Source organism: Shinella yambaruensis (genome assembly GCF_022899355.1).
GTDB lineage: Bacteria > Pseudomonadota > Alphaproteobacteria > Rhizobiales > Rhizobiaceae > Shinella > Shinella yambaruensis.
Genome location: NZ_JALJCK010000009.1, coordinates 225,620 through 310,929, shown reverse-complemented (window position 1 = coordinate 310,929; position 85,310 = coordinate 225,620). Strand labels below are relative to the sequence as shown.

The following is an 85,310-nucleotide window of genomic DNA, read 5'->3' as shown; positions in this document are numbered from 1 at the left end:
GTTCGTCGGCCGCCAGAAGCGCCGCCGCTCTCGTTCGATGGCCGGGTTATAGGCCCACTCATCCCATAACGTCAACAGGGCATGTGACATTTTTTTGAAAATTTCTTCGGAAAGGCGTACCCGGCATTCATTTCCCCCGGATTTTCAGGGCTTCCCGGCCGAACGGAAGCCGATTGGCGGCCATTGCCCTCAGATTTTCACATTCCGCCTCTCTAGAGGAGTTCATGAGAACCAGCGTGATTTGACTCGCATGCCTTCCTGCGTGCATGGTCCCGCGCTGAAACCAGACCGCGGACACAGGGCGAAGCGCAATCGGCATGACCACCGACCGGAACATGATCCGATCCCTCGGCAATGAACCGCCGATCCTCGCCGACGGACGCAAGGCGCCCGACCGCCGGGAAATCTCGCTGCGCTGGCTCTCCGGCACGTTCCTCACCGGCATCACCTCCTCCATCCTGATGGGCGTCGCGCTGTTCGCCGCGCTCGACGGGCGCCAGCAGCTCGCCATTCCCGCCGAGGCCTTTGCCGCGCTCGGCGCCACGAACCAGACGAGCAAGACCGGCGAAACGGCAAAACGCGGCGAGCGCGTCGTCGAGACGGCTATCGTCGCCAAGCCGGCCGACAAGAAGATCATGGAAATCTCCACCGTGATCCACGACGGCGAGAAGGAAGTGGTGCGCCGGCAGCCCTTCGCCCATGTGAAGATGGCGCTGGCCGCGAACCACACGACGAGCGAGGACTATCCGCGTTTCGATCCGCTCGCGATCTTCTCCACCAACGGCAAGGATGCCGCGCCCGCCTCACGCATGGGCACGATCTATGGTTCGGATGTCGAATCGGAGGTCGCGCTGCAGACCGATGCCTTCCCGACCGGCGGTTCGGCGCTCGACTATGCCGACCAGATGTCGATCGAGGAGGTCGAGGAGAATGTGCGCACCAACGGCTCGGTGCTGACCGACGGCAGCACGCAGGTCGCCTCGCTCTATTATGTCGATCCGCAGCGCTTCGCTTCCGATTCCTCCGATCTCGACCTGCTTCAGGGCCTGACGGCCCGCATCGTCGAGGAGAATATGAGCGTCTCGAATTTCGACACGCTGACGCCGGACGACACGGAATATGCCGACGACGTGATCCCCGTGCGCCGGGCGGCCGATATCGGCGAGATCATGACCGCGGCCGGCTATACCAAGGCCCAGGCCGACGATCTTTCCGCCTATCTTGAAGGCCCGCTCGGCAGCAAACAGTTGGCCGAGGGCGACGTGCTGCGCATCTGCATCGCGCAGAAGGGCAAGGAAGCCAGTATCGTGCGCGCCAGCGTCTATTCGCGCGGCCGCCATGTGACGACCGCCGCGCTCGACGACAAGGGCCGCTTCGTCAACGGCATCGAGCCGCCGGTGCTCGACGCCGTCGCCACCGCCTTCGACAATGACGACCGGCCGGCGATCATTGCCGGGCGCGACCTGCCGCGCGTCTATGACGGCATCTATCGCGCCGCGCTCTCCTACGGCATGGGCAAGGACATGACGGCGGAGGTCATCCGCGTCCTTGCCAGCAATGTCGATTTCCAGGCGCAGCTGCGGCCGACCGATTCGCTCGAAGCCTTCTTTTCCGTCACCGACCAGAGCGGCGCGGCGACGGAGGAATCCGAGATCCTCTTCCTCGACGCCAAGTTCGGCGACACGGAAACCCGCGTCTACCGTTTCCAGAACCCGGAAGACGACTCGGTCGACTATTACGACGAGAACGGCAAGAGCATCCGGCAGTTCCTGCTGCGCAATCCGGTCCCGAACGGCACCTTCCGCTCGGGCTTCGGCATGCGTCGTCACCCGATCCTCGGCTTTTCGCGCATGCATACCGGCGTCGACTGGTCCGCGCCGCGCGGCACGCCGATCATCGCGGCCGGCAACGGCGTCGTCGAGAAGGCCGGCTGGGATTCCGGCGGCTACGGCAACCAGACGCTGATCCGCCATGCCAATGGCTATGTCTCGTCCTACAACCACCAGAACGCCATCGCCAAGGGCATCAAGCCCGGCGTCAAGGTCCGCCAGGGCCAAGTCATCGGCTATGTTGGCTCGACCGGGCTTTCGACCGGCCCGCACCTGCATTACGAGATGATCGTCAACGGAAACAAGGTGGATGCGCTGAAGATCCGCCTGCCCGGCGGCAAGTCGCTGGAGGGCAAGGCCCTTGCCCAGTTCGAGGTCGAGCGCAAGCGCATCGACGACCTGCTCGGCCGCGGCGGATCGACGGAAGTCGCCGAGACGCATTGAGGCTGCGGAAATCCCGAAGGGCTGTGGCGCACAGGCGAACGGCACCGTCGTTTACGATCAGATCAAGCGACCAGAAACGCGTTCCCGCGGGCTCACGCCTTCTTGCGGATCAGGAAACGATGCCCCGCCTCGACGCGCTCGCTCGCTTCGAGCGCGTGGCCGTCCTCGTGGCAGAAGTGCGGTATGTCGATGACGGCGAGCGGGTCGGTGGTTTCCACCCAGAGCGCGCTGCCGGCATCCATCGTCGAAAGGCGCTTGCGCGTCTTCATCACCGGCAGCGGGCATTTCAGGCCGCGCAGGTCGTAGACCTCGGCGTCGTCGCGGGCCGCTGTCGCGATCATTTCTGCCAGAACTTCCAGAACGGCTTTTCCGCCGTCTTCTCGACGACCTGGACGCCCGGATTGTCCTCCGGCACCGGCAGGGCATCGGCGCCCGCGGCCGGCTTTTCGACACGCTGGCCGGTGGTCGTGGCGGCGGTGCTCTGCGTCGTCTGCGCCGCCTGCCTGCCGGCGTCCTGCTGGCTCTGCTGCGTCACGTCGGCGGCGGGTTCGGCCTTGCGCGGCGCGGTCTTGTTGTTCCAGAATTTCCAGAAGGGCTTCTCTTCCTTCTTCTCGACGGCCGCGACGCCCGGATTGTCCTCCGGCACCGGCAGCGCGCCCGCGCCGCGTGCCTGCTTCTGCGCCTTCTCGGCGGCGACGTCGGCAGCGAAGGCTTCCGCTTCCTTGATCTTCGCCTGCTCGGCCGCAAGCTTCGCTTCTTCGGCCTCGCGCACCGCGCGTTCGGCCGCCTCGACCTTGCGCCTTTCGGCCTCCTCCGCCTTCCGCTTCTGCTCGGCGATCTCGCGGGCCGTCATCAGCTTGCCGGCGTCCAGCGAATTGCCGGTCGGCGCATAGGCGAGCTCACGGCCCTTGCGCTGGTCGGCGACGATCGCCTTGCGCTGGGCCTCGGAGGGTTCGATCCAGACCGTGCCGTCATATTTCTGCATGGCCTTGGCATAGGCCGCGGCATAGGTCTTGTTGTAGCTGCCGAGCGCCACCTCGAGGGCAGCCGGCGTCGTCATTGCCGGGCAGGCACCCGCCGGCGAGAAGGGTTTGTCGGCCTGCTGGTTGAAGACATATTTCTTCTCGCAGACATTGACCTCCGGCGGACGCTTGGTCAGCTCGAAATGGTCGTAGCCGACCTTCAGCATCTTCCAGAATTCGATATTCGGATTGTCGCGGTGACGCGCCATGTTTTCCGCGGTCATGCGGAAGGGAAAGGCCTGGAGCTGGATTGTCGACTGGCCGCCGTTGAAGGCGTCGCGCGCGAAGGCGAAGATTTCCACCATCTGCTCGTCCGTCATCGAATAACAGCCGGACGACGAACAGGCGCCATGGATCATCAGATGGCTGCCGCTCGCCTTGTTGGCGCGGTCATAGGCGTTCGGAAAGCCGGTATTGATCGCCAGGAAGTAGCTCGAATTCGGGTTCATGTGCGCCCTCGACAGCGGGTAGAACCCTTCCGGCGCCTGGCGGTCGCCTTCCTTCATCTTCGGGCCGAGCTTTCCCGACCAGGCGCAGATCTTGTAGTTGCGAACCAGCTGGTAGCGGTTGGAGCGGTCGGCCTTCCACAGTTCCAGCCGGCCCTCTTCTTTGAAGATGCGCAACATCATCGGCGAGGACCGGTCGATGTTCATCGAGGAAAGCTTGCCGAGCACCGCCGAGGAAAGCTGGTAGTCGGTCTTCTTGGAAACCTTGCTGATGTCGACGTCGACCTTGTCGAACGAGTCGAGCGTCTCGTTGGTGCAGCCGGCGGCGGCCACGGCAAGGAGCGATACGGCGGCAAGAACAGTCAGGCGCATTCCAGAAGTCCGTCAACAATCGTCAGATCGCAAGCCGTCGCGCCGGCGGGCGGACGCGCAGTGGTAACCGGCTTATACTTCATAAAGTGTTAACCGGGAATTCTTTCGCGAGGCTGCCGGCACGCCGCATCGTTTCAGACACAAGGATTATGGCCGAGATGGGGCAAAGGGCGGCCCGGGAGCCACCGACCGGCAAGAATCCCTTCAGAGCTGACGGCCGATATTGAGGTAGCGCTGACGGCGATCCTTGCGCAACTGGTCGCCGGGCTTGGCGGAAAGCTCCTTGAGCGCATCCGCGATGACATCGCCGGTGCGCGCGATGACGGCCTGCGGATCGCGATGCGCGCCGCCGACAGGCTCCTGAATGATGCCATCGATGATGCCCAGGGCCTTCAGGTCCTCGGCCGTGATCTTCATGTTGCTGGCCGCTTCCTTGGCGCGGGTGGAATCGCGCCAGAGGATGGAGGCGGCGCCTTCCGGCGAGATCACGCTGTAGATCGCATGTTCGAGCATGAAGACGCGGTCGCCGGTGGCGATCGCGATGGCCCCGCCCGAGCCGCCCTCGCCGAGCACCACGGAAACGATCGGCACCCGGACATTGAGGCACATCTCGGTCGATCGGGCGATGGCTTCCGCCTGGCCGCGCTCTTCCGCCCCGATGCCGGGATAGGCGCCGGCCGTGTCGATCAGCGTGATGATCGGCAGGCCGAAGCGGTCGGCCATTTCCATGACGCGGATCGCCTTGCGGTAGCCTTCCGGCCGGGCGCTGCCGAAATTGTGCTTGAGGCGCGACTTGGTGTCGTTGCCCTTCTCCTGGCCGATGATGGCGACGGCCTCGCCGTTGAAGCGGCCGAGACCGGCCTGGATCGCCTCGTCCTCGGCGAACTTGCGGTCGCCGGCAAGCGGGGTGAACTCTTCGAAAAGCTGGGCGGCGAAGTCGAGGAAATGCGGGCGCTGCGGGTGGCGCGCGACCTGCGTCTTCTGCCAGGGCGTCAGCTTGGCGTAGATATCGGCCATCGCCTCGCGGGCGCGCACTTCCAGCCGGCCGACCTCGTCCGTCGTGTCGATGCTCTCATCTTCCTCGGCGAGCTTGCGGAGCTCGTGGATCTTGCCTTCGAGATCCGAGATGGGCTTTTCGAAATCGAGGTAGTTGTGCATGAGATGCGTTTCCGATCGTTTGCTCAAACCGCGTCAGGATGCCGTCGGCCGGGACCAGTGGCATGAAGAGGGGTCCTAATCCGGTTTTTTTGCCTGTTTGGCAAGGGGGTGATGGGTCTGAACGAGCTGGTGGAGCCGTTCTTCCAGCACATGCGTATAGATTTGTGTCGTCGAAATGTCCGAGTGGCCGAGCAGTTCCTGCACCGCGCGCAGGTCCGCGCCGTTCTGCAGGAGATGGCTGGCGAAAGCATGGCGCAGAACATGCGGCGAGAGCGCCGAGGCCCGGATCCCCGCCCGCCCCGCCAGCGCCTTCAGGTCGCGGGCGAACACCTGGCGCGGCAGATGGCCCTCCTTGCTTTTCGCCGGGAACAGGAAGGCGCCCGCCGCCGGATCGTCGCCGATATCGGCCGCCAGCGCCTCGCCATAGGTTTCGAGCGCCGCGACGGCGGCGCGCGACAGCGGCACCAGCCGCTCCTTGTTGCCCTTGCCCTTCACGACGAGGAAGCGCCCCGTCTGCGCCAGCACGCTCGCCGGCAGCGAGACGAGTTCGCTGACGCGCAAGCCCGTGGCATAAAGAAGTTCCACCAGAAGATGCATGCGGCGGCGCTGGAGAAGCGTGTCGCCGGGTTCCGCCGCCTCCGCCTCCGCCCGGGCGATCAGGCGGCCGACATCCTCGACGCTCAGCGTCTTCGGCAGCGGCCGGCCCTTGCGGGGAGCATCGAGAATGCCGGTCGGGTCGTCGCCACGCAGCCCCTCGCCATAGAGGAACTTGAAGAACTGCCGCAGCGCCGAAAGCCGGCGGGCCTGCGAGGAGGCGGCAAAGCCCTGCCGGGCGAGATGGGCGAGATAGGCGCGCAGGTCGTCTGCCGTCGCCTCCACCAGCCGCACGCTCCGCTCGGTGAGGAAGGAACGCGCATCCTCCAGGTCCCGCTCGTAGGATTGCAGCGTGTTCGTCGCCGCGCCGCGCTCGGCGCTCATCATCTCGAGAAAGGATTCGACCTGAAGGGCGGATGGATCCCTCATTGTTGCGGGTTTACCCGCTCGGAAGGAATGCGGATCGTCACCTCGCGCTCCGTCGGCTCCACAAAGGTCACCAGCGCCACCATCGTGCCGTAGATCGAACCGGCGATCACGGCGCAGAAGAACAGGAATCGGAACAGGGTCGGCATGGCGCTCTCCGGGACGATGGTCCCTATATCGCCTCGCCCACCGCCGAGCGCAAGGGCGGGGATTCTCGGGTCGAGCCCGAGGAGGACCCGCGGGGAGGAGAGGTTACCGGCCATTGGCCGGTGCGGCAGGGGAAACGGTCTTTCTCGCGGGGCGCCCTCCCTTCTTCCGTCATCCTCGGGCTCGACCCGAGGATCCCCCATCCGCACGGTCTTTGCGGCTCCCGTGCGACGCATGGCTTGACGCTTCCAGCGCTTTTGTCGATACGGAAAGGGACGAAACCCCGGAAAACACGCATGACCGAGCTGACCGACCAGGCCCCTCTCACGCTTGCCGCTGAGGCCCGCGCCGCGCTCGGCAAGCGCAACCTCGTGCTGATCGGCCTGATGGGCGCCGGCAAATCGGCGATCGGCCGCATGACCGCGCAGGCGCTCGGCATTCCCTTCATCGACAGCGACCACGAGATCGAGCGCGTCTCGCGCATGTCGATCACCGACCTGTTCGCGGCCTATGGCGAAGCGGAGTTCCGCGCGCTCGAGACCCGCGTCATCAAGCGCCTGCTGCGCTCCGGCCCGCGGGTCGTGTCGACCGGTGGCGGCGCCTATATCAATGAGAACACCCGCAAGCACATCAAGCGCGGCGGGCTGTCGGTCTGGCTGAAGGCCGACCTCGACGTCCTGTGGGAGCGCGTCAACAAGCGCGACACCCGCCCGCTGCTGAAGACGGAGAACCCGCGCCAGACGCTAGAAAACCTCATGAACGCCCGCTATCCGATTTATGCGCAGGCCGATCTCACGGTCCTGTCGCGTGACGTGAAGAAGGAAACCATGGTGGAGGAGGTGCTCACCGCGATCACCGCCGCCGCCAAGAAAGCCTGACGAGATGACGATGACTGCACCTGCCACCGCCCGCCGCACCGTACGGGTTGACCTCGGCGACCGTTCCTACGACATCCTGATCGGCCCCGGCCTCATATCCGCTGCCGGCCGCGAGATCGCGGGCCGCCTGAAAGGCCGCAAGATCGCCGTCGTCACCGACGCGCATGTCGCCCCCCTCTATCTCGACGATTTCATGGCCGCGCTGAAGGCGGAGGGCATCGAGGCGGTCTCGCTCGTGCTGCCGGCCGGGGAGAAGACGAAGAGCTTCGAACACCTGATCAGCGTCTGCGACAGCGTGCTCGCCGCCCGCATCGAACGCAACGACGCGGTCGTGGCGCTCGGCGGCGGGGTCATCGGCGACCTCACCGGCTTTGCCGCCGGCATCGCGCGCCGCGGCTCGCGCTTCATCCAGGTGCCGACCTCGCTGCTGGCGCAGGTCGATTCCTCCGTCGGCGGCAAGACCGGCATCAACTCGCCGCACGGCAAGAACCTCATCGGCGTCTTCCACCAGCCGGACCTGGTGCTCGCCGATACGGACGTGCTCGACACGCTTTCCCCGCGCGAATTCCGCGCCGGCTATGCCGAAGTCGCCAAATACGGCCTGATCGACAAGCCGGACTTCTTCGCCTGGCTGGAAAAGAACTGGCGCGCCGTCTTTGCCGGCGGCGAGGCCCGCATCGAGGCGATCGCCACGAGCTGCCAGGCGAAAGCCGACGTCGTCGCCGCCGACGAGCGGGAGAACGGCCAGCGCGCCCTGCTCAATCTCGGCCATACCTTCGGCCATGCGCTGGAGGCGGCGACGCAGTATGATAGCGCCCGCCTCGTGCATGGCGAGGGCGTCTCGATCGGCATGGTGCTCGCCCACCAGTTTTCCGCCCGCATGAACCTTGCCAGCCCCGACGACGGCAAACGCGTCGAGGCGCACTTGCGCGAAGTCGGCCTGCCGACCGCCATGGACCAGATCCCGGGCGGCCTGCCGCCGGCGGAGGTGTTGATGGATGCCATCGCCCAGGACAAGAAGGTCAAGGGCGGCAGGCTCACCTTCATCCTGACGCGCGGCGCCGGCCAGTCCTTCGTCGCCGATGACGTGCCGCAATCCGAGGTCATCGCTTTCCTCAAGGAAAAGCTGCCGAAATGAACAGCGACACGCCCGCCGCGCTCGCTCCCCTTTTCTGGCTGCTGGCCGTTCTTCTGCTCGGCCTGATCGTTCTCACCGTGGCTCTCTTCCGCCGGCGCAAACCGATCGCAGCGCTCTGGCGCGCGCATCAGGAGACACGCGAGGCTGAGGGCGATCGCCGGGGCGGCCAATCCCCCCGCGACGGCGCGGCGGCGAAATCCGACCGGGAGAAATCCCCCGGCATGCTCGATCTCGATGCGCTGGAAGTGTCCGACATCATGATCCACCGCACGACCATGCGGGCGCTCAATGCCGGCGACCCGCCGGAGGAGATCGTCAAGGCCGTGCTCGAAAGCCCCTATACGCGCATGCCGCTCTGGGCCGGCTCGGTCGACAACATCGTCGGCGTCGTGCACGCCAAGGACCTTTTGCGCGCGCTGGCGGAACCCGGCGTCGAACCGAAGAACCTCGACATTACCAGGGTGGCGCAAAAGCCCTGGTTCGTGCCCGACACCACGACGCTCAAGGAACAGCTCGCCGCGTTCCTCCGCCGCAAGGAGCATTTCGCGACCGTGGTCGACGAATATGGCGAGGTGCAGGGCCTCGTCACGCTGCAGGACATCCTTAAGGAGATCGTCGGCGACATCTCCGACGAGAAGGATGTCGACATGCAGGGCGTGCGGCAGGAGGCGGACGGCTCGCTGGTCGTCGACGGTGGCGTGACGATCCGCGACCTCAACCGCGCCTTCGACTGGAACCTGCCCGACGAGGAGGCGACGACCATTGCCGGCCTCGTCATCCATGAATCGAAATCGATCCCGGAAGAGCGTCAGGCCTTCACCTTCTACGGCAAGCGCTTCATCGTGATGAAGCGGGTGAAGAACCGCATCACCAAGCTGCGCGTCCGCCCCGTCGAGCCGGAAGCGCCGCGAACCTAAAGCAATTCCAGCAAAAGTGTGCAGCGGTTTTGCGTCCGGAATTGCGCAAAAACAAAAAATGAGAGCGTTTTCGCTATTCGAAGAAAAGCGGGAATGCGCTCATCACCAGCGGGTTGCTTCCCCGGGCGCGGCCGCCTCGACGGCCAGCGCATGCAGCCCCGCATCGAACTCCGCCTTCACGAGGTCGTTGATCGCCCGGTGGCGCGCCACGCGGCTCATGCCGGCAAAGGCGGAGGCGACGATGCGCACGCGCATATGCGTCTCCCCCTCGCCGTTGAAATCCGGCTGGTGGCCGGCATGCAGGTGGCTCTCGTTGATGACGTCGAGCCGCTCCGGCGTGAATGCGGCGGTCAGCTTTTCGGCGATGCTGGACTTCATGGACATGGCAGACCTTCGGCGGCGGAAACCGTGCGCCGCGATGCACAAAATGGTTCCACAAAGCCAGCAACAATCCGCTTTGTCAATTCTTGTTGCAGGCCTTCCGGAACCCCATAATGGGGCCATGAAACTCGATTCCAAATACTTCGACCGCATCCGCACGAAGCGGCGCGTGGAGCGTCCCGAACGCTCCGCGCCGATCTGTCAGTGGGACGGTTGCGAGGAGAACGCCGTGCATCGCGCGCCCGTCGGCCGCAATGCCGAAGGCCAGTATTTCATGTTCTGCTTCGAGCACGTCAAGGAATACAACAAGGGCTACAACTACTTCTCCGGCCTTTCCGACGGCGAGATCGCCCGCTACCAGAAGGAGGCGATCACCGGCCACCGCCCGACCTGGACGATCGGCGTCAACAAGGCGGCGAAGAACGGTCCGGCGCAGGGCACGGCGCGTTCGGGTTCCGCCGGGGCAAATCAGCGCATCCGCGATCCCTTCGGCTTCTTCGCCGAGGGAAAAGGCCGCCGGCCGCAGATGGAGCCGCGCGCCAGGAAGCTGAAAACGCTGGAGGCGAAAGCCTACGACACGCTCGGCCTTGCCGCCACCGCGACGGCCCAGGACATCAAGACCGCCTACAAAGCCCTTGTCAAAAAGCATCACCCCGATGCAAATGGCGGAGATAGAGGCTCGGAAGAGCGTTTTCGCGCGGTCATCCAAGCATATCAATTGTTAAAGCAGGCCGGCTTCTGCTAGAGCATTTTGCGGCCGGACGGAATCGCCCGGTTTCGCACGATGCCATCAGGCAAAGGGCGCAGTCGGCGTGCACTAGGATATTGGGGTGGAGGCAAGCCCGCCGCCCGCGGAGACGTGATGAGCAAGATGGATCTCGATATTTCCAACCTCCCCGATACCACGGTATCCGTCCGGGAGGTTTTCGGCATTGATACGGACCTCAAGGTTCCGGCCTATTCCAAGGCGGACGCCTATGTGCCGGACCTCGACCCGGACTACCTGTTCGACCGGGAAACCACCCTCGCCATCCTCGCGGGCTTCGCGCATAACCGCCGCGTCATGGTCTCCGGCTATCACGGCACCGGCAAGTCGACCCATATCGAGCAGGTCGCCGCCCGCCTCAACTGGCCCTGCGTGCGCGTCAACCTCGACAGCCATGTCAGCCGTATCGACCTTGTCGGCAAGGACGCCATCGTCGTGAAGGACGGATTGCAGGTCACCGAATTCAAGGACGGCATCCTGCCCTGGGCCTACCAGCACAATGTCGCGCTCGTCTTCGACGAATACGATGCCGGCCGCCCGGACGTGATGTTCGTCATCCAGCGCGTGCTGGAATCCTCCGGCCGCCTGACCCTGCTCGACCAGAGCCGCGTCATCCGCCCGCACCCCGCCTTCCGCCTGTTCGCCACCGCCAACACGGTCGGCCTCGGCGATACGACGGGCCTCTACCACGGCACGCAGCAGATCAACCAGGCGCAGATGGACCGCTGGTCGATCGTCACCACGCTGAACTATCTGCCGCACGACAACGAGGTCAGCATCGTCGCCGCCAAGGTGAAGCGCCTTGCCGCCGGCAAGGACGGCCGCGACACGATCTCGCGCATGGTCCGCGTCGCCGACCTCACCCGCGCCGCCTTCATCAACGGCGACCTCTCCACCGTGATGAGCCCGCGCACCGTCATCACCTGGGGCGAAAACGCCGAGATCTTCGGCGATCTCGCCTTCGCCTTCCGCGTCACCTTCCTCAACAAGTGCGACGAGCTGGAACGCACGCTGGTCGCCGAACTCTATCAGCGCGCCTTCGGCGTCGAACTGAAGGAAAGCGCCGCCAACATCGTGCTGGAGGCGACGGCCTGAGGCCCGGGAAAAGCGCATGGCAGCTCGCGGAGACAATTCGAAGCCGAGGCCCGGCGGCGTGGTCGACATGGAGCCGTTCCGCCGCGCGGTGACGGGCTGCGTGCGCGCCGTCGCCGGCGATGCGGAGGTGGAGGTTTCCTTCGCCAACGAGCGGCCCGGCATGACCGGCGAGCGTATCCGCCTGCCGGAACTGACGAAGCGCCCCTCGCCCACCGAAGTCGCGATCACCCGCGGCCTCGGCGATTCGATGGCGCTGCGCAAGGCCTGCCACGATGCCCGCATCCACGCGACCATGTCGCCGCAGGGGGCGGACGCCCGCGCGATCTTCGACGCGGTCGAGCAGGCGCGCGTCGAGGCCATCGGCTCCAACCGCATGCCGGGCATGGCGCAGAACCTCACCACCATGCTGACGGAGAAATACGCCAAGGCGAATTTCGGCGCGATCAGCCGCCAGGCCGATGCGCCGCTCGAAGAGGCCGTCGCACTCATCGTTCGGGAAAAGCTGACGGGCCAGGCCCCGCCGGCCTCCGCCGGCAAGGTGCTGGACCTCTGGCGCGACTTCATCACCGACAAGGCCGGTCGCGACATGGACGGCCTCACCGCCGCCATCAACGACCAGCAGGCTTTCTCCCGCGTCGTGCGCAACATGCTCGCCTCGATGAACGTCGCCGAACAGTATGGCGAGGACGAAACCGAGCCGGATGATTCAGAGACGCCCGAGGACGAGGACCAGCCGCGCAGCGACGAGCAGGAAGACAACGAAAGCCAGGAGGACGCCGGCGACGACGCAGCGCCCGCCGACGAGAACGAGACGTCCGACGACCAGATGGACGAAGGCGAGATGGACGGCGCGGAGATCTCCGACGACGATCTCGTCGACGACGACGGCGACGACAGCGAGACGCCCGGCGAGGTCCGCCGCCCGAACCATCCCTTCAGCGATTTCAACGAGAAGGTCGACTACACGGTCTTCACCGAGGAATTCGACGAGATGATCACGGCGGAGGAGCTGTGCGACGAGGCGGAGCTCGATCGCCTGCGCGCCTTCCTCGACAAGCAGCTCGCCCATCTGCAGGGCGCCGTCGGCCGCCTGGCGAACCGCCTGCAGCGCCGCCTGATGGCACAGCAGAACCGCGCTTGGGAATTCGACCTCGAAGAGGGCTATCTCGACAGCGCCCGCCTGCAGCGCATCATCATCGATCCGATGCAGCCGCTTTCCTTCAAGCGCGAGAAGGACACGACCTTCCGCGATACGGTCGTGACGCTCTTGATCGACAATTCCGGCTCGATGCGCGGCCGGCCGATCACCGTCGCCGCCACCTGCGCCGATATTCTCGCGCGCACGCTGGAGCGCTGCGGCGTGAAGGTCGAGATCCTCGGCTTCACCACCAAGGCGTGGAAGGGCGGCCAGTCGCGCGAAAAGTGGCTCGGCAGCGGAAAGCCGCAATCACCCGGCCGCCTCAACGACCTCCGCCACATCGTCTACAAGGGCGCGGACGCCCCGTGGCGGCGCGCGAGGCGCAATCTCGGCCTGATGATGCGCGAGGGCCTGCTCAAGGAGAACATCGACGGCGAGGCGCTGATCTGGGCGCACAATCGCCTGCTGGCCCGCCCCGAGCAGCGCCGCATCCTGATGATGATCTCGGACGGTGCGCCGGTCGATGATTCGACGCTTTCGGTGAACCCCGGCAACTATCTGGAACGGCACCTGCGCGCCGTCATCGAGCAGATCGAGACGAAATCGCCGGTCGAGCTTCTCGCCATCGGCATCGGCCATGACGTGACGCGCTATTATCGCCGCGCCGTCACCATCGTCGATGCCGACGAACTGGCCGGCGCGATGACGGAACAGCTCGCCTCGCTCTTCGCCGACGAGGCCACCAGCCGACGCCCCGCCGGCCGACGCCGTGCCGGCTGAGCCGGTACCACGCCGGCGCATAGGGAGCCTTATGCGAGGCCTCCCTCTTCTCGCCGCCGCCATCGCGCTTTCGCTGCCGTTGCCAGGGCCTGCAGCAGCGGAGGTCGTGGCGCTTCCCGTCACCAGCCGCGCCATCACGCACTTCACCTTCGGCTCCGACCAGCGCACCTTCGGCAAGCTCGAATTCCTCGGCGGCATCAGCTATTCGTCCAGCAATCCCCTGCTCGGCGCCGTCTCGGCGATCCGTTTCCGCGCCGACCGGCAGGATTTCGTCGCCGTGCTCGATACCGGCCACTGGCTGACCGGCCGCATCGAGCGGGACGCCGAAGGCCGGCTGAGCGGCCTTGCCGATCTCAAGATACGCTCGATGCTCAACGAGGAAGGCCAGGACGAAAACGTCAAGTACCAGATGGATGCGGAGGGCCTTGCCCTCGGCAAGGGCGAGGTTCTGGTAAGCTTCGAGAACGTCCACCGCATCGACGCCTATCCCGACCCCGGCTTCATGGACGCAAGGCCCGCCCGCCGCCTCGCCCTTCCCTTCCCCCGGCGCGAGCTGCGCAGCAACCGCGGCATGGAGACGCTGGCGATGTCACCGGAGGCGGGGCCGCTCGGCGCCGTGCCGGTCACCGTCACGGAACGCAGCCTCGATCCCGACGGCAACGTCTTTGCCGCCGTGCTCGGCGGCCCGCGCGCCGGCACCTTCGCTGTCACGCGCAACGATCCCTGGGACATCACCGACGGCGCCTTCCTGCCGAATGGCGACCTCCTGCTGCTGGAGCGCCGCTTCCGGCTCTCCGACGGCATCGGCATGCGCATCCGCCGCATCGACGGCGGGAAGATCCGCCCCGGTGCGGTGGTCGACGGCGACGTGCTGATCGACGTCGACCTCAGCCATCAGATCGACAATATGGAAGGGCTGGACGTCGTGGTGATGGGTGAGGACGATATCCGTCTGATCGTCGTCTCCGACGACAACCACTCCATCCTCCAGCGCAACCTGATGCTCGAATTCCGCCTGCTATTGGGAAAATAACGCCACCGCCACCCCTCCGGCATATGCCCGGCCTTGAGCCGGGCATTCACGTTCCGGGCGCGGCGATGGGTGGGGCAAGGCCTGTCGTGAACCTGAACCGCCCGTCGGCTGTGCTTTCTTCTCAGGCCAGCTTTTCGACGCCCGGCATCGGCTTCAGCTTGCTCATCAGCGCGCCATAGGGCAGCAGCATGACGAAACCGACCAGAACCTTCACCGAAAAATCGCCGAGCGCCCAGGAGATCCAGCGCGGGGCTTCCGCGGCAAGAACGCCCAGGATTGGCGCCCATTCGATCGCGAAGGCATCGTTCGGGCCGAAGATGGAAAAGGCCGGCGCGAAGGCGAAGGAGAAGAACAGGATCGTATCCAGCAGCGAACCGATCAGCGACGCGATCAGCGGCGCGCGCCACCAGGCCTGCCGGCGGAGCGTGTTGAAGACCGAGATGTCGAGCAGCTGGCCGAACAGGAACGCCGAACCGGATGCGATCGCAATGCGCGGCGAGGCGACGGCGAAGGAGAAGGCCACCGCCACGACGAAACCGGCCGCGACGACGCGGCGCGCGACGCGCGGGCCGAACTGGCGGTTGGTGAGGTCGGTGATGAGGAAGGCGACCGGATAGGTGAAGGCACCATAGGTCAGCAGGTCGCCGAGGTTGATGCCCAGCAGCACGCCCGAAAGCGGATACTGCACCAGCACGTTTGAGGCGACGACCACGGCTGTCATCAGGAGGACATAGAGAAGGGTAATGCGGTTCGCGAGCATTTTTTTATCCTGGGTGATGCCACCAGTTGGAGGGATGAGGCGATTCCGGGAAAGGTGCAAAGCAGCCTTCCGCCAGGAATTGCGTTTTAGCGCAAAGCATTGAGGCCTGCCCGGCGACCGGTCAAGCCTCAATGAAAACGGTCTGACGTGACGCCTTGGATCAGGCGGCTGCAGCGGTCTTCTTGGCGATCTGGCGGCGCAGCAGGCGAGCGCGCATCGACAGTTCGTTCTCTTCGGCCTTCAGCAGGAAGGCGTCGAGGCCACCGCGGTGCTCGACCGAGCGGAGGGCAGCAGCGGAAACGCGAAGACGGAAACGCTGGCCGAGGGCGTCGGAAATCAGCGTGACATTGCACAGGTTCGGCAGGAACTTGCGCTTCGTCTTGTTGTTTGCGTGGCTCACATTGTTGCCCGACTGGACGCCCTTGCCGGTCAATTCGCAACTACGGGACATGATACACCTATTTTTCTTTGTTCAGGACAATACGTTTCCGGCACCGAAACCGGCCGCAGTCCGTCTGGCCTTTTTGGAAAGTCGCGGTTCTATAGTCACACGCGACGCCGACGTCAAGCCAAACCTGCCGTTCACCCTGAATTCAGTTGCCAAAGGCCATGATTTGCAGGCAAGAGCAAGTGGATCGGACTTTTGCCGCGGCGTAGAATCGCCGCAATGGCAGACTAGGCGGGGCGTCTCAATGGGAGTCGTGAAGATGAACGGGCGGGTTTGGGTTGCTGGCGCTGTCATGTCGCTTGCCCTTATGGGTGGCGCAACGCCGCTTTCGTCGGCGGAAATCGAGCACCGCACGGATTACAGCATCCGCCTGTCCGGCCTGCCGGTGGCCACCGCCACCTTCCGCTCGGCCTTCAACGGCAACCGCTACACGATTTCCGGCAGCCTGCAATCGGCCGGCCTTGCCGATATCTTCTCGAGCACCAAGGGCACGACCTCGGTCTCAGGCACCGTCAGCCGCGGCCGGTTGCACGCCACGAACTATTCGGTGAACTACAAGAGCGGCAAGCGCAGCCGCGCCATCGACGTCACCTTCCACAACGGCAATGTCATCACCGCCAGCATGACGCCGCCGCGGCGCAAGCCGAAGAACTGGGTGCCCGTCTCCACCGCCGACATGCGCGCCGTGCTCGACCCGATTTCCGGCCTCATCATCCCGGAGGGAAGCCGCGTCTGCCCGAAGACGCTGCCGATCTTCGACGGTGAGAGCCGCCTCGACCTGAAACTGAGCTCCAAGGGCACCAAGCCCTATTCCACCAAGGGCTTCGAGGGCGAGGTTGTCGTCTGCGGCATCCGCTTCGTGCCGAAATCCGGCTATCGCAAGGGCCGCGACGACGTGGAATACCTGCGCAAGCTGAAGACGATGGAAATCTGGTTTGCCAAGGCCGAGAGCGCGAAGGTATATGCTCCGGTCTATGTACAGATTCCGACCAAGCTCGGCCCTGTCACCGTCTCGGCCACGCGCTTCGGCGGCTGACGCGCCCGGCCCGTCGGCGGACCGGCGGGAGTGATCGGCCTTGAAGACGCGTGCGACCCTGATTGGCTTTTCGGCGATCCTGATGTGGTCGCTGCTCGCGCTCTTCACTGCGGCCTCCGGCAAGATGCCGCCCTTCCAGCTCTCCGCCGTCTGCTTCCTGATCGGCAGCCTGCCCGGCATCTTCGTGCTCCTCGCCCGGCCCGAGCGCACCAAGCTGCTGCGGCAACCGGCCAAGGTCTGGATCACCGGCATTCTCGGCCTCTTCGGCTACCACTTCCTCTACTTCACCGCGCTGCGCAACGCGCCCGCCGTGGAAGCCGGCCTGATCGCCTATCTCTGGCCGCTCCTCATCGTCGTCGGCTCGGCGCTGCTGCCGGGCGAGCGGCTGAAATGGAATCATGTCGTCGGCGCGTGCCTCGGCCTCGGCGGCACGGTGCTCATCGTCGGCCGCAACGGCTTCGCCTTCGATGAGGCGTACCTTGTCGGCTATGGCGCGGCCTTCCTCTGCGCCTTCACCTGGGCGGGCTATTCACTGCTCACCCGCCGTTTCGAGGCGGTCTCGACGGATGTGGTGACCGGCTTCTGCCTCGCCACCGCCCTCCTCTCGCTTGCCTGCCACCTGATGCTGGAAACCACGGTCTGGCCGCAAACGGGCTTCGAATGGCTCGCCGTCGCCGGCCTTGGCCTCCTGCCCGTCGGCGCGGCCTTCTATGCCTGGGATTTCGGCATCAAGAACGGCGACATCCAGATCCTCGGGGCCGCAAGCTATGCCGCACCGCTGCTCTCGACGCTCGTGCTGATCCTGTCCGGCTTTGCCGAACCGTCCTGGCGCATCGGCCTTGCCTGCCTGCTGGTCACGGGCGGGGCAATCCTCGCCGCCAAGGACATGATCTTCCGCAAGGCGGCGGCAAGCCCGGCCTGATCAGGCGCCCGGTTCCCAGCCGGGCGGCGCCATCTCGAAGGACGAGAAGAGAAAGCCCGGCGAGACCGTGCAGCCGACCAGCGTCCAGTCGCCGAGCGGTTCGGCCGCTTGCCACCAGTTCGCCGGCACGATGACCTGCGGCCGTTCGCCCGCCGCAAGATCCGGCCCCAGCACCTGCGTCTCCGCCGGCGCAGCGCCGTCACTCACAGACAGCGCCAGCGGCCCGCCGGCATAATGGTGCCAGACCTCGACCGCATCCTTCACCCGGTGCCAGTGCGAGCGCTCGCCCCGCTCCAGGAGGTAGTAGATCGCCGTCGAATGTCCGCGCGCGCCGCCCGCGGCATCGCGAAAGGTCTGCACATACCAGCCGCCTTCCGGATGCCGCTCCATGCCGAGCCGGGCGATGATATCCCGGGGCGTCATCAGAACCGGTCCTTGCGTGCGCGGATTTCCGCAAAGACCTCGGCGTCGCTCGCCGTTTCCATGCCGAGATGGCGGCGGATCGAAGGATCGGCGGCCCGCAGGAAGGGGTTGGTCGCCTTTTCGAGGCCGATGGTCGTCGGTGCGGTGAAAGCGCCCGCCGCCCGAAGCGACTCGATCTCCGCCACGCGGCTTGCGAGGGCGGCATTGCCCGGATCGACGGTTATGGCGAAGCGTGCATTGGAGAGCGTGTATTCATGGCCGAAATAGACGGTCGTCTCCTCCGGCAGCGCGGCGAGCTTTTCAAGCGATTCCCACATCTGCGCCGGCGTGCCCTCGAAGAGCCGGCCGCAGCCGAGCGCAAACAGCGTATCGGCCGCAAAGAGCAGCTTTTCCGCCGGCAGATGGAAGCAGATGTGCCCAGCCGTATGCCCCGGCGTCAGGATGACCTCGACGCGCCTGCCGGCAAAGTCGAAGCTGTCGCCGCCATCCACCTTGCGGTCGATGCCCGGGATCGTCTCGCGCGCCGGCCCGATGATCGTCGCGCCGAAACGGTTCTTCAGCGTCAGATTGGCCTCGACATGGTCGTTGTGGTGATGCGTCGTGAAGATATGGCTGAGCGTCCAGCCGCGGCGGGCGAGCGCATCGAGGATGGGCTTTTCCTCCGGCGCATCGATGCTCGCGGTCGCCCCCGTCGCCGGATCGTGCAGCAGCACGCCGAAATTATCGCTGCGGCAGGGAAAGAGGTCTATTTCCAGCGGGGTCATGGCGCATTCCTCATCGCATTGCGGGCGGTCGGCGGGAATGTAAGGCAATCGGCCTTGAAGTCCACCGGCCCGTCGCGCACATTCAGGTCATGCATGCCGATATCGTCGACCTTCGTGAATTCTACCACTCGCCGCTCGGGCGCCTCGCCGACCATTCGATCGCCATGGCGCTCGCCTCGCTCTGGGCGCGCCTGCCGGACGAGCGGCTGGTCGGGCTCGGTTATGCCGTGCCCTACCTGGAACGGTTCCGCGCCGATACCGAGCGCACCTTCGCCTTCATGCCGGCCGGCCAGGGCGCGGTGAACTGGCCGCCGGGCGAGCTCTCCTCCACGGCCCTTGTCTTCGACGAGGAACTGCCGCTGCCGGATGCCTCGGTCGATCGCGTGCTGATGGTGCATTCGCTGGAATTTGCGGAGAACCCGCGCGAGACGATGAAGGAGCTCTGGCGCGTGCTGGCCCCGGGCGGGCGGCTCGTCATCGTCGTGCCGAACCGGCGCGGCGTCTGGGCACGCATGGAGCATACGCCCTTCGGCTCCGGCCGGCCCTATTCGCGCGGCCAGCTGACCGCGCTGTTGCGCGAGACCAACTTCACGCCCGGCGCCTCGGCCGAAGCGCTGTTCTTCCCGCCCTCCAAGCTGCGCAGCGTGCAGAAACTGCGCGGCGCCTTCGAGCGTCTGGGGCGCATGCTCTGGCCGATGTTCTCCGGCGTCATCATCGTGGAGGCGCAGAAGCGGCTCTATCAGGGCCTGCCCGTCGCCGCCCGCGCCTCGCGCCGCGTCTTCGTACCTGTACTCGCCCCGCAGGGCGTGCCGACGACGCGCGAGCGCGCGCCGCGCTGATCCCCTCGACAAATGCCGGCCCGCCCGCTAGAGCGGGCCCAAGCGGAAACGAAGGGCGAAGGGCATGACGGACGGACATTTCGACAAGATCGCACTGATCGGCATCGGCCTCATCGGCTCCTCCATCGCCCGCGCCGTCAAGGCGAAGGGCCTTGCCAGGACCGTCACCATTTCCAGCCGCAGCCAGGAGACGCTCGACCGCGCCCGCGAACTCGAGCTCGGCACCGACTACGTCCATGACGCCGGCACGGCCGTGGAAGGCGCCGACCTCGTCATCGTCTCGGTGCCCGTTGGCGCCTCCGGCAAGGTGGCGGAGGACATCGCCCCGCACCTGAAGCCCGGCGCCATCGTCACCGACGTCGGCTCCACCAAAACCTCGGTCGTCGCGCAGATGCTGCCGCACATGCCGAAGACCGTGCATTTCATCCCCGGCCACCCGCTGGCGGGCACCGAGCATTCCGGCCCGGACGCCGGCTTCGCCGAACTGTTCCAGAACCGCTGGTGCATCCTCACCCCCGTGCACGGCACGGACAAGGAGGCCAAGCGCAGGCTCGCCGCCTTCTGGGAGGCGCTCGGCTCCAAGGTCGACGAGATGGACACGGAGCACCACGACAAGGTGCTCGCCATCGTCTCGCACCTGCCGCATATCATCGCCTACAACATCGTCGGCACGGCGGACGATCTCGAAACCGTGACGGAATCCGAGGTAATCAAATATTCCGCCTCGGGCTTCCGCGATTTCACCCGCCTCGCCGCCTCGGACCCGACCATGTGGCGGGACGTCTGCCTGCACAACAAGGACGCGATCCTCGAAATGCTGGCGCGCTTTTCCGAGGACCTCGCCTATCTGCAGCGCGCCATCCGCTGGGGCGATGGCGAGAAGCTCTTCGACCTTTTCACCCGCACTCGCGCCATCCGCCGCTCGATCATCGATGCGGGCCAGGACACGTCCGCGCCGAATTTCGGCCGACCGGTCGCCGACAAGAAGAGCTGAGATCAGATCGGCGGGATGAACGCGATCGGGAAGAGGCCGAGATAGACCGTCCCGTCCTGCACATTGAGCTTCACCACCGCCCGGTCGCCGCCCTTCGACAGGCCTTCGACCACCTGCGCGACCTGCGCCGCCGTCTCCGCGATCTCCGGAAACGCCTCGGAGATCCGGTCGCGCCAGACCGTGATGCCGGCGATGTCGAGATCGAGCGTGCCCGAGAGGTAGCCGTCGTCACCCACCTTGAGCGGGCCGGAAAGGGTCGCCACCTTGCCGTCGCCGAGGTCGAGCGACAGGCGGCGCAGCTCCATGTTTGCGCCGAGCGGCGCGCCGGCCGGCGGGCCTTCGGCGGAGATCCATGTCGCGGCATCGGCGATCGTCATGTCGGCCGTGACGTCAAGCGGCGGCAGCACCCGGTCGCCAAGATCGAGCGAGAGCGCATCGAAGGAGGCGGCGACATCGAGCGCCCCACCGGATTGACGGATATGCTTTTCACCATGGGCAGCGGTCACGCCGAGCGAAACGGCCTCGGAGGGCACGTTGAGCCGGCCCTTCAGCCCGTCATAGGCGACCGAGGCACGGTCGAGCCCGTTCGTCCAGGCGGTGCCGCTTGCCCGCAGAAGATCCCAGTCGGCATCGAAGACGAGATCGGGCGTCACGCGCACCTGCGCCGGCCCGTCGAGTTCGGCGACCGCATGGCCCGGGCGATAGACCTGCGCGGCCGAGCGGAGCGCCCCGAAGCTCGCCGACAGGCCCGTCGGGCGGTCGTCGATGCCGACCGCATCGCAGAAGAGGCCGATGCGGAACGGGAAGCCGCGAACGGAAAGATTGCTGCACGAGGCCGAATGCATGCCCTGCGCGGATGCGGAGAGCTGCCGGTCCAGCGTGTCCTTCAGCCAGCTTGCGGCATAGAACCATCCGCCCGTATAGAGCGCGGCGACGAGAACGACGGCAACGGCGAGCCGGACGAGTTTGCGCGTGACGCCGGACGTGCCGGCGCGGCTTGACGATGCCATGTTGTTCTCCAATGGTGGCGGACATGATTTGCCCGCAAGCGCGTCAAAGCCGGCAATTGCGGCGGCTTTTTGAGAGATGGTCCAGGTGACGGTGGATATGAACGAATTCTGGGTTTTTGGCTACGGTTCGCTGATGTGGAATCCGGGCTTCGAATTCGAGGAACAGCAGCCGGCCCATCTCTTCGGCTTCCGCCGTTCGCTCTGCGTGCGCTCCTGGGTCCATCGCGGCACGGAGGCCAGACCCGGCCTCGTGCTGGGCCTCGATCGCGGCGGCTCCTGCCGCGGCGTCGCCTTCCGCATCGCACCCGCAAGCCGGGAGGCGGTGGTCGATTACCTGCGCGAGCGGGAACTGGTGACCCATGTCTACAAGGAGCGCACGCTTGCCGCGACGCTCGGCGACGGCCGCCGCGTCTCGACGCTCGCCTATATCTGCGACCGCGCCCACCACCAGTTCGCCGGCGCGCTCTCCGTCGAGGAGGCGGCCGCGACCGTCAGTTCCGCCGTCGGCAAGTCGGGCCACAATATCGACTATGTGCGCAACACGCTGGTGCATCTGCGCGAAATGGGCATCCGCGACCATTGGCTGGAGGATGTCGGTCGCACCGCGGAAAACCTCCACGCACGAAGCTCCGCCTGATCAGGCGGCGTGTGCCTTCAGCTCCGCCAGACGCCGCTCGGCCGTCGGCGGCAAAGGCAGGTTCGGGTTCGCCGCCGCGGTTTCCACCAGCAGCCGGTCGCTCGCCGTCTCCATCACCTCGACGAGATGGGCGAGGAAGGCGTCCGGATCCATGCCCGGCTCGATCGCCGGCAGGATGCGCACCTTGAAGTGCCCTGGATAGCGGATGAACTTGCGCCGCGGCCAGAACAGGCCCGGATGCATGACGACCGGCACGACCGGCACCTGGAGATCGCGATAGAGGCGGGCGATGCCGTACTTGTATTCCGGCGTCGCGCCCGGCGGGCGACGCGTGCCTTCCGGATAGATGATGAGCTGGCGGCCGGAATTCATCTCCGCCTTGGTGCGCTGCATGACGGCGGCCATGACCTTGCCGCGCGCGCTGCGATCGACCGGCACCATGCGTTGCTTCTTCAGATACCAGCCGAAGAGCGGGATCCAGGTGAGTTCACGCTTGAGGATATAGAAGGGATCGTCCAGCCAGGGCAGCAATGCATAGGCATCCCAGAAGGACTGGTGCTTCGGCGCGAAGATGTAGCCGCCCTTCGGGATGTTCTCCAGCCCTTCGATCTCGAAGGTCGTGCCGACGATCGTCTCGAAGAGCCAGTGATTGCTCCTCACCCAGTTCTTGGCGATGCCGTAGGCCTTCTTGCGCGGCAGCAGGAAATAGGCCGGCGTCATGACGATCATCTGCACGATGAGGTTCAGGTAGAAGAGGGTATTGAAGAGCACGGAACGGAAAGCGATCATCAGGCAGCCTGTCAGCGGGACGCGTTTCTTCGCCCTACACGATATTCAAAAGCGTGTCGCGCAAAAGTGTGCACGGTTTTGCACTGACGGGATGCGGAAAAACAAGGGCCTGAAAGGAGGCTTCCGCCATAGCGATCAGCCGCCGGAAAGGCCCGCCATGTCGCCGCGCAGTCCGGACCAGCTGCGCGCGCCGGCAAAGGCGCGGATATGCGCGAGGCTATACTTGAGATATTCCGACAGCATCGCCTTCATCACGCCCGGCTGGCGCAGCCAGTTGCCGTTCTTCAGGTCCGAATTGACGACGGGATAGGCGATGAACTCGGTCCTGGGATCGATGACCTTCAGCTCCAGCAGGCTGCGCGGCATGTGGTAGTTGTTGGTGACGACGAGCACGCGGCGGAACTGGTGGTCGCTGATCCAGCGCGCCGTCTCGTTGGCATTGCCGATCGTGTCGACCGCTTCGTACCCCATGTCGACGCAGCATTCGAACAGCGTAGACGAGCTCTGCGTGAGCTTGCGGATCTGGTTGCCGCTCGTCGCGGGGTTGACGCCCGAGATCAGCAGCCGCTCGCCGGCGCCCTGCTTGAGAAGGTCGATGGCCCGGTCGATGCGCTGGTAGCCGCCGGTCAGCACCACGATGGCATCGGCCTTCGGGTCGCTCGGCGTTTCGAGCGCGGCGACGGTTTCGGCGAAATAGAGGAAGCCGCCCGTGCCCGCCACGGCAGCGAGCAGGAGGAGCGCGAGAACCACGCGCACGGCGAGACGGACGGGGCCTTTGCGTCGCCGTCCCGCCCCGTCAGACCGGGCGCCGTGCGGCAGACCCGGTTTTGCCCGTTCAAGCGCGTTCATGATTCCGTCCATAGAACGGGATTGCGGCAACCGATAGTCCGTTTTACGGCGAGCGCCCGTCCGGTCCGCGTCATGGGTCGGGCAACTGGTCGGTGCGTGAAGGGTCGGAGCGGATCTGGTCGATTTCGTGGATGGTCCGCATCACGGTGAAACGGGCCGTCAGCGTCGTCAGCAGCGCGATCACGACGATCGTGCCGGCAATGCCGAGATAACCCGTGACCCCCATGGAGAAGGTGCCGAACAGCGCCGTCGCCTGGTCGCTCTGCGGCGTCGCGATGGAGCGCCCCTGCCAGAAGCCAGCGACGGCGAAGAACAGCGCCGCCAGCAGCCCGCCGGCAAGCGAGCCCTTCAGGCTGATCTTCAGGAAATGCTTCTGGAATTCGGAAGCGACGAAGCTCGCCTCGGCGCCGACGAAATGCAGCACCTCGACGATATGCCGGTTGCCGGAAAGCGCGCCGCGCGTCGCGAAGATGACGGTCAGCACCATGGCGGAGAAGACGAGCACCAGCACGCCCGTGCCGATGAAGGCCGTCGTGCGCGCCATGGCGACGAGACGGTCGACCCAGGTGCGGTGGTCGTCGAGGAAGGCCGTCGGGATCTTCTCCGCCAGCGCGGCCCGCATCGCCGTGAAATCCGGCGGGTTCTGCTCGTCGATGGTGACGATGACGAGGCGCGGCACCGGCAGTTCGTCGATGTTCAGCCCCTCGCCGAGCCAGGGTTCGAGCAGCCGTGCCGTTGCCGTCTTGTCGACGATCGTGCCGTCGCGCGTGCCGGAGAAGGTGAGGGCAAGGTCGCGCGCGTCCGTGAGCGCCTTCTCCATATCGAGATCGTCGTCCGGCTTGATCTGGATGGTGATCTCGCGGGAGATCTGGCTCTGCCAGCTCGCCGCCGTCGCCCGCACCATGCTGACCGCGCCGAAGGTGAGGCAGGCGAGGAAGGCCATGATGGCGATGACGAGCATCAGCGCATTGCCGGAAACATTCGCCGGCGGCACGATGGGCGCCGTCGGGCGCACCTTCATTTCCGGCCGGCGGGCGGGCTGGGCCTCCTGGGCGGTCTCGCGGGGCGCGTCAGTCATAGATGTCGAGCCGCCCTTGCGAGAGGATCATGCGCCGCGCCTCCACCTGGTCCATCAGCGACAGATCGTGCGTGGCGATCACCACGGCGGTGCCGAGCCGGTTCAGTTCGAGGAAGAGGCTGAGCAGCCGGCGTGCCATCGGCGGGTCGACATTGCCGGTCGGCTCGTCGGCGAGCAGCAGTTCCGGCCGGTCGATGAGGGCGCGGGCAATGGCCGCACGCTGCTTCTCCCCGCCCGACAGCACCGGCGGCAACACGTTGATTCGTTCCCCGAGCCCGACCCATTTCAGAAGTTCGAGCACGTCGGCACGATAGCTCGCTTCCTCCTTGCCGCGCACGCGCAGCGGCAGGGCGACGTTCTCATAGGTCGTCAGGTGATCGAGCAGGCGGAAATCCTGGAAGACGATGCCGATGCGCCGGCGCAGCATCGGCAGCTCGTCGCGCGGGATGGTCGAGATCTCGCGGTCGAAGGTGCGGATGATGCCGCGCGTCGGCTGCAGGGAGAGGAAGAGCAGGCGCAGCAACGTCGTCTTGCCGGCGCCGGACGGCCCGGTCAGGAACTGGAAGGAGCGGTGCGGAATATCGAAGGTCAGGTCGCGGAGGATTTCCGGGCCCATTCCATAGCGCAGTCCGACATTCTCGAAGTGAATCAATGATCAATCCGGTTCTAAAGGCGGGTTACCTTGCCTGCCGAAGCAGGTCCGCTGGCGAGGTCGCACAGGAAAGCGGCTCTTTCACGGTCGGGTTTCCGAAGCATTAACCAGTATGGTTTACGTTTCGTAAGGATTTCATTCAATGCCCGACTTTTCGCCCATGATTTTGCGCGGAAAGGGCGCTGGCGAAGCGGGGAGGTTGCGATGAACGCCTTCAGAGCAAGACGCGAGGCGAAGGGCCGGATCGACCTTCTGCCGCCGGAGCCGAAGACGCCGGCCCGCCGGAATGCAAAGCCGTTCCCGGCGCGCCTCGAAGTGGTCGATGCCGATTTCGTCGTCATCCGCAGCACCGCCGCCCGCACGTCGAACGACAATCACCGCCCTGCGCGGCCCACGCCAGCCGACATGCCGCCGCGCCACCTGCTGCTTCGCGTCGCCGCAGCCGGCGGCCGGCTGTGCGAGGCAGGCTTGCAGCGCCTCCCGGGCCGCGCCTTTGCCGGTCTCGTCACGGCGGCCTTCATCTTCGTCTTCGCCTATGCCGGCGGACTTTCCGCCCTCAGGGCGGCGCTTCCCGCAAGCACGCCGGGCGGCGCGCTGCGCATTGCCGATGTCATCACGACGGTCGACGACCGCAACGGCATGAAGGTGCTCGCCGTCTATGGCCGCCTCACCAATGGCGGTAACACCATCGCCGCCGTGCCGCCGGTCGACATCGTCTTCGAGCGCATGGGCAAGGCGATCCACCACCGCCTCTCGCTCGAAACCGCAAAGCTCGCGCCGGGCGCCAGTGAGACCTTCGCGTTGCGCATTCCGCACAATGGCGGAAAAGTGCCGAAAGTCTCGGTTTCGCTCGCCGCCGAGGGTGCACCCGCCCCCTGACTGTGCTAAGCGGCTCCTCTGTTTCCCGCAATTCCGCACGCAAGACCGCGGGATTTTGCCGGATTTGCCCACGACCAAGGAGCCGCCTCGCGATGCAGATTGTCCGCGGAAAGAAGATCGAAACGCTCTACGACGCCGCTACGATCGCCAAGCGCAATGAAGAACTGGCGGCCGAGATCGCCAGCGGCCCGACGAAGGACCTCCTCGTCATCGCCGTGCTCAAGGGCTCGTTCATCTTCGCAGCCGACCTCACCCGCGCCCTTCATGCGGCCGGCCTTGCCCCCGAAGTCGAGTTCATCACGCTGTCGAGCTACGGCGCCGGCACCGTCTCGCAGGGCGTGAAGGTCATCAAGGACATCGACAGCGACGTGCATGGCCGCGATATCCTGCTGATCGACGACATCCTCGAATCCGGCCGCACGCTCAGCTTCGCCAAGGAGCTGATGTATGAGCGCGGCGCCCGCAACGTCACGATCGCCGTGCTGCTCGACAAGCGCGAGAAGCGCAAGACCGATCTGGAAGCCGACTATGTCGGCTTCGAATGCCCGGATCATTTCGTCGTCGGCTACGGCATGGACGTCGCCTATGCCTTCCGCGAACTGCCCTTCGTCGGCGTCGTAACGGGCGACGCGGACGCTTGACGCCGGCCTGACTGCAGATTCCCCCATCGGTCGTTTACCGATCGACAAGGAAAGTCTGGTCTTTTCGTTCGCGGAGCGGCACCGGAGAATCGGCCTGCCGCTCGGCCTTCTGTTCCGCCGCCCAGACAGCGGCGGCCTGGAGCAGGGCCGGATGAACGGACCGAAAGGGGAACCGATGGCCAAGATCCTGATCACCGAGGACGAGGATTCGCTCCGCACCTTCGTGGCGCGGGCGCTGCGCATGGACGGCCACGAGACCGTCGAGGCGCCGGACGGTGCCGCAGGGCTCGACGCCCTGACTGAGGGCGGCTTCGATCTCCTCCTGTCCGACATCCGCATGCCCGTGATGGACGGCATCGAGCTCGCCCACAAGGCGTCCGCCGCCCATCCGGCGCTGAAGATCCTGCTGATGACCGGTTATGCCGAGCAACGCGAGCGGGCCGACGACCTTGCCTCGAAGATCGTCGACGTGGTGAGCAAGCCCTTCAGCCTGCCGGACATCCGCCGCGCCGTGGCGACGGCGCTCGCGGCCTGACGCGCTTCAGCGGATTCCGAGCAGCCGCTCCAGGTAATCCCGTTCAAAACCGGGCGCTGCCCCGGTGCCGAGGCGACGGCGGATCTCCTCCAGGATTTCACGCGCCCGCTGGATGTCGATCTCTTCCGGAACCTTGGTCGGCCCGCCGAAATCCGGGCCCTGCCCGTTGAGGGTGCGCTCGCGGCCCAGCGGATCGCGGCCGTTGCGGCCCGCCTGCGGGATGCCTTCGCCCGGTCCCTGGCCCTGTCCCTGCCCCATCATGGCCTGCATCTGGCTCATCATGTTCTGCGCGCCCTGGCGCAGCGCCTCCAGCGCGCGGCCCTGGCTGCCGACGGCCGATTCGCCCTGGCCCTCGCCGAGCGCTTCCGAAGCGCCCTTCATCTCGCGGCCGGCCTGGCCAAAACCTTCGCCGGGCTCCAGCCCCATGCCCTTCAGCGCTTCCTGAATCTCGCCGAGCTGCTTGCCCAGTGTGTCCTGCTGCTCCTGCAGCTTCTTCAGCGCCTCACGCAACTGTTCGGCCGTCATCTGGTCGGTCGGCTGCTGGCCGGCGCCGTTGTCGCCCGGCCGCTGCTCGCCCTCCTCGCCCGGCATCGGATCGCCGCGCTGCTGGCGGTCACGCAGCGCCTGGTCGAACTGGAAGGTCTGCTCCATCAGCTTCTGCTGCTGCTGCATCAGCTGGCCGAGCTTGTCCATCTGCTGGCGCATCGCGTCGTTCTGCTGGCCTTGCTGGCCCTGCTGCGGCCGGCCGGCCTGCAGGTTGTTCATCATGCGCTGCAGCTCGGAGAGCATCTGCTGGGCCTGGTCACGCGCGCCGGAACGGGCCAGATTCTCGATCTGGTCCATCATGCGCTGCAAATCCTGCTGGCGCAGGATCTGGCCCTGCTGCTGGGCATTCTGCTGCATCTGGCCGTTCTTGGCCGCCTGGCGCGCAAGCTCCTCCATATAGGCCTGCATCGCCTCGCGCAGTTCCTTCATGAGCGCGGCGATCTCCTCGTCGGAGGCGTTGCGCTCCAGCGCCTCGGAGAGCGCCTTCTGCGCCTCGCGCAGCCGGCGGTCGGCCAGCGACAGGTTGCCGTCCTCGATGCCGAGGGCGATTTCCCAGAGATAGTCCGCCGTCTCACGCATCTGGTCGTCCGTGCGGGAGAGCTTCATGCGCGCATTGGCCGATTGCAGCAGCAGGTAATGCGTGAGGTTGGGGATCGTCTCTTCCGGCCGGATCGTCAGCGCCTCGTTGAGCGCGATCGCGTGCGGCAGCTGGTTGGCATCGAGCGCGAAGACCTGCCGCTGTTCGGCGACGGCCGCGGCGAGCGGCTCGAAGAAGGTCTTGGCCGGCAGGATCATCTCGACCGGCTGGCTGCGCCCCTCCTGCCCGGCGGCATCCTTGGCGACGAGCGTGATCTTCACGCGCTTACCGGAGAGCGGGTGTTCGGACAGGTTGCGGCTCGTCGTGCCCTTGGCGTCGCGCGCGGCGCGGCGGGGCAGGTCGAGCCTATACTCCGGCAACGGATAGAGCGGACGCGCATCCTTCGGCTTTTCGACCGGCACGATCTCCGCATGGGCCTCCTGGATCCCGTAATCGTCCTTGGCGATGAAGCTGATCTCCAGCGCCGAGGCGACGGTCTTCTTCGGGATGCCGTCGAAGGCGATTTCCGGCACGCGGTCCGGAATGACCGCAAAGGTCCAGGTCTGGCCGGCAACCGAGAGCGTGCCGTCCTTCAGGATCTTGTAGCGCATGGTCCTGGCGTCATTGGCGGCCGCCACCGGCACCTTCGCCTCGGCCTTCGAAGCCTCGGCTTTTTCATCCTTCGGCTTTTCCGCCTCGGGGAGGATGGCCGTGGCCGCGGTTTCGCCGGTTACCTGATAGCTCACCGCCTCGTCGCCGCCACCGCCGGTGACGCGCACGGTCAGTTCGCTGAATTGCGGAATGCGGATCTCGCCCCTGGCGGCCTCACCCGGCTGACCCTGCGGGCTGCCGGTCAGGAAGATGGGCGCGCGCGACGTGTGCGCCGGCGGCGTCACCCAGGCGTCGATGCGCACGTCCGGCGCGGTTTCGGCGGGGGCACGGACGGTAACCACATCGGCCAGAAGGCCGCCGCGGTTGGAATAGGAGAAGGCAAAGGCGATGGCGACGAGGAGCAGCGGCACCGCACGCAGGGCATGGCGGTCGTGACGGGCGATATCGGGCTCCGGCGCCCCGGTCCTCAGCGTGCCGATCATCCGCGCCATGCGGGCCTGGTGTTCACGCCACAGCGCCTCGGCAAAGGCATCGCCGCCGGACGGCCGGTCGTCCTGCACCCGGATCGCCTGGTGGGCGAGCGCATTGCGCGCCTCCAGCATGCGATAGGCCTTGTCGGTCGACGGCCAGACGATGCCGCGCAGGCGGATGAGCAGGCCGACGAGGCCGAGCGCGAAGGCGGCGAGCGTCGCAAGATGCAGCCAGGCCGGCACATGGCGGAAATAGCCGAACCAGGTGAGCGCCAGGAAAGCTGCGACGAGAAGCAGGATCGGCAGCACCCGCGGGGCGAGCGCTTCCAGATAGAGGATGGCCTGGGCGGCAAGGCGTTTTCCCGCGAGCCGGCGGGCCACCGGGCTGCCGGTCGCCTCCTTCCCGCGCTGTCCTTGCGTGTCAATCGCCATCGGTCGCCGCTCTCCGCTGCAGGTTGTCACCACCAAAAGATAACATGCTTTGTGGCGAAGACGAGGGCACGCGCAAAATCGTGATCGCGCAGGCGGCCGGTTTTAGCGCTTCCGAAGGTCAGGCGAGCCAGTCCGGCACCGAATCGAGGCCGATCAGGTCGTCATAGCTCTGCCGCGGCCGCACGACATGGAACGCGGCCCCGTTGACCAGCACCTCCGGCACCAGCAGGCGGCTGTTATAGGTGCCGGCCTGCACGGCGCCATAGGCACCGGCGGAACCGACGGCGATCAGGTCGCCGGGCTTCGGCTGCGCCATTTCGCGGTCCTGCGCCAGATAGTCGCCGGTCTCGCAGACCGGGCCCACCACATCCGCCCGGATGCGCGGCGCGCTGGCGGCGGAGATGACGACCGGCTGGATCTCGTGCCAGGCCTCGTAGAGCGTCGGGCGGATGAGATCGTTCATGGCCGCATCGACGATGACGAAGGTCTTCTCGCCGCCGTCCTTCACATAGATGACCTCGGTGACGAGGATGCCGGCATTGCCGACGATCAGCCGGCCGGGCTCGGTGACGATCTTGCAGTTCAGACCCTGGAGCTGGTTCTTGACGATCTCGGCATAGGCGTCCGGCAGCGGCGGCGGCGCATTGTCCGTCTTGTAGGGGATACCGAGGCCGCCGCCGACATCGACGTGATCGATCGTATGGCCGTCGGCGCGCAGCGTATCGACGAGTTCGCGCAAGAGCTTGAAGGCGTCCTCGAAGGGTTGCAGCTCGGTGATCTGGCTGCCGATATGCATGTCGATACCGGTCACCTTGATGCCCGGCAGGCCGGCGGCGCGGGCATAGACGGCGCGGGCGCGCTCCCAGGAAATGCCGAACTTGTTTTCCTTCTTGCCCGTCGAGATCTTGGCGTGCGTGCGGGCATCGACGTCCGGATTGATGCGGAAGGAGACATGCGCCACCTTGCCGGCCTTCACGGCGCGGGCGTTCAACACCTCCAGCTCCGGCTCGGATTCGACGTTGAAGCAGTAGATGCCGGCCTCGAGGCCAAGGTCCATCTCGCGCGGCGTCTTGCCGACGCCGGAGAACATGATGCGCGAGGCGGGGACGCCGGCGGCCAGCGCCCGGCGCAGTTCGCCTTCCGAGACCACGTCGATGCCGGCGCCGAGCCGGGCGAGCGTCTTCAGCACCGCCTGGTTCGAATTCGCCTTCATGGCATAGCACACCATGGCATCGACGCCGTCGAAGGCCTTGGCGAAGACCTTGTAGTGGCGCTCCAGCGTGGCCGTCGAATAGACGTAGAAGGGCGTGCCGACCGCCTTGGCGATTTCCGGAACGGGCACGTCCTCCGCATGGAGGATGCCGTCGCGATGCTCGAAATGGTTCACAGGTCTCGTCCGTTAAACAAGGGCAATTCCGGCAAAACCGTGCAGCGGCTTTGCGTTCGGGAGGACATCAAAACTAGAGAAGGGGATCGAGGATGAAGGGCTTGTCTTCGACCTGCTCGACCTTCTTGCCGTCGACGGTCTTGTAGACCGGCTGCGCGCCGCCCGGCAGGTCGAGATCGCCCTTGCGGCCGCAGGCGGTCAGAACCGCTGCGGAAAGGCAGAGCACGAGAGCCAGCCTGCCGATATCGATGCGTGTCATGAAGCGTTCCCTGGAATGCCGGTGATCGGGTGGGCACCATCCTTAGCGAATTCGCCCGCCCTTGTGCACCCTTAATCTACTGATGAGTCCTGCAAGCAATCTGATCAGTTCCGCTGCCGCCACCAGGCGATCTGCTTGCGGACCTCCAGGGGCGCGGTGCCGCCGAAACTCTTGCGGCTCGCAACCGAGGCCTCGACCGTCAGGACGTTGAAGATGTCGGCGGTGATGGCGGCATGGATCGCCTGCAGCTCCTCGAGCGACAGGTCGGCAAGGTCGCAGCCCTTGCCCTCCGCCAGTGCCACGGCGCGGCCCGTCACATGATGCGCGTCGCGGAAAGGAAGTCCCGCCTCGCGCACCAGCCAGTCGGCAAGATCGGTGGCGGTGGAATAACCGGACCCGGCCGCCGCCTTCATCCTGTCGGTGCGGATCGTCATGTCGCGCACCATGCCGGTCATCGCTGCAATCGCCAGCTCGATGCTCTCGGCCGCGTCGAAGACCTGTTCCTTGTCTTCCTGCATGTCCTTGGAATAGGCGAGCGGCAGGCCTTTCATGACCGTCAGGAGCGCGATCAGCGAGCCGTTGATGCGGCCGGTCTTGGCGCGCACCAGCTCGGCGGCGTCCGGATTCTTCTTCTGCGGCATGATGGAGGAGCCGGTGGAGAAGGCATCCGACAGGCGGATGAAGCCGAATTGCGGCGTCGACCAGATGACGATCTCCTCGGCAAGGCGCGACAGGTGAACGCCGGCAATCGCTGCGATCGACAGGAATTCCAGGGCGAAATCGCGGTCCGACACGGTATCGATGGAATTGCGGGTCGGCTCGCGGAAGCCGAGCGCCTTCGCCGTCATGTGCCGGTCGATATTGTAGCCCGTGCCGGCAAGCGCGGCGGCACCGATCGGGCTTTCGTCGAGATGCTCGATGGCGTGGCGCACGCGCTGGCGGTCGCGGCCGAACATCTCGACATAGGCCATGCAATGGTGGCCGAAGGTCACCGGCTGGGCGGTCTGCAGATGGGTGAAGCCCGGCATGACGGTCTCGGCATGCTCCTCGGCACGATCGAGGAAGGCCGATATCAGACCCGTCAGCGCCTTCTCCGTCTTCTGCAGCTCTTCCTTCACCCAGAGACGAAAGTCGAGCGCCACCTGGTCGTTGCGCGAGCGGGCGGTGTGCAGGCGGCCGGCCGCGGGGCCGATCAGCGTCGCCAGCCGCGCCTCGACATTCATGTGGATGTCTTCCAGCCGGCGGGAGAACTCGAAACTTCCGCTTTCGATCTCTGACAGGATCGTGTCGAGACCGTGAACGATCTTTTCCTTATCGTCCGCCGAAATGATGCCCTGGTGGGCGAGCATCTCGGCATGCGCCTTTGAGCCGCGGATGTCCTGGGCGTAAAGCTTCTTGTCGAAGCCGATGGAGGCATTTATCTCCTCCATGATCGCATCCGGTCCCGAGGCGAAACGGCCGCCCCACATCTGGTTCGAGGATTTCGTCTCGGAAGTGCCGTCAGCCATGGGTCCCGTCCTGGAGAATGAAATGACAGTGAAGAAGAAACTCGGCCTGCCGGCAGGAAAGCTCATCGCCATTGCCGGGCTCGCCGGACTTCTCGCCGGTGGTGCTGCGATATACGTGAAGGAAAGCCTGTCTGGCAATGGCGCGGTCGCTTCCGCCGATCCCGCCGCCTGCGCGGCCGCCGCGGCGAAGGCCGAAGCCCTGACGCCCTTTTCCAAGGGGCAGGTCGCCGCCATGCGCACGGTGGACGCGCACCGCCCGCTGCCCGATCTCGTCTTCGACGGCCCCGACGGCAAGAAGAAGACGATCGCCGATTTTTCCGGCAAGACGCTGCTCGTCAACCTCTGGGCCACCTGGTGCGTTCCGTGCCGCGAGGAGATGCCGGCGCTCAACGCGCTCGAAAAGGAGCTCGGCAGCGACAGGTTCGAGGTCGTGGCGATCAACATCGACACCGGCGACGACGAGAAGCCGAAGGCCTTCCTCACCGAAACGGGCGTCAACGAACTCGGCTACTACCGCGATGCCTCGATGGGCGTCTTCAACACGCTGAAGAAGGAAGGCCTCGCCTTCGGCCTGCCCGTCACGTTGCTGATGGACGACAAGGGCTGCCTGATCTCGGCGATGAACGGCCCCGCCGCCTGGGACAGCGACGACGCCAAGGCCCTGATCAACGCCGCGCTGGCGGCGCCGAAAAGCTAAGCCGCAGCCGGAGTTTCCCTCACGCCGCCGGATAGGCGCGTGGCCGCCGAATGTCGAGGAAACCCTCCTCGCCCTTGCCGTACGGGAATTCCGGCGCCGTATCGAACTCGACCGGCTGGCCGCTGCCCGTCAGGGCCAGCACGCGGCGCGAATCCGGCCGGTCGATGACGCGCACGATCTTCGCGGCAATGCCTTGCCCCTCCTCGTGCCAGGTGACGTCGGCCGGGCGGAACAGGATCTGGCCGCCGCCATCCGCCACGCCGCCGGCCTCGAAGGCCACGCCATCGACATAGGCCTTGCCGCCACGGATATCCGCATCGAGCCGGTTCGCATCGCCGAGGAAGTTCATCACGAAGGCATCGGCCGGATTGCGGCAGACCGTCTCGGGCGTCCCCTCCTGCACGATCTTGCCCTTGTTCAGGATGACGACCCGGTCGGCAAGGTCCAGCGCCTCTTCCTGGTCGTGCGTGACGAAGAGCGTGGTGATGCCCAGTTCGTCATGAATTTTCCGAAGCCAGCGGCGCAGGTCCCGCCGCACATTGGCGTCGAGCGCGCCGAAAGGCTCGTCGAGCAGCAGCACGCGCGGATCGACGGCGAGCGCCCGGGCGAGCGCCACGCGCTGGCGCTGGCCGCCGGAGATCTGGCCGGGAAAGCGGTCCTTGAGGCCGCCGAGCTGCACGAGATCGAGCAGTTCGGCAACACGCTTGGCGATCGCCTCGGGCGAACGCTTGACCTTGGAGACCTTCATGCCGAAGGCGATGTTCTCGCCGACGGTCATGTGCGGGAAGAGGGCATAGTGCTGGAAGACGAAACCGACGCCGCGCTCGCGCACCGGAATGTCGGTGGCATTCTCCTCGCCGAAATAGATCGCGCCGCCATCGGCATATTCGAGGCCGGCGACCATGCGCAGGATCGTCGTCTTGCCGGAACCGGACGGACCGAGCAGCGCCACCAGCTCGCCGCTCTCGATATCGAGCGACACGCCGTGCACGGCGCGAAAGGTCTGGAACTCCTTGACCACGTTGGTAAGGCGGATCTTCACGGTTTTACCTCCGGGTGATGCTGTCGGCGCCGGCCAGCTGAGAGGGGCGCTGGACGCGGCCCGCGCCCTGCCGCTCCAGCGCCACCTTGGCGATGAGCGTGACGATGGCAAGGCCGGCGAGAATGGATGCGGCGGCGAAGGAGCCGGCCGCGTTGTAGTCGTGATAGAGCAGCTCGATATGCAGCGGCAGCGTGTTCGTCTGGCCGCGGATATTGCCCGAAACGACGGAAACGGCACCGAATTCGCCCATTACGCGCGAATTGCAGAGCACGACGCCGTAGAGCAGCGCCCACTTGATGTTCGGCAGCGTGACGGAGAAGAAGGTGCGCCAGCCGCTCGCCCCCAGCGACGTCGCCGCCTCCTCGAGGTCGCGCCCCTGCGCCTGCATCAGCGGGATCAGCTCGCGCGCCACGAAGGGCGCCGTCACGAACATGCTGGCCAGCACGATGCCCGGCAGCGCGAAGAGGATCTTGATCTCTGCCGATTGCAGCGCCGGGCCGAACAGGCCCTGCAGGCCGTAGACGAAAAGATAGGAGACACCCGCCACGATGGGCGACACGGAGAAGGGCAGTTCGATGACGACGGTGAGCAGCCGCTTGCCGCGGAAATCGTGCTTGGTGATGGCCCAGGCCGCCGCGACGCCGAAGGCCGTGTTGACCGGCACCGCGATCAGCGCCGTGACGACCGTCAGCAGGATCGCGTGCCGCGTATCCGGATCGGCGATCGAGGCGGCAAAATAGCCGACACCACGCGAGAAGGCCTCGACGGCGATGACGACGAGCGGTGCGACGATCATCAGCGCGACCAGCACGAGCACGAAGGCGAGCAGCGTGCGGCGGAAGACCGGATTGTCGCCGACGCGGGGCGGCTTGCCCTTTCCGTGATGCGCCATGGTCAGCCCCTTGCCGTGTAGCGCAGGGCGCGGGCCTGCATGAAATTGGTGACAGCCAGCATGACGAAGGCCGTCAGCAGCATGACGGAAGCGATCGCGGCGGAGGCCGGGTAGTCGTATTCCTCCAGCCGTATGAAGGCGAGCAGCGCCGTGATCTCGGTGGAGAACGGCTGGTTGCCGGCGATGAAGATGATGGCGCCGAACTCGCCGAGGCTGCGGGAGAAGGAGAGCGAGACACCGGCCAGAAGCGCCGGCGCCAGGAGGGGCAGGATGACGCCGGTGAAGATCGACAGGTCGCTCGCCCCCAGCGTCTGCCCCGCCTCTTCCAGCGCCGGATCCAGCTCCTCCAGCACCGGCTGCACCGTCCGCACGATGAAGGGGATGCTGGTGAAGCTCATGGCGACGATGATGCCGAGCGGCGTGTAGGCGACCTTGATGCCGAGAAGCGAAAGCGGACCGCCGAACCAGCCGTTGGTGGCGAAAAGCGTGGTGAGAGCGATGCCAGCGACGGCCGTCGGCAGCGCGAAGGGCAGATCGACAAGCGCATCGACAAGCCGGCGGCCGGGAAAGCGGTAGCGCACCAGCACCCAGGCGAGCGACAGGCCGAAGACAAGATTGAACACCGTCGCCGCCAGTGCGCAGAGCACCGTGACCCGGTAGCTGGCGAAGGCGCGGTCCGACGAGACGATGCGCCAGTAGTCCTCAGGCCCGAGGCTCGCCGCCTTGAAGACGAGCGCGGCCAGCGGCAGCACGACGATAATCGCCACATAGACGAGGGTTATGCCGAGCGCGAGCGGCAATCCGGGCAGTACACGCCGTCTCAAGAGGCGCTTCCTTTCTCAAGCAATGTCATGAAAAGCATGGGGACGCACTGTTCCGCCGGGATTTGCGCCCTTTTCACGCCACAACCGGCGGGGTTTTCGCCCGCCGGTCGCAATAGAACGAAGGTCGAGGGATCAACGGCTGCCGTAGATCTTGTCCAGCGTGCCGCCTTCGGCGAAGTGCTCCTCGGAGATCTTCTTCCAGCCGCCGAAGACGTCATCGACGTTCACCAGGCGGATCTCCGGGAACTGGTCCTTGAACTCGGCGGCAACCGTCTCGTCATGGACGCGGTGGCCGAATTCGGCGGCGATCTTCTGGCCTTCCGGCGCATAGAGGAAGTCGAGGTAGGACTTTGCAAGATCCCGGCTGCCCTTGGCGTCGGCCACCTTGTCGACGATGGCGACCGGGAATTCGGCGAGCAGCGAGACGGAGGGCACGACGCTCTCGAACTTGTCCTCGCCGTACTGCTTGGCGATCGACTTGGTCTCCGCCTCGAAGGTGATGATGACATCGCCGATCTCGCGCTCGACGAAGGTCGTCGTCGCCGCGCGCCCGCCCGTGTCGAAGACCGGCACGTTGTCGAAGATCTTGGTGACGAATTCCTCGACCTTGACCGGGTCGTTGCCGAACGCCTCCTTGGCATAGGCGGTCGCGGCAAGATAGGTGTAGCGCGCATTGCCCGAGGTCTTCGGGTTCGGGAAGATGACCTTCACGTCGTCGCGGGCAAGGTCGGACCAGTCCTTGATGTTCTTCGGATTGCCGGCGCGAACGAGGAAGGAGGGGAAGGAGTAGAAGGGCGAGGCACTGTTCGGGAACTTCTGCTGCCAGCCTTCCGCGACGAAGCCGTTCTTCACGAGGAAGTCGATGTCCGTCACCTGGTTGAAGGTCACGACGTCGGCTTCGAGGCCCTCGACGATGGCGCGCGCCTGCTTGGAGGTGCCGCCATGCGACTGGTCGACGGTGACGCCCGGATGCGCCTTCACGAAGGCCTCGTTCTCGGCAGCGAAAAGCTCGCGCGCCACGTCATAGGAGGCGTTGAGCAGCTTGTCGGCGGCCTGCGCGGAGAACGGAGCGGCGAGGCCAAGGAGAGCCACGCCGAGAAGGAGCAAACGTTTCATCTGAAAAAACCCCGAATGGAACCTGAATTCGGGCAGACAATAGCGACCGGCCGGTTCCGATCCGAGGCATGGCCTGCCGTGGCGCTTGCAGCAGGCGAAACATTTTTCCCTGAAAGGGACGGCTCGGGGAATGTCCGGCCGCTCAGCGCGTCGGGACCGGGACCTCGCCGCGATAGTCGTAGAAACCGCGGCCGGACTTGCGGCCGAGCCAGCCGGCCTCGACATATTTCACCAGCAGCGGGCACGGACGATACTTCGAGTCGGCGAGCCCGTCGTGCAGCACCTGCATGATCGACAGGCACGTATCGAGGCCGATGAAATCGGCAAGCTGGAGCGGGCCCATCGGATGGTTGGCGCCGAGCTTCATCGCCGTGTCGATGGCTTCCACCGAGCCGACGCCCTCATAGAGCGTGTAGATCGCCTCGTTGATCATCGGCAACAGGATGCGGTTGACGATGAAGGCCGGGAAATCCTCCGCGACGGTGATCGTCTTGTCGAGCTTGGCGACGAATTCCTTGGCGGCGGAGAACGTGCTTTCCTCGGTCGCGATGCCGCGCACGAGCTCCACCAGCTTCATGACCGGGACGGGGTTCATGAAATGGATGCCCATGAAGCGTTCCGGCCGGTCGGTGGCGGACGCCAGCCGGGTGATCGAGAGCGAGGAGGTGTTGGTCGCAAGGATCGCTTCGGGCTTCAGCACCGAACAGACCTGGCCGTAGATCTTGCGCTTGACGGTCTCGTCCTCGGTCGCCGCCTCGATGACGAGATCGGCGTCGGAGAGGTCGTTGATGTCTGCCGACCCCTTGATCAGGGCGAGCGCCTTCTTGCGCTCCTCATCGGTCATCTTGCCGGAGGAAACCTGGCGGGCGAGGTTGCCGTTGATCGTGGCGAGCCCGGTCTCGATGCGCTCCGGCGACAGGTCGTAGATATGGACCTTGTATCCGGCCATGGCAGAGACGTGCGCGATCCCGCATCCCATCTGGCCCGCACCGACAATACCGACGTTCTTGATCATAGCGCCTATCGCCCCATCGCACCGCCTACGCCTCTACCGCGTCGGCAAAAAAACACCGGGCCGGCGAGCCGGCCCGGTGAAGTGATAAAGCGCCGCGACGCATTTTTCCAGTGAAATCATCGTCGCGAAAGCCGGACCCAAAGCCGGCTCAAAGCGCCTTTTCGAGTTCGGGCAGGGCGTCGAAGAGGTCCGCGACGAGGCCGTAGTCTGCGACCTGGAAGATCGGCGCCTCCTCGTCCTTGTTGATCGCCACGATCACCTTCGAATCCTTCATGCCGGCAAGGTGCTGGATCGCGCCCGAGATGCCGCAGGCGATATAGAGCTGCGGCGCAACCACCTTGCCCGTCTGACCGACCTGCCAGTCGTTCGGCGCATAGCCCGCATCGACCGCAGCGCGGGACGCGCCGACCGCCGCACCGAGCTTGTCGGCGACCGGAAGGATCACCTCCTGGAACTTCTCCGACGAGCCGAGCGCACGACCGCCCGAGATGATGATCTTCGCGGACGTCAGCTCCGGACGGTCCGACGAGGAGAGGGCGTCGGAGACATGGGTGGAAAGGCCGGGGTTCGCCGCGGCCGAGACCGTCTCGATCGCTGCGCTGCCGCCTTCACCTGCCGCGGCAAAGGACGCCGTGCGCACCGTGATCACCTTCTTCGCATCGGTGGACTGGACGGTCTGGATCGCATTGCCCGCATAGATCGGACGCTTGAACGTGTCGGAGGAAACGACCTCGACGATCTCCGAGACCTGCGCCACGTCGAGCAGGGCGGCAACGCGCGGCAGGACGTTCTTGCCGACCGAGGTGGCGGCCGAGACGATGGCGTCATAGCTGCCGGCAAGCGACACGATCAGCGCGGCCAGCGGCTCGGCGAGGTTGTTGGCAAGGCTGGCGTCCTCGGCGACGAGCACCTTCGTCACGCCCGAGAGTTTTGCCGCCTGTTCGGCCGCAGCCTTCGCATTGCTGCCGGCGACGAGCACATGCACGTCGGAGCCGATCTCCGCGGCCGCCGTCAGCGCCTTGGCGGTCTGGTCGGAAAGGTGGGCGTTGTCGTGGTCTGCCAGAAGAAGAATGGCCATGGTTTAGTTCTCCCTTTCCGCTCTCAGAGCACGCCGGCTTCGTTCTTGAGCTTGTCGACCAGTTCGGCGACGCTCTTGACCTTGACGCCCGCCTTGCGGCCGGACGGCTCCTCGGTCTTCAGCACCTTTAGGCGCGGGCTCGTGTCGACGCCGAAGTCGGCCGGCGTCTTCTTGTCGAGCGGCTTCTTCTTCGCCTTCATGATGTTCGGCAGCGAAGCATAGCGCGGCTCGTTGAGGCGAAGGTCCGTCGTGACGACGGCCGGAAGCTTGACCTCGATGGTCTGCAGGCCGCCGTCGACCTCGCGCGTTACGTTCGCCGAGCCATCGCCGATCTCGACCTTGGAAGCGAACGTCGCCTGCGCCCAGCCGAGCAGCGCCGACAGCATCTGGCCGGTCTGGTTCGAATCGTCGTCGATCGCCTGCTTGCCGACGATGACCAGACCCGGCTGTTCGGCTTCCGCCACGCCCTTGAGGATCTTGGCGACCGCCAGCGGCTCGACGGCATCGTCCGTCTCGACCAGCACCGCCCGGTCGGCGCCCATGGCGAGCGCCGTCCTCAGCGTCTCCTCGGCCTTCGCCGGGCCGATCGACACCACGACCACTTCCTCCGCCTTGCCCGCCTCCTTCAGCCGAAGCGCCTCTTCCACCGAAATCTCGTCGAACGGGTTCATCGACATCTTCACGTTCGCAAGCTCAACACCAGAGCCGTCCGACTTCACACGGATCTTCACGTTGTAGTCAACGACACGCTTGACTGGCACCAAGATCTTCATGGCTTCCTTCCTTCAAATGCCCGCGAGGGAAAATGCGCCTTTGAAAGGCGCCCTGATTGTCGGTTGGCGACATCGATACGCGTTTTTTCCCCAATTACAATGCATCACGGCCTCCCCCGACGCGAAAACGGACGGGTTATAAATTACCTTTACGTTCACGTCAATTTTTCCATCATGACGCGCTCACCGCCCCCAGTGGGTCGGCGGCACGGAGGGCCGGGAGGCAGCCTCCTCGCTGGCAACGGGCGTCGCCTCGACATGCCGCACCGCCTTCGGCGTGACGATGGTCCGGTCGAACAGCGGCACGCCCCGACGCCGCAGCACGAGCACGAGAAGCGCGCCCGCGAGGATACCGCCGACATGGGCGCCCCAGGAAACGCCGCTGTCGCCGTCGACCACCAGCATGTAGAACTGCTGGGCGATCCAGAAGGCGAGCGGAATGACCGCGGGCAGCGGCAGGGGAATGCGGAAGAACACCAGCACCCAGACGCGCACCTTCGGATGCAGCAGGAAATAGGCCGCCACCACGCCGGAGATCGCCCCCGAGGCGCCGATCAGCGGCGCCTCCGAATCCGGCTGCACGAGGCCGTGCACCAGCGCGCCGGCCGCCGCGCAGAGGAGGTAGAAAAGGAGGAAGCGGACATGGCCGAGCGCATCCTCGACATTGTCGCCGAACACCCAGAGGAACAGCATGTTCGAGGCAAGGTGCATGAAGTCCCCATGCAGGAACGCATAGGTGATGTAGGTCGCGTCCTCCGGCACCAGCACGAGACTGGGCTCCAGGTCGGCGAAATCGAAGACGACCGCGGGGATATAGCCGAGGCCGACCACCGTCGCGTCGGAAAAGGCCTGCGTCGAGGCAAGGCCCGTCACCAGCCAGACCGCGACATTGATCACGATCAGGCTGATCGTGACATACTGCACCTTGATGTATTTCAGGGCGTTCGCATCGTGCAGCGGTATGAACATGGATCCCCTTCCCCGAGGCGCGCTGGAAGCGAGCTTACCTGTTCTGACCCGGAACCCACAATATGTCCGTACGCCCCTTGTCGTTGACCCAGCGCGCGGCGACGAAGAGGAAGTCGGAGAGCCGGTTGATATAGGCCGCGGCCGCGGCCGAGACCGCCTCGCCCTCGCAGGCCTGCAAGGCCACGATCCGCCGCTCCGCCCGGCGCGCCACGGTGCGCGCAAGGTGCAGGGCCGCCGCCGCGGGCGTTCCGCCCGGCAGGACGAAGGAGCGCAGCGGCTGAAGATCGGCATTGAGCAGGTCGATTTCCCGCTCCAGCCGGTCCACCTGGGCCTGCGCGATGCGCAGCGGCTCGTAGTCGAGCCTCTTGCCGGTCTCCGGCGTCGCCAGGTCCGCCCCGAGGTCGAACAGGTCGTTCTGGATGCGCATCAGCATCGCGTCGAGATCGGGATGCTCGGCAAGATGCTGGCGCACGAGGCCGATGCAGGAATTGGCCTCGTCCACCTCGCCATAGGATTCGACGCGCAGGTCATGCTTCTTGCGGCGCGGCCCGGCGACGAGGCCGGTCGTGCCGTCATCGCCCGTGCGCGTGTAGATCTTGTTGAGCTTGACCATGTTCCCCTCAGCGCCCGCCGCCCGTGATCCAGAGCGTCAGCATGATGAGGACGATCGCGATCGCCTGCAAGAGCACGCGAAGCTGCATCAGCTTGTTCGAGGTATTGCCGCTGCCGCCCTTGGCCATGTTGACGAGACCGCGCACCAGCACGATGGCGACGAGGCCCATGACGAGCAGGGTCATGAAGGTGAGGAAGGAAGACATGCCAACGATCCGATTTGATTTCCGTCAGCCCTATTCACATAGGGCATTCCGCGCAAAGTGCACGCTTTTTGCAGGCGAAACCCCTGCGACGCCGCGCCGCGTCAGCCAAGCTTGCCGATGATTCGGTAGAAGAGCGCCGCCGGCAGCAGCTTTTTCAGGAGCACGCCCTGCTTGGCCGGCGTCGTGACGATATAGTGCGGCCGCGGCGTTTTCGCCGTCAGCGCGTGGCGCAGCACCGCATGCACCGCCTCGGGGCCGAGCTTTCCGCGCGCGGGCTTTGCCTCGCCGCGCAGCCGGCGCAACTGGCGGCGATACTCTTCCGCATGCACGGAATTTTCGAGATCGATGTTCCGCTCGATATGCGTCAGCGCGTTGGCCGTGAAGCGCGAGGCGATCGGCCCGGGCTCGATGAGGCTGACATGCACGCCCGAGCCCGCAAGCTCCATGCGCAGTGTCAGCGACAGGGCCTCGAGCGCGAATTTCGAGGCGTTATAGGCGCCGCGCCAGCGATAGGGCACGATGCCGAGGATCGACGAGCACTGCACGATGCGTCCAGAACCCTGCCGGCGCATGACGGGAATCACCCGCCGCGTCAGGTCGTGCCAGCCGAAGACATTGGTTTCGAACTGCATCCGCAGCGCCTCGACCGGCAGGTCCTCGACGGCACCGGCCTGGCCGTAGGCGCCGTTGTTGAAGAGCGCATCGAGCCGGCCGCCGGTGCGCGCCAGCACGGTCTCGACAAGCGCGGCGATCGTCTCCGGCTTCGTATAGTCCATCAGCAGCGCCTCGATGCCGTCGGCCTCGAGGCTCGCCAGATCCTCCTGCCGGCGCACCGTCGCGAAGACGCGCCAGCCTTCCGCCTTCAGCGCCCGGGCGCAATGGGCGCCGATGCCCGAGGAGCATCCCGTGACGATGATGCTCGGCGGCGTTGACGCATTTGAAGAAGGCATGGCGGTTTCCTGTACAAATCTGCTCGTGTTTCCCATATTCACCACCAGTGCCGCACGTCGTTCCGATGCACGGGCGCGTGGCGGACCATAATCCGGGTCGCCCTTGAACCGATCCCGATGTAAGGGGTTATGCCCGGGCAGACAATGCGAGAGACGGCCGAAGACGGCCGCGAGGGACCGAGATTGCCGATGCCGACCGCCATTCGCCTTGCCTACAAGGTCGTCTTCGATGCGATCTGGCACTTTTCCGAAGACGACGGCTGGGCGATGGCGAGCCATGTCGCGCTCTCGACGCTGCTGGCGATCTTCCCCTTCCTGATCTTCGGCACGGCGCTCGGCTCCTTCCTTGGCGCTGACCAGTTCGCCGAAACCGCCGTGCACCTGATCTTCGATACCTGGCCGGAATCGATCGCCGCACCGATCTCGCGCGAGGTCGTCGCGGTGCTCACCATCCCGCGCGGCGGCTTGCTGACGGTCTCCGTGCTCGCCGCCGCCTATTTCGCCTCGAACGGGGTGGAGGCGCTGCGCGTCTCGCTCAACCGCGCCTACCGGGTGGCCGAGACGCGCTACTGGTACGTCACGCGCCTCGCCAGCCTCGGCTTCGTCATCGCCGGCGTCCTGGCATTGGCGGTCATCAGCATCGTGCTCGTCGCCGCGCCCCTTGCGGTCCGGGCGACGGGCGACTGGCTGCCCTGGCTCACGTATGTCTATTCCTGGGTGGAAAGCTGGGGGCTGTTCGGCACCATCCTGGTGCTGCTCGTCGGCCTCCTGATCGCCCATCTATGGCTACCGGCCGGCCGACGGAAGATCGCCGACGTGCTGCCCGGCATCCTGGTGACGCTCATCGCCTGGGGCATCGGCGCCTATGCCTTCGCCTCCTACCTCGCCACCTTCGCCAACTATGTCTCGACCTATGCCGGCCTCGCCTCGATCATGATCGCGCTGGTCTTCCTATACATCGTCGGGGCGATCTTCATCATCGGCGCGGAGATCAACGCGGCGCTGATGAAATACCGGGTGAAGCACCTGATCCTCGACCGGATCCGCGGCGTGCGCAAGCCGCCGCAGCCCGAGGAGGATTCAATGGAGGACGAAGCCATAGCCCGCGAGCAGGGCGCGAATGCCGGCCGGTGACACGCCCCTTTCCCGGTAGGCCGTAAGGCCGGTATCCTCATTGCTCTTGGACAGTTTCCGTCCATCCGGCCCCGGCACCAGCCCATGGTGCCGATAGGAGGGCGCCGGCAGGCCGAGCAGGCTCTGCAGGAGGCGGTGCACGGCCGTCGCATGAAAGAGATCCTGCCCGCGCACCACGTCGGTAATGCCCTGCGCCGCATCGTCGAGCACCACGGCAAGGTGGTAGCTCGCCGGCGCATCCGGCCGCGAGAGGATGACATCGCCCCAGCGCTCCGGCCGCGCCGCGACGGTGCCCGTCTCGCCCTCCGGCCCCTCGCCCGCCTCCGACCATGAGAGCGCCTCCGGCACGAGCGCCAGCGCCTTCTCCATGTCGAGCCGCCAGGCGTGCTGGCGGCCTGCAGCGATCCAGCCGAGCGCCCGGTCCCGGTCGAGCGAGCGCTCCTCCGTCGGATAGAGCGGCGCGCCATCGGGATCGCGCGGCCACACGCCGCCCGCAGCCTCCTGCGCCAGAACCCGCGCCCTCACCTCGCCGCGGCTGAGGAACCCCGGATAGAGCACACCCATCGCTTTCAGCCGCTCCAGCGCCGCGCCGTAGAAGGCAAGGTGCTCCGACTGGCGCCGCACCGGCTTTTCCCAGTCGAGGCCGAGCCAAGCGAGATCGCGATAGATCGCCGCTTCGAATTCGGGCCGCGAGCGGGCGGGATCGATGTCTTCCATGCGCAGCAGGAACCGCCCGCCGCAGGCCGCGGCAAGGTCGTGGTTGAGGATCGCCGACAGCGCATGGCCGAGATGCAGAAGGCCGTTCGGGCTCGGCGCGAACCGGAAGACACGATTTTTTGACAAAGCAGTTTGCATGAGGTCTTCTGGCACGAAGAGGTGCGTTACGCCACCAAAGCATGCCGCGCAGAGACGCGCAGCGGTTTGCAGGGGTCTTGGGACAAGTGAGGACCTGAACCGCAAAGGCCGCGGTGACGGCAGGGGTCGAGGCCGCTCGGGAAAATGCAGTTGCACATGATCAGGACGGATGCGGATGTCGCGGCGGGTCTCGTCGACCTCGCTTTGCTCGACGCGCGCCTTTTCACCGTCATCGACAAGGCCGGCCCCGTGCCGCTTCGCCGTCTCTCGCCCGGTTATCGCGGCCTTGCCGGCATCATCGTCGCGCAGATGGTCTCGCGCGCCAGCGCGGACGCCATCTGGCACCGGCTCGAGAAGACGGCCGGCGACATCACGCCCCACCATATCCTCGATCTTTCCGACGAGGATTGCCGCGCCGTCGGCCTCTCGCGCGCCAAGACGGAGACACTGCGCCGTGCCGCGGAAATGGTCGACCGCGGCGAACTCGATCTCGACGCGATCTGCCACATGGAGGCGGCAGCGGCCAGTCGCAGGCTGACCGCGGTCAAGGGCATCGGCCGCTGGACGGCGGATGTCTACCTGCTCTTTTGCGGCGGCCATCCGGATATCTTCCCGTCCGGCGACATCGCGCTGCAAAACGCGGTGGCCCATGCGCTCGGCCTTGCCGTGCGCCCGAGCCCGCAGGAACTCGACCGGATCGCGGAGGGCTGGTCGCCCTGGCGCGGCGTCTCCGCCCGGCTGTTCTGGGCCTACTATTCCAGGGAGATGCGCCGCGAGGCGGTGCCGGTGCTCGAAGGCTGAGCTTCCCGCGAAATAGCTTGTTTTCGCTTTTCCTTTCCCGCTTCACAATGCTGTAACAACGGGCCTAATATAGAAGGGCAGATGCCGAATCGATCAGGAGAAGCCCTTGACGATTTCTGTTTCACCACAGGCCCTGCCAGCCCTTGTACTGAATGCTGACTACAGGCCGCTGAGTTATTATCCCTTGTCGCTCTGGTCCTGGCAGGACGCGATCAAGGCCGTGTTTCTAGACCGCGTAAACATCATCGCCGAATACGAGCATTCGGTGTCTTCCCCGAGTTTCACGATGCGCCTGCCAAGCGTCGTGTGCCTGAAAACATACGTGCAGCCGTCACGCCACCCGGCCTTCACCCGGTTCAACGTGTTCCTGCGCGACAGGTTCGAATGCCAGTACTGCGGGTCGCCGGACGACCTGACCTTCGACCATGTCATCCCGCGCGCCCATGGCGGCGAGACGACCTGGTGCAACGTGGTCGCGGCCTGCTCCCCGTGCAATCTGAGAAAAGGCAGCAAGCTGCCGAAGCAGGCGGGCATGCACCCGCATCAGAAGCCCTACCAGCCGACGGTTCAGGATCTGCACAACAACGGGCGACTGTTTCCACCCAACTATCTGCACGAAAGCTGGATGGACTATCTCTACTGGGACGTCGAACTGCAGCCCTGATGCCGGAACCGCAGAGACGCCAGGCGTTTTTGCGGCACCCACAGGCATTTGCGACCGGGTTGCGGGGATATCAAGCTTTCGCCGACCGCACGCCCGAAAAGGCGATCGCGGCGAGGATGAGGCTTGCGATCACATTCCAGCCGGCAAAGGAAAGGCCGAGGAAACGGAAGGAGGCTTCCGTGCAGGATGGCCCGTGCTTGGAATTGAGGTCGGCAAGGAGATCGCCGGCATTCTGCGTGACGCCCTGCGCCGAGGTCGCGCAGGTCGCAGGTCCCTCCCAGAAGCCCCATTCGACACCCGCATGGTAGACGCCCATGCCCGCGCCGACGAGCATCATGATGCCGGCGATGGCGAGCAGGAGCCGCGTCAGCCAGGCCGGGCCGCCGAAGAGCGCCGACAGCAGCGCGGCAATCGCGACCGGGATGCCGTAATAGTAGGGATCGCGCTGCAAAAGGCAGAGCGCACAGGGAATATAGCCGCCGATATGCTCGAAGCCGAGCGCCCCGCCCACGGTCGCCGCCATGCCGAGCGTCAGGAGGCCTGCGGATGTCTTGCGGGAAAGGTCGAGGGATGCGGTCATCGGCATTGTCCAATCGGGCCGGCGGGGATGCCGGCGGAACGGCGCCGATTTCTATCAGGTGAGGCGACGTTGTAAATCACCCGCACGCATATGTGATCATAAGCGCACGCGGATTTGCCGGTTGCCGCCCGCGAACGCATCGTGTAAACGGCGATGGCTGCAAGTGCCGTGCCCCATTGGCGGAACTGGTAGACGCGCTCGACTCAAAATCGAGTTCCGAAAGGAGTGCTGGTTCGATTCCGGCATGGGGCACCATAACTTTTCAGGAAATGCCGGTTTCTCAGGCGTTGCAGCCAATGTGGCAGATTTACCCCATCGTTCAGGGATTGCCGCGACTTAGCGTGCCGGCGGATCCTGCACTGGCTGCACATCGGGAACATCCGGGCCGGGTTCGGGAATATCATCGGGCACCACATCGGGGGCCGGCTCTTCGACAGGCCGCTGCGGCACATCCTCGGGCAGGTCGGGCGAGCGCTCGGGCGGCGTCTTCGGGCCGGAATGTTCGGTGTCAACGGTCATGTTCATCTCCTCTCGATATGAGAACAGGCCCGACGCTGCAATGTTCCCTTGGCGCGTTCGATGAGCGATGCGCGAACCGCTGAGGCCGGAGGATATTTGACCGAACGTGATGCGGTGATATTTTCCTTCGCATCTCAGGAGGCAAGACATTGCGACGAGCTGTGACCGTACTCTTTGCCATGACCTTGGTGTCATGCCAGACGCCCGCGCCGGAGGAGGTACTAACCCCGCAAACGGGCCGTTATGCATTGACCGCCGAGGACCAGGCCGCGATAGAGGCAGGGATTGATCGCTCTTCCGGGCAACAAGGATCGAAACTGGTGGAGGCGACAGCCGCGGCCGAAAGTGGCGGAGGGACCTATGTCTGCGGTACTTTCAGTACTGCCAGAGGCGGTGAACAGCGCCGCTTTATCGGCAAGCTGACCCACGTTTCGAGCGAAACGTTCAACACCGTTCTGTTCACCGTCATGGACATGGTTGCCTCGGCGGACGCCGCCGGCCTGGACGAGCGATGCAAGGTTCACGGCGTGATGTAGCCGGCATCGAAACATGCGTGTTCATCCGCCGTTCATCTGGCGGAAGCCAAGTTTGCGAAGCCGCTGTGCATGCGGCAAGAGAGGCCCGTAAAGCATCCCCATACCCTCGGCGGGCCTCTCCCTGTCATCGCAGTGATGGAGGCGCTGTTGGACATGGACACGACACGCGATGTTCTGAAAGAAGCGATCGACGATATCGTTCGTGAAGAAAGGCAGCGGGCGGCGCGGGACCTGCTACGCATTGCCGAAGGGATTGCGGATCTCGCCAAGGCCAGCAGAGCGGCCTTGGATATGGCCGGAGACCATGCCGGGAACGAAGCCCTCGACCACGAAACGCAGGGATTTCAGAGCGGCAAGGGCGACAGGACGGCAACGACCGGAGCGCTGGCTGCACAATGCCCGCGGGTCAGCAAATAGATCGCACCGCCGAGCAGGAACCCGGCCGCGCCGTATATGACGAACCAGAAGCGCGAGAGATAGCCGTCCCAGCTCCGAATCCGCGATGTGACTTCACAAGCGATCGAGAAAAGGACCAACCCGACGAGGGCATATGCAATCGCGCCATCACACCTGAAGATGCGAATGAAGTCGTCCAAACTCAACCCGCCCTCCTCAGATTGCCCCCCACAATCAAAACCACGTCCAGGCCGCCCAAAAACAGGCATAGGCAATGACGCCGATAATGAAAATCAAAGCGAGCTGCCGAGCCATAACGCAACATCTCCCCTGGTTCGACAACGAGAAGATGCATCGTCCGGGCGGCGGAGTCGATAGCGGCCGGCATGCTCCCCTAATTGTCCGCGCCTGCAAGTTGTCTCCGCTCAGCTCTTGTCCCTGCCGGGACCCGGCTGCAAACTTTCGATCAGGGATCCGAGTGCGGCCACGATCGCGTTCCGGCTATAGGGCTTGCGCACGATGGGAACACCTGCCAATGCTTCAGGGAGTTCCGCACCCTCTCCGTAGCCTGTCGCGAACACAAAGGGTGTCCCTCTTTTGCGCAGCTCTTCGGCGACGGCGAAGGAGTTCGTCGGGCCGAGATTGATATCGAGGATAGCAAGGTCGGGCGGGTTGGCTTCGATCTGTGCCATTGCCTGCTTGACGGAGCTGGTGGTCGCGACCTTCGACAGGCCCTCATCGGCGAGCATGGCCTCCAGGTCGAGGGCTATGAGGATCTGGTCCTCGACGATGAGCACCGCTGGATCGGCTGCGCTCAAAGCGTTGGGTCGCTCGGAGGTGTCATCCACCATGCGCGTTGCCGGCCCCGAACCGGATGACGCGAGCTTCACATGCGGGGGCGGAATCCTGAAGACGGCTTCCAGCCCGGACGGCTCGAAGCGGATCGCGCTTTCGCCGTTGAGGTCGTAGGGAACGCTCCGCTCGATCAATGCGCTGCCGAAGCCGCTGCGAGAGGGAACATGCACGACAGGGCCGCCATGTTCGCGCCAACGGATCTCGCAGACGGCCTCCCCGGTCATCGCCCAGGAAATCTCCACGGAGCCCGTCGCCATCGACAAGGCCCCGTATTTGGCGGCATTGGTCGCGAGTTCGTGAAACACCAGCGCCATGACGGAGAAGGCCCGGCTGTCGAGCCAGACGGACGGGCCGGAAAGGCGGATGGTCGACGCCTTTGCCCTGTAGGGCTGAAGTTCCGCCTGCAGCAGCTCGGCGAGGATGCCGCCGCCATCGCCGCGAACCACCTGGTCATGGGCGACCGAGAGGGCCTCGATGCGACCCTGAAGAGTGGCAACATAGTCCTCAAGCGTGCTCTTGTGATGCTGCGGGCTCGTCACCAGCGACTTGATGACGGCCAGGATGTTTTTCACACGGTGGCTCAGTTCCTGGTTCAGCATGCGCTGCCGCACTTCGGACTTGCGCCGCTCGCCGGCCATCAGTTCGTTGTGGCGCAGAACGATCTCGACGATGGAAACCCGTGCTATTTCCGCAATTTCCCGCTCGGGCTCCGTCCAGGCCTGAGCCTGGTCCTTCACCGTTTCCTTCCAGATCGCAAAGCTCTTGCGCGGCGTAAGCCGGTCGCCAAGCGGACCCGTCTCGTAGGTCTTTTCCGGATTGCCCGCCCAGTCGAGCGTCTGGACCAGTTCCTTTCGGAAGAAGAGCAGGCAATCCGATCCTGTCTGCGAGAGCGGAATAGCGAGCACGCCGGCCACGCGGTCGCCGTAGGCCGCGGCTTCGGGCACCTTCTGCGACAGCGCATGGGTCGCCCATACGCGGCCCTCGCTGACCATCCTGATGAAACCGAGGAGATGGGGAACCGCGTCCTCCGGCGGGGTGGCGCCGAGACCCGTCCACTTTCCCTCGAACATCACGCCGACGCCGTCATTCGGCAGGAGCCGGGAGAATTCGCGCAGGCTCTGGCGCAGCAGTTCGCCGACGTCCTCGTGATGGGACGATAGGATGAGGAACCGGTCGAGCGCCTCGCGGGTGCCGGCAACGGCCGCGACGCGCCGGCGCTCCTTGAGTGATTTGAGGTGCAGGGAGAAGAATTCGCCGAACACCTCCATGGCCACGCGCTGCGCCATGGGCAAGGCGCGCGGCGAATAGTGATGGCAGGCGATCAGTCCCCAAAGCGTGCCATCGAGGATGATCGAGATCGACATGGACGCCGCCACGCCCATGTTGCGCAAATATTCGCAATGGATCGGCGAGACGCTGCGCAGATGCGCAAAGCTGAGATCGAGAGGCTCGCCGGACGCGTCGAGCACGGGGCTGACCGGCACCCGCTCGCCGCTGGTATCGGCTATGACGCGGATCGTGTTCTTGAGATAGAGCGTACGCGCCTGCTGTGGAATGTCGCTCGCCGGAAAGTACTGGCCGAGGAAGCTCTCGAGATCCGCGCGTTTCGTCTCGCTGACGACCTTGCCCGAGCCGTCCTGCTCAAAACGATAGATCATCACGCGGTCGTAGCCGGTCGCGCCCGCAACGATCCGCCCCGCGCGTTGCACGAGGCGATCGACATCCGTGATATCGCTGATGCGACCGATCATTTCCCGCGCGATATGCAGCGGCTGGCCGACGGAGGGCGCCGGCTCGAACTCGATGATGACGGCAGACTTGTAGTGATGGATCGCGATGTCAAACACGCGCTCGCCGCACACCATGTCGAGAAGAAGCGCTGGCCGCGACGCGCTCGACGCCGTTGCGAGTGCGTTGCGCAGGTCATGCAGCAGTTTTTGTCCGATAACGTCGACGGCGCTGCGGCCGAGCGGATTGCAGTCGTGGCCAAGAACCGCCCGTGCATTCTCGGAAGCCCTCTCGATCCTCGTCAGGCCGATATCGCAGGCGAGAAGGCATCCATGCGACTGGATGCTGCCCGGGATGTGGATAGGCTCGCTGTCGCAGGTATCGAGATTGACGGGTTCAGTGGACGACAAGAAGTTCACTTTCAAAGCATTGCAGCGCGAGCGCGAAGACGGCATTGGCGGACGCAGCGGCCTGGTCGATGTCGAAGTCCGCAGCCTCGTCCAAGAGCAGGAGAAAAGCGTGCCACTGCGTCAGGTCCTTCGACAGGACGGCGAGATGCCGCGCGCCAAAGGCCTCGTCAAACCCAAGCGCCGCCGCCCGCCGGCAAAGAACCCGCGCACCGAGCGTGGAGCCCTCCAGCACATAGAGCGCACCGAGCAGGGCACTTTGGTCGGCAAGCGCGATGTCGTGGCTGGCCTCACCCGCGGCTGGAAGGCCGAGATCGATTGCGTCCTTGTCAAGCGATCTGGCGAGGGCGGTAGGGCGCCAGGACCAGCCGACCGGCCAGGCGACACGCTGCAACGCCCCATCCATCGCGGTCCGGAAACTGGCAAGCCCCATCAGATAGTGCCGATATTCCTCGATGGTGCAGAAGCTACCAACGGCTGCATCCAACCGCTCATGCGCCGTCCGCGTGCGTTTCCTCAGGTCAAAGCGTCGTTCGCTACCGTCCATCTCTTCTCCACATCGGGAATACCAACATCGCCCGATGCTCAATTCACCCGCCTTCCTCTGTTTGAAACGGCGGCGTCTCAATCGAATACTGGCAGGACGCAGCGGAACCGGCGAACAATCGCCGTGGAAGGTAGGTCGCTGCGTCCCTCACGACAAGTGCAAGCAGGACCGTTTGGGTAAGAAAGAAAAGCGGCGTGCGCGCTCAACGCATTTTTTGATAGTTCACACGGCCGCGGACATGGGGATTCGCCGAGAGGCGTTTCCGCAAGTCCACCCAACACCGCCACCGGCATGGCGAGAAAGTCCCGGCGCAACCGAATAGGCCGGCTGGATCAGCCGTATTCCTGGAATTATCGGAGGCGCGGGCGTCTTGCGCATCCCCATGCTGCACCTGCACAAGGCGGAGGACAGATGAGCGACTGGATCCTGTTCATCATAGGGCTTGCCATCGCCCTGGCTTTTTCCTTCATCCTGAACACGTTCTTCCTCGGTTCGTTCGTCGCGGGCATGAAGCGCTACCTGCTGGGGCGCATCGTCGGCGGCACGATACGGAACACCAGGATCGACCACGAGGCGACCCATCGTACGCTCGGCCTGTTCGGGCTCCAGACACGCAATGGCGGGCCAGGCGACGAGGAAATCGATCGCCTGCGTCCCAAGCGCTGGCAGGAAATATTGACGTGGATCTGCTATGCCGGCATGGGCGCAGGCTTTGCGCTGATGATCTATGCCAAAGTCCGATAGCCAGGCAGCAGGCACCGGCCCTGCCGCCCGCGGACGCCATGTCGGTCCTGCACGCGGGCGCGGCACGAGGCGCCTACCGATCTCAACGGTCGGCTGCGCGCAAATCATCGATCCGGATCGCTGCCTAGTCCTTCAAAAAATTTGCTTTTTAGCGGGAACAAATTTTGCACGGCCGCATTTATCCGGTGCAACGACAGACACCCCCGGATGTGGTTGCGGAGGGGGACCCGAGAGCGATGTGCACGCTCTTGGGTCTCAACCATGTCGGGGGCAAGGTCGTCGACATGGGACGACACCTGTCTTTCCTTCAGCCATAGAAGAACAAATTCGTTCATTCCGCGTTTTCAAGCGGACGCCGAGGAAGAGGAGCGCGACATGGTCTTCAAGGAAGGTACCTTCAAGGGCGAGCAGCCCGAGCATTTCGACGGACCGCACCCGGCCTGGCTCGAGACCAGGGTGGCGGACGCGCTGTCCATCGCCGGCGATGTGGATGCCTCCGACGTGAGGGTGACCTGCAAGGGCAGGCGGATCATCCTTTCCGGAAGCGTCGGCTCTGCCGAAGAGGCGGACCGGGCCGTCGCGATCGCTGCCTCCGTCAAGGAGGTCAGCGAGGTGGACAACCGCCTCTCCTGGCTCTGACGCCTGCGAAAAGCTGCCATTGCCGGCGGCCCCTCCGGAATGCTAGGTGCAATGCAGCAAACTGGAGTGACGCCGGATGCTCGCCGAGAGATCGACCTATGATGCGCTGTACCGGGACTTCCGCTGGCAGATCCCCGAGCGGTTCAACATAGGCGCCGCGGTTTCCAATACCTGGGCGGCGCGCGCGCCGGACCGGGTCTGCCTCCAGCATTTCCTGCCGGACGCGCCGCCGCTCTCACTCACCTATGGCGAGCTCGCCGCCCGGTCGGATGCCTTCGCCGCCGCCCTTGCCGCGGAAGGGGTGAAGGTCGGCGACCGCGTCGCGATCCTGCTGCCGCAGGGCTTCGAAACGGTCATATCGCATCTGGCGATCTACAAGCTCGGCGCCATCGCCCTGCCGCTCGCCTTGCTCTTCGGCGCCGATGCGCTCTCCTTCCGGCTGAAGAATGCCGAGGCGAAGGCGATCGTCACCAATCGTTTCGGCCTGGAGCGCCTGCAGCCGATCCGGGCGGAGCTGCCGACGCTGGATCTGGTGATCGCCACCGAGCCGGCTGCAGGCGCCACGGCAAAGCCCTTCGAGGACCTCATCGTCCACCATTCCGGCCCCTTCGCGGCCGTGGACAGCAGCCCGGACGATCCGGCGATGATGATCTACACGTCGGGCACGACGGGGCCGCCGAAGGGCGCGCTGCACGGCCATCGCGTGCTGCTCGGCCATGTGCCGGGCTTCCAGATGCATCACGAATTCCTGCCTCAGCCGGGCGACCGCATCTGGACGCCCTCCGACTGGGCCTGGGCGGGCGGGCTTCTCAACGTGCTCCTGCCGGCGCTGCTGCTCGGCGTGCCCGTCGTCTCCTCGCCGGGCCAGAAATTCGACCCCGACATGGCCTATCGGATCATGCAGGACATGGACGTGCGCAATGCCTTCATCCCGCCGACGGCGCTGCGGCTGATGAAAACGGTGGAAAGTCCCCGCGAAAAATACCGGCTCAACCTGCGCACCATCGGCTCGGCCGGCGAATCGCTCGGCCGCGAGACCTGGGAATGGGTGCGTGACACGCTGGGCATCACCATCAACGAGTTCTACGGCCAGACCGAGTGCAACATCGTGCTCGGCTCGATCGGCAGGCTCGGCGTGTCGCGGCCGGGGCCGATCGGCAAGCCGGTGCCCGGCCATGTGGTGGCCATCATCGATGCGAACGGCCGGGAAATGCCGCGCGGCACCGTCGGCCAGGTCGCGGTGAAGCGGCCCGATCCCGTCATGTTCCTCGGCTACTGGAAGAACGAGAAGGCAACGGCGGAAAAATTCATTGGCGACTGGATGACGACCGGCGATCTCGGCCGCATGGACGAGGAAGGCTACGTCACCTTCTTCGGCCGCGACGACGACGTCATCACCTCCTCCGGCTACCGCATCGGGCCGAGCGAGATCGAGGATTGCCTGGCCGGCCACCCGGCCGTGCAGCTTGCCGCCGCCGTGGGCAAGCCCGATCCGGTGCGCACGGAGATCGTCAAGGCCTATGTGATGCTGCGCCCCGGCAACGCACCCTCGGACGCCCTGGCGAGCGATATCCGCGACTGGGTGAAATCGCGGCTCTCCATGCACGAATATCCGCGCGAGGTGGATTTCGTCGATGCTCTCCCGCTGACGACCTCCGGCAAGGTCATCCGCCACCTCCTGCGCAAGCGGGCGGCGGAGGAAACGCCGTTCGCCGCCTAGTTCCTTGGCGCTTTAAAATATTGGGCTGCCGCCCGGGCCGCAGTGACCTCAGCGGCGCGCGAGCGCGCGGATCTTCTCGCGCAGCAGCCGCGCGACATTGCGCGTGTTGCGATAAAGGTGAAGCTGCGTCGCCACCTGGCGCACGTCGCGGTCGCGGTTCTGCTGCAGGCCGACGACGAGCGTGCCCATATCCTCGCGCTCCTCCCAGAAGCGGCTCATGACCGGATGATCCGGCACCGCGCAGGAATCGGACCGGGCGATATTGGCGTCGTCGAGATGCCACTCCGTCAGCTCCGCCACGAGCAGCTTGCCGGGCGAGAACTTCGCGAACTCCTCGTCATAGGCCGTCTTCCACGTATAGGCCTCGCCACCCATCATGAAGACGATCATCGAGGCGATGGCGCGGCCGTCGAGGTCGAGCGTATGGATGCGCACGCCGTCGGTCTCGGCAAGGTTGCTGATCGCCTCGCGGGCGAAGGCGGCGCGATAGCGGTCGTTGATCATCGCCGTGCGGCCGCGGCCCTTCCAGCCCGAGGCTTCGAGCAGCAGGAACTCCTCCATGCGCAGCCGGATGTCGGCGGGCTGGCGGGCGACGTTGTAGAAGAGCGCGCCCATCGCATCGAGCTTGCGCCATTGCCGGCGCAATTCGCGGAAATGCTCCGGCGAGATGGCCCGCTGCAGATAGGTCTGGCCGTCGAGCAGGCTCTCCAGCATCGGGCGGCGATAGGTATCGGTGACGGTGACGGGAAGGTTGCGGCCGATGGCAACCGCGCGCATCAGCTGCGCGAAGGCGCCGTTGAGGCGCAGGTCCGGCAGGACGAGGATGCCCGGCAGGCCGCTGCCGGTGCCGCCAAGGGCCTCGAGCACATTGTCGAGCGTTTCGGCGGCATCCTCGGCATCGACCAGCGGCGTCCCGAGCGGCCCGAACGGGTTCGACCAGGCGCGCAGAATGCTGGAGCCGATGGAAAAGCCCGGCTTCTCGATGGAGAATGGCATGAGGAAGCGCATGCGGCTGCGCCCGGCATTCTCGTCGCGCAGCACCGAAAGGCGCACCGTGCGATCCTCGAGGCGCGGCATGGCGGGCGCGAGGAAGCGGCCGGAGAAGAAGACGTTCGGCTCCATGACGCGGTTCGACAGGAAATCGAGTTCCTGCTGCAACTCATAGCCGGCCGTCGCCGGATAGAGCGCCAGCGACCGGCCGGGGCGGCCGACAGCGATGCGCTGGTCGGCCGGTGGGGCATGCGGCAGGGCGGGCGGAATGGCGGCCTGGGCGCGTCCTGCCGCGATCGTGTGGTCGAAGCCGTAGCTATCGGTCATGGCGGTCCATCCCGTTGGCAAGGCTTGCCTTCACCGGATTGGCGAAGGCGAAGAGAATGATGGAGAGTTTCCGGCGCACGACGAGGTGCAGCAGCATCGCCTCGACGATCATGGCGCCGGTGGTGGCGGCGGCCGCGCCCGTCAGGCCGAAGAGCGGAATGAGCGTGACGTTGAAGCTGATGTTCGCCGCCAGCGCCACGGCATAGACGACGACGCAGAGTTTCTGCTGGCCGGCCATGGTGAGCAGCACCTCGCCCGGCCCGATCAGCGCCTTGGCGAGAATGCCGGCGAAGAGGATGAACATCAGGCTGTAGCCCGCCGTGAAGGCGGCACCGAACAGCGACAGCAGGAAATGGCCGAGCGCCAGCACGCCGAGCCCGACTACCAGCGACGGCCAGAAGCTCCAGCGCACCGTCTCGCCGGCAAAGCGCGCCAGCGCCACCCGGTCGCCGGCGGCAAACAACGCGGAAAAGCGCGGCGCGGCGGCGGCCTTCACCGAGAAGAAGACGAAATGGACGAGCGCCATGGTCTTTGCCGCGGCGAAGTAGATGGCGACGCTTTCCGGGTCGAGATAGAGGCCGACGACGATGACGTCGGAATTGGTAAGCAGGAAACCGAACCCCTCGATGAGGAAGATCGGCAGTGCCGCCTTGATCCAGAGGGCGAATTCCAGCTTGCGCGGCCCCTTGACGTAACGCCTGCTGAGCCGTCGCAGGATGTTGAAGAACTGCACGACGGTGGTGAGGTAGGTGGCGGCGAGCGCGGCGACCATGGCGGTGAGCGCCGTATGGGGCGCATCCAGAGACACCGCCAGCACCATGAAGGCGAGGATCAGCAGCGGGCGGATGATATAGGTCGGGCTGAGGGCCACCACCGCCCAGCTGTGGGCGCGTGCCGTGCTGTCGAGCACATCGCCGAGCGCGATCATCGGCATGCAGAAGAGGCCGACGAAGAGCGGCACGACGTAATAGTCGGCAAAGCTTTCGTGGAAGACCCAGAGGACGAGCAGACCGATGGTCGCCAGCACCGTCGAGGACAGCATGGCGAAGACGCGCGCCGTCGAGGTGAGGCCGCGGATCTCCGCATGCGCGCTGCGCCCGGCATAGTCCGGCAGGAAGCGCACCACGGTGGTGTGGATACCGAGACAGGACAGGTCGCCGAAGATGACGACGAGCGCCCAGACGAAGACGAAGATGCCGTATTCGAACTCGCCCATCACGCGGGCAAGGACGATCTGCGAGAGGAAGGCGATCGCCGCGTTGATGACGCGGATGGCGAAGGTGATGAGCGCCATGCGCTGGGCGAGGTTGCGGGGATCGTCGCTGACGAGGATCGTTCCGAGCGCGCGCACCAGCGGTTCCGCCTTGCCGCGCAGGGCCGATGGCAGCAATTTCTCCGCCGACTGAATGACCGCCATCAACACAGGAACCCGTACGCAACGCAGAACTGAACGATAGCCAGTCTTGTCAGATCAGGGTTAACAAACGGTTCGGCCGCAAAGAAAGTGCAGCCCGGACGCGGCAGTCAAAAGACCAACCGGGGATTGAGCCCTCTCCTCCGTCTTGGTCGGGCCTGACCCGACCATCCATGCTATAAACGCCGTGCACACTGCGCGAATCCTCGGGTCGAGCCCGAGGATGACGCTGGAGGGTGGAGGCGGCGGACAGGGTCAGCCGCCAACGTCATTTTTCGATCAAGCCTGCTCGAAGGCGCCGTGGCAATGCTTGTATTTCTTGCCCGAGCCGCAGGGGCAGGCCTCGTTGCGCGAAACGCGGCCCCAGGTCGACGGATCGTTCGGATCGCGGTTTTCCGGCGAAACGCCGACAGCCATGAAGCCGCCGCCATTGCCTTCGCCGAAATCGTCCTCGCCGGTGGTGCCGTCGATATGATGGCCTTCCATCTCCGGCGGCACCGGCGCGGGGGCATCGGCGGCCTGGCGCACCAGTTCGACGCGCATCAGCTGCGCGGTGACGGTCTGGCGCAGGTTCGCCAGCAGCGCCTGGAAGAGCTCGAAGGCCTCGGCCTTGTATTCCTGCAGCGGATCGCGCTGGGCATAGCCGCGGAAGCCGATGACGGAGCGCAGGTGATCGAGGTTGACGATGTGCTCGCGCCAGAGATGGTCCAGCGTCTGGAGCAGCACGGAGCGCTCGACATAGGTCATGATCTCGGGGCCGAAGCGCTCCGCACGGTCGGCGGCAGCCTGGTCGGTCGCCTTGTGGAGGCGCTCCAGGATGTCCTTCTCGTCGATGCCTTCCTCGGCCGCCCAGGCGTCGATCGGCAGATCGAGGTTGAGCTGTTCGAGAACGCCCTTCTTGAGGCCCGCGACATCCCACTGCTCGGCATAGGCATTTTCCGGGATGTGCAGGCGGACGAGGTTCTCCACCACTTCGTGGCGCATGTCGCCGACGATTTCGGACAGGTTCTCGCCGTCCATCAGCTCGATGCGCTGCTCGAAGATGACCTTGCGCTGGTCGTTCAGCACGTCGTCATATTTCAGGAGGTTCTTGCGGATGTCGAAGTTGCGCGCCTCGACCTTTTTCTGCGCGCGCTCCAGCGCCTTGTTGATCCAGGGATGGACGATCGCCTCGCCTTCCTTGAGACCGAGCTTCTGCAGCATGGAATCCATGCGCTCGGAGCCGAAGATGCGCATCAGGTCGTCCTGCAGCGACAGGAAGAACTTGGAGCGGCCCGGGTCGCCCTGGCGGCCGGAACGGCCACGCAGCTGATTATCGATGCGGCGGCTTTCATGGCGTTCGGTGGCGAGAACATAGAGGCCGCCGGCGGCGAGCGCCTGCTCCTTCAGCTTCTTCACCTCGGCGACGATGGCCTCGCGTTTCGCATCGCGCTCCGGACCCGGCTCCATCTCGGCAAGTTCGCGCTCGAGACGCATGTCGAGGTTGCCGCCGAGCTGGATGTCGGTGCCGCGGCCGGCCATGTTGGTGGCGATCGTCACGGCGCCCGGCACGCCGGCCTGCGAGACGATATAGGCCTCCTGCTCGTGGTAGCGGGCATTGAGGACCTGGAAGTCCTTGAAGCCCGACATCTTCAGCCGCTCGGCGAGATATTCAGACTTTTCGATCGAGGTCGTGCCGACGAGGACCGGCTGGCCCTTCTCCCTGGCGTCCTTGATCTCCTGGATGATCGCCTTGTACTTCTCCTCGACCGTCCGGTAGACCTCGTCGTCCTCGTCGAGGCGCTGGATCGGCAGGTTGGTCGGCACTTCGACGACGTCGAGGCCGTAGATGTTGCCGAATTCCTCGGCTTCCGTGGAGGCCGTGCCCGTCATGCCGCCGAGCTTGGAATACATGCGGAAATAATTCTGGAAGGTGATCGAGGCCAGCGTCTGGTTTTCCGGCTGGATCGTGACCTTTTCCTTGGCTTCCAGCGCCTGGTGCTGGCCTTCCGAATAGCGCCGGCCCGGCATCATGCGGCCGGTGAACTCGTCGATGATGACGATCTCGTCGTTGCGGACGATGTAGTCCTTGTCGCGGGTGAAGAGCTTGTGCGCCTTCAGCGCATTGTTGATGTGGTGGACGATGGCGACGTTCTCGACGTCGTAGAGCGATTCGCCCTTGAGAAGCCCCGCCTGGCGCAGGAGACCTTCCAGCTTCTCCGTGCCGACTTCGGAGAAGTTGGCCGAACGCTGCTTCTCGTCGATCTCGTAGTCCGCCTCGTCCAGCATCGGGATGAAGGTGTCGATCGTCGTATAGAGGTCGGAGCGGTCGTCGAGGGGGCCGGAAATGATCAGCGGCGTGCGCGCCTCGTCGACGAGGATGGAGTCCACTTCGTCGACGATGGCGAAGAAATGGCCGCGCTGCACCATCTGGCCGCGCTCGTACTTCATGTTGTCGCGCAGATAGTCGAAGCCGAGTTCGTTGTTCGTCGCGTAGGTGATGTCTGAGGCATAGGCGGCGCGGCGCTGGTCGTCGTCGAGGCCGTGCACGATGACGCCGGTGGTGAGCCCCAGGAAGCCGTAGATCTTGCCCATCTGGGCGCTGTCACGGGTGGCGAGGTAGTCGTTGACCGTGACGACATGCACGCCCTTGCCGGCGAGCGCGTTGAGATAGACGGGCAGCGTCGCGACGAGCGTCTTGCCTTCACCGGTCTTCATCTCGGCGATCGATTTCTCGTGCAGGATCATGCCGCCGATCAGCTGGACGTCGAAGGGACGCAGGCCAAGGACGCGGAAGGCCGCTTCGCGGGCGACGGCAAAGGCCGGGACCAGGATATCGTCGAGCGTCTTGCCGGCGGCGAGCTGCTCGCGGAATTCCGCGGTCTTCGCCCGCAGCGCTTCGTCGGAAAGCGCCTTCATCTCGGGTTCGAGCGCATTGATGGCATCGACGCGGGGCTTGTAGGAGCGGATGCGACGATCGTTCGAGGAACCGAACAACTTGCGGGCTAGGCCGCCGAGGCTGACCATCAGGATGGTCCTTTCTTTGTGGCACCCGGCGCGTGACAGGTCGCACGATATTTGCGCGCAAAGCCTTGAGACGCCCGGAAACTGTTCTGGACGCGGGATTGCGTGACAGATAAGAGGGGGGTCGAATGATGTCAACGGCTCAGGCGGTTGCACAACTGCCACATTCTGGTGGTGTTGAGCCGTCTGGCACCGGATATCGGCCCGATTCCGGCGAGGATGTGAAAGGTCTTTTTCGATATGTTCAAGTACAGCAAGCTCGCAGCAGTCGCCCTGATCGCGATTGCCGCCGCAAGCACCAGCGCCGGCGCACAGGATGCGGCGGCCGACCCGGTCATCGCCAAGGTCGGCACGGTCGAGATCCACGAATCGGAGCTGAAGCTCGCCATTGCCGGCCTCGACCCGCAGCTCGCCAACCTGCCGGACGAGCAGAAGCGCGTCGCCGCCCTCTCCTCGATCATCGACGTGAAGCTGCTCGCCGCCGACGCCGGCAAGGAAGGCCTGCAGGATACGCCCGACTTCAAGCAGCGCCTCGCCTTCCTCACTGATCGCGAGCTGCACAACGCCTATTTCAAGAAGCACGTCGTCGACGCCGTGACCCCGGAAGAGGTGAAGGCACGCTACGACAAGGAAGTCGCCGCCATCGAGCCGGAAGATGAAATCCGCGCCCGCCACATCCTCGTCAAGACCGAGGAAGAGGCCAAGGCCGTGATCGCCGAACTCGATGCCGGCAAGGACTTCGTCGAGATCGCCAAGGAAAAGTCGACCGACCCGAACAAGTCCGAAGGCGGCGACCTCGGCTATTTCGGCAAGGGCCGCATGGTTCCGGAATTCGAGACGGCCGCCTTCGCCTTAGAGAAGGGCGCCTATTCCAAGGAACCGGTGAAGAGCCAGTTCGGCTTCCACGTCATCAAGGTCGAGGACAAGCGCAAGCAGCAGCCCCCGGCGCTCGACCAGGTCGAAAGCCAGGTTCGCCAGCTCGTCATGCGCGACAAGTATCTGGAACTCCTGGAAAAGGCCAAGGCCGCGGCCCCCGTCGACATCCAGGACGCCGCGCTGAAGACCGCCTATGACGCGGTCAACAAGCCGGAAGCGGCAGGTGAAGGCGAAGGCGCGCCGGCAACCGAAGGCCAGCAGTAATCGACAACGGCCCGGCGACTGCCGGGCCTTTCTTGAAACAGGAAAGCACGATGTCCGGTTCCGTCTCCCCGCTCGCTCCCAAAACCTATGCCGACATGCCGCCTGTGCGCGGCGTGCGCATGGCGACCGCCGCCGCCGGGATCAAGTACAAGAACCGGACGGACGTGCTGATGATGGTGTTCGACCGCCCCGCGGCGGTCGCCGGTGTCTTCACCCGCTCGAAATGCCCCTCCGCGCCGGTCGATTTCTGCCGCGCCAATCTTCCGGGCGGCGTTGCCCGCGCCGTGGTGGTCAATTCCGGCAATGCGAATGCCTTCACCGGCCGCAAGGGCCGCGAATCGACGCAGTTGACCGCGGAGGCCGCCGCAAGGGCCGTCGGCTGCAGCGAAGGCGAGGTCTTCCTTGCCTCGACCGGCGTCATCGGCGAGCCGCTCGACGCGACGAAATTCTCCGGCGTGCTCGACAGCCTCGCCGCCTCCGGCACGGAGGACTTCTGGTTCGAGGCCGCCAAGGCCATCATGACGACGGACACCTATCCGAAGGTCGCCACGCGCACGGCCGAACTCGGCGGCGTCACCGTCCGCATCAACGGCATCGCCAAGGGCGCCGGCATGATCGCGCCGGACATGGCGACCATGCTCTCCTTCGTCGTCACCGACGCAAGCATTCCCGCATCGGTGCTGCAATCGCTGCTCTCGGCGGGCGTCGGTGCGACCTTCAATTCCGTCACCGTCGACAGCGACACCTCGACCTCGGACACGCTGATGCTGTTTGCGACCGGCGCGGCCGAGGGCCAGGCGCCGGTGACGGCTGACGATGCCACGCTCGACGGTTTCCGCGCCGCTCTCAACGACCTCCTGCGCGACCTTGCGCTCCAGGTCGTACGCGATGGCGAAGGCGCGCGGAAAATGGTGGAAATCACCGTCGAGGGCGCCGAAAACGACACGGCGGCCAAGCGCATCGCCCTATCGATCGCCAATTCTCCGCTGGTCAAGACCGCCGTTGCCGGCGAGGACGCCAACTGGGGCCGCGTCGTCATGGCCGTCGGCAAATCCGGCGAGATGGCCGACCGCGACCGCCTCGCCATCTGGTTCGGCGACATCCGCGTCGCCGTCGACGGCGAGCGCGACCCCGCCTATTCCGAAGAGGCGGCCACCGCCGTCATGCAGCGCGAGGACATCCCTGTCCGCGTCGAGATCGGCCTCGGCACCGGCAAGGCGACGGTCTGGACCTGCGACCTCACCAAGGAATATGTCGAGATCAACGGCGACTACCGCAGCTGATGCCGCTCCAGCAGATACGCGCAGCGTTTGCTGGTAAAGACACGAGAACAGAGGCCCGGCGCGCGTGACGCCCTCCGAACGAACGACGATGAGCGATCTTCCCAAAGTCCGCCGGCTTGAGGCCGTCGGTTTCCGCGCCTGGCCGGCCGCTTCCGTGCACTACGACGGAAGCTGGCTCTTTCGGCTGACCGCCGGCCATCCCTCGCGCCGGCTGAACTCGGTGAACCCGCTCGACCCGTCCGACACGCGCGACATCGATATCCGCCTGGAAAAGGCGGCCAAGAAATTTTCCGACTACGGTCGCCCGCTGCTGGTGCGCCAGACGCCGCTGACCCCGCCGAAACTTGTCGCCCACATGGACGATGCCGGCTGGACGGAAGCGGGCCGCACCATCGTCATGACGGCCGACCTCGCCACGCTGCCGCGTGACGAGGGGCTCGACCATCTGCCGAGCCGCGACGTCGGCCGGTTCGTCGATGCGCGTATCCGCGTTGCCGGCGACGACCCGGCGCTGAAGCCCGGCCTCACCGAGATCATCAACGCCATCAAGCCGGAAACCGGGCTGTTCATCTTCGAGGAACCGGATTTCGGCCCGACGGCCGTGGCGATCGCCGTACATGACAACGACCTCGTCGGCATCCTCCAGCTTGGCGTCGCGGAGGAAAGGCGCGGCCGCGGTCTCGGCACCGCCGTCCTCCATGCCGCGCTGCGCTGGGCAAAGCTCAAGGGCGCGCGCCAGGCCTGGGTGCAGGTCGAGGCCGAGAATGCCGCCGCCATCGCGCTCTATCGCCGCGCAGGCTTCAAGGACGTCTACCAGTACAGCTACCGGGGGCCTGCCGCGGCATGAGCGAGATCGAAACGAAACCCCGCCGCATCCTGCTCGTCGCCGCCTGCGCGCTCGTCGACGCCGATGGCCGCATTCTGCTGGCGCGGCGCCCGGAGGGGAAATCGCTCGCCGGCCTGTGGGAGTTTCCCGGCGGCAAGGTGGAGCAGGGCGAAACGCCGGAAGAGACGCTGATCCGCGAACTGGACGAGGAGCTCGGCATCCGCACGAAGGTGGCCTGCCTCGCCCCGCTGACCTTTGCCAGCCATACCTATGACGACTTCCATCTCCTGATGCCGCTCTACATCTGCCGCCGCTTCGAGGGCACCGCGCACGGCCGCGAGGGGCAGGCGATCAAATGGGTGCGGTCGAAGGCGCTGCGCGACTATCCGATGCCGCCAGCCGACGAACCGCTCATTCCCTTCCTGATGGACCTTCTTTGAAGGCCTGGCGAGAATTTACCCAGCATTTTCCACGCTCCGTTAAGCAATCGTTTAGCACCCTCGTTCAATGATCGGTCTTGAACGTTGCAATGCCTACGAGACCCTGTGATGCGTGACGAAGACTTCTGGAAAGCCGTTCAGGAGAAGGATTTCACGTCGGCCGGCGATACCCGGACCGGCGCGCTCAACCTCGCCCTGCTCTTCGGCACGGCTGTCATCGCGCTTGCGCTCGTCCTGACCCCGGTTCTTTCCGCAAAGACCGACAAGCGCATGATGGCAAATGTGCCGGATGAATTCGACATGATCTCGACGGGATCGATCCCGTCGGACGGCAGAAAGCGCTATACGGTGCGCCGCAGCGTCCTGCAGGAAATGCCGGGCGCCGTCTGCATCGTCAACGGCACCGGTGGAAACAACGGCTGTTGAGCAGAAAACAACGATGCGCGAGGGCGCGGGAGCGTGGAATGGTGCTGAAATCACTGAAATCATTCTGCTCCGACCGCACCGGCGGCACGGCTGTCGAGTACGGGCTCCTGCTCGGGCTCATCTCGATCGGCCTGCTGGCCGGCCTCGAAGCCTTCAGCAACAGCCTTTCGGACACCTTCGGCACCATCACCAACACCATCGACTCCGCCGGAACAGAATAGGTCAGGTGCCGCCGCCCTGCTTCAGGGCATCGGCGAGGCGCATCGTCGCCGAGCCGGGTTTCAGCGGCTTCTGCTGGCTTTCGTGCGGCGCCCAGCCTGAAACATAGATGACCGAAAAGCTCGCGCGGATGCGCCCGTCCGGATCGGAGAAGCGCTCCGCATAAAGCTCCGCCGCGCGCAGGAGGACGCCGCGCGTGAGCGGCCGGCGGCTGCGGCCGGCGAGCGGATTGGCCATGCCCATGGCCCGCAGGTCCTTCATCAGCGGAAAGATCGAATCGTAGCGCACCGTATAGGTCTCCCTGTCCGTCACCGGCAGGGCGAAGCCGCCGCGCTGGAGAAGCGCGCCGACATCGCGCACATCCGGGAAGGGAATGACCCGCGGGCTCGCCCCGCCCGTGACCTCGCTTTCCGCCGCAAGCAGCACCTCGCGCAGTTCCTGCAGGGTGCCGCTGCCGGGAATGGCCGCAAGGAACAGCCCGTCCGGCTTCAGTGCACGGCGGATCTGCACGAAGACACCCGGCGTGTCGTTGGTGAGGTGCAGCGCCAGCGGCGAGACGATGAGGTTGACCGACTGCGGCTCCAACGGCACCGTTTCGAGCGGCGAGACCGTCAGCGCCTCGCCCGACGCGGAAAACCGCGCGTCGCTTTCCACCCGCTCCATCCCGTCCACCTTGCCCGTCGCGGCGATCGCCCGTGCGGCAGCACCGGTATGGCCGTGCAACTCGACGGCCCGCTCGAAGCGGCGCTCGATGACGCTGAGGCGTTCGGCAAGCTCGCGCGCCACCACGTCGAGCAGGAAATCCGCCGGCTCGCCGGCAAGCGCGCGCCGCCGGTTCGTGTCGATCAGGGATTGGTCGAAGAGCGTTTCCATGGGAGGGGTCCGGTTCGCAATTCCATTCGCTTTGGCCGCTTGGACCGACTATTGTCAACCGCATGGGCGAAATCGAGGCCGAGGCAGCGCCGGCAGTCCCGCTCCGGCAGGCCCTTGCCCGCCGGCTGCGCGGCCTTGCGGGCAGCGCCCTCGACCTCGTCTATCCACCGGCCTGCGCAGGCTGCGGCGTGCTGCTCGGCAGCCGTGCAGGCCTTTGCCCGCGGTGCTGGTCGAAGCTCGCCCTGATCGAACGCCCCTATTGCGAGGTGCTCGGCACGCCCTTCTCGCACGATCTCGGTCCTGGCATCCTCAGCGCCGACGCCATCGCCAACCCGCCGCCTTTCGACCGGCTGCGCTCCGTCGCGCTCTACGACGACCTTGCCCGCGTGCTCGTCCATGCGCTGAAGTACCGCGACCGCACCGATCTCGCGCCGATGATGGCCGGATGGATGCTGCGCGCCGGCGACGGCACCGTGGAGGCCGCGGACGCCATCGTCCCCGTTCCCCTGCATCGCTTCCGCCTCCTCTGGCGCAAGTTCAACCAGTCGTCGGAGCTTGCCCGCGCGCTCGGCGGGCTTTCCGGCAGGCCCGTTCTTGTCGATGCCGTGCGCCGCACGAAACGCACCCGACGCCAGATCGGCCTCGGGCCCCGCGCCCGCGAGGAGAACGTGCGCGGCGCCTTCACCGTCACGCCGGAGGGCCGCGAGGCGCTGTTCGGCCGCCGCGTGGTGCTCGTCGACGACGTCTATACGACCGGGGCCACCGTTTCGGCCGTCACGCGCGCGCTGAAACGGGCAGGCGCCGCCGACATCACCGTTTTGACCTTTGCAAGGGCGCTTCCCGGACCTATATGAAAGACAAGGTTTTCCAAGCTTTGGAGCAGGAGAATATGGCTTCGGTCGTCATCTATACGCGTCAGTTCTGCGGCTATTGCAGCGCCGCCAAGAAACTTCTCGAAACCAAGGGCGTGGCCTACCAGGAGCACGACGCGACCTATGCGCCGGAGATCCGCCAGGAGATGATCAAGCGCGCCAACGGCCGCAGCACCTTCCCGCAGATCTTCATCGACGAACGCCATGTCGGCGGCTGCGACGACCTGCATGCCCTGGAGCGCGCCGGCGAGCTCGACGCCCTGCTCGCTGCCTGAGGAGTTCGCCATGACCGTCACGATCGCCGCCCTCCAGATGTGCTCCGGGACCGATCCCGTCCGCAACGTGGAGACGATGCGGCGCCTCGTGCGCGAGGCGGCCGCCAAGGGCGCCGTCTATGTCCAGACGCCGGAAATGACCGGTGCGCTCCAGCGCGACCGCGCGGGGCTGCGCGCCATCCTGCGTACGGAGGCCGACGATCTCGTGGTCGCCGCCGCGGCCGAACTTGCCGCCGAGCTCGCCATCCACGTGCATGTCGGCTCCACCGCCATCGCGCTTGCCGACGGAAAGGTCGCCAATCGCGGTTTCCTGTTCGGCCCCGATGGCCGACAGGTCTGCACCTACGACAAGATCCACATGTTCGACGTCGATCTCGACAATGGCGAGAGCTGGCGCGAAAGCGCGGTCTATTCGCCGGGCGCCGTCGCGCGCATGGCGGACCTTCCCTTCGCACGGCTCGGCTTTGCCATCTGCTACGACGTGCGCTTCCCCGAGCTCTTCAAGATGCAGGCCCAGGCCGGTGCCGAGATCATCTCCGTTCCCGCCGCCTTCACGCGCCAGACCGGCGAAGCCCATTGGGAAACGCTGCTGCGCGCCCGCGCCATCGAGAACGGCGTCTACATCATCGCCGCCGCGCAGGCCGGCATGCATGAGGACGGCCGCGAGACCTTCGGCCATTCCATGATCATCGACCCGTGGGGCCGCGTCCTGACCAGCGCCGGCGGCACGGGCGAGGCCGTCGTGCTCGCCGAGGTCGACAGCGCCGCCGTCAAGGCCGCGCACGACAAGATCCCCAACCTGCGCAACGGGCGCACCTTCACGCTGGAAACGGCAAAGGCGCCCGCGAAGGGAGGCGTTGCCGCTTGATCCGCTACGAGCTTTCCTGTGACAACGGGCACGCCTTCGAAGGGTGGTTCGGCTCGGCGGACGATTTCGACCGCCAGCAGAAGAGGGCGCTCGTCTCCTGTCCCACCTGCGGCTCCACCCATGTCGCCAAGCGCCTGATGGCGCCCTCCGTCTCGACCGCCCGCAAGAAGGAGCGCCGCCAGGAGCTCGTGGTGCAGGCCGGCCAGAAGGAGATGATGAACAAGCTTCGGGAGATCGTCTCGACCATCCGCGCCAATTCGGAGGATGTCGGCGAGCGCTTTCCGGAAGAAGCACGCAAGATCCACTATGGCGAGGCCGAGCAGCGCGGCCTGATCGGCCGGGCCTCGGCGGACGAGGTGCGCGAGCTGCTGGAGGAGGGCGTCGAGGTCGCGCCGCTTCCCGTCCTGCCCGACGAAACCAACTGATGCGCGGCCATCATCTCGCGATCTACAATTTCGGCCTGCACGTCGACGACTACGAAAGCCCGCGCGTCGAAGGCTTTCGCCTGCGCGAACCGCTGAATTTCGAGGCGGCGAACCGGGCGGAGGGGTTCGTCGGCCGTTCCGGCTATGACGGCGAGCCGGGGTCGGAAAGCTGGGGCGAGAAGGTCTATCCCCGCTTCATTGCCGGCAGCGGCTTTGCGGATGCTCCCTCCTCGCTCTCGCTGTGGAGCGGGCTCGAAGCGCTGATGGCCTTCACCTATAACGGTGTGCACGCCGACGCCCTGAAACACGCCCGCAACTGGAACCAGCGGCAGGCCTGGCCTGCCCTCGTGCTCTGGTGGGTGGCGGAAGGCGTCCGGCCTCTTTGGGCCGATGGCGCCGAGCGGCTGGAGCATCTTGCCGATCACGGCCCGTCGCCCCGCGCCTTCACCTTCAAGACGGCCTTTTGCCCCGACGGCAACACCGTCGGCATCGACCGCGAAAGCGTGAAGGCGATCGCCGCGCGCAATACGGCCGGGCAGCAGGACCTGCTTGCCGTCGCGAAGACGTTGAAGGCCTGATCGGAGCTTCCGCGCGGGCCAGGCTTCAGGCGGAGGCGCGGCGCGCCACCATCATGTAGTTGACGTCCATGTCCTTCGACAGGTTCCACTGGTTGGACAGCGGGTTGAAGAACACGCCGGTGCGATCGGTCACCGTCAGCCCCGAGGCCGTCAGCGGTTTCTCGATCTCCTCCGGGCGCACCAGCTTTTCATATTGATGGGTGCCGCGCGGCAGCCAGCGCAGCACGTTTTCCGCCGCGAAGATCGCCAGCGCCGCCGCCTTCAGCGTGCGGTTGATCGTGGCGACGAACATCATGCCGCCGGGACGCACCATGGAGGCGCAGGTGGTGAGGAAGAAATCGACGTCGGAGACGTGCTCGACCACTTCCATGTTGAGCACGACGTCGAAGGTCTCGCCGGCTTCCGCCAGTGCCTCGGCGGTCACCGCCCGGTAATCGACCGGAACGCCGCTGCCTGCCGCATGGGCCTTGGCGATGCCGATGTTCTTTTCCGAGGCATCCGCCCCGAGCACATCCGCCCCCATGCGCGCCATCGGCTCGGAGAGCAGGCCGCCGCCGCAGCCGATATCGAGGATGCGCAGGCCCTCGAGCGGGCGATGCGCCGTGGGGTCGCGGCCGAACTGACCGGATACGAGATCGCGGATATAAGTGAGGCGGACCGGATTGAACTTGTGCAAGGGCCGGAATTTCCCGGCCGGATCCCACCACTCGGCCGCCATCGCCGAAAAGCGGTCGACTTCCGCCTGGTCGATCGTCGTGCGGGCTGCCTCGCTCATGGCTCGTCTCCTTCGCGTCCGTGTCCCCCGTGAAGTCGGCCTCCCCGGGTCGGATGTCAAGGGTCGAATGCGGAGGGAGACGAAGTGAAGCGGTTCAGCCGAGCCGCGTCGCGCGAAGCCGGTCCTCGTCGAGGACCACGCCGAGGCCGGGCGTTTCGCCCAGCACCAGCCAGCCGTCCTCGTGCCGCAGCGGCGCCTGCAGCGGATAATCGCGGCGCGCCTCGCTCCATTCCGGCCCGTCATAGGGATATTCGAGGAAGGGCGCGTCGCCCGCCCCCGCCGTCAGATGCGCATTGGCGAGCACGCCGATGCCGTTCGTCCAGGAATGCGGGGTGAAGGCGACGCCCGCCTCGCGCGCCTGGAAGGCGAGCCGCCGGCATCCCGTGATGCCGCCGACCAGCGCCACGTCCGGCTGGATCACGTCGAAGGCGCGTTCTTCGATGATGTCGCGGAACTCATAGAGCTCGCGTGTCATCTCCCCGCCGGCGATGCGCACGCTCGTCGCCTCCTTCAACGCCTTCATGCCCTTGCGGTCGGAGCGGTGCAGCGGCTCCTCCATCCAGTAGATGCCGAGCCGCTCCAGCTCCCGCGCGACGACGAGCGCATCCTTGAAGGTCCAGGAGAGCGTCGTGTCCCAGGGCATGCGCCAACCCTGGTTGCAGTCGACCATCAGTTCCAGCCGGTCGCCGACACGGGCGCGGATCGCCTCCAGCGCCTTCACGTCCTCGCGCCAGCCGTTGCGCCCGCCGGCGGAGGAGGAGAACCGCACCTTCATCGCCGGAAAGCCTTCCGCGATGTAGCACTCGGCCTGGTCTGCCATGGCGGCGGGCTCTCGCAGCACGCCGGAGGACGCATAGAGCCGCACCCGGTCGGCACGGCCGCCGAGCATGCGCCAGACCGGCTCGCCCGTCACCTTGCCCGCGAGGTCCCAGAGCGCCAGATCGAGCGGCCAGCAGCGGCCATAGTGGAAATTGATGTGCGAGAGCACCTCGTAATGCCGTTCGAGATGGCGCGGGTCCGCACCGATGAACAGGTCCTCGTGGCCCTCGAACCCCTTCATCAGGTCGCCGGAACCGATGCCTTCGCGACCTTCCTCGTCACGCACGCGCACGATCGTCGCGTCGAAATGCCGGCGCGGGCGCCCGTCCCAGCTTGCCTTGAACGGCGGATCGAGCGGCAGCCGGTGATGGCTGATGCCGATGGAAACGATCCTGCTCATGCGCTCCTCCCCTGGACTTGAGCCTTCAACCGAACTGCTGCCAGATCGTCTTGTAGTCGCAATATTTGTCGATCGCATGCACCGAGCGGTCGCGGCCGAAACCCGATTGCTTGAAGCCGCCGAAGGGCGTCGCGAAATTCGACATGTCGTAGGTGTTGATCCAGACCGTACCGGCATGGATGCCTTCGGAGAAGCGGTGCGCCCGGTCCATGTCTCGGGTGAAGACGGCGCCGGCGAGCCCGTAGATGGTGTCGTTGGCGATGGCGAGCGCTTCCTCTTCCGTGTCGAAGGCGATGGCCGCAAGCACGGGGCCGAAGATCTCCTGCCGGGCGATGCGCATGTCGTTCGTCACATCCGTAATGACACCCGGCGAGACATAGTAGCCGCCCGTCTCGGACAAGACGCGCTCCGCGCCGAAGACGCGGCGCCCGCCGCCCTTTTCGCCTGCCGCGACGAGGCCGAGGACCTTGTCCATATGTTCTGCCTCGATTAGCGCGCCGATCTGCGCCGAAGGCTCGAAGGGATGCGCCAGCACGATCTCTCGGCTCACCACCGCCTCGATCTTCTCGATCAGCGCATCCTGCACCGGACGCTGCACGAGAAGGCGGGTCGCGGCATGGCAGGTCTCGCCGGAATTGTAGAAACAGCCCCAGGCGGCCGCACTCGCCGCCGCGTCGAGATCGGCATCGGCAAAGACGACGAGCGGCGACTTGCCGCCGAGTTCCAGCGCCACGCGCTTGAGGTTCGACTGGGCGGCGTAGCCCATGATCAGCCTGCCCACCTCGGTCGAGCCGGTGAAGGCGACCATGTCGACATCCGCGTGGAGCGCCAGCGGCTTGCCGACCTCCTCGCCGAAACCCGTGACGACGTTGAGGACGCCGGCGGGCAGGCCCGCCTCGACGGCAAGCTCGGCGAGCCGCAGCGCCGAGAGCGAGGACTGCTCGGCCGGCTTCAGCACCACGCAATTGCCGGCCGCGATCGCCGGCCCGAGCTTCCAGGCGTCGATGATCATCGGATAGTTCCACGGCGTGATCGCCGCAACGACACCGAGCGGCACCTTGCGGACGAGGGCGCGCGCCTTCGGCCCGGTCGGCGCGATCTCGTCATACATCTTGTCGATCATCTCGCCGTAATACTGGATGCCCTCGGCGCACAGGCGCACATCGACACCGAGCGAGGCCTGCACCGGTTTGCCGACGTCGAGCGTTTCGAGAAGCGCCAACTCTTTGCCATGGACCCGGATCAGCTCCGCCCAGCGCAGCATGATCCGCTTCTTCTCAAGCGGCTCCCGGCACCGCCACACGCCACTGGCAAAGGCCTTGCGGGCAGAGGCCACGGCAAGGTCGATATCGGCCGCATCGCCGCGCGCCAGCACGGCCCCGGGTTGGCCGTCCATGGGCCGCGTGCGGGTAAAAGTCCGGCCGGAAACGGCAGGCTGCACCCTGCCATCGATGAAATGCCCGCGGGCAAGCGAGAGGCCGGCAAGGCGTTCTTCCCAATAGGCGCGGCTGTGCTGTTCGGTCATGGTCGTCCTCAGAGCGTCCGGGGCAGCGCCATCATGCTGGCGGCGAAGGTATCGATATCGGCATCCGAAACCGCCCGGATCGTCGAGCGGCGCATCGGCTGGTTCTCCGGCGCGCGCATCTCACGGGCGAGGTCTTCGGCGATGAAGGCGGCAAAGGCGGCCGGCAGGGCGCGGACGATGCCGCAACGGTCCATCAGGTCGGCGACGAAGCCGGGCAGCATCGCCGCATCCTGCAGGCCGCAGGCCCGCGCCGCCGCGGCAAGGTCGGGCGTGTCAGCCTCGACGAGCCAGGCGAGCGTCGCCTCGAAGCCGAGCGCCGTGGCGAGCCCGTGATGCACCGGCGCAAGGCCGGCGAGCGCATGGCTGATCGTATGGGCGATCGCCGTGCCGCAATTGTCGATCGCGATGCCGGCATAACAGGCGCCGAGCAGCACCTTGCCGCGCGCCTCCCTGTCCGCCGGGTTCTTGACCGCCGTTTCCAGCGCCTCCACGAGGAGGCCGAGCGCGGCATGGGCATAGAGCGCGGCGCCGGCATGGGCGTTGCGGTTGGTCGCCGCCTCGAAAGCATGCACGAAGGCGTCCAGGCCGCACCAGGCGGTAAGATTTGCCGGAAGCGTCACGGTGAGCGCCGGATCGAGCAGCACGAGGTCCGCCTTGGTCTCCGGCCCCCAGATCCACAGCTTCTTGCCCTCCGGCCCGGTGAAGATGGTCGTCGCCGACGTTTCCGAGCCGGTGCCCGCCGTCGTCGGCACCAGGATCTTGCGCAGCGGCCTGCCCGGCAAAGGGTGGGCGGCAAGCGCATAGTGCATCGGGCCGTCCGCGCCCGCCGCCACACAGGCCGCGATCTTGGCGATATCGAGCGCCGACCCGCCGCCGAGACCGACGACGAGGTCCTTGCCGCTGGCCGCTGCCGTGGCGGCCTCGACCGCGGCCAGCTTCGGCTCGCCGGCAAAACCGGAGAAGAATTCCACCGCCACGCCCTCGGCATCAAACTGGTCGGCCAGGCGCCCGCCGAGCCCGCCGGCGGCAAGGAACCCGTCGATGACGACGAGCACGGAGCGGGCACCGAGCGCACGGGCGCATGCGGCGATGGTCTCATGGACCCCTTCGCCGAAACGAATCTCGGGCACGAAAGACGTTGTGAACGGCACGGAACCTCCCGAACGGATTTGTCGAACCGTGCATCACAATTTCAGATTTTCAAATCCTTGGATTTTTCAGTCTTTTTGATAACCTCAGATCATGAAGGACGCCATGCTCGCCCGTATCCCCCTCGAAACCTTCCGTGTCTTCGACGCCGCCTGCCAGCACATGAACTTTTCGCGTGCCGGGCGGGAGCTGAACATCACCCAGGCGGCCGTCAGCCGGCGCATCAAGGGGCTGGAGGATCATCTCGGCACGCAGCTCTTCGCCCGCAGCGGCAAGAACCTGGCGCTGACGCCGCGCGGCGAAAGGCTGTTCCAGCGCGTGCGCGCCTCGCTCGACTATCTGGAGGAAAGCCTGGAGCCGTTCCGCACCGGCGCGGGACAGAGCATCTCGCTCGCCGCCAGCGGGTCTGTCTCCCATCTCTGGCTCGGCCGGCGCCTGCGCGATTTCTCCCGCGACAATCCCGACGTCACGCTCCGCCTCGTCACGTCGGACAGCCCGGCCGACCTCGCCTCCGAGAACAACGACCTCGTCATCCTCTACAGCGCCGGCGAGCACCCCCGCTGGACGCTGACGCCGCTTCTCACCGAAACGCTCGCCCCCGTGGCCTCGCCGGACTATATCGCCCGCAAGGGCCTCGATGCCGCCGCCATTGCCCCGGCCGATCTCATCGCCCTCGACCTTATCGACTACGAGCGCTTCAATGCCAACTGGATCTCCTTCCGCCCCTGGCTGGAGCGGGTCGCGCCGCAGGCGCTGCGCAAGGCGCCGCCGCGGCCGCACCTCACCTTCTCCACCTATGCGCTCGCCGTCGACGCGGCCCTCAGCGGCGACGGCGTGGCGCTCGGCAGCCTCGATCTCCTTGCCGCCGCGCTTGCCGAGGGCGCCCTGGTGCAGCTCGGGGAGACGCGCCTCGTCACCGGCTACGGCTATCATCTCGGCCTGCCGAAATTCCGCACCTCGCCGCCCGAAGCGCTCCGGCTGCACGACAGCCTGCTCGCCAGCCGCGCCGGGCCGTAAGGCCCCCGCGCTTGCAGGCATCCGGGGAGTAGCCTATCAGGAGCGGGAGATCGATGGATCCGGCCCCGCATGGGCCCGGCACCACCGCATCGACACAGGCAACGGCGCGGTTCGGCATGACGGAGCGGAAGCAAGGCAGATCCGGCTTGGTTGTCTTCGGGCTTTTGGCCATCGTGCTGCTCGGGGCAATCGGCGCGACCGTGCTCCTGGCCAACGACTACCGCAATCTCAACCGCTTGCTCGCCCGCTTCGGCTACGATCCCGTCGCCGTGACGCCGCAGACACGCGACTTGCGCCCCTATGAGCTGAAGGGCAACCGCGTGCCGCGACCCAGGGGTCTCATCCCGGAACGGCTCCTGACGCCCGTCACGCCGATGCAGACCCGGTTCGTCCGCACCATCCGCAAGGCGCCGGAAATGCTCTGCGATGCGCTGCGCCGCAGCGGCTTCGAGACGGCCGGCTGGAAGGCCGGGCTGTTCGACCAGCAGAGCTGGGAATGCCAGTCCTACCGCGAATTCCCCGACGCGAGCGACGGCACGAACCCGTCCTCCTCCGCCTTCCTGTCGATCCGGGGCAATGCGGAAACCCGCGTCTCCTCCTTCCGCATCAAGCTCAACATCGAGAACACGGCGACGCAGAACCGCGTGACGGATGCCGTCATCGCGGCGATCGAGGTCTTCCTCGACGAGGTGCGCTGGGAAGAGGCGCCCGACATCTTCGCCGATATCCGTGCGCTCAAGGAATTCGACATCATCCGCTTCGGCAACCGCATCCAGCTCAAGAAGGAGTTCAGCGAAACGCCGCGCTACAATTTCATCATCACGCCGGACCGCACGCGAACCCGCGGCACCTACCTGCCGGATTATTTCGACCGCGGCCGCTGGCTGCCGCTGCCCAACAAGCTGTGATGCGCCGGGAGATGGAGCTTGCCATGAAAAGACCGACAAAGCGAACCCGGTGGGCACAGGTGCTTGCTTTCCTCTTCTCGGCGGCCACCGCCCAGGCTGCCGGCCTCGAATCCGGCCCGGTTTCGGACGATCCGATCTGGACCGACAAGCCCGTGCGCATCGACCGCAAGACGCAGGCCTATGAGCGGCTGGCCGTGGAGCCGATCGTGCTGCCGTTGCGCCTTCACCCGTCCGCCCGCGTCACCGTCTTCGACAGCGCCTCCTTCGCGGACGGCGGCCGGCTCTATGTGCTGACGGACGCCGTGCCGGTCGATCCGAAGCGGTTCTGCCGCGATGGCGACGGCGCGGTCGCTATCTGCGGCCAGCAGGCGCGCATCGCCCTCAGGCGGCTGGTCGCCGGCAAGAGCCTGACCTGCGAAGAGGATATCCGGTTTTCCGGCGTGTCCTTCCTCACCTGCTCGGCCGGCGGCAAGGATCTCGCCGAAACGCTCGTCGCGACCGGTGCGGCCTCGGCCGCCACGCCGCGGCTTGCCGGTACCCAGGAGGACGCCATACGGCGAAAGGCCGGCATCTGGATCGACGCGGAATGCCGCGCCCTCAAGCGATGCCCGCCGGGGCGGGGACGTTAGAGCATTCCCGATGAACTCCGGTTCACCAGGAATGCCCCAGACTCTTGCTTTTGCCGCATTGTCCGACGCCGATACGCCACTTGCCGGTTCCCTCTCCGGCCCATCCCCGCTATGACAGGACCATGAGCCTCCCTGCCCAGCCCATGCTCCGCCAGCGCCTCACGCTTGCCGCCGACCGGCCGCTCATCTACGCCATCGGCGATGTTCATGGCTGCCTCGACGCCCTGCTGGCGCTTGAGGACAGGATCCGCACGGACGCCGCGTCCCGCATGGCCGAGCGGCCGCTCCTCCTCTATCTCGGCGACTATGTCGACCGCGGCCCGGCCTCCCGGGCGGTGATCGAGCATCTGGCGAAGCCCGACCATGGCGACGGCATCGAGCGCATCGCGCTGTGCGGCAACCATGACGACACGTTCCTGAAATTCATCTTCAATCCGCACCAGCACCTGCGCTGGCTGGACTACGGCGGCGACGCCACGCTGCGCTCCTACGGGCTGGACCTTGCGGACTATACCGACCCCGGCGAGGCGGTGCACACGCTCGGCGCGGCCCTGCGCCGCGCGGTCCCGCAGCACCATATCGATTTCCTGCAAAACATGCCGATCGCGCTGATGAGCGGCGACCGGCTCTTCGTCCATGCCGGCATCATGCCCGGCATTCCGCTCGCCCGGCAGGAGGATCATGACCTTATCTGGATCCGCGAGCCCTTCCTCAGCGAAGGTCCCGGCCTGCCGCTGACGGTCATCCATGGCCATACGGCGGGGCGCGAGCCGATCTTCGGCAAGGGCCGCATCTGCATCGACACGACCTGCTACGCCACCGGCCGGCTGACCGCCCTCAGGGTGACCCTTGCGGGCGCGGACCTGATTTAGGGATCATCACCCCCGCCCGAACTCATCCTCGATGCGGATAATGTCGTCCTCGCCGAGATAGGAGCCGGTCTGCACCTCGATCAGTTCGAGCAGGATTTTTCCCGGATTGGCGAGGCGATGCACCTCGCCCTGCGGAATGTAGACGGATTCGTTCTCGCGCAGCGGGATCGTCCTGTCGCCGATCGTCACCTCGGCCGTGCCCCGCACGACGATCCAGTGTTCCGAGCGATGATGATGCTTTTGCAGCGACAGCCGCTTGCCGGGCGTCACGAACAGGCGCTTGACCTGGAAACGCTCGCCGTTCAGCACCGAGGTATAGCCGCCCCAGGGCCGGTAGGAGGTCGGGTGCGTCTCGGTCAGCTTCGCCGTCTTCGGCAGGCTGGCGAGATGCTTCACCAGCTTGCCGACATTCTGGCTGTCCTCCATCCGGCCGACATAGACGGCGTCCTCGCTGGCGATGACGGCGACATTGTCGAGGCCCTGCACGGCGACGTGGATGTCCCGCGAGATGACCAGCGAGTTGCGCGTGTCGAGCACCGTCGTGCTGCCGTCGGCGACGTTGCCGGCCTCGTCCTGCCGGCCTGTCTTCCACACCGAATCCCAGCTGCCGAGATCGGACCAGGTGATCGGCGAGGGCACGACGGCGGCGATCGGCGTCTTCTCGAAAATGGCATAGTCGACGGAGATATCGGGCGCGCGCGAAAAGGCCGCCTCGTCGAGCCGCTCGAAGTCGAGGTCGTGCTGTGCCTTGGCGACCGCTTCGCCCGCCGCCTCCAGCACGTCCGGCGCGTATTGCCGCAGTTCGCGCAGGAAGAGCCCGACCGGCAGCATGAACATGCCGGAATTCCAGAGATAGCCGCCGGCCGCCAGCATGGCCGTCGCCCTTTCGTGATCCGGCTTCTCGACGAACCGGCGTACCGCATTGGCGCCGTTGCCGAGGTCCTCGCCGATCTCGATGTAACCGTAGCCGGTCGCGGGCTCGCTCGGCGTGATGCCGAAGGTGACGAGGCGGCCGGCCCTCGCGGCGGCCGCCGCCCTGGCGATGCAATCGAAATAGGTGGCGTTGGCATCGATCTCGTGATCGGAGGCAAGCACCTGCATGATCGCGTCGTCGCCGTGATGGCGCGCGATGAAGGTCGCGGCGGCTGCAAGCGCCGGCGCCGTGTTGCGGGCGACGGGCTCGAGCAGGATCGAGGTAAGCGCGACGCCGGCCGCGCGGGCCTGTTCGGCGACGAGGAAGCGGAAGTCGCTGTTGGTGACGACGATCGGCGCCGCATAGAGCCCCGCATCGGCGACGCGCGCCAGCGTTTTCTGGAAGAGCGTGGTTTCCCCGAGGAATTCGAGGAACTGCTTCGGCGCGGAGGCGCGCGACAGCGGCCAGAGACGGGTGCCCTTACCGCCGGCCATGATGACGGGTACGATCTTGCTGCTCATCCTGCTCGTCCTGATGCGTTGGTCCGCCCTCATGGCGCACGCCTTGCGCGCCACTCTCGCTCGGCGTCGTAAAGAAACAGCAAATTACCACAACCTGGCGTTCCGGTCGGGTACGCAATGTTGCGGATAGGGTAAAGAGGGCCTTCTTCGCAAGCGGTGAAATGAAGGCAACAAAAAACCCGCCGGAACGGCGGGTTTGACAGGCGCAAACGCGTACCGCGATCAGGCCGGTACGACGATACCCTGCAGCGTGGTGAGTTCGGCGAGATAGGTCTCGATGCCGAACTTCTGGTCGTCCGATTTGGCATGGCTCAGCTCGGCACGGGCGGCTTCGATACGGCGAACGATGTCTTCGTTCTTGAAGTCGTCGACGTGCACGGCCGATTCGGCCAGAAGCGTGCAGCCTGTCGGGACGATGTCGGCGAACCCGCCGAAGACCACGTAGCGGTCCTTCTTGCCGTCCGCGAACTTCACGGTGACGACACCCGGCTTGATCGTCGTCATGGTCGGCGCGTGGTTGGCCATGACGGTCATCTCGCCCTCGGTCGCCGGGATGACGACCTCGCTGACGCTGCCGGAAACCAGCAGGCGCTCGGGGGAAACGAGTTCAAAGTTGAATTCTGTTGCCATGACCATCTTAGCGAATAGCGAATAGCGAATAGCGAATAGCGAATAGAATTCGTATTCGAGGTTCGCATTTTCCCTATTCGCTACTCCCTATTTCCTATTCGCTGTTAAGCCGCTTCGGCAGCCAGCTTCTTGGCCTTCTCGACGGCTTCTTCCATGGAGCCGACCATGTAGAAGGCAGCTTCCGGCAGGTGGTCGTACTCGCCGTTGACGAGGCCCTTGAAGCCCTTGATCGTGTCTTCGAGCGCGACGAGCTTGCCCGGCGAGCCGGTGAAGACTTCGGCCACGAAGAACGGCTGGGACAGGAAGCGCTCGATCTTGCGGGCGCGGGCAACGGCCAGCTTGTCGTCTTCCGACAGTTCGTCCATGCCGAGGATGGCGATGATGTCCTGGAGCGCCTTGTAGCGCTGCAGGGTCGTCTGGACCTTGCGGGCGACTTCGTAGTGCTCTTCGCCGACAACCATCGGGTCGAGCATGCGCGAGGTCGAATCGAGCGGGTCCACGGCCGGATAGATGCCTTTTTCGGCGATCGAGCGCGACAGAACGGTCGTTGCGTCAAGGTGGGCGAACGAGGTTGCCGGCGCCGGGTCGGTCAAGTCGTCGGCCGGAACGTAGATGGCCTGGACCGAGGTGATCGAGCCCTTGGTCGTCGTGGTGATGCGTTCCTGCATCGCGCCCATGTCGGTGGCGAGCGTCGGCTGATAGCCCACGGCCGACGGGATGCGGCCGAGCAGAGCCGACACTTCGGAACCGGCCTGCGTGAAGCGGAAGATGTTGTCGACGAAGAACAGAACGTCCTGGCCCTTGTCGCGGAAGTCTTCGGCGATCGTCAGACCCGTCAGCGCAACGCGCGCGCGGGCACCCGGCGGTTCGTTCATCTGGCCGTAAACGAGGGCAGCCTTGGAGCCTTCGCCGCCGCCGTGCTTGTTCACGCCCGATTCGATCATTTCGTGGTAGAGGTCGTTGCCTTCGCGGGTACGTTCACCGACGCCCGCGAACACCGAGTAACCACCGTGCGCCTTGGCGACGTTGTTGATCAGTTCCATGATGAGAACGGTCTTGCCGACGCCTGCGCCGCCGAAGAGGCCGATCTTGCCGCCCTTTGCGTAGGGCGCCAGCAGGTCGACGACCTTGATGCCGGTGACGAGGATCTGCGCTTCCGTGGACTGCTCGACATAGGCCGGAGCATCCTGGTGGATGGCGCGCTTCGCCTTGGTGACGAGCGGGCCGGCTTCGTCGACGGGCTCGCCGATGACGTTCATGATGCGGCCGAGCGTCTCGTCGCCGACCGGAACGGAGATCGGGGCGCCGGTATCGGTCACGGGCTGGCCGCGGACGAGACCTTCGGTCGAGTCCATGGCGATCGTGCGAACCGTGTTTTCGCCGAGGTGCTGGGCGACTTCGAGAACGAGGCGGTTGCCGTTGTTGTCGGTTTCCAGCGCGTTCAGGATGAGCGGCAGGTCGCCCTCGAAGGCGACGTCAACGACGGCGCCGATAACCTGGGTAACGCGACCGGTCGTGCGGGCTGCGACCGGAGCCGCCGCCTTGGTTGCAGCAGCAGTCTTCGCTGCCGGCTTGCGCGCTGCCGGCTTCTTTTCCACTGCGGCGGTTTCCTTCGGGGTAGCTGCCTTAGCCATGTCTCTTACCCTCTTTGTCCTGGTCCTTAGAGCGCTTCAGCGCCCGAGATGATTTCGATGAGTTCCTTGGTGATCTGAGCCTGGCGCTGACGGTTGTAGTTGAGCGTCAGCTTGTTGATCATCTCACCAGCATTGCGGGTCGCGTTGTCCATGGCGCTCATCTTGGCGCCCATTTCGCCGGCGACGTTCTCGAGCAGGGCCCGGAAGATCTGGACGGAAATGTTGCGCGGGATGAGGTCCCCGAGGATCGCGCCGGCATCCGGCTCGTAGTCGTAGATCGCGTTGGCACCCGTCGTCTCGGCAGCGACCGCCGGAGCGGAGGCCGGGATGAGCTGGAGCGCGGTCGGGATCTGCGAGATGACCGACTTGAACTCGGAATAGAACAGCGTGCAGACGTCGAATTCGCCCTGCTCGAACAGGCCGATGACCTTGTGGCCGATCTGGTCTGCATTGGCAAAGCCGATGCGCTTGACTTCGCGCAGATCGACGCGGTCGATGATCAGCGACGCGAATTCACGGCGCAGGATATCGAAACCCTTCTTGCCCACGCAGATGATCTTGACCGTCTTGCCGCTCGCCAGAAGCTTGCGGGTGTGGTCACGCGCAAGGCGCGCGATCTGCGAGTTGAAGCCGCCGCACAGGCCGCGTTCGGCCGTGCAGACAACGAGCAGGTGAACCTGGTCCTTGCCCGTGCCGGTCATCAGACGCGGCGCCGAATCGTCCTGGCCGACGGCCTGGGCGATGTTGGCGAGAACGGCGCTCATGCGCTGCGAATAGGGCCGGGCGGCCTCGGCCGCTTCCTGGGCACGCCGAAGCTTTGCCGCGGCGACCATCTTCATCGCCTTGGTGATCTTCTGCGTCGCCTTGACGGAGGCGATCCGGTTTTTCAGATCCTTAAGTGAAGGCATCCGTTTTCCGTCCTGTAACACGATCCGGGAGAGGTATCCTCAGCGGATCATGCGTCAATCAAAGTTCCCGGGCTGCCTGCGCGCCGGCGGCGCGCAGGGCTCGAACCGTTAGGTCTCAGCCGAAGCTCTTGGCGAAGGCATCGAGAGCAGCCTTGAGCTTGCCCTTGGTGTCGTCGCTGATCGCCTTTTCGGTGCGGATCGTATCAAGGATCGCCTTGCCTTCGGAGCGCATGTAGCCGAGCAGGCCCTGCTCGAACTTGCCGACCTGGGCGACCGGCAGCTTGTCGAGATAGCCGTTGACGCCGGCGAAGATCACGACGACCTGCTCTTCCGTCTTCAGCGGCGAGAACTGCGGCTGCTTCAGGAGTTCGGTCAGGCGTGCACCGCGGTTGAGCAGGCGCTGCGTTGCGGCATCGAGGTCCGAGCCGAACTGGGCGAAGGCGGCCATTTCGCGATACTGGGCAAGCTCGCCCTTGATCGAGCCGGCGACCTGCTTCATCGCCTTGATCTGTGCGGAGGAGCCCACGCGGGAAACCGACAGACCGACGTTAACGGCCGGGCGGATACCCTGGTAGAACAGGTCCGTTTCAAGGAAGATCTGGCCGTCGGTGATCGAGATCACGTTGGTCGGGATGAACGCCGAAACGTCGTTGCCCTGGGTTTCGATGACCGGCAGAGCCGTCAGCGAGCCAGCGCCCATCTCGTCGTTGAGCTTTGCCGCGCGTTCCAGCAGACGCGAATGCAGGTAGAAGACGTCACCCGGATAGGCTTCGCGGCCCGGCGGACGGCGCAGCAGCAGCGACATCTGGCGGTAGGAAACGGCCTGCTTGGACAGGTCGTCGTAGCCGATGAGGGCATGCATGCCGTTGTCGCGGAAATATTCGCCCATCGCGCAGCCGGCGAACGGTGCGAGATACTGCATCGGGGCCGGGTCGGAGGCGGTTGCAGCAACGATGATCGAGTACTGCAGCGCGCCGCGCTCTTCGAGCACCTTCACGAACTGGGCTACGGTCGAACGCTTCTGGCCGATGGCGACATAGACGCAGTACAGCTTGTCGCCGTCCGGGCCGTTGTCGTGGATCGCCTTCTGGTTCAAGATCGTGTCCAGGATGATGGCGGTCTTGCCGGTCTGGCGGTCGCCGATGACTAGCTCGCGCTGGCCGCGACCGACCGGGATGAGGGCGTCGATGGCCTTGAGGCCGGTCGACATCGGCTCATGCACCGACTTGCGCGGGATGATGCCCGGAGCCTTGACGTCAACGCGGGCGCGCTGCTTGGCATTGATCGGGCCCTTGCCGTCGATCGGGTTGCCGAGCGCGTCGACGACGCGGCCGAGCAATTCCGGACCGACCGGCACGTCCACGATGGCGCCGGTCCGCTTGACGGTATCGCCTTCCTTGATGTCACGGTCGGAACCGAAGATAACGACACCGACATTGTCGCTTTCCAGGTTCAGCGCCATGCCGCGGATGCCGCCGGGGAACTCCACCATTTCACCGGCCTGGACATTGTCGAGGCCGTAAACGCGGGCGATGCCGTCACCGACGGAGAGCACCTGGCCGACTTCCGAGACTTCCGCCTCTTTGCCGAAATTTTTGATCTGATCTTTGAGAATTGCGGAAATTTCCGCGGCGCGGATATCCATCAGCCGACCTCTTTCAGTGCAAGCTTAAGGGTAGAGAGTTTGGTGCGAAGGGAGGTGTCGATCTGGCGGGACCCGACCTTGACGATCAGACCACCGAGAATGGACGGGTCGACGGTGACGGCAATCGCCACGTCTTTGCCGGTGACGCCTTTCAGCGCCGCCTTCAATTCTGTTTCCTGCGCTGCGGTCAGCGCATGGGCCGAGGTGACGTCGGCCGTGATTTCGCCGCGGGCGCGGGCCGCGATGGCGCGGTAGGCCTTGATCATGCCGGGAACGGCGAAGAGGCGGCGATTTGACGCAACCACCTTGAGGAAGTTTGCCACGAGACCCGTGATGCCGGCCTTTGCGGCAACGGCGGCAATGGCCTTGGTCTGATCTTCGGCGGAGAAGACGGGGCTGAGGATCAGCCGCTTCAGGTCGTCGCTTTCGTCGATCAGTGCCTGGAAACGGGCAAGATCGGCACCGACACTGTCAGCCGAACCGGCTTCCTGAGCGAGGTCGAAAAGCGAAGACGCGTATCTTTCTGCAACACCGGAAACAAGCTGGGATGTGTCTGCCACGGGCACAAGCTTCTCTTCTTTTCATTCAAGAGGTCGGGCAGTAGCGAAGCTACGGTCCTAACCAATTGAAATCGTTGCGGTAATCTTCAGTCCCTACAGGCTTTGGCGCCCGCTTTTTCTGAATTTCGCGGTTCGTCTAGCATACGAAACCGGGACTCGCAACACGCCGGACGCAGGAATGCGCCATAAGTCGGCCACAGTCGGGGCAAAAGTTGCCTGCGCGCACTCTGTTCTGGTGTTTATGGAGGCCGGAAGCCGGTTTTCCGGTCACAGGAAGCCGAAGGCGTAGCCGAGCGGCAGTGCGGCAAGCACCGCCTGCGCGCCGAGCACGGCAAGGTTCTTGAGCGTGAAGGAACCGTCCGACATCAGCGACAGGATGCGGCCGAACGCAGCCAGCGCGAAACCGCCGCCGATGGCCATGTAGATCCAGCTCTGCGCCATCAGCAGCGCGACGATGGCGATCCCCGCGTAAAAACCGCCGGCCGAGCGGGCGAAGGCATATCCCTCCCGCGTGCCGTCCCGGACCTGGAGCCCGG

Annotated in this window: 89 protein-coding genes, 1 tRNA gene and 1 pseudogene (1 of these 91 cut by a window edge); 41 read left to right on the top strand and 50 right to left on the bottom strand. The window is 65.5% G+C overall.

Features of this window, described 5'->3' with window-relative positions:
• The first annotated feature begins 317 nt into the window (after positions 1 to 317).
• Positions 318 to 2,273: a M23 family metallopeptidase gene (locus MUU56_RS22035; protein WP_244769416.1), complete on the top strand. Its 1,956-nt coding sequence runs from the start codon at positions 318 to 320 to the stop codon at positions 2,271 to 2,273.
• A 92-nt stretch (positions 2,274 to 2,365) separates the two neighbouring features.
• On the opposite strand, the gene MUU56_RS22030 is transcribed toward MUU56_RS22035, so the two are convergent.
• From MUU56_RS22030 to MUU56_RS22010, 5 genes are all read right to left on the bottom strand, one after another.
• The gene (locus MUU56_RS22030; protein WP_244769415.1) at positions 2,366 to 2,614 is read right to left on the bottom strand and encodes a sulfurtransferase TusA family protein; all 249 of its coding nucleotides are present in this window, start codon (positions 2,612 to 2,614) and stop codon (positions 2,366 to 2,368) included.
• Positions 2,611 to 4,113, bottom strand: a complete 1,503-nt coding sequence (locus MUU56_RS22025; RefSeq protein ID WP_244769414.1) for a L,D-transpeptidase family protein — start codon at positions 4,111 to 4,113, stop codon at positions 2,611 to 2,613. The genes MUU56_RS22030 and MUU56_RS22025 overlap by 4 nt, the downstream gene beginning before the upstream one ends.
• A gap of 204 nt (positions 4,114 to 4,317) precedes the next feature.
• Positions 4,318 to 5,271 (bottom strand): acetyl-CoA carboxylase carboxyltransferase subunit alpha, encoded by a 954-nt coding sequence (locus MUU56_RS22020; RefSeq protein ID WP_244769413.1) that lies wholly within the window; start codon positions 5,269 to 5,271, stop codon positions 4,318 to 4,320.
• 75 nt (positions 5,272 to 5,346) lie between these two features.
• The gene (locus MUU56_RS22015; RefSeq protein ID WP_244769412.1) at positions 5,347 to 6,294 is read right to left on the bottom strand and encodes a site-specific tyrosine recombinase XerD; all 948 of its coding nucleotides are present in this window, start codon (positions 6,292 to 6,294) and stop codon (positions 5,347 to 5,349) included.
• Positions 6,291 to 6,440 (bottom strand): hypothetical protein, encoded by a 150-nt coding sequence (locus tag MUU56_RS22010; RefSeq protein WP_133034593.1) that lies wholly within the window; start codon positions 6,438 to 6,440, stop codon positions 6,291 to 6,293. The genes MUU56_RS22015 and MUU56_RS22010 overlap by 4 nt, the downstream gene beginning before the upstream one ends.
• 294 nt (positions 6,441 to 6,734) lie before the next feature.
• Between MUU56_RS22010 and MUU56_RS22005 the strand changes: the two genes are divergently transcribed.
• The 3 genes and pseudogenes from MUU56_RS22005 to MUU56_RS21995 form a co-directional block, all read left to right on the top strand.
• Positions 6,735 to 7,316 (top strand): shikimate kinase, encoded by a 582-nt coding sequence (locus tag MUU56_RS22005; RefSeq protein ID WP_244769411.1) that lies wholly within the window; start codon positions 6,735 to 6,737, stop codon positions 7,314 to 7,316.
• Positions 7,317 to 7,326: 10 nt separating this feature from the next.
• On the top strand, positions 7,327 to 8,454 hold the full coding sequence (aroB, locus tag MUU56_RS22000) for a 3-dehydroquinate synthase (protein WP_244769410.1): 1,128 nt from the start codon (positions 7,327 to 7,329) through the stop codon (positions 8,452 to 8,454).
• A gap of 218 nt (positions 8,455 to 8,672) precedes the next feature.
• Positions 8,673 to 9,371, top strand: a pseudogene (locus MUU56_RS21995) (transporter associated domain-containing protein); the annotation flags it as partial.
• Between the two features lie 102 nt (positions 9,372 to 9,473).
• Here MUU56_RS21995 and MUU56_RS21990 read toward each other — a convergent pair.
• Complete coding sequence (locus MUU56_RS21990) at positions 9,474 to 9,755, bottom strand: BolA family protein (protein WP_244769408.1); 282 nt, start codon at positions 9,753 to 9,755, stop codon at positions 9,474 to 9,476.
• Positions 9,756 to 9,873: 118 nt separating this feature from the next.
• Here MUU56_RS21990 and MUU56_RS21985 point away from each other — a divergent pair, with 118 nt between their 5' ends.
• From MUU56_RS21985 to MUU56_RS21970, 4 genes are all read left to right on the top strand, one after another.
• Complete coding sequence (locus MUU56_RS21985; RefSeq protein WP_244769407.1) at positions 9,874 to 10,497, top strand: J domain-containing protein; 624 nt, start codon at positions 9,874 to 9,876, stop codon at positions 10,495 to 10,497.
• Between the two features lie 117 nt (positions 10,498 to 10,614).
• Positions 10,615 to 11,613, top strand: coding sequence for a cobaltochelatase subunit CobS (gene cobS, locus MUU56_RS21980; RefSeq protein ID WP_064331569.1), 999 nt, complete (start codon positions 10,615 to 10,617; stop codon positions 11,611 to 11,613).
• Positions 11,614 to 11,629: 16 nt separating this feature from the next.
• Positions 11,630 to 13,531 carry a cobaltochelatase subunit CobT gene (cobT, locus tag MUU56_RS21975; protein ID WP_244769406.1) on the top strand — a complete coding sequence of 634 codons (1,902 nt, stop codon included), beginning with the start codon at positions 11,630 to 11,632 and terminating at the stop codon, positions 13,529 to 13,531.
• 31 nt (positions 13,532 to 13,562) lie between these two features.
• A complete protein-coding gene (locus MUU56_RS21970) occupies positions 13,563 to 14,564 on the top strand; it encodes an esterase-like activity of phytase family protein (protein WP_244769405.1) in 1,002 nt (333 codons plus the stop codon).
• A 121-nt stretch (positions 14,565 to 14,685) separates the two neighbouring features.
• On the opposite strand, the gene MUU56_RS21965 is transcribed toward MUU56_RS21970, so the two are convergent.
• Both MUU56_RS21965 and rpmB read right to left on the bottom strand, forming a co-directional pair.
• Positions 14,686 to 15,324 carry a VUT family protein gene (locus MUU56_RS21965; protein WP_244769404.1) on the bottom strand — a complete coding sequence of 213 codons (639 nt, stop codon included), beginning with the start codon at positions 15,322 to 15,324 and terminating at the stop codon, positions 14,686 to 14,688.
• A 160-nt stretch (positions 15,325 to 15,484) separates the two neighbouring features.
• Entirely contained in the window at positions 15,485 to 15,775 is a 291-nt protein-coding gene (gene rpmB / locus MUU56_RS21960; RefSeq protein ID WP_064331573.1) for a 50S ribosomal protein L28, read from the bottom strand.
• Positions 15,776 to 16,016: 241 nt separating this feature from the next.
• Between rpmB and MUU56_RS21955 the strand changes: the two genes are divergently transcribed.
• The gene (locus tag MUU56_RS21955) at positions 16,017 to 16,808 is read left to right on the top strand and encodes a DUF3108 domain-containing protein (protein WP_398431400.1); all 792 of its coding nucleotides are present in this window, start codon (positions 16,017 to 16,019) and stop codon (positions 16,806 to 16,808) included.
• Between the two features lie 40 nt (positions 16,809 to 16,848).
• Entirely contained in the window at positions 16,849 to 17,730 is an 882-nt protein-coding gene (yddG, locus tag MUU56_RS21950; RefSeq protein WP_244769402.1) for an aromatic amino acid exporter YddG, read from the top strand.
• Here the strand turns inward: yddG and MUU56_RS21945 are convergent, their stop codons facing one another.
• Both MUU56_RS21945 and gloB read right to left on the bottom strand, forming a co-directional pair.
• Complete coding sequence (locus MUU56_RS21945) at positions 17,731 to 18,153, bottom strand: cupin domain-containing protein (protein WP_244769401.1); 423 nt, start codon at positions 18,151 to 18,153, stop codon at positions 17,731 to 17,733.
• The gene (gloB, locus tag MUU56_RS21940) at positions 18,153 to 18,917 is read right to left on the bottom strand and encodes a hydroxyacylglutathione hydrolase (protein WP_244769400.1); all 765 of its coding nucleotides are present in this window, start codon (positions 18,915 to 18,917) and stop codon (positions 18,153 to 18,155) included. The genes MUU56_RS21945 and gloB overlap by 1 nt, the downstream gene beginning before the upstream one ends.
• A gap of 89 nt (positions 18,918 to 19,006) precedes the next feature.
• Here gloB and MUU56_RS21935 point away from each other — a divergent pair, with 89 nt between their 5' ends.
• Complete coding sequence (locus tag MUU56_RS21935) at positions 19,007 to 19,756, top strand: class I SAM-dependent methyltransferase (RefSeq protein ID WP_244769399.1); 750 nt, start codon at positions 19,007 to 19,009, stop codon at positions 19,754 to 19,756.
• A gap of 64 nt (positions 19,757 to 19,820) precedes the next feature.
• Complete coding sequence (locus tag MUU56_RS21930; protein ID WP_244769398.1) at positions 19,821 to 20,750, top strand: prephenate/arogenate dehydrogenase family protein; 930 nt, start codon at positions 19,821 to 19,823, stop codon at positions 20,748 to 20,750.
• Between the two features lie 2 nt (positions 20,751 to 20,752).
• Here MUU56_RS21930 and MUU56_RS21925 read toward each other — a convergent pair whose 3' ends face one another.
• A complete protein-coding gene (locus tag MUU56_RS21925; RefSeq protein WP_244769397.1) occupies positions 20,753 to 21,760 on the bottom strand; it encodes a DUF2125 domain-containing protein in 1,008 nt (335 codons plus the stop codon).
• 85 nt (positions 21,761 to 21,845) lie between these two features.
• Between MUU56_RS21925 and MUU56_RS21920 the strand changes: the two genes are divergently transcribed.
• Positions 21,846 to 22,397, top strand: a complete 552-nt coding sequence (locus tag MUU56_RS21920) for a gamma-glutamylcyclotransferase (protein ID WP_244769396.1) — start codon at positions 21,846 to 21,848, stop codon at positions 22,395 to 22,397.
• On the opposite strand, the gene MUU56_RS21915 is transcribed toward MUU56_RS21920, so the two are convergent.
• The 4 genes from MUU56_RS21915 to ftsE all read right to left on the bottom strand — a co-directional run bounded on the left by MUU56_RS21915 (position 22,398) and on the right by ftsE (position 25,765).
• On the bottom strand, positions 22,398 to 23,186 hold the full coding sequence (locus tag MUU56_RS21915) for a lysophospholipid acyltransferase family protein (RefSeq protein ID WP_244769395.1): 789 nt from the start codon (positions 23,184 to 23,186) through the stop codon (positions 22,398 to 22,400). It abuts the gene before it with no gap.
• A gap of 135 nt (positions 23,187 to 23,321) precedes the next feature.
• On the bottom strand, positions 23,322 to 24,035 hold the full coding sequence (locus tag MUU56_RS21910; protein WP_244769394.1) for a YdcF family protein: 714 nt from the start codon (positions 24,033 to 24,035) through the stop codon (positions 23,322 to 23,324).
• 70 nt (positions 24,036 to 24,105) lie between these two features.
• The gene (locus tag MUU56_RS21905; RefSeq protein ID WP_244769393.1) at positions 24,106 to 25,113 is read right to left on the bottom strand and encodes a cell division protein FtsX; all 1,008 of its coding nucleotides are present in this window, start codon (positions 25,111 to 25,113) and stop codon (positions 24,106 to 24,108) included.
• The gene (gene ftsE, locus MUU56_RS21900) at positions 25,106 to 25,765 is read right to left on the bottom strand and encodes a cell division ATP-binding protein FtsE (RefSeq protein WP_244769392.1); all 660 of its coding nucleotides are present in this window, start codon (positions 25,763 to 25,765) and stop codon (positions 25,106 to 25,108) included. Before ftsE ends, MUU56_RS21905 begins: the two co-directional genes overlap by 8 nt.
• A 204-nt stretch (positions 25,766 to 25,969) precedes the next feature.
• Between ftsE and MUU56_RS21895 the strand changes: the two genes are divergently transcribed.
• From MUU56_RS21895 to MUU56_RS21885, 3 genes are all read left to right on the top strand, one after another.
• A complete protein-coding gene (locus MUU56_RS21895) occupies positions 25,970 to 26,644 on the top strand; it encodes a hypothetical protein (protein WP_244769391.1) in 675 nt (224 codons plus the stop codon).
• A gap of 92 nt (positions 26,645 to 26,736) precedes the next feature.
• A complete protein-coding gene (gene hpt, locus MUU56_RS21890; protein WP_244769390.1) occupies positions 26,737 to 27,285 on the top strand; it encodes a hypoxanthine phosphoribosyltransferase in 549 nt (182 codons plus the stop codon).
• A gap of 175 nt (positions 27,286 to 27,460) precedes the next feature.
• A complete protein-coding gene (locus MUU56_RS21885; RefSeq protein ID WP_064331584.1) occupies positions 27,461 to 27,820 on the top strand; it encodes a response regulator in 360 nt (119 codons plus the stop codon).
• Between the two features lie 6 nt (positions 27,821 to 27,826).
• Here the strand turns inward: MUU56_RS21885 and MUU56_RS21880 are convergent, their stop codons facing one another.
• The 4 genes from MUU56_RS21880 to argH all read right to left on the bottom strand — a co-directional run bounded on the left by MUU56_RS21880 (position 27,827) and on the right by argH (position 33,611).
• Complete coding sequence (locus tag MUU56_RS21880) at positions 27,827 to 30,457, bottom strand: TIGR02302 family protein (RefSeq protein ID WP_244769389.1); 2,631 nt, start codon at positions 30,455 to 30,457, stop codon at positions 27,827 to 27,829.
• Between the two features lie 118 nt (positions 30,458 to 30,575).
• Entirely contained in the window at positions 30,576 to 31,844 is a 1,269-nt protein-coding gene (gene lysA, locus MUU56_RS21875; RefSeq protein ID WP_244769388.1) for a diaminopimelate decarboxylase, read from the bottom strand.
• A 73-nt stretch (positions 31,845 to 31,917) separates the two neighbouring features.
• Positions 31,918 to 32,103 carry an LPS translocon maturation chaperone LptM gene (lptM, locus tag MUU56_RS21870; protein ID WP_244769387.1) on the bottom strand — a complete coding sequence of 62 codons (186 nt, stop codon included), beginning with the start codon at positions 32,101 to 32,103 and terminating at the stop codon, positions 31,918 to 31,920.
• Between the two features lie 104 nt (positions 32,104 to 32,207).
• Positions 32,208 to 33,611, bottom strand: a complete 1,404-nt coding sequence (gene argH / locus MUU56_RS21865) for an argininosuccinate lyase (protein WP_244769386.1) — start codon at positions 33,609 to 33,611, stop codon at positions 32,208 to 32,210.
• A 22-nt stretch (positions 33,612 to 33,633) separates the two neighbouring features.
• Here argH and tlpA point away from each other — a divergent pair, with 22 nt between their 5' ends.
• A complete protein-coding gene (gene tlpA, locus MUU56_RS21860; RefSeq protein ID WP_244769385.1) occupies positions 33,634 to 34,308 on the top strand; it encodes a thiol:disulfide interchange protein TlpA in 675 nt (224 codons plus the stop codon).
• 19 nt (positions 34,309 to 34,327) lie between these two features.
• Here tlpA and MUU56_RS21855 read toward each other — a convergent pair whose 3' ends face one another.
• From MUU56_RS21855 to MUU56_RS21805, 11 genes are all read right to left on the bottom strand, one after another.
• A complete protein-coding gene (locus MUU56_RS21855) occupies positions 34,328 to 35,350 on the bottom strand; it encodes a sulfate/molybdate ABC transporter ATP-binding protein (RefSeq protein WP_244769384.1) in 1,023 nt (340 codons plus the stop codon).
• Positions 35,351 to 35,354: 4 nt separating this feature from the next.
• A complete protein-coding gene (cysW, locus tag MUU56_RS21850) occupies positions 35,355 to 36,242 on the bottom strand; it encodes a sulfate ABC transporter permease subunit CysW (RefSeq protein WP_244769383.1) in 888 nt (295 codons plus the stop codon).
• Positions 36,243 to 36,244: 2 nt separating this feature from the next.
• Complete coding sequence (cysT, locus tag MUU56_RS21845) at positions 36,245 to 37,066, bottom strand: sulfate ABC transporter permease subunit CysT (RefSeq protein WP_244769382.1); 822 nt, start codon at positions 37,064 to 37,066, stop codon at positions 36,245 to 36,247.
• A gap of 132 nt (positions 37,067 to 37,198) precedes the next feature.
• Positions 37,199 to 38,182: a sulfate ABC transporter substrate-binding protein gene (gene cysP / locus MUU56_RS21840; protein WP_244769381.1), complete on the bottom strand. Its 984-nt coding sequence runs from the start codon at positions 38,180 to 38,182 to the stop codon at positions 37,199 to 37,201.
• Positions 38,183 to 38,324: 142 nt separating this feature from the next.
• Positions 38,325 to 39,197, bottom strand: a complete 873-nt coding sequence (locus MUU56_RS21835) for a 3-hydroxybutyryl-CoA dehydrogenase (RefSeq protein ID WP_244769380.1) — start codon at positions 39,195 to 39,197, stop codon at positions 38,325 to 38,327.
• Positions 39,198 to 39,345: 148 nt separating this feature from the next.
• Positions 39,346 to 40,275 (bottom strand): electron transfer flavoprotein subunit alpha/FixB family protein, encoded by a 930-nt coding sequence (locus tag MUU56_RS21830; protein WP_244769379.1) that lies wholly within the window; start codon positions 40,273 to 40,275, stop codon positions 39,346 to 39,348.
• Positions 40,276 to 40,298: 23 nt separating this feature from the next.
• The gene (locus MUU56_RS21825; protein WP_244769378.1) at positions 40,299 to 41,048 is read right to left on the bottom strand and encodes an electron transfer flavoprotein subunit beta/FixA family protein; all 750 of its coding nucleotides are present in this window, start codon (positions 41,046 to 41,048) and stop codon (positions 40,299 to 40,301) included.
• A 183-nt stretch (positions 41,049 to 41,231) separates the two neighbouring features.
• Positions 41,232 to 42,017, bottom strand: coding sequence for a rhomboid family intramembrane serine protease (locus MUU56_RS21820; protein WP_244769377.1), 786 nt, complete (start codon positions 42,015 to 42,017; stop codon positions 41,232 to 41,234).
• 34 nt (positions 42,018 to 42,051) lie between these two features.
• The gene (locus MUU56_RS21815) at positions 42,052 to 42,630 is read right to left on the bottom strand and encodes a cob(I)yrinic acid a,c-diamide adenosyltransferase (protein ID WP_244769376.1); all 579 of its coding nucleotides are present in this window, start codon (positions 42,628 to 42,630) and stop codon (positions 42,052 to 42,054) included.
• Positions 42,631 to 42,637: 7 nt separating this feature from the next.
• Complete coding sequence (locus MUU56_RS21810) at positions 42,638 to 42,835, bottom strand: twin transmembrane helix small protein (RefSeq protein WP_023514935.1); 198 nt, start codon at positions 42,833 to 42,835, stop codon at positions 42,638 to 42,640.
• A 101-nt stretch (positions 42,836 to 42,936) separates the two neighbouring features.
• Positions 42,937 to 43,785 (bottom strand): SDR family oxidoreductase, encoded by an 849-nt coding sequence (locus tag MUU56_RS21805; RefSeq protein WP_244769375.1) that lies wholly within the window; start codon positions 43,783 to 43,785, stop codon positions 42,937 to 42,939.
• 189 nt (positions 43,786 to 43,974) lie between these two features.
• Between MUU56_RS21805 and MUU56_RS21800 the strand changes: the two genes are divergently transcribed.
• Positions 43,975 to 44,919, top strand: a complete 945-nt coding sequence (locus MUU56_RS21800; protein ID WP_244769374.1) for a YihY/virulence factor BrkB family protein — start codon at positions 43,975 to 43,977, stop codon at positions 44,917 to 44,919.
• Here the strand turns inward: MUU56_RS21800 and gluQRS are convergent.
• Positions 44,866 to 45,774 carry a tRNA glutamyl-Q(34) synthetase GluQRS gene (gene gluQRS / locus MUU56_RS21795; protein WP_244769373.1) on the bottom strand — a complete coding sequence of 303 codons (909 nt, stop codon included), beginning with the start codon at positions 45,772 to 45,774 and terminating at the stop codon, positions 44,866 to 44,868. The two genes, MUU56_RS21800 and gluQRS, sit on opposite strands and share 54 nt — an antisense overlap.
• 150 nt (positions 45,775 to 45,924) lie before the next feature.
• Between gluQRS and MUU56_RS21790 the strand changes: the two genes are divergently transcribed.
• Together MUU56_RS21790 and MUU56_RS21785 are read left to right on the top strand one after the other, a co-directional pair.
• On the top strand, positions 45,925 to 46,575 hold the full coding sequence (locus tag MUU56_RS21790; protein ID WP_244769372.1) for a DNA-3-methyladenine glycosylase family protein: 651 nt from the start codon (positions 45,925 to 45,927) through the stop codon (positions 46,573 to 46,575).
• Positions 46,576 to 46,681: 106 nt separating this feature from the next.
• Positions 46,682 to 47,239 (top strand): HNH endonuclease, encoded by a 558-nt coding sequence (locus MUU56_RS21785; RefSeq protein ID WP_024271138.1) that lies wholly within the window; start codon positions 46,682 to 46,684, stop codon positions 47,237 to 47,239.
• Between the two features lie 70 nt (positions 47,240 to 47,309).
• On the opposite strand, the gene MUU56_RS21780 is transcribed toward MUU56_RS21785, so the two are convergent.
• Positions 47,310 to 47,825 carry a disulfide bond formation protein B gene (locus MUU56_RS21780; protein ID WP_398431381.1) on the bottom strand — a complete coding sequence of 172 codons (516 nt, stop codon included), beginning with the start codon at positions 47,823 to 47,825 and terminating at the stop codon, positions 47,310 to 47,312.
• Positions 47,826 to 47,989: 164 nt separating this feature from the next.
• On the opposite strand from MUU56_RS21780, the gene MUU56_RS21775 reads away from it, so the two are divergent.
• Positions 47,990 to 48,074, top strand: a tRNA-Leu gene (locus tag MUU56_RS21775).
• 81 nt (positions 48,075 to 48,155) lie between these two features.
• Here MUU56_RS21775 and MUU56_RS21770 read toward each other — a convergent pair.
• The gene (locus MUU56_RS21770) at positions 48,156 to 48,338 is read right to left on the bottom strand and encodes a hypothetical protein (RefSeq protein ID WP_244769370.1); all 183 of its coding nucleotides are present in this window, start codon (positions 48,336 to 48,338) and stop codon (positions 48,156 to 48,158) included.
• Between the two features lie 161 nt (positions 48,339 to 48,499).
• Between MUU56_RS21770 and MUU56_RS21765 the strand changes: the two genes are divergently transcribed.
• Together MUU56_RS21765 and MUU56_RS21760 are read left to right on the top strand one after the other, a co-directional pair.
• Entirely contained in the window at positions 48,500 to 48,874 is a 375-nt protein-coding gene (locus MUU56_RS21765) for a hypothetical protein (RefSeq protein ID WP_244769369.1), read from the top strand.
• Positions 48,875 to 49,021: 147 nt separating this feature from the next.
• Positions 49,022 to 49,291: a hypothetical protein gene (locus MUU56_RS21760; RefSeq protein WP_244769368.1), complete on the top strand. Its 270-nt coding sequence runs from the start codon at positions 49,022 to 49,024 to the stop codon at positions 49,289 to 49,291.
• 404 nt (positions 49,292 to 49,695) lie between these two features.
• On the opposite strand, the gene MUU56_RS21755 is transcribed toward MUU56_RS21760, so the two are convergent.
• On the bottom strand, positions 49,696 to 52,263 hold the full coding sequence (locus MUU56_RS21755; RefSeq protein WP_244769367.1) for an HWE histidine kinase domain-containing protein: 2,568 nt from the start codon (positions 52,261 to 52,263) through the stop codon (positions 49,696 to 49,698).
• Entirely contained in the window at positions 52,250 to 52,807 is a 558-nt protein-coding gene (locus MUU56_RS32725; RefSeq protein ID WP_280531130.1) for a biliverdin-producing heme oxygenase, read from the bottom strand. Before MUU56_RS32725 ends, MUU56_RS21755 begins: the two co-directional genes overlap by 14 nt.
• Positions 52,808 to 53,218: 411 nt before the next feature.
• Between MUU56_RS32725 and MUU56_RS21745 the strand changes: the two genes are divergently transcribed.
• The 3 genes from MUU56_RS21745 (at position 53,219) to MUU56_RS21735 (ending at position 55,910) form a co-directional block, all read left to right on the top strand.
• On the top strand, positions 53,219 to 53,551 hold the full coding sequence (locus MUU56_RS21745; protein WP_244769366.1) for a hypothetical protein: 333 nt from the start codon (positions 53,219 to 53,221) through the stop codon (positions 53,549 to 53,551).
• 375 nt (positions 53,552 to 53,926) lie between these two features.
• Positions 53,927 to 54,190: a BON domain-containing protein gene (locus MUU56_RS21740; protein ID WP_244769365.1), complete on the top strand. Its 264-nt coding sequence runs from the start codon at positions 53,927 to 53,929 to the stop codon at positions 54,188 to 54,190.
• A gap of 76 nt (positions 54,191 to 54,266) precedes the next feature.
• A complete protein-coding gene (locus tag MUU56_RS21735) occupies positions 54,267 to 55,910 on the top strand; it encodes an AMP-binding protein (RefSeq protein WP_244769364.1) in 1,644 nt (547 codons plus the stop codon).
• A gap of 48 nt (positions 55,911 to 55,958) precedes the next feature.
• On the opposite strand, the gene MUU56_RS21730 is transcribed toward MUU56_RS21735, so the two are convergent.
• The 3 genes from MUU56_RS21730 to secA all read right to left on the bottom strand — a co-directional run bounded on the left by MUU56_RS21730 (position 55,959) and on the right by secA (position 61,647).
• Positions 55,959 to 57,227: a GNAT family N-acetyltransferase gene (locus tag MUU56_RS21730; protein ID WP_244769363.1), complete on the bottom strand. Its 1,269-nt coding sequence runs from the start codon at positions 57,225 to 57,227 to the stop codon at positions 55,959 to 55,961.
• Positions 57,217 to 58,644, bottom strand: a complete 1,428-nt coding sequence (locus tag MUU56_RS21725; protein WP_244769362.1) for a lipopolysaccharide biosynthesis protein — start codon at positions 58,642 to 58,644, stop codon at positions 57,217 to 57,219. Before MUU56_RS21725 ends, MUU56_RS21730 begins: the two co-directional genes overlap by 11 nt.
• A 276-nt stretch (positions 58,645 to 58,920) precedes the next feature.
• Positions 58,921 to 61,647, bottom strand: coding sequence for a preprotein translocase subunit SecA (gene secA / locus MUU56_RS21720; RefSeq protein WP_244769361.1), 2,727 nt, complete (start codon positions 61,645 to 61,647; stop codon positions 58,921 to 58,923).
• 237 nt (positions 61,648 to 61,884) lie between these two features.
• Between secA and MUU56_RS21715 the strand changes: the two genes are divergently transcribed.
• The 6 genes from MUU56_RS21715 (at position 61,885) to MUU56_RS21690 (ending at position 65,980) form a co-directional block, all read left to right on the top strand.
• Positions 61,885 to 62,784, top strand: coding sequence for a peptidylprolyl isomerase (locus tag MUU56_RS21715; RefSeq protein ID WP_244769360.1), 900 nt, complete (start codon positions 61,885 to 61,887; stop codon positions 62,782 to 62,784).
• A gap of 50 nt (positions 62,785 to 62,834) precedes the next feature.
• Positions 62,835 to 64,067: a bifunctional glutamate N-acetyltransferase/amino-acid acetyltransferase ArgJ gene (gene argJ / locus MUU56_RS21710; protein ID WP_244769359.1), complete on the top strand. Its 1,233-nt coding sequence runs from the start codon at positions 62,835 to 62,837 to the stop codon at positions 64,065 to 64,067.
• Positions 64,068 to 64,155: 88 nt separating this feature from the next.
• Positions 64,156 to 64,914 (top strand): GNAT family N-acetyltransferase, encoded by a 759-nt coding sequence (locus tag MUU56_RS21705; RefSeq protein WP_244769358.1) that lies wholly within the window; start codon positions 64,156 to 64,158, stop codon positions 64,912 to 64,914.
• Positions 64,911 to 65,333 (top strand): 8-oxo-dGTP diphosphatase MutT, encoded by a 423-nt coding sequence (gene mutT / locus MUU56_RS21700; RefSeq protein ID WP_244769357.1) that lies wholly within the window; start codon positions 64,911 to 64,913, stop codon positions 65,331 to 65,333. Before MUU56_RS21705 ends, mutT begins: the two co-directional genes overlap by 4 nt.
• A gap of 108 nt (positions 65,334 to 65,441) precedes the next feature.
• Positions 65,442 to 65,759, top strand: coding sequence for a hypothetical protein (locus tag MUU56_RS21695; protein WP_244769356.1), 318 nt, complete (start codon positions 65,442 to 65,444; stop codon positions 65,757 to 65,759).
• A gap of 38 nt (positions 65,760 to 65,797) precedes the next feature.
• Positions 65,798 to 65,980: a Flp family type IVb pilin gene (locus MUU56_RS21690; RefSeq protein WP_244769355.1), complete on the top strand. Its 183-nt coding sequence runs from the start codon at positions 65,798 to 65,800 to the stop codon at positions 65,978 to 65,980.
• A gap of 1 nt (position 65,981) precedes the next feature.
• Here MUU56_RS21690 and MUU56_RS21685 read toward each other — a convergent pair whose 3' ends face one another.
• Positions 65,982 to 66,851 (bottom strand): methyltransferase domain-containing protein, encoded by an 870-nt coding sequence (locus tag MUU56_RS21685; protein ID WP_244769354.1) that lies wholly within the window; start codon positions 66,849 to 66,851, stop codon positions 65,982 to 65,984.
• Between the two features lie 62 nt (positions 66,852 to 66,913).
• Between MUU56_RS21685 and MUU56_RS21680 the strand changes: the two genes are divergently transcribed.
• The 5 genes from MUU56_RS21680 to MUU56_RS21660 are packed head-to-tail and all read left to right on the top strand — an operon-like array spanning position 66,914 to position 69,869.
• Positions 66,914 to 67,705, top strand: coding sequence for a ComF family protein (locus tag MUU56_RS21680; protein ID WP_133034564.1), 792 nt, complete (start codon positions 66,914 to 66,916; stop codon positions 67,703 to 67,705).
• A 35-nt stretch (positions 67,706 to 67,740) separates the two neighbouring features.
• Positions 67,741 to 67,998 (top strand): glutaredoxin 3, encoded by a 258-nt coding sequence (gene grxC / locus MUU56_RS21675; RefSeq protein WP_064331715.1) that lies wholly within the window; start codon positions 67,741 to 67,743, stop codon positions 67,996 to 67,998.
• Between the two features lie 10 nt (positions 67,999 to 68,008).
• A complete protein-coding gene (locus tag MUU56_RS21670; RefSeq protein WP_244769353.1) occupies positions 68,009 to 68,866 on the top strand; it encodes a carbon-nitrogen hydrolase family protein in 858 nt (285 codons plus the stop codon).
• Positions 68,863 to 69,291 (top strand): DUF1178 family protein, encoded by a 429-nt coding sequence (locus tag MUU56_RS21665; RefSeq protein ID WP_064331717.1) that lies wholly within the window; start codon positions 68,863 to 68,865, stop codon positions 69,289 to 69,291. The genes MUU56_RS21670 and MUU56_RS21665 overlap by 4 nt, the downstream gene beginning before the upstream one ends.
• Positions 69,291 to 69,869, top strand: a complete 579-nt coding sequence (locus MUU56_RS21660; protein ID WP_244769352.1) for a DUF3291 domain-containing protein — start codon at positions 69,291 to 69,293, stop codon at positions 69,867 to 69,869. The genes MUU56_RS21665 and MUU56_RS21660 overlap by 1 nt, the downstream gene beginning before the upstream one ends.
• Before the next feature lie 25 nt (positions 69,870 to 69,894).
• On the opposite strand, the gene ubiG is transcribed toward MUU56_RS21660, so the two are convergent.
• From ubiG to MUU56_RS21640, 4 genes are all read right to left on the bottom strand, one after another.
• Positions 69,895 to 70,644, bottom strand: a complete 750-nt coding sequence (gene ubiG / locus MUU56_RS21655) for a bifunctional 2-polyprenyl-6-hydroxyphenol methylase/3-demethylubiquinol 3-O-methyltransferase UbiG (RefSeq protein WP_244769351.1) — start codon at positions 70,642 to 70,644, stop codon at positions 69,895 to 69,897.
• A 94-nt stretch (positions 70,645 to 70,738) separates the two neighbouring features.
• Positions 70,739 to 71,863 (bottom strand): mandelate racemase/muconate lactonizing enzyme family protein, encoded by a 1,125-nt coding sequence (locus tag MUU56_RS21650; RefSeq protein WP_244769350.1) that lies wholly within the window; start codon positions 71,861 to 71,863, stop codon positions 70,739 to 70,741.
• Positions 71,864 to 71,888: 25 nt separating this feature from the next.
• The gene (locus tag MUU56_RS21645) at positions 71,889 to 73,388 is read right to left on the bottom strand and encodes an aldehyde dehydrogenase (protein WP_244769349.1); all 1,500 of its coding nucleotides are present in this window, start codon (positions 73,386 to 73,388) and stop codon (positions 71,889 to 71,891) included.
• A gap of 8 nt (positions 73,389 to 73,396) precedes the next feature.
• Positions 73,397 to 74,539, bottom strand: a complete 1,143-nt coding sequence (locus MUU56_RS21640) for an iron-containing alcohol dehydrogenase (RefSeq protein ID WP_244769348.1) — start codon at positions 74,537 to 74,539, stop codon at positions 73,397 to 73,399.
• Between the two features lie 103 nt (positions 74,540 to 74,642).
• Between MUU56_RS21640 and MUU56_RS21635 the strand changes: the two genes are divergently transcribed.
• From MUU56_RS21635 to MUU56_RS21620, 4 genes are all read left to right on the top strand, one after another.
• Positions 74,643 to 75,554, top strand: a complete 912-nt coding sequence (locus tag MUU56_RS21635; protein WP_244769347.1) for a LysR substrate-binding domain-containing protein — start codon at positions 74,643 to 74,645, stop codon at positions 75,552 to 75,554.
• 146 nt (positions 75,555 to 75,700) lie between these two features.
• Positions 75,701 to 76,462, top strand: coding sequence for a DUF6030 family protein (locus MUU56_RS21630; RefSeq protein WP_244769346.1), 762 nt, complete (start codon positions 75,701 to 75,703; stop codon positions 76,460 to 76,462).
• A gap of 23 nt (positions 76,463 to 76,485) precedes the next feature.
• Complete coding sequence (locus MUU56_RS21625; protein ID WP_244769345.1) at positions 76,486 to 77,091, top strand: thermonuclease family protein; 606 nt, start codon at positions 76,486 to 76,488, stop codon at positions 77,089 to 77,091.
• 122 nt (positions 77,092 to 77,213) lie between these two features.
• Positions 77,214 to 77,963 carry a metallophosphoesterase family protein gene (locus tag MUU56_RS21620; RefSeq protein WP_244769344.1) on the top strand — a complete coding sequence of 250 codons (750 nt, stop codon included), beginning with the start codon at positions 77,214 to 77,216 and terminating at the stop codon, positions 77,961 to 77,963.
• A 6-nt stretch (positions 77,964 to 77,969) separates the two neighbouring features.
• Here the strand turns inward: MUU56_RS21620 and MUU56_RS21615 are convergent, their stop codons facing one another.
• The 7 genes from MUU56_RS21615 to MUU56_RS21585 form a co-directional block, all read right to left on the bottom strand.
• Positions 77,970 to 79,397 carry a mannose-1-phosphate guanylyltransferase/mannose-6-phosphate isomerase gene (locus MUU56_RS21615; protein ID WP_244769343.1) on the bottom strand — a complete coding sequence of 476 codons (1,428 nt, stop codon included), beginning with the start codon at positions 79,395 to 79,397 and terminating at the stop codon, positions 77,970 to 77,972.
• Positions 79,398 to 79,619: 222 nt separating this feature from the next.
• Positions 79,620 to 80,027, bottom strand: coding sequence for a F0F1 ATP synthase subunit epsilon (locus MUU56_RS21610; protein ID WP_244769342.1), 408 nt, complete (start codon positions 80,025 to 80,027; stop codon positions 79,620 to 79,622).
• A gap of 104 nt (positions 80,028 to 80,131) precedes the next feature.
• Complete coding sequence (atpD, locus tag MUU56_RS21605; RefSeq protein WP_244769341.1) at positions 80,132 to 81,661, bottom strand: F0F1 ATP synthase subunit beta; 1,530 nt, start codon at positions 81,659 to 81,661, stop codon at positions 80,132 to 80,134.
• Positions 81,662 to 81,687: 26 nt separating this feature from the next.
• Complete coding sequence (locus tag MUU56_RS21600) at positions 81,688 to 82,569, bottom strand: F0F1 ATP synthase subunit gamma (RefSeq protein WP_244769340.1); 882 nt, start codon at positions 82,567 to 82,569, stop codon at positions 81,688 to 81,690.
• Between the two features lie 115 nt (positions 82,570 to 82,684).
• Entirely contained in the window at positions 82,685 to 84,214 is a 1,530-nt protein-coding gene (atpA, locus tag MUU56_RS21595; protein WP_244769339.1) for a F0F1 ATP synthase subunit alpha, read from the bottom strand.
• The gene (locus MUU56_RS21590) at positions 84,214 to 84,780 is read right to left on the bottom strand and encodes a F0F1 ATP synthase subunit delta (RefSeq protein ID WP_244769338.1); all 567 of its coding nucleotides are present in this window, start codon (positions 84,778 to 84,780) and stop codon (positions 84,214 to 84,216) included. The genes atpA and MUU56_RS21590 overlap by 1 nt, the downstream gene beginning before the upstream one ends.
• 261 nt (positions 84,781 to 85,041) lie before the next feature.
• Positions 85,042 to 85,310, bottom strand: the 3' portion of a protein-coding gene (locus MUU56_RS21585) for an AGROH133_08824 family phage infection protein (RefSeq protein WP_244769337.1). The gene runs 115 nt beyond the window's last position; the window shows 269 of its 384 coding nt (coding positions 116-384); its start codon lies beyond the right edge, outside the window; it ends in the stop codon at positions 85,042 to 85,044.

Excerpts from the sequence above, each read along its gene's own strand:
- MUU56_RS22035 (WP_244769416.1), top strand. The coding sequence starts at position 318 with ATGACCACCGACCGGAACATGATCCGATCCCTCGGCAATGAACCGCCG.
- MUU56_RS22030 (WP_244769415.1), bottom strand. The coding sequence starts at position 2,614 with ATGATCGCGACAGCGGCCCGCGACGACGCCGAGGTCTACGACCTGCGC.
- MUU56_RS22025 (WP_244769414.1), bottom strand. The coding sequence starts at position 4,113 with ATGCGCCTGACTGTTCTTGCCGCCGTATCGCTCCTTGCCGTGGCCGCC.
- MUU56_RS22020 (WP_244769413.1), bottom strand. The coding sequence starts at position 5,271 with ATGCACAACTACCTCGATTTCGAAAAGCCCATCTCGGATCTCGAAGGC.
- MUU56_RS22015 (WP_244769412.1), bottom strand. The coding sequence starts at position 6,294 with ATGAGGGATCCATCCGCCCTTCAGGTCGAATCCTTTCTCGAGATGATG.
- MUU56_RS22010 (WP_133034593.1), bottom strand. The coding sequence starts at position 6,440 with ATGCCGACCCTGTTCCGATTCCTGTTCTTCTGCGCCGTGATCGCCGGT.
- MUU56_RS22005 (WP_244769411.1), top strand. The coding sequence starts at position 6,735 with ATGACCGAGCTGACCGACCAGGCCCCTCTCACGCTTGCCGCTGAGGCC.
- aroB (WP_244769410.1), top strand. The coding sequence starts at position 7,327 with ATGACTGCACCTGCCACCGCCCGCCGCACCGTACGGGTTGACCTCGGC.
- MUU56_RS21990 (WP_244769408.1), bottom strand. The coding sequence starts at position 9,755 with ATGTCCATGAAGTCCAGCATCGCCGAAAAGCTGACCGCCGCATTCACG.
- MUU56_RS21985 (WP_244769407.1), top strand. The coding sequence starts at position 9,874 with ATGAAACTCGATTCCAAATACTTCGACCGCATCCGCACGAAGCGGCGC.
- cobS (WP_064331569.1), top strand. The coding sequence starts at position 10,615 with ATGAGCAAGATGGATCTCGATATTTCCAACCTCCCCGATACCACGGTA.
- cobT (WP_244769406.1), top strand. The coding sequence starts at position 11,630 with ATGGCAGCTCGCGGAGACAATTCGAAGCCGAGGCCCGGCGGCGTGGTC.
- MUU56_RS21970 (WP_244769405.1), top strand. The coding sequence starts at position 13,563 with ATGCGAGGCCTCCCTCTTCTCGCCGCCGCCATCGCGCTTTCGCTGCCG.
- MUU56_RS21965 (WP_244769404.1), bottom strand. The coding sequence starts at position 15,324 with ATGCTCGCGAACCGCATTACCCTTCTCTATGTCCTCCTGATGACAGCC.
- rpmB (WP_064331573.1), bottom strand. The coding sequence starts at position 15,775 with ATGTCCCGTAGTTGCGAATTGACCGGCAAGGGCGTCCAGTCGGGCAAC.
- MUU56_RS21955 (WP_398431400.1), top strand. The coding sequence starts at position 16,017 with ATGGGAGTCGTGAAGATGAACGGGCGGGTTTGGGTTGCTGGCGCTGTC.
- MUU56_RS21945 (WP_244769401.1), bottom strand. The coding sequence starts at position 18,153 with ATGACGCCCCGGGATATCATCGCCCGGCTCGGCATGGAGCGGCATCCG.
- gloB (WP_244769400.1), bottom strand. The coding sequence starts at position 18,917 with ATGACCCCGCTGGAAATAGACCTCTTTCCCTGCCGCAGCGATAATTTC.
- MUU56_RS21935 (WP_244769399.1), top strand. The coding sequence starts at position 19,007 with ATGCATGCCGATATCGTCGACCTTCGTGAATTCTACCACTCGCCGCTC.
- MUU56_RS21930 (WP_244769398.1), top strand. The coding sequence starts at position 19,821 with ATGACGGACGGACATTTCGACAAGATCGCACTGATCGGCATCGGCCTC.
- MUU56_RS21925 (WP_244769397.1), bottom strand. The coding sequence starts at position 21,760 with ATGGCATCGTCAAGCCGCGCCGGCACGTCCGGCGTCACGCGCAAACTC.
- MUU56_RS21915 (WP_244769395.1), bottom strand. The coding sequence starts at position 23,186 with ATGATCGCTTTCCGTTCCGTGCTCTTCAATACCCTCTTCTACCTGAAC.
- MUU56_RS21910 (WP_244769394.1), bottom strand. The coding sequence starts at position 24,035 with ATGAACGCGCTTGAACGGGCAAAACCGGGTCTGCCGCACGGCGCCCGG.
- MUU56_RS21905 (WP_244769393.1), bottom strand. The coding sequence starts at position 25,113 with ATGACTGACGCGCCCCGCGAGACCGCCCAGGAGGCCCAGCCCGCCCGC.
- MUU56_RS21895 (WP_244769391.1), top strand. The coding sequence starts at position 25,970 with ATGAACGCCTTCAGAGCAAGACGCGAGGCGAAGGGCCGGATCGACCTT.
- hpt (WP_244769390.1), top strand. The coding sequence starts at position 26,737 with ATGCAGATTGTCCGCGGAAAGAAGATCGAAACGCTCTACGACGCCGCT.
- MUU56_RS21885 (WP_064331584.1), top strand. The coding sequence starts at position 27,461 with ATGGCCAAGATCCTGATCACCGAGGACGAGGATTCGCTCCGCACCTTC.
- MUU56_RS21880 (WP_244769389.1), bottom strand. The coding sequence starts at position 30,457 with ATGGCGATTGACACGCAAGGACAGCGCGGGAAGGAGGCGACCGGCAGC.
- lptM (WP_244769387.1), bottom strand. The coding sequence starts at position 32,103 with ATGACACGCATCGATATCGGCAGGCTGGCTCTCGTGCTCTGCCTTTCC.
- argH (WP_244769386.1), bottom strand. The coding sequence starts at position 33,611 with ATGGCTGACGGCACTTCCGAGACGAAATCCTCGAACCAGATGTGGGGC.
- tlpA (WP_244769385.1), top strand. The coding sequence starts at position 33,634 with ATGACAGTGAAGAAGAAACTCGGCCTGCCGGCAGGAAAGCTCATCGCC.
- cysW (WP_244769383.1), bottom strand. The coding sequence starts at position 36,242 with ATGGCGCATCACGGAAAGGGCAAGCCGCCCCGCGTCGGCGACAATCCG.
- cysP (WP_244769381.1), bottom strand. The coding sequence starts at position 38,182 with ATGAAACGTTTGCTCCTTCTCGGCGTGGCTCTCCTTGGCCTCGCCGCT.
- MUU56_RS21835 (WP_244769380.1), bottom strand. The coding sequence starts at position 39,197 with ATGATCAAGAACGTCGGTATTGTCGGTGCGGGCCAGATGGGATGCGGG.
- MUU56_RS21830 (WP_244769379.1), bottom strand. The coding sequence starts at position 40,275 with ATGGCCATTCTTCTTCTGGCAGACCACGACAACGCCCACCTTTCCGAC.
- MUU56_RS21825 (WP_244769378.1), bottom strand. The coding sequence starts at position 41,048 with ATGAAGATCTTGGTGCCAGTCAAGCGTGTCGTTGACTACAACGTGAAG.
- MUU56_RS21820 (WP_244769377.1), bottom strand. The coding sequence starts at position 42,017 with ATGTTCATACCGCTGCACGATGCGAACGCCCTGAAATACATCAAGGTG.
- MUU56_RS21815 (WP_244769376.1), bottom strand. The coding sequence starts at position 42,630 with ATGGTCAAGCTCAACAAGATCTACACGCGCACGGGCGATGACGGCACG.
- MUU56_RS21810 (WP_023514935.1), bottom strand. The coding sequence starts at position 42,835 with ATGTCTTCCTTCCTCACCTTCATGACCCTGCTCGTCATGGGCCTCGTC.
- MUU56_RS21805 (WP_244769375.1), bottom strand. The coding sequence starts at position 43,785 with ATGCCTTCTTCAAATGCGTCAACGCCGCCGAGCATCATCGTCACGGGA.
- MUU56_RS21800 (WP_244769374.1), top strand. The coding sequence starts at position 43,975 with ATGCCGACCGCCATTCGCCTTGCCTACAAGGTCGTCTTCGATGCGATC.
- gluQRS (WP_244769373.1), bottom strand. The coding sequence starts at position 45,774 with ATGCAAACTGCTTTGTCAAAAAATCGTGTCTTCCGGTTCGCGCCGAGC.
- MUU56_RS21780 (WP_398431381.1), bottom strand. The coding sequence starts at position 47,825 with ATGCCGATGACCGCATCCCTCGACCTTTCCCGCAAGACATCCGCAGGC.
- MUU56_RS21770 (WP_244769370.1), bottom strand. The coding sequence starts at position 48,338 with ATGACCGTTGACACCGAACATTCCGGCCCGAAGACGCCGCCCGAGCGC.
- MUU56_RS32725 (WP_280531130.1), bottom strand. The coding sequence starts at position 52,807 with ATGGACGGTAGCGAACGACGCTTTGACCTGAGGAAACGCACGCGGACG.
- MUU56_RS21745 (WP_244769366.1), top strand. The coding sequence starts at position 53,219 with ATGAGCGACTGGATCCTGTTCATCATAGGGCTTGCCATCGCCCTGGCT.
- MUU56_RS21740 (WP_244769365.1), top strand. The coding sequence starts at position 53,927 with ATGGTCTTCAAGGAAGGTACCTTCAAGGGCGAGCAGCCCGAGCATTTC.
- MUU56_RS21735 (WP_244769364.1), top strand. The coding sequence starts at position 54,267 with ATGCTCGCCGAGAGATCGACCTATGATGCGCTGTACCGGGACTTCCGC.
- MUU56_RS21730 (WP_244769363.1), bottom strand. The coding sequence starts at position 57,227 with ATGACCGATAGCTACGGCTTCGACCACACGATCGCGGCAGGACGCGCC.
- MUU56_RS21725 (WP_244769362.1), bottom strand. The coding sequence starts at position 58,644 with ATGGCGGTCATTCAGTCGGCGGAGAAATTGCTGCCATCGGCCCTGCGC.
- secA (WP_244769361.1), bottom strand. The coding sequence starts at position 61,647 with ATGGTCAGCCTCGGCGGCCTAGCCCGCAAGTTGTTCGGTTCCTCGAAC.
- MUU56_RS21715 (WP_244769360.1), top strand. The coding sequence starts at position 61,885 with ATGTTCAAGTACAGCAAGCTCGCAGCAGTCGCCCTGATCGCGATTGCC.
- argJ (WP_244769359.1), top strand. The coding sequence starts at position 62,835 with ATGTCCGGTTCCGTCTCCCCGCTCGCTCCCAAAACCTATGCCGACATG.
- MUU56_RS21705 (WP_244769358.1), top strand. The coding sequence starts at position 64,156 with ATGAGCGATCTTCCCAAAGTCCGCCGGCTTGAGGCCGTCGGTTTCCGC.
- mutT (WP_244769357.1), top strand. The coding sequence starts at position 64,911 with ATGAGCGAGATCGAAACGAAACCCCGCCGCATCCTGCTCGTCGCCGCC.
- MUU56_RS21695 (WP_244769356.1), top strand. The coding sequence starts at position 65,442 with ATGCGTGACGAAGACTTCTGGAAAGCCGTTCAGGAGAAGGATTTCACG.
- MUU56_RS21690 (WP_244769355.1), top strand. The coding sequence starts at position 65,798 with ATGGTGCTGAAATCACTGAAATCATTCTGCTCCGACCGCACCGGCGGC.
- MUU56_RS21685 (WP_244769354.1), bottom strand. The coding sequence starts at position 66,851 with ATGGAAACGCTCTTCGACCAATCCCTGATCGACACGAACCGGCGGCGC.
- MUU56_RS21680 (WP_133034564.1), top strand. The coding sequence starts at position 66,914 with ATGGGCGAAATCGAGGCCGAGGCAGCGCCGGCAGTCCCGCTCCGGCAG.
- grxC (WP_064331715.1), top strand. The coding sequence starts at position 67,741 with ATGGCTTCGGTCGTCATCTATACGCGTCAGTTCTGCGGCTATTGCAGC.
- MUU56_RS21670 (WP_244769353.1), top strand. The coding sequence starts at position 68,009 with ATGACCGTCACGATCGCCGCCCTCCAGATGTGCTCCGGGACCGATCCC.
- MUU56_RS21660 (WP_244769352.1), top strand. The coding sequence starts at position 69,291 with ATGCGCGGCCATCATCTCGCGATCTACAATTTCGGCCTGCACGTCGAC.
- ubiG (WP_244769351.1), bottom strand. The coding sequence starts at position 70,644 with ATGAGCGAGGCAGCCCGCACGACGATCGACCAGGCGGAAGTCGACCGC.
- MUU56_RS21650 (WP_244769350.1), bottom strand. The coding sequence starts at position 71,863 with ATGAGCAGGATCGTTTCCATCGGCATCAGCCATCACCGGCTGCCGCTC.
- MUU56_RS21645 (WP_244769349.1), bottom strand. The coding sequence starts at position 73,388 with ATGACCGAACAGCACAGCCGCGCCTATTGGGAAGAACGCCTTGCCGGC.
- MUU56_RS21635 (WP_244769347.1), top strand. The coding sequence starts at position 74,643 with ATGCTCGCCCGTATCCCCCTCGAAACCTTCCGTGTCTTCGACGCCGCC.
- MUU56_RS21625 (WP_244769345.1), top strand. The coding sequence starts at position 76,486 with ATGAAAAGACCGACAAAGCGAACCCGGTGGGCACAGGTGCTTGCTTTC.
- MUU56_RS21620 (WP_244769344.1), top strand. The coding sequence starts at position 77,214 with ATGAGCCTCCCTGCCCAGCCCATGCTCCGCCAGCGCCTCACGCTTGCC.
- MUU56_RS21615 (WP_244769343.1), bottom strand. The coding sequence starts at position 79,397 with ATGAGCAGCAAGATCGTACCCGTCATCATGGCCGGCGGTAAGGGCACC.
- MUU56_RS21610 (WP_244769342.1), bottom strand. The coding sequence starts at position 80,027 with ATGGCAACAGAATTCAACTTTGAACTCGTTTCCCCCGAGCGCCTGCTG.
- atpD (WP_244769341.1), bottom strand. The coding sequence starts at position 81,661 with ATGGCTAAGGCAGCTACCCCGAAGGAAACCGCCGCAGTGGAAAAGAAG.
- MUU56_RS21600 (WP_244769340.1), bottom strand. The coding sequence starts at position 82,569 with ATGCCTTCACTTAAGGATCTGAAAAACCGGATCGCCTCCGTCAAGGCG.
- atpA (WP_244769339.1), bottom strand. The coding sequence starts at position 84,214 with ATGGATATCCGCGCCGCGGAAATTTCCGCAATTCTCAAAGATCAGATC.